The sequence below is a fragment of the Kastovskya adunca genome, from assembly GCF_059505785.1.
This window is the reverse complement of sequence record NZ_JCACLG010000006.1, coordinates 1-106,053: the sequence shown is the minus strand read 5'-3', so window position 1 is coordinate 106,053 and position 106,053 is coordinate 1. Positions and strand designations below refer to the sequence as shown.

The following is a 106,053-nucleotide window of genomic DNA, read 5'->3' as shown; positions in this document are numbered from 1 at the left end:
AACATCTAGCTTCCCCCTTTTTAAGGGGGACGGGAGGGGGATCTCCGAGGGGGATTTATGGGGTTTGAACGAAATTTGCATCAGAAAGAACCAGTTATGTATACACGGTAGCCTTACTAAGGGAAAGGGTGAGAGAGCTTTTTGCAAGAAGTCTATTGACTAGCAAACCACTACCAAAAATCCCGAACCCAAGAAAACTTCCTCTCTTAATTTCCTCTCTTTGCGCTCTAGCCTTCGGCAAGCCGCTGTCGCGTCTATGCGTCTTTGCGGTTCAATCCAAACTTCCTTAAACGCACTCCCTAACCTTACCTACCCTTTAATAGCACTCTCCTTTTCTCCTAACCGCAACATAATCAAGCCGACTGCAATCAAAGTTATCCCAAAACCAAGAAATCCTAAATCCCAAGCTAACTGATTTATTCCCGGTTTAACGTGGTGAATTCCTAAAATTTGGTGGTTGATCAACCCCTCAACTAAATCAAATAACCCAGCACCGAGGAGTAAAGAACCGCCAAAAACCTTCGACGACCAAATTACATGGCTACGTCCCCCCGCACGCCACAGCAAAGCGATACCAGTGAGAGTTACGATCCAAGAACCGAGATTAAAAAGACCATCATCTAGGGTATTGCGTTCTAAACTAGAAAGATTCGTGGCGGGTTGAACATTGGTGATCATGTGATGCCATTGCAAAATTTGGTGCAGGAAGATGCCATCAACAAATCCTCCCAACATCCCCGCGCCAATCAAGAAACCAGCGGCGATTAACAGTTTGCTACGCTGAGGCGTTTCAGGATTGAGTGTCATAAAGTCTGTTGTCCTTGAACTTGTAAGTTTTACGCTCAAGTTGACACAAACGAAAGTTAGCGACTTCTTCCACGAGTTAGAGTTTGAAGTGCTGACTTATACTATTTTTCTTTTAAGGGGCTACATTTAGATCCCCCCTAACCCCCCTTAAAAAGGGGGGAATAGAAATCTTAGTCACTCTTAAAAAGGGGAGAATAGAAATCTTAGTCACTCTTAAAGAGGGGGAGCAAACAACAGGTCTGAATTACTAGCGATCGCCTGATTTTAGTGGATGGTAGAGAGGCATACAAGTTTCTACTTGCCTCGTTCGCCGTTTTTACCGAACCGGGTGTCTTGCAGGGCACTACCGACGCCTTGAATCACGCCACGAATGATGAGACCGATTGCTCTACCTAGTACTTGTGTGAGGGTATAGACGGTACCTTTGCCGAGCAAACCCACAGTACCTCGCAGACGGGGAGCGATCGCATCTCTACCTTCGAGTGCTATTGTGACGGCAAGCTGCCAGCCTCGGAGTTCTTGCAGTTCTTGGCGGCGAGGGGCATAAATTGAGATTTGTTTAATCCCGATGCTGCTGAGGACAAATAAGTAATAGCGACTTTCAAAAATTGATTTTGGCTCCCAAAGCCATTGTGCGGTGCGATATTTCCAGGACAAGTCATTGCGGAAGCGGGCAATCTCCCGCGAGGAAAGCATACGCCGATTAAAAAAGCTTTGCTTAATCGTTTCTACGTCCGCCAAATTATTCAAAAGCGGCTGCACAACGGCATTGGCAACTTGGACAATTAGATTTTGGAGTAGGACTTCTGCCCGTGCTTTGGCTTCTGGTGTTTCTGCTTTGTAGGAAACATTATCAACCACCAAGGAAGCCTGAAACAAGCGATGCAACAATAACTCAGTTACCAAAGGAATTTTATCTAAGATCTGGTCATTGATCACTGGGGCATCTTGCAGCAAGGCATCAACTACTTCAAAATCGCCTCTGTTTAAGGGCAAAGTGTAGTATTTGCCAAAAAAGTCGGTCAGGGATGACTGCCACAAATCGATTAAAATACGCGATCGCATTAAGGGGACTTGCTCTGGGCTAATTTGGGAAAAGCGCAAGTCATCAAGGATTTCCTGAAATTTTTCCAGGACGATATAAAGCAAGTCTCGCTGGCGTTCTTCCTGGAGAATGTCGATTTCTAAAGGAATGTCTGTGAGGTTGCGGACGCCGGAGGTTTGGCTTGCTACAACATCAAAGAGGGCAAGTTCCTGAGCGTTGACACTCAACTGGGCCCTGACTGGCTCTATAGCAGGGGCTTCAGCGGGTGGGAGTTGCTCGTTAGGGGTGCTTTGCAGCGAGGCTCGCGTTCTGCGGCTTGGTGGTTCAATTCGCGGTCGATTCGCTGGTGTATCGCGTGGTGGTTCGACGACAAGGACATCGGTGGGTAAGAGTTGATTGACAATCCAACGAGCGGCTACCAGTTCTCTGCGCCGTCCGCTCCAAAATAGCCAATCGAAGGTTGATAGTTGCGGCTTTTGCAGTTGGGTATTTACCCCCATGATCTCGTCTTCTATCTGCTGCAACCCCGATTGGCGAAGTCTACCGTGCCAACTGGGAGGGCGAACTGAGCTAATTTGCGGCACTGAGGCGATAGGTAGATCTACCCAGTGGGGTTGTCCATCACAGAGTTGACGCATCGCCGTCACTAGCTCGGAGATGTCTGTCCCTTTGGGACAATAGCCATCCACTCCTGCCGCTCTGGCATTGAGCCGTTGCTCTTGGGTGAGTTGGGGAGTCAGGAGGAGAATGGGGAGGCGAGGGTAGCGGTACTTGAGCTGCTGGCAGAGTTGCAGTCCGGAAAGTTCGTTGGGGTTATAGCGCTTTTGGTTCAGCTCTAAAACTATCAAATCTATGGCTTCTTGAGCGCTCCGACGACCGAGGAGTTCTAACGCGGCTGTCCCCGTATCCGCTTCAGCAACAACTTGCAAATCGGGAAAGGTGTCCAGAGCGGTACGCAGACCGAGCCGGAAGATGGGGTCATCGTCAATCAAGAGGAGTTTGAATACGCGATCGCTCATAAATACTGACCAGCAAGCGCTCAATAAAAGGGGGCAGCAACACCACCTTTAGCGTAAGTCAGTAGCATACCACTCTGGCTTTTTTCCTTTGTCTCCGGTTTGGCAAATTTTGGCGTCCGATTTGCGGCGAGACTTGTTTTAGGTATTTAAGCCTGTGGAGATGTAAGCAGCTATGTTGCTACATTGTGTAACCCCAAGCCTATTGCTGTATCTTGCTGAGTCATTGGGGCGATCGCTTGCAGGTTGAGTGTAGGGCGAGTTCTTGTCAACTATAGCAATCGACTCCCAGATGCCAGAGGTGGTGGTGCAAGCAAGTAGACGGGAATCAATCAAACTTTGTGTTGCCATGTAAACTTTGATTGATCCACGAGCCTAACTCAGAACACCTTACGCCCAGCCAGATTCTCTTCTATTTCCTGACGCGATCGCCAAACAGGTCGTAACTGTTTGTTGGCAAATAGCTGCAACTGTTCGCCTTTATTGAGCGCTCCCGGTTGAGTTGCATTACCGTAACTCGTCAGCGCCATCGCCCGGACTGGATTAGAAAACTCAATCGCCGCAACATAAGACTCTCCACCAATAGCCTCAAACTGCTTGTCTTCTGATGGCACAAACCACAGCGCTCGGAAAATACCCAGGTCATCGGCACCCCCATTGGCAGGCAAATCTGCATCGCCAACCCGCAACCGGAAAACCTCCCCCCACGGCACATCCAGCGCTCCATAGTCCGCCTCGACCTTAGTAGCAGCAGCTTCCAAGGCTGCCACAGCACTAGGCGGATCGGCAAGACCATTCGGTGTCGAGAAGGGAGAATTCTCATTCCAGGGAACAGCAAACAAGGTAGAGGAATCTACCGCTTGCTCCCAGAAGGCAAAAAGGACTGCACCCCGGCTATCTGCATCCGCCTGACGATCCCAATCACTGAGGACATCAGCCGCCCGACGCGCCAGTTCTCCCCCTTCTTGTCGTGCAGCCGCAATCAGATCATCGAGTAAGCGATCGGCGAGTTCCATGCGTGTCGAGTGCTTGTACTCCACCATTTCCTCAAAAGAGATGCGTTCATCTTCAGCAAGCATACGGGCAGAGCGCTGCGCCCGGAACGACATGAAACCCTGTGGTGCCATGTAGGGTGGATAGTTATCCGCATTGATGGCGGGTGGAAAGGTTGTTGTCCAGGGTGGATCGTTGGCATTTTGTAGCCAGCCGCTTGCTGGATCGAGTACGCGGGGTAGATCGCGGTAGGGGTGAAGTTTTGTCCACAACGTCGCCGATGTGTCGCCAGGAATAATCCTCGACCAAGATTCAAAATCGCCTTGAGTTCGGACGGGTACTTGACCATTGAACAGATGCAGGATGTGACCGTCTCGATCTGCATAGATCACAGTGAACATCGGAATCTGCAAGCGTTTGAGAGCGGCTTCAAACTCACCTAGGTTCTTGGCACGCGCCATATCCCACCATTCCTCTAATGCCCCAGGCTGGTCAAGTCCGACGACCCGTAAGGCAATGGCTTTGCCGTCTTTCTGGGTGACAATTGGCCCATGAACAGAGCGTCGCACTATTAATGGTTCTTGACGCAGAGTACCGTCAGCCTGCCTAACTTTCAGGGTTCGTTCTTCTGTCTCAAAGGCTCGAACTTTACCATCAAACTGGTAGCCCTCATTGGCGAGGGTCAGTTCATAGGCGTCCCACCCATCATGGGTGTTTACCGTGTGAGTCCAGCCTTGGTAATCGTTGAATGCAATACTCAAGACAGGGATACCGACAAGTGAGGCTCCGTAAGCATCGATACCTGGGGCAGTCAGTTGAGCTTCATACCAGAGGAATAAATCTGACCACAGCAGGTGTGGGTTTGCCAACAGCATCGCGTTTCCACTGGCAGAACGGGAAGGGGCGATCGCCCAACCGTTAGAACCCATTTTTTGCCCAGACGCCGCACTAGCAGAGTCCGGCTCTTCGCTAATGTCTTCTATGTGATCGGGATTGACTACAAAGGTGAAATGAAGCACACGCTGGAGGTGAGCCAGGACATCCACTGCACTCACTGGCAGCACAGTCTCAACTTCATCATCAATCAGCTCGCCGTGTTCTTTGACATAAGCGTTAATCCCGTCGGCGAAGGCATCTAGGTAGCGGCGAAAGGTTGGGGTTTGCATCTTGTACCATTGACGAGCGCGATCGGGAACGCCCAGGGTTTGCACCCACTGATCTGACTCTAAGTAATCTTCGCCCCAGTATTCTGCTGCTTGTCCGCGAGCCTGTCCGTAGAGACGCAGAATCAGGTTGCCGTGACTTTGCATCTGTGCCCACCCAAAGGCGTGGAACAGCTCCTTTGCATTCTGGCTATAAATATGAGGCACCCCATAGGTATCCCAAAGAATTTCAGTTTTCTTCGACTCAGCGGCGAGGCTGTGGATGCCTGTCAGTAAGGTAAAGACGAGAGTAAACAGCAGCAGCATCCGGAGCGGTCGCGTTTTAAAACCCGTTTGTTTTGATACTACAGAAAACATAAATTTTTACATACATCAAAATCTAACAAAGTCTGTAGTACAAGATTTGGATAGTTTTCCGCCTCCTGGTGCCACTGACATTTTTATCAACAATGGATCATTTAAACCTGATGTAATTACGAACGCCAAGCAATCTACATCTGAGGCAATGACTAGCGTATTTGAAAGCTTGATAGATACCGCTAAAGAAGATATTAAGTATGAGACCAAGGGTCGCGATCGCAAATCATGGCTAGAGCAATAGAGGAGCGGCGGCTGCTGGTTCCTAATAATTGAAATTGTAGATACCAGCAGATAAAAGGTTTATAACCCGCACCTTCATCGCGCGGTAGAACCCCTGTAAATTCTTTCTGCCTGCTCAGAAGATATCCGCATGGATGGAATTCGCTCAGTGTTAGATACTACAGGCTGATCGTCATAGGAGCGAAGTTCACTGTAGGGTGCCGCGAACTCGTGAAGAACAGGATCGTACTCCAAAACCTGACCTGATTCAATCTGATAGACCCAGGCGTGGAGAGATAGCTGTTTTCGGTGAAGTTTGGAGCGAATTACTGGATAAGTCCGCAGATTTTCGATTTGGGTTAGCACGTTCTCAGCAATGGTGGCGTCCAGAAGTTCTTCCCCAGCGAGGCTTGTGTAGTTATCTTTAACCAGCCGCCGAGTTGCTTCTGCGTGCTTTAACCATTCGTAAACTAGCGGCATTTCTTCAGCTAATTTGTCCAATTTCAACAGTCCCTTCATTGCGCCGCAGTGGGAATGACCGCAGACAACAATTTGCTCGATACCTAAAGCATGAACGGCGTATTCAACCGCTGCGCCTTCGCCACCATTGGTTGCGCCAAAGGGCGGAATCATGTTACCAATATTGCGAATAATAAATAGTTCGCCGACACCAGCTTGAGTAATCAAATTCGGGTCGATACGCGAATCTGAGCAGGTGATAAATAGCACTCTCGGTTTCTGACCGTGAGCGAGTTGCTCAAACAACTCATGGTGCGTGCTGAAGTAGCCGCTTTGGAACTGGCGCAGACCTTTGATCAGTTTCTTCATAAAGCCTATTTTTTTTTGGCGATCGCGATCGCAATTTATCTCTAATCATAGGAAACCGCGATCGCATTTCCAGAAGACGTATTGTAACTAAATTGCAATAATAATCAAACTAAAGCTCTAAGATGCGCTTTAGCCACTTGAACTTTGCCTGTCCGAAATTTTCCATTGCCACTCAACTATCTGCTCCGCAAAGGACACAAAAAAGGACTTGATCATACTAGACCTCTTGCATAAGTCGAATAGACCCCCCTTAGTAAGGGGGGAGACTTGAAATCTTGCCCCCTCCCCTTACTAAGGGGAGGGTTGGGGAGGGGTCTGGTACATTTTTGCAAGAGGTCTACTGAGTACCCTTGTTAAGGGAGGCTAGGGGGGATCGAAGATGTCGCCAACACTAATTAAAGTTGGTATTACCTGCGTGTAGAGATTAATCAGGCAAAATGCCTGTACTAGCTAATCGCTATATCGTGATCAGGCATTACCTTCTCGACATTACGCAATATTGGGAAAGCATATCCTGCCAAGCCAATGAGCAACATGCAGATAGCACAGGACACATACAGGAGTGCCATCCCTGCACCTGCCCCTGTGCCGAATATCCCGCCAAACACAGGGGCGAGACTGCCTCCCGGTTTCATGGCGGGTTCGAGGATGTAATCCGCCAGAGGTGCTCCGAGCAAGTAGCCGATGGGTGAAGTCACCATCACGCTCATGGAATTGGCAGCAAACACTCGCCCCTGCAAGTCAGGTTTTACCTTGCTCATCAAAATAGCTTGAGAGCAACTGCCGAGAAAGGGGAAATTAAACGATGAACAGAATTGAGCGGGAACCCAAACCGACAGGTTCTGACCCAGTCCAAATACGGTTTTGCTCAAACCCGCCCCCACCATGCTCATGAGCACACCGTCCATGCGGCGCTTGGGCCCACCCCAGGTACTCATGAGCGATGCTCCGAACACACCCCCGACGCCTGCTGCCATCGACACGCTTGCTAAAGCGCTGGCATTGTTATCGGAGCGGACAAGAACTAGTGGTGAATAGACAGCCGCGCCAAAGTCATGAGCTAGCTGGAACAACGACATCACTACAACCAGTGCCATCAGGCTAGGACGCCCCAAGATGTAGCGGAAGCCGAAGAATAGTTCTTGCCAAATATTCTTTTGGGGTTGCAGTTCTGTCGCCGTGAGGGGAGGTTGGGGAATGGGTACGAGGAGTAGTGTGGTAACAGCGATCGCAAACGTCATCAAGTCAATGCACAGAATTCCCCTCAGACCAATGACATAGTAGAACGACGCTGCCAAAGCCGGGGCAATAATATCAGCACCGTAACTTGATAGAAAATCTAAGCTACTGACGCGCCCATATTGCTCCTTGGGAACTAGCAGCGAGACTGAGGCAGAGTAGGTGAGCAACTGCAAGCAACCAAACGCACCGTTGAGGGTGCTAGTGATATAGATATGCCAAATTTGCAGGTTGTTAGTCAGATAGAGCAAAAGGATGATCAGTGTAGAAAGACCCGCTACCGCATCACTGGCGACCAGCAGTAATTTACGGTTCCAGCGATCGACAATGATCCCAGCCACGGGGGAAATCAAAACGCTTGATAGACGGTTGAAGAAATAAACCAAGGCTAAGGCGGTGGCTTGTCCTGTGAGTTCCCAAGCCCAGAGGGTCAGGGCAAAGGTAGTCATATAGCTGCCGACGAGGGAGGCAGTCTGACCACTCCAGATGATCAAAAAGGTACGCATACTAGCAAGCTGCTTTACTATCCTCATTGCGTCTGGCTCGACAATTTCCGTTCCTCGATCAGGTACTTAAACAGATCGTCGAGGACGAGGTTAGCTGTCAGGGGGCTACCAATAGTCCAATGGTCTCCCACCTGATAAACCCTGTCTTGCTCAACGGCGTTCAACTTCAACCACAGGGGATCAGACTTGAGCCGATCTAGCTTCTCTTGTGCTGCTCCCAGGGTTTTTAGAGTATCACTGTAACTCCACGCGAATATGACATCCCCATCGGCATAGGGCATCAGTTCCTTGCTAATACGCTCCCCAATCCGTCTGCTCTTTTCCCGAATTTGAACAGGTGGGCGAGGTAAACCGATGTCTTGCAAAATTGTGCCGCCAAAGGAATTCTGGAAGTAGATAAAAATGCCCTCCGGATAAACACCGATCAGTGAAACGTCGGTTTGCTTCAGTTGATCTCCCATCTGAGCTTGGAAGCGTTCTATACGCTGGTCATATTCAGCCATCAATTGATTTGCTTTATCAGTCATCCCTAGCGCCTCGGCATGTAGCGCAAACGATTGTTTCCATTCACCAATGCGGTAATCGCTAACAACCGTAGGCGCAATTTTCGAGAGCTTGTCGTAAACTGGCTGGGCGTTCCATTTTTGAGCCAGAATTAGGTCAGGTTTCAAAAGCAGAATCGTCTCAAGGTTTACTTGTTCGCTGTAGCCGAGAATTTCCACATCCTTAAGTTGGTCGAGTACGAATGAGGGCACATTTGATACGGCACCAACAGGCTGAACACCCAAAGATAAAAGATCGACGACTGCACTGCTAACTAGCGCCACAACTCGCTGGGGGTGAGCGGGAACGCAGGTTTCACCCAGAGCGTGCTTGACCATTCGGCAGGGGGAGTCTGGTTCACTTGCTGTCTTTGCAGGAGATACAACCTGCACCGACTCAGATAACGGTGAGCCAGGAGCAGCAGAATCTTGAGGTAAACTACCACTGCAAGCACAAACTAGTCCAAAGCTCAACAGCGCCAGTAGACAAATTTGGATAGCGTGGCTCCACTTCTTCCTGTGACGGATTAAAGACTTTCGGTAAACCATCTTGATCATTGAATCACCAACTCACACGGTAGCCGACACTGATGGTTCTGCCACTGGCTGGACTGACAAAACTCTCCAAGCCGTCACTCCGTAGTGATTGGTCGTAGGCTTGGAAATACTGGTTGTTGAGCAGATTCCGGATGCCGATTTGCAGCGCCCCAGGGCCAAGCTGAATGCTGCCGATGTAGTCTACAACTAGGTAGCTTTCGATGGGGGCAAGATCGAGTCCGTCCTCAAAACCGCGATCGCGACTACCCACTAACAAAGCCTGGATGCGATTTCGCCAACCTGGAGTCGTTTGATGCTCCACATAAGCCGTCAGCTTCAAGGGTTGGATGCGATCGCTTCCCAACGCTAAGAACCCTTGATCATCATCCGGAAGATCGACTTTCCCTGATGACCAACCCAAGGTACCACCGAGGGAAAAGCCCCCACCTGCTTGCCAATCAAGGGTTGTTTCTATGCCGTAAATTCGCTCTGGAGCGCGGACGAAGTCAAAGAAATCATCGGTGGGGACGATGGCTGAACCCAAATCAGATTGGTTGTAGAAACCAGCTAAAGACACCTGCACCTGAGACCAGTTGCCGCGTACCCCGATTTCGTAACTGTTAACCTGTTGCGGTTGCAGATCTCCCACACTGGTTTCAAAGTTGAATCCGGCAGATGGAGCAAACAGAACATCGACCAGATTAGGCACTGAAAAGCCCTGAGCATAGTTGGTATACAAGCTCACTTCATCAGTGACTTCATAGACAGCACCGAGATTGAAGACAATATCATCAAAGTTGCGTTTACCGCCTTCAGCTTGGTCACCAAAAAGAGTGGTGTAGCTAGGAACGGTAATATCAAAGCGGTCGTAACGAGTTCCGCTACTGAGAGACAAGCGATCGCTCACCTCCCATTGCAGTTGGGCAAACAAACCTAGGTTTTTAACGTCATAGGGAGGAACAACTGTCACCTCTCCGATTTTGCGGTATACTCGCCCCCCACTGGCATCGAAGGATTCAGGATCGAAAAGATTTCGGAGCAAAGAGTTATTCTCGTTGGCGTAGTCAACTCCCCAAAGCAGACTGATTGTTTCCTCTGAGTTAAAGGGGGTCTCAATTTGCAACCTGGCTCCCCAATTTTCCGCTTCATCAATCCCTTGAGTAATCTCCTGATCGCGGTTTCGTCGATCGCGGACGTCAGTCCGAACTACGTTATCTCGGTAGTAGGTTTGCAAGCCAAGCTGACTGCCGAAGACATTCTCGTTGGTGTAATCGAGATTGAGGACAGTATTGCGATCGCTTTGCGGGGAGACACCAATAAAGTCGATCCCCTCTTCAAAGACGATGGCGCGGGGTTTTTGGATGCCAGGAATGTCGTCAACGATCGGATCTGAGATCGCATTGGTGTTGCGTTCGCTACGGTAGAAATTGGCACTTAGTTGCAGGCGTTGTTGCTCGCTAATGTCCCACCCCAGTTTGCCCAGGATATTAAAGGTTTCACTTTCATCTATTCCCTGAACGATGGCAAGGCGATCGCCTTCAGCATCAAACGTTGCTCCCGTATCCTCCCGCGATAAATTAAAAACCAAGTCAACATCGCCTTCATTGAGCGAAAGTCCATACTCTTGGTAGTTACCAAAACTTTCACCTTGCAACTTTCCTAATGCAGCCGTTACACCGACTTCTGCCGTAGTCGTCAGCCTTTGCTCATCAGGTCGGCGTGTAATGATGTTGATCACACCGCCAGTTGCTCCTTGACCGTAGAGAGCGGAGGGGCCACGCACCACCTCAATCCGCTCAATAGAAGCGGGGTCAATGGTTCTTAGCTGTCTCCCCGCATTACCAGAATTCGTGTTCTGAGGGACGCCGTCAATCAAAACCAGGGGAGCACGACCCCGCAAAGAAGCCGTCGTATCGCCGAAAGCCCTCTGAGTGGGGGGGCCATAGCCAGGAACCGTTTGAGCCAGAATGTCTTGTACGTCCCTGGTGACGCTACTTTGTCCCTCGATGTCCTCGCGGGTAATCACCGTCACCGAGCGCGGCACCTCAGGTAGCTCTTGTGCTGTGCGCGTAGCCGTTACCACAAGTTCAACTTCTTCAATTTCTTCTGTGTCTTCCCCGATAACCTCTTCCTCGATAACCTCTTCCCCATCTAAGAGCGCTGGAGCCAAACTTAGAGCTAAACCGCTCTGACTCGGAACCACCTCCACCGTCGGCGTTCCCGTTTCTCCAGTCACAGCGACTTGGATATTATTCCCATCGAGCTGAGTCACAACAACGGAACTAATTCCTTCTGCTGGGTTGTCTTCACGAAACTCGTCACCCTCTACAAGCACTAGCGCCGCATTGGGGATATCAACGATTAAGGTATTGCCCTCACTCCGAGTTTCGGCGTCCAGAAGTTCTCCATCTGGGGTTTCTAAAATGACTTCAAAGCCGATGTCTGTGGGGTTAACCTGTACACCCGTTACTTGTAGAACACCGGACTCGCTCTGAGCAACTTGTAATGAATTGGCTGATTGTGACTGCCATAGCCCCTCAGCACGGGTAAGGGGAAATTCTATCTCACTAAGATGAGGAATTGCCGTAATGGGGGATTGCGAACTGGAAGCCTGAGGAGAACTTCTCTTCACAGGTTCATTTCCCCCTCTTCCCATCTCCCCATCTGGTAATGCTGTCGCTGAGACTGGGTTGACGGAAACGCTCCTAGGCGTTGCTACTGCTGGCGGTATGCCAATACTGAGCAGGGCAACAATTAAAAATGGTAGATGCAGTTTCATTTCTTCACCTCACTCACCGCCAACCCTTCAGATGCGGCATCATCTCTTTCTAAAGTCATCTCAAGGTTTGTGCTGAAGTCATGACGCTGCACACCCAGCGCTTGTACAACCTCAGTCAAAATGAGCAGCCCTGCCAAAACACCCCCTGAACCTGCAAGTAACAGGCGCAAGAGTAGTTGCTTTCGTTCCATCTTTTTTCCTCACCCACAGTAGAGGCAATCAGGCTATCGATTGCGCTCCACGAAATTTAGTAATTATTCTCAATAGCACCCGCTAAGAATAAAACGTCAGTATCACTAAGGTCAAGAGAGAAAGCTAAAAAATTTTAGAGTAAATTCCCTCGTTGTTGAGAACTCTCATCTGTGGAGCAAGTTTTTAGAGGGCAAAGGCTTTGCCAATGCTAGCTTTTAGCGGCAACGACTCGATCGTAATTGAAAGTATAGCCAATAAAACTTTGGATAAATCCTTGACGAAATTCAAGGATTTGCTATATGTTAGCGAAGTCTAATCGAAAATAGATATCAATAAGGCTGTAAAAAACAGCAAACGCTTTGACGGAATTGGGTTTAACTAAACTCGCCAGATTCAAAACGTCAGGTTCGCATCGAATCGAGTCCGAATAATATGCCTCAATCTTTTAATGCGTTTCCAGAAAGCCTCCTCTATTCGACTTGGGTGGATCTTTTACGCCAAAGGACTTTACAGCAGCCCGAACAACTGGCTTTTACCTTTTTGCCGGATGGAGAAATAGAAGGCGAACAACTCACCTATCGAGAATTGGATCGGCGCAGTCGCGCGATCGCCTCTCAACTTCAGGCTTTAGGTTTAAGTGGCGAACGTGCATTGTTGCTTTATCCCCCAGGACTGGATTATCTGGCGGCGTTTTTCGGGTGTTTGTATGCTGGAGTCGTCGCGGTTCCAGCTTATCCACCGCGCAACCAACGCAACACGCCCAGAATCCAAGCGATCGCCAAAGATGCACAGGCAGCGATCGCCCTCACAACAACAGCAGTTCACTCCAAGGTGCAATCCCTCCTGACTGAAAAAGCTGACTTGGGGAATTTGCAGTGGCTGACTACCGATAACCTAGCGAGTGGGATAGAAGAGAACTGGCAACAGCCCTTTATAAAAAAAGATACATTAGCGTTTCTGCAATACACTTCCGGATCTACAGGAACGCCCAAAGGGGTAATGCTGAGTCACGGCAATTTGCTCCACAACGCCGCCATGACTTACTGCATCATGGAACATTCACCCAGCAGTAAATTTATTTCGTGGCTGCCCGCGTACCATGACATGGGACTCATCGGCGGCATACTGCAACCGCTGTATGGGGGTTTCCCTTGCATCTTCATGCCTCCAGCCGCATTTCTCCAGCGTCCTTACCGCTGGTTGCAGGCGATTTCCCAGTACAAAGGCACGACAAGCGGCGCTCCCAATTTTGCTTATGAACTGTGCATTCATAAAATTACACCAGAGCAACTCCAGACGCTGGACTTAAGCAGTTGGGACGTCGCTTTTAACGGTGCGGAACCGATTCGGCAGGATACTCTGGAGCGATTTTGGGCAAAATTTGCAGATTGCGGTTTCCGTCCGTCAGCCTTCTACCCTTGTTACGGGATGGCAGAGGCAACCTTGATGGTTTCCGGCAGTCTCAAAAGCGCTCCGCCGACTATCAAAACTGTCCGAGTAGATGCTCTAGAACGCCATCAGATTATTGCGGCTGATGCTGATAACGAAGATGTTTGCACCTTTGTTAGCTGTGGCAAAAGCATACCAGAGCAGCAAATTGTTATTGCTGATCCCGAAACATTAACCCGTTGCCAACCTGATGAGGTGGGTGAAATCTGGGTATCCGGTTCGAGTGTGGGGCAAGGATATTGGCATCGTCCTGAAGAGACAGAGCAGACGTTTCAAGCTTACCCATTAGATACGGATACAACTGCGGAGAAAAAGCCTTTTTTGCGAACTGGAGACTTAGGCTTTTTGCAGGATGGGGAACTGTTCGTCACGGGTCGAGTTAAGGATTTAATTATTATTCGTGGTCGTAACCTTTACCCGCAGGATATTGAACTGACCTCAGAACGTAGCCATTCAGCATTGCGATTGGGCAGTAGCGCCGCCTTTTCCGTAGAGGTTGAGGGTGAAGAACGGCTGGTGGTGGTGCAAGAGTTGGAGTTTCGCGCCAAACCGGATGTTGAGGAAGTCATCGCCGCCATTCGTCAGACAGTGTCTGAAGAACATGAGGTGCAAGTTTATGGGGTGGTTTTAATTAAGCCTGGGAGTATTCCCAAAACCTCTAGTGGTAAGATTCAACGTCGTGCTTGTCGAGCTAAGTTTTTAGCAGGCGAACTGGATGTAATTGGTAGCAGTATTCTAGATACCTCTATTGTTGTAAACAACGAGAGGAACCTCACCCGCGAAACCTTACTGGTAGTAGAACCAGAAGAACGCCAACAGCTTTTAGAGTCTTATCTTCAAGAGCAAGTAGCGCAGGTACTGAGAGCAACGCCGTCCGCAATAGATGGCAAGTCACCTTTAAGCCGCTTTGGTCTTGATTCCTTAATGGTCTTCGAGCTAAAAAATCGCATTGAGGCTGACTTTGGGGTTGAGGTAGCGATCGCTGATTTCTTTGAAGGTATTAGCATTGCTCAACTGACAACACAAGTACTCAACCAAGTAACATCGGCGGATTGGAAGCCTGTATCAGTATCCATCGACCGAGTTCAGAACACCTCTGACGTTCATCCCCTTTCTTTCGCCCAGCAACGATTGTGGTTCATCGACCAGTTGGAGAAAGGCAACCCCGCCTATAACATTTCCGTGGGAATTCACCTCAAGGGTTCGCTGGATGTGACGGTGCTGGAGCGCAGCCTTAACGAAATTGTGCGGCGACACGAAGCATTGCGGACTAGCTTCAGCATTGCAGAAGGTCAACCCGTTCAGGCGATCGCTCCTTGTGTGACGCTGGCTTTACAGGTAGTGGATTGTCAGCAACTTCTGGAATTGGAGCGTGAGTCCCGATACTGTGGGGAGCATTTCTCCCCTCTCCTTGCAGGAGAGGGGTTGGGGGAGAGGTTAAGCGAACAATATTGGCACAAGTCCGAAGTACAGCGCCTTGCAACGGAGGAAGCCCAACAGCCTTTCGACCTGACGAGGGAACCGTTATGGCGTGTCAAACTGCTGCGCTTGGGTGAACAGGAACACGTCCTGCTACTGACCTTGCACCACATTATCGGTGATGAATGGTCGGTTGAGGTGTTCATCCGTGAGATGGCAATCCTGTACAAGGCATTCTTAGCTAGCAGTCCCTTACCTCTACCGGATCTGCCTGTTCAGTATACTGACTTTGCCTATTGGCAGCGGCAATGGCTTCAGGGAGAGTTGCTGGAAACTCAGCTTTCCTACTGGAAACAACAACTCAACGGTGTTCCTTCATTACAACTGCCTACTGACCGCCCAAGACCTGCCGTTCAGACCTATCGGGGGGCGCGTCAATCGCTGGAATTACCCAAATCTCTAACGGATGCGATCGCCACACTCTCACGTCAAGAGGGTGTCACGCCATTCATGGTACTCCTGGCAGCATTTCAGACGTTCCTCTACCGCTATACAGGACAAGACGATATTCCTGTAGGCTCACCCATTGCCAACCGCAACCGTAGCGAACTCAACTCACTAATTGGCTTTTTTGTCAATACCCTAGTGCTGCGAACCGACTTAGGAGACAATCCCAGTTTTCGAGAACTCCTCAGTCGAGTGCGTCAGGTGGCTTTAGGAGCCTATACCCATCAGGATTTACCCTTCGACCAACTGGTAGAGGCACTGCGACCTGTAAGGGATGCCAGCTATACGCCACTTTTTCAGGTGTCATTCGCGCTTCGGAAGTCTCCGCAGTTGGAGGAGATTCCTGGATTGGCGTTGAGCCTGGTAAACGTAGAAACATTGACGGCGCAGTTTGATTTAAGCCTGTTTGTTGACATTACAGAGCAAGGATTAATTGCCTCATTTGAGTACAATACCGACTTGTTTGAGGCGGCAACGATCGCGCGAATGTTGGGGCATTTTCAGAACTTGCTCTTAGGCATTGTCTCTAATCCCAACCAACGCCTCTCGGACTTGCCACTGTTGACGGCATCGGAGCGACATCAACTGCTGGTTGCTTGGAATGATACAGAGGCGGAGTATCCGGCAGATTTGTGCATTCATCAGCTCTTTGAGGCACAGGTAGAACGGACACCAGATGCGATCGCTCTCGTTTTTGAGAACCAGCAACTCACTTACCGAGAGTTAAACAACCGAGCAAATCAGCTAGCACACTACCTGAAACAGTTAGGCGTGAAACCAGACGTATTAGTAGGTTTGTGTTTAGAGCGCTCCTTGGAGATGGTCGTTGGGATACTCGGCATTCTCAAAGCTGGAGGCGCTTATGTGCCGTTAGACCCCGCCTATCCGAAAGATCGGCTGGCTTTCATGTTGTCAGATAGGCAAGTACCAGTGCTGTTGACTCAAAAACGGCTTTTAGAAACACTTCCCGAACACGCAGCTAAGGTCGTTTGTTTAGATACAGATTGGGAATCGATACGAGTTCATAGTGATAGCTCAAATTCACCCCCCCAACCCCCCTTGGCAAGGGGGGAGTATGAGGAAAAGCGTTTCTCCTTGGGGGATAGGGGGGAGTATGAGGAAGGGGAATCACAGGAGGGAGTCGAAAGCCAAAATCCTTCCAGCCTAGCCTACGTCATTTATACCTCTGGCTCCACGGGTCAACCAAAAGGCGTTTTAGTAAGCCATGCCAATGTTGTCCGTCTGTTTGCCGCTACTCAGCCCTGGTATCACTTTAACGAGCAGGATGTTTGGACACTCTTCCATTCCTATGCCTTTGACTTCTCCGTTTGGGAAATCTGGGGTGCTCTTCTCTATGGTGGGCGACTGGTGGTGGTGCCTTACTGGATTAGTCGATCCCCTGAGTCGTTCTACGAGTTGTTGTGCAAAGAACAGGTAACGGTTCTTAACCAAACTCCTTCAGCTTTCCGCCAACTGATTCGGGCTGAAGAGATAGGAGTTAACTCAGATCTGAGCCTTCGCCTAGTCATTTTTGGTGGAGAAGCATTGGAGGTGCAAAGCTTAAAACCTTGGTTTGAGCGACATGGTGACCAGGTTCCTCAGTTAGTCAATATGTACGGCATTACAGAAACAACCGTGCATGTAACCTATCGCCCACTAACAATGAGCGATCTGAGCGGGATGAGCAGTGTTATCGGTCGCCCCATTCCAGATTTACAGGTATATGTGCTGGATCGGCATCATCAACCTGTGCCGATTGGGGTTCCCGGTGAACTGTACATTGGTGGCGCTGGTTTGGCTTGTGGCTATCTCAATCGCCCAGAATTAACGACCGAACGGTTTATTCGCAATCCCTTTGATGACAAGGTGGATGCGCGATTGTATAAGTCCGGTGATTTGGTACGCTATCTGCCCAATGGTGATTTAGAGTACTTAGGGCGAATCGACCAGCAAGTTAAGATTCGGGGCTTCCGTATCGAGTTGGGAGAGATTGAGGCGGTGTTGGGACAGCATCCCGCAGTGCAAGACGTTGTGGTGATGGCACGGGAGGATATCCCTGGTGTTTTGCATTTGGTGGCTTATGTTGTCCCCAACCCCAAACAAATGCCCAATATTAGCGAGTTGCGCCAGTTTCTCCAAGCAAGGTTGCCTGACTATATGATACCCGCCAGCTTTGTGCTGCTAGAGGCACTACCGCTGACATCAAACGGGAAGGTAGACCGTCGGGGGCTACCTGCACCAGAGAGTCATCGTCCGGATTTGCAAGAGGTTTATCAGGCTCCTCGTTCTGAGGTAGAACGAGCGATCGCCACGGTTTGGCAATCGGTGCTGCATTTAGAAAAAGTAGGCATCCACGATAATTTCTTTGACCTCGGTGGTCATTCATTATTAATGATTCAGGTTAATAACAAACTGCAAGATGTTTTTAACCGGGATTTATCCATCGTAGAACTGTTTCAAAACCCAACTATCAGCTCTTTAGCACAGTCTTTAAGTAAAAAATCAGAGGAAAGTTCTGCTTTTGATCCTGTACAAGACCGGGTTCAAAAACAATTAGAAGCGATCAACAAACGCAAGAAATTATTAACCAAGCAAAAAAACACTCACTAAAGATTGAGTGTAGTGAGAAGGGAAAAGCTAATGGATAGTGCAGAAGCATACGATTCAACAGAAGGAATAGCCATCATTGGCATGGCAGGACGTTTCCCTGGAGCCAAAAATCTTGAGGAATTTTGGCAGAATTTGCGCGATGGAGTGGAGTCCATTTCCTGCTTCACGGATGAAGAGTTAATGGCTGCGGGAATAGATTCAGCGGTGTTAAGAGAATCTAATTATGTAAAAGCAGGTGCAGTATTAGAAGACATTGAGTTATTTGATGCTTCATTCTTTGACATTAATCCTAGAGAAGCTGAAGTAACCGACCCGCAACACCGCCTATTTTTAGAGTGTGCTTGGGAAGCCCTGGAAAGTGCTGGTTATGATTCCCAACGATGTGAAAGTCGGATTGGAGTTTACGCTGGGGCAAGCCTGAGTAACTATTATTCCTTTGATTTAAACCGCGATCGCCTGGGTTCGGCGCAATGCTACCAAACGCTCATTGGTAATGATAAAGATTTCCTCACAACCCGCGTTGCTTACAAATTAAATCTCAAGGGAGCGAGTTTTACAGTTCAGAGCGCTTGCTCTACGTCATTGGTGGCGACGGCGATCGCCTGCCAAAGTTTGCTGAATTATCAGTGTGATATGGCGTTGGCGGGTGGGGTTTCAATTCGAGTCCCGCACAAGACGGGCTATTTGTACCAGGAAGGGGGAGCGTTATCGCCTGATGGTCATTGTCGCGCCTTTGATTCCCAGGCTCAGGGAACAACGATTGGCAATGGTTTGGGGGTTGTGGTTTTAAAGCGGTTATCGGAGGCGATCGCCGATGGTGATTGCATTCAGGCTGTGATTAAAGGTTCAGCCATCAACAATGATGGTTCTCGGAAAGTTGGGTATACAGCGCCGAGTGTGGATGCTCAAGCCGAAGCGATCGCCGAAGCGATCATGTTTGCGGAGGTTGAACCGGAAACAATCAACTATATCGAGGCGCACGGTACTGGAACCGCCTTAGGCGATCCGATTGAAATTGCAGCACTCTCCCAGGTTTTTCGCGCCAATACTGAAAAAAAGGCTGGCTGTGCAATCGGTTCGGTTAAAACCAATATCGGTCATTTAGATGCAGCCGCAGGTATCGCGGGACTGATTAAAACGGTTCTCGCCCTCAAACACCAATCCCTACCGCCGACGCTGAATTTCGAGCAACCCAACCCCCAGATTGATTTTGCCAACAGTCCTTTTTATGTCAATACAAAACTTTCCCCCTGGAAAGCGGGGCTGACTCCTCGCCGCGCGGGTGTGAGTTCCTTGGGGATGGGTGGAACTAATGCTCATGTAATTCTTGAAGAAGCCCCAGCGTTACCCGCTTCGACACCTTCTCGTCCTTGGCAGTTGTTGGTACTTTCTGCCAAAACTGAGTCAGCGTTGGAAACGGCGACAACGAATCTTTTACAACACCTCACGCAGCATCCCGAACTGAACTTGGCGGATGTTGCTCATACTCTGCAAGTGGGGCGTAGAGAGTTTAATTATCGTCGAGTGTTGGTATGCCGAGATATTGAGGATGCCGTTAATGCCTTAGAGACGCGAGATGCTCAACGAGTTTTTACCCACGTTCAAGAACCGTGCGATCGCCCTATCGCCTTCATGTTTCCCGGACAGGGGACTCAGTATGTGGATATGGGCAAAGAATTGTACCAGACTGAGGCGACGTTTAAAGAGCAAGTCGATCGCTGTTGTGAGTTGCTCAAACCTTATTTAGGGCTGGATTTGCGACCGCTAATCTACCCTAGTGAATCTGATACTGAAGCCGCAGCCGAGATCAAACAAACGGCGATCGCTCAACCCGCTTTATTCGTCATTGAGTACGCTCTAGCTCAGTTATGGATGTCCTGGGGGATTTCTCCCCAGGCGATGATTGGTCACAGCATTGGGGAATACGTCGCCGCTTGTTTGGCTGAAGTCATGTCTCTTAAAGATGCTTTAGCTCTGGTTGCGGTTCGCGGACGACTGATGCAGCAACTTCCAACAGGAACAATGCTGGCTGTTTCACTACCTGCAAGTGAGGTGGAAGCCCGACTCGATCGCCAATTATCCCTCGCTGTTAGTAATAGCCCAGCCTCCTGCGTAGTGTCGGGAACCCAAGAAGCTATAGATGCTTTTCAAAACAAGTTAGTAGCTCAAGGGATAGACTGTCGCCGCCTGCATACCTCCCATGCTTTTCATTCCCCGATGATGGATGCCATCTTAGAACCTTTTATCGAGGAAGTTAAAAAAGTCAAACTGCATCCTCCTAAACTTCCCTTTGTCTCCAACGTTACGGGAACTTGGATTACAACGGCCCAAGCCACAGAACCGAGTTATTGGGCGCAGCATCTACGCCAAACGGTTCGCTTTTCAGCGGGTATTGCCCAGTTGTTGCAAGAACCGAATCGTATCTTGTTGGAAGTGGGTGCTGGATGTAGCTTGTGTACCTTCGCCAAAAAGCATTTAAATCGGGAAGATGAGCAAGTGGCGATCGCCTCCTTACGCCATCCCAAGCATAAACAGTCTGATGTTGCATTCTTGCTAAATAGCTTGGGCAAGTTATGGCTGTCTGGAGTAGAGGTGGATTGGTCAAGATTTTATACCGATGAGCGCCGCCATCGCCTTCCCTTACCGACCTATCCCTTTGAGCGTCAGCGTTACTGGATTGAACCTCAAAAACGGACGGAGGCGATCGCTTTAACTCCAGAGTCCTTGAGCAAAAAACCGGATATTGCTGACTGGTTCTACCTTCCTGTTTGGAAGCAATCTGTACCTCCTACCCTGCTCGAACAGAGATTAGTAGCACCATGCACACTCGTGTTTGTCGATCAGTGCGGCTTGGGTGAATCGCTGGTAAAACAGCTCGAAATTGAGGGGCGGGATGTAATTACTGTCAGGGCTGGGTCAGGGTTGAAAAAACTCAATAAACGCGAATATACCCTTAATCCCCAACGACGCGATGACTATGAGGCTTTACTCTATGAACTTTTAGCACAAAACAAGCTGCCCAAAACCATTGTTCATTTATGGAGTGTCACGCCTGACACCACAACATTAGAACTTGAATCCCTTGAAGAAAGCCAAGCCAAAGGATTTTACAGTTTGCTGTTTCTAGCCCAAGCCCTTGGGAAACACAACACCACTGATCAGTTTCAAATTACGGTCATCTCCAATAACTTGCAGCCCGTAACAGGGTTTGAACGTTTATCTCCAGAGAAAGCGACTGTACTTGGAGCCGTTAAAGTCATTCCGCAAGAATATCCAAATATTAGCTGTCGCAGCATTGATGTTGAGTTAACCTCTCCCCCAACCCCTCTCCTACGAGGAGAGGGGAGTATTGCTCCTGCTCCCCCCTTCCCTTGCAGGGAAGGGGGGCTGGGGGGGTTAGGTTCGCCCGATCCGAGAGGAACTTGGGAACAGCAAAATCTCACAAACTGGCTGCTAGCAGAACTGACAGCCCAGTCCCCCAACTTACTTATTAGCTACCGGGGTTTGCATCGCTGGGTACAAACCTTTGAACCCGTCCGATTGCATGGAACTCCTAAAAGGACACCAAAACGGTTAAAGGAAGGGGGAGTTTATCTAATTACAGGTGGACTTGGAGGTATTGGGCTGGCTCTGGCGGAATATCTGGCGCAGACGGTACGGGCGAAACTCCTCCTCGTGAGTCGTTCAGCATTGCCCAATCGAGATGAATGGGAAAACTGGCTGGTGACTCACACTGAGCAAGATAGCGTCAGCCGCAAGATTCGCAAAGTGCAGCAACTGGAAAAACTAGGCGCTGAGGTTTTGGTCGTCAGTGCTGATGTCAGTGAACTCGAACCGATGCGAAAAGCGATCGCAACTGCACAGAAGCAATTCGGTCGAATTGATGGAGCAATCCACGCCGCCGGAGTACCTGGAGGCGGCATGATTCAGCGCCAAACGCTGGAAGAAACCGCCAAGATTTTCGCTCCCAAAGTCAAAGGAACGCTGGTTCTTCATGAGTTACTTAAAAATGTCCCCTTGGATTTCTTAGCGATCTGCTCATCACTGAGTTCAATTTTGGGGGGATTCGGACAGGTAGACTACGCCGGAGCTAATGCCTTTCTTGATGCCTTTGCTCACTGGAATTACTCCCAACAAGGCACGTTCACTGCATGTATCAACTGGGATACCTGGCAAGAAGTCGGGATGGCGGTTAATACACCCGTACCACTCAAACTTCAATCCTTGCAGGCAGAAAATCTTAAACAAGGAATTTTACCAAAAGAAGGTGCAGAGGCATTGAGTCGTATTTTGGGGGTTAATCTCCCTCAGATTCTGGTATCAACTCGTAATTTTCAGATGCGGGTTGAGCAAGAGAAAGATTTAGGCGCATTACTGTCCTCGGAAATCTTAGAAACGGCGAACCTACCGGAACCGACGCACTCACGACCTGAGTTAAATAATGCTTACATTGCTCCCAGAAATGAACTTGAGCAAACCCTGGTCAATATCTGGCAAGGATTGCTGGGAATCGAAAAAGTAGGGATTTACGACAACTTCTTTGAGCTGGGGGGCGATTCCCTAATGGCTGTGCGAGTTATTGCTCAAGTTCGCCAAGCCTTTGAGATCGAACTGTCCCTATCAAACTTGTTTGAAAAACCTAATGTGGCGGGTATGGCGGAGTCTCTTAAAATGCGCGGGATTCAAAAACTTCAGTCTTCTATCAGTACGGATGGCGCGATCGCTAATACGGAAGCCGAACGTGAGGAAATAACATTATGAAACCAACAATAGAAGAGTTTCTCTCCGATCTCAGTAGCTTAGATGTCAAGTTATGGGTGGATGGCGACCGCTTGCACTGTAGCGCTCCTAAGGGTGTGTTGACATCAACGTTGCAGGCTCAACTGGCTGAGCGGAAACCGGAAATCCTCACGTTTCTCAATCAATATAATTTTGACCGCCTAAGCGCTCGTTACCAACCTCTGCCGACTCTAACGCCCAATTTAGCGGAGCGACATCAGCCATTTCCCCTGAATGAAATGCAGCAAGCCTACTGGATTGGCAGAAATAGCTTCTTCGAGGGAGGGAATGTTGCCATCCATGTCTATACCGAGATTGAAAGCACCGATTTAGACCTAGAGCGGTTTAATCTGGCATGGCAGAAGTTGGTCGAACGTCACGACATGCTACGAGCGGTTGTGCATTCGGATGGACAGCAACAGATTTTAGAACAAGTTCCGCCCTATCACATTGAACTGTTAGATCTGCGGGGACAAGACTCGGATACTATTGCCTCTAAATTGTCAGCGATTCGCGATCGCTTATCTCACCAAGTTCTACCGATTGACCAGTTCCCCCTATTTGAGATTTGCGCCACTCAGCTCGATGACCATCATTTTCGCCTGCATATCAGCGTCGATGGTTTATGCGTTGATGGCTGGAGCGCTCAAGTTCTTTTGCAGGATTTGGTGAAATTCTACCAAAATCCCCAGATTAACCTGCCTCCTCTAGAGCTTTCCTTCCGAGACTACGTTTTAGAAGAGATTGCTTTCCAAGAATCCCCAACCTTCCAACGCTCCCTAGACTATTGGCAGAAGCGTCTTCCCACATTACCGCCACCACCGGATTTAGTCCTAGCGAAAGCTCCGGGTTCACTGACACAACCTCAATTCAAGAGTTGGGATACGAAACTAGAGCGGGAAATCTGGCAGCCGTTGAAGTTGCGTGCCGCGAAAGCAGGTTTAACGCCCACGGGAATTTTGCTTGCTGCTTATGCTGAGGTTCTGACGCTTTGGAGTAAGAGTCCTCGGTTCACGCTCAACGTGCCGCGTTTTAATCGTTTACCGTTACATCCTCAAGTCAACGACATCATCGGGGAGTTTGCCTCATTTACGTTATTGGAAGTAGACAATTCCAGGCAAGAGTCATTTCAGGATCGAGCCAGACGCTTGCAAGAACAACTCTGGAAAGACCTAGAACACCAATATGTCAGTGGGGTAAGAGTGCTGCGAGAACTGTCCAAAATTCAGGGCAGAACAACAGGAGCGATCGCACCCGTTGTATTTACCACCACGCCTCAAACCGTAGGTAGCCATTTGGATTCCTCAAGAGCCTCCTTATTCAAAGAGTTAGGAGAGGTGGTTTACACCATTAGCCAGACGCCTCAAGTTTGGCTGGATTGTCAATATATGGAGGCAGAAGACTCTCTGTTTCTGAACTGGGATGGCGTGGAGGACATGTTTCCTGCCGGACTGGTGGACGATATGTTTGATGCGTTCTGCCGTCTTTTAAGGCAACTGGCAACTGAGGAAGAGGCTTGGCAGGAACAAAGGCGGCAGTTAATACCGCCCAAACAGTTGGAACAGCGAACAGCCATCAATGACACCGCCGTTCCCATGCCAGAAACGCTGGCTCACACCTTGTTTGCTGCCCAAGTGTCTCAGCGTCCCCAGCAAGCTGCTGTCATTACACCCCACCTTACCCTCACCTACGAAGAGTTGTACCGTCGCTCGAATCAAGTCGGTCATCGGTTGCGGAAATTAGGTGCATTGCCTAACACCTTGGTTGCGATTGTGATGGAGAAAGGTTGGGAGCAAATTGTCAGTGTGATGGGTGTGCTGGCGTCTGGTGCTGCCTATTTGCCCATCGATCCGGGATTACCGAAAGAACGCCTTTGGTATCTGCTGGAGAATGGCGAAGTGAAGTTAGTTTTAACTCAGTCTTACTTGCGCGAGCGCTTAGAGTTCCCAGAGGGAATTCAGTGTCTGTGTTTAGACAACGAGGAGCTAGCTGGTGAAAGCGACCAACCTCTGGAACCCGTCCAAAAACCCGATGATCTTGCTTATGTTATCTATACCTCTGGCTCAACGGGTTTGCCCAAGGGCGTTATGGTGGCTCATCAGAGCGTTGTCAACTTAGCGATTCACACCAATCAGTCGTTTAAGGTGAGTTCTAGCGATCGCGTATTAGCACTCACCGCTCTGAATCACGACCTATCCGTCTATGACATTTTCGGTCTTTTGACAGCAGGCGGAACCCTCGTCATTCCCGACGCTTCAGCGCAACGCGACCCAGCTCACTGGCTCGAATTAATGCAAAAGGAACGGGTCACAGTCTGGAACTCCGTACCTCCGATGATGGAGATGTTGTTAGACTATGCCGCCAGTCGTTCTGACGTGCAGCTTCCAGATTTACGCCTAACATTTCTGGGAGGAGATTGGCTGTCGGTTACGTTGCCTAATCGATTGAAGGCTCTGGCAACAAACGTTCGCCTAGTCAGTATCGGTGGACCAACCGAAACCACAGTTTGGAATATCTGGTATCCAGTGGAAGCCGTTAACCCAGACTGGAAAAGCATTCCCTACGGTCGCCCGATCGCCAACACAAAATACTACGTTTTCAATGAAGCGTTGGAAGACTGTCCTGTTTGGGTTCCAGGAGAACTCTACTGTGCTGGGATGGGACTAGCCAAGGGGTACTGGCGAAATGAAGAAAAGACTCGCGCCAACTTTATCAATCATCCAGTCACAGGGGAACGGCTGTACAAAACGGGAGATTTAGGGCGCTATTTACCAGACGGCACGATTGAGTTTTTAGGACGAGCAGACTTTCAGCTCAAAATTCGAGGCTACCGCATTGAACCTGGGGAGATTGAAGCCGCTTTAGTAGAGCATCCAGCCGTGGAGGCGTCAGTTGTTAAGGCAGTTGGCGAACAGCGAGGACAAGAACGCTTGGTTGCCTATCTGGTTTCAGACCAAGAGCAAGCCCCTGCGGTTGACGAACTGCGAAGTTTCTTGAGGGAAAAGCTGCCGGAATATATGGTTCCGTCTGCGTTCGTCTGGCTGGATACCCTGCCCCTATCTGCAAATGGCAAGATAGACCGTCAAGCTTTTCCTGAACCTGACACAATCATTGCCAAGCCAGAAAAATCCTTTGTGCTGCCTCATACCTCCCTTGAGAAGGTCATGGCAGGCATCTGGTCTGAAGTTCTAGGTGTAGAGCAAATCGGAATTCACGACAACTTTTTCTTGGATTTAGGGGGAAACTCCCTGCTAGCTACTCAGGTTATGGCTCACGTCCGCGAAACCTTGCAGGTTGAGCTACCCCTGCGACACTTCTTCGAGTCACCTACCGTAGCGGAGCAAGTGGCGGTAATTCTCCAAGACTCAGCCCAGCGAGCCAAAGTTGAAGCCATTGCTCAACTGGTGTTGAGTCTTGCTGAACTTTCGGATGACGAAGTGGACAAAATGCTGGCTGAAAAAACACTAAGTTAATCGAGGCATCGTAAACAAAAATGAGTTCTTTAAAGCTTTCTGCTAAACGGCGTGCGCTGCTTGAGGTGTTGCTTAAAGAGAAAGGGGTAGATTCTTCGCCTATTGAACGGATTTCTCGCAGAAACAGTAGCGACCCTGTTCCACTATCCTTTGCTCAAGCAAGGCTGTGGTTTCTCGATGAGTTAATGTCAGGCAGCCCTTTGTTCAATATCTCTACTGCCCTTCGCCTGAAAGGGTCACTCAATGTGGCGGCGTTTGAGCAGAGTTTGAATGAAATCATCAAGCGTCACGAAGCTTTGCGAACCAATGTTGTCAAAGTTGATGGGCAAGCCTTTCAGGCGATCGCACTTACCTCGACCTCAACCTTACCCGTGGTGAACTTGCAGGAATTCTCTGAGGTTGAGCGAGAAGCTGAAGTCTTAAGGTTAGCTCGTGAGGAAGCAAAACGACCGTTTAATTTGGAATGCGATCGCTTACTGCGATCTACATTGCTATGCTTAAACGAAACTGAGCATATAGTCCTGTTCGCCATCCATCACCTTGTTTCCGATGACTGGTCGATTGGGATACTGATTCGGGAACTGACAGCACTTTACGACGCCTTTAACCGCCACCAACTCTCACCACTACCAGAACTCCCAATCCACTATGCGGACTTTGCCCTTTGGCAGCAGCAGTGGTTACAGGGAGATGTACTCCAGAATCAACTCTCCTACTGGAAGCAGCAATTAGGCGATCGCCTTTCCGTCCTCCAGTTGCCTACAGACTACCCCCGACCCGCCGTTGCCAGCTTCCGAGGTGCGAGTCAATCCTTTTCCCTGACTGCCGAACTCACCGAAGCACTGAAGGCACTGAGCCAAAAAGAAGATGTCACGCTCTTCATGACCCTGCTCGCCGCATTCAAAACACTGCTGTACCGCTACACGGGAAGCGAGGACGTTGTAGTCGGTTCGCCCATTGCCAACCGCAACCGAGCGGAAATAGAAGGGTTAATTGGTTGTTTTGTCAATACCCTTGTTCTGCGAACTGACCTATCCGACAATCCCACGTTTCGGAAGTTGCTGCGCCGGGTGCGCGAAGTCACCTTAGGAGCGTATGCCCACCAGGACTTGCCCTTTGAGAAGCTCGTTGAGGAACTCCAGCCAGAGCGAAACCTGAGCTACACGCCTCTGTTCCAGGTGATGTTTGTCATGCAAGACAACGTATCAATGTCTGCCTTGGATCTGTCAGGTTTGACGTGGAATGCTCTAGACATCGACAACGACACCACAAAGTTTGATTTGACTCTGCGCGTCACGGAAGTCGGGGGAAGACTGGTTGGAACGCTGGAGTACAGTACCGACTTATTCGATGCGAACACCATCACCCGGATGACAGGGCATTTACAGACGTTGTTAGAAGGGATTGTTACGAACCCCGACCAATCTCTGAGTACCTTACCGCTGTTGACATCAGCCGAGCAGCAACAGCTTTTGGAGTGGAATCAAACTCAGGCAGACTACCCGACGGATCGACGCATTCACCAGCTATTTGAAGCCCAAGTAGAGCGGACACCTGATGCTGTGGCAGTGGTATTTGAAGACCAACAGCTAACGTATCGGGAACTCAATCAGCGAGCTAATCAACTGGCGCACTACCTGAGAGGGCTGGGAGTGAAACCCGATGTGCTAGTGGGAATTTGCGTAGAGCGATCGCTAGAGATGGTTGTAGGGCTGCTGGCTATCCTCAAGGCTGATGGAGCTTACGTGCCGCTTGACCCAGGCTACCCTCAAGAACGTCTAGCCTTCATGCTTTCAGATTCTCAGGTGCCAGTGCTGCTTACCCAGGCAAGGTTATTGGAGACATTGCCTGCTCATCCAGCTAAAGTAATTTGTTTGGATACAGACTGGGATGCGATAAGCCCTTCGGGCATAGCTTCGCTTACTGCTCAGCAGAGCCAAGAAAACCCAATTAGCAGGGTGACAGCTAACCATCTCGCCTATGTTATTTATACCTCTGGCTCTACAGGCAAACCCAAGGGGGCAATGAACACCCACCAGGGAATCTGTAATCGCTTGCTCTGGATGCAGGATGCCTATCTGTTAACGGAAACAGACCGGGTTCTGCAAAAGACCCCTTTTAGCTTTGATGTATCCGTTTGGGAGTTTTTCTGGCCCTTGCTGAATGGAGCGCGTCTGGTTGTTGCCCAACCGGGAGGTCATCAGGACAGCGCCTACCTAGTCAAGCTGATTGCTACCCAGCAAATCACCACACTCCATTTTGTCCCCTCTATGCTCCAGATTTTTCTGGAAGAGCAAGGACTAGAGGCGTGTACATCTCTCAACCGTGTTATTTGCAGTGGTGAGGCACTACCCAAGGAACTCCAACAACGATTCTTTGCGCGTCTGGATGCGGAACTGCACAACCTCTACGGTCCGACCGAAGCTGCCATTGATGTCACGTTCTGGAAGTGCGATCGCCAAAGCAATTTACCTATTGTCCCCATTGGTCGTGCGATCGCTAATACGCAGATCTATCTACTCGACTGTAAGGGGCAGCTTGTTCCTATCGGCGTACCTGGGGAATTGCACATCGGCGGTAAAGGACTAGCACGGGGCTATCTCAACCGCCCCGAACTGACGGCGGAACGCTTCATCCCCAATCCCTTCAACGACGCACCCGGAAGCCGCCTCTACAAGACTGGCGACCTAGCCCGTTACCTCCCCGATGGCAACATTGAGTTTCTCGGTCGTATCGACCACCAGGTAAAAGTCCGGGGCTTCCGCATTGAGTTGGGAGAAATTGAGGCTGTTCTGGGGCAACATCCAGGAGTGCGGGCGAATGTGGTTGTCGTTCGTGAGAATGAACCCAATTCTAAGCGATTGGTAGCTTACACAGTCCTCGATCCAGAGCCGACACTCACGATTACTGACCTGCGCCGCTTCTTAGAGGAAAAGCTGCCCAATTATATGGTGCCTTCTGCCTTTGTAATTTTAGAAGCATTGCCGCTCTCACCCAGCGGTAAGGTGGATCGTCAGGCACTACCTGACCCTGACACAGGCAGATCCGAGCTAGAAAAAACCTTTGTGCCACCCCGTACTGCCGTCGAGCAAGTGCTAGCCAGAATCTGGAGCGATGTTCTGAGACGGGAGTCGGTTGGAGTAGAAGATAACTTCTTTGAACTAGGTGGGGATTCTATCCTCAGCCTTCAAATTATTTCCCAAGCTAATCAGGCAGGTCTTAAGCTTGCCCCCAAGCACCTGTTTCAGTACCAGACAATTGCCGAGTTAGCCGCAGTGGCAGGTACGAACCAGACACCGCAGGCAGAACAGGGCTTAGTAACGGGTATAGCGCCTCTTACTCCTATCCAACACTGGTTTTTTGAGCAGGAGCTTCCAGAACCGCACCACTGGAACCAAGCCGTTTTGCTGGAACTGCGGCAAGCACTGAACCCAGAGGTATTAGATAAGGCAGTGCAGTCTCTGCTAGTACACCATGATGCACTCCGTTTGTGTTTTGAGCAGCAGGCATCCCGTTGGCAACAAGCGATCGCTGATTTTGTCAAAACCGTACCCTTAACACGGGTGGATTTGTCGGCGCTGTCGGAATTGGAGCAGGGAGCGGCAATTGAAGCGGCAGCAGCCCAATTGCAGGCTAGCTTAAACCTGTCAGAGGGTTCCTTAGTGCGGGTCGCTTTGTTTGACCTTGGAGCTAACAAACCGGGGCGTTTGCTACTCGTCATCCACCATCTGGTGGTGGATGGTGTCTCGTGGCGGATTTTGCTGGAGGATTTACAGATGGCTTACCAGCAACTCAGTCGTGGGGAGAGCGTTCATCTACCCTCGAAGACAACCTCTTTCAAGGATTGGGCAGAGCGACTGACAGAATATGCAAAATCGGGAACGCTAGAGCAAGAGTTGAACTATTGGCTTGCCGAATCCGGCACGCGAGTCTCCCCGCTACCAGTAGACTATCGGTCGGGTGACAACACCGAGGCTTCAGCCCGCACCCTATCGGTGTCGCTTAGCGCAGAGGAAACCCAAGCTCTGATACAGGAAGTACCGCAAGCCTACAATACCCAAATTAACGACGTGCTACTAACTGCCTTGGTGCAAGTTTTTGCCCAGTGGACGGGTTCGCCGTCTCTGCTCGTTGACCTAGAGGGACACGGGCGAGAGGAACTCTTCGAGGAGGTGGATCTCTCGCGCACGGTAGGTTGGTTTACGACTGTATTTCCCATCCTGTTGAATCTGGAGGAGACTTCCCATCCAGGGGAGGCGTTGAAATCAGTCAAGGAACAGCTACGCCGCATTCCCAATCGAGGTATCGGCTACGGTCTGCTGCGCTATCTTAGCGATCGCGCGGACATTACGACAAAACTGCGCGAACGTCCCCAAGCTGAGATACTTTTCAACTACCTGGGTCAGGTCGATCGCGTTTTGTCAGGATCGCCTCTATTTCGACTGGCAAACGAGTCTAGTGGATCTGCTCATAGCCTCAAGGGAAGTCGCGGCTATTTGCTAGAAGTCAACGGGTTGGTGGTGGAGAACCAACTGCAATTGCATTGGACGTACAGCGAGACGATTCACAAACGAGTCACCGTTGAGAGGCTGGCAGAAAGTTTTGTGGAAGCGTTGCGATCGCTCATTGCTTACTATCAGTCTCCTGATGTAGGCGGCTTTACGCCTTCAGACTTCCCACTGGCACAGCTTGGACAAGACGAACTCGATGCAGTATTGGGCATGGTTGAGTTTGAAGGAGGAGCAACCCGATGAGTGTCAAAACGATTGAAGACGCATATCCTTTATCGTCTCTGCAACAGGGGATACTGTTCCACAGCCTTTACGCTCCATCATCTGGGGTATATGTCGAACAAATGAGCTTTGACCTTTCTGGAAGGTTGAACGTTTCGGCATTTACCCAAGCTTGGCAGCAGGTGATAGATCGGCATTCAATCTTACGAACTGCCTTTGTCTGGGAAAAGGTTAAGAAGCCGTTGCAAGTCGTGGGGCGGCATGTGAAACTGCCCTGGGAAGAACACAACTGGCAGGGAATTTCCCCCATAGAGCAACAAGAACGGCTGAAGAATTTACTACAAGCAGAGCGAAGGCAAGGCTTTGAACTGTCCAAGGCTCCGCTGATGCGCCTAACCCTGATCCAGCTAACAGAGGCTACCTATCACTTGATCTGGAGCCATCACCATTTACTGCTCGATGGCTGGTCTACTCAATTAATCTTTAAGGAAGTCATTGCTTACTACGAAGCCTTCTGCCAAGATCAGCAACTCTCGTTAGAACGCCCTCGTCCTTACCGCGACTACATCGCCTGGTTACAGCAACAGGACTTGTCTCAGGCAGAAGCGTTTTGGCGGGAGAAGTTTAAGGGTTTTACAGCTCCGACACCGTTAAGCGTAGACCAGGTTTTTCGGAAGTTGCCCGACCAGAAGGAAGACTACGAGGAGCAGGAAATTAGGCTATCAACCAGAACAACAGCAGCATTACAGTCACTAGGACAACAGCAACATCTAACGCTGAATACCTTAGTGCAGGGAGCTTGGGCTTTGCTTTTAAGTCGCTATAGCGGTGAGGAAGACGTGGTATTTGGGGCGACCGTCTCTGGTCGTTCCTCTGCCCTAGCCAAAGTAGAGTCTATGGTGGGACTGTTTATTAATACCCTACCGATACGAGTGCAGGTGGCTTCTGAAGAGTCTCTTGTGACCTGGCTACAGCAACTCCAAGCTCAACAAACTGAGGCACGTCAGTATGAGTACAGTCCGCTAGTGGATATACAGGGGTGGAGTAATGTCCCCAGGGATATGCCCCTGTTTGACAGTATTGTGGTTTTTGAGAACTACCCCGTAGAGGCGCACCATAGGGAGCGCGTCGCAGAGCTAGAGATTGGTAATGTTCGTGCGTTTGAAAAGACGAACTATCCTCTAACCTTTGTCGCGTTACCTGGTTCGGAGTTGGTACTGAAGATTTTGTACGATTGCCGTCGGTTTGATAGTGCAACCATTACCCGAATGTTAGGTCACTTCCAAACCGTGCTGGAAAGCATGGTTGCCAATCCAAAGCAGCGCCTTTGTGAATTATCGCTGTTGACCGAAGGCGAACGGCAGCAACTGCTAGAAGAGTGGAATGATACTGAAGCTGAATATCCTCAAGATCGATGCCTTCACCAACTCTTTGAGGAGCAAGTTGAGCGATCGCCTGATGCCATTGCCGTAGTCTTTGAAGACCAACAGCTAACTTACCGAGAACTCGACCAACGAGCCGATCAACTAGCGCACCACCTGCAAATGCTGGGTGTGAAACCAGAGGTGCTGGTAGGAATTTGCGTGGAGCGCTCTTTGGAGATGCTTATCGGCCTCCTCGGCATTCTCAAAGCTGGCGGCGCTTACGTCCCTCTAGACCCTGCCTATCCTAAAGAGCGATTGGCTTTCATGTTGGAGGATGCTCAAGTTTCGGTGCTGCTGACGCAACAGCGGCTTTTAGAAATACTTCCCGAACACAGAGCGGAAATAATTTGTTTGGATGCTGATGGGGAAGCAATAAAAGCCGATGATTGCAGCTTAATCGAAAATTCACCCCCCCAACCCCCCTTAGCAAGGGGGGAGTATAAGAAACAGCGTTTATCGTTGGGGGACACAGGGGGGTCAACGGGGGGAGTCAAAAGCCTAAATTCTTCCAACTTGGCGTATGTAATTTATACCTCTGGTTCAACGGGCAAGCCTAAGGGCGTACAAATTTCCCATCGTGCGCTGGTTAACTTCCTCTGTTCCATGCGTCTTAAGCCAGGATTGACCAAGCAAGATAGACTCCTTTGTGTCACCACGCTATCTTTTGACATTGCTGGTTTAGAACTTTACTTACCTCTGATTGTTGGTGCGCGTGTGGTCATCGCTAGTCGGGAAGTAGCGGCTGATGGCAGGCGGTTGTCAGAGCTGCTCACTCACTCTGGCGCTACAGTGATGCAAGCAACACCTGCGACTTGGCGACTGCTGTTAGCGGCTGGGTGGCAGGGTGACAAGACGCTCAAAATACTTTGTGGGGGTGAGGCTTTATCGCGGGAATTGGCGAATCAGTTGCTGACTCGCTGCGATTCTCTATGGAATCTGTACGGCCCAACAGAGACTACCATCTGGTCTACCCTCTATCAGGTGAAGTCTGGAGATGGGTTAGTTCCTATTGGTCGTGCGATTGCCAATACTCAAGCTTACATACTAGACCACTGCTTGCAACCTACTCCTATTGGAGTTCCCGGCGAACTGTACATCGGTGGAGCGGGGGTAGCCCGTGGCTATCTCAATCGCCCTGAATTAACTGCCGAACGGTTTATTTCCAATCCCTTTCAAAGAGGCGGAGGAGCGGGGGAGCAGGGGAGCAGGGGAGAATACCTCTACAAAACTGGAGACTTGGCGCGTCATCTCCCTAATGGAGACATCGATTACTTAGGGAGAATTGACCATCAGGTAAAAATTCGCGGCTTCCGCATTGAACTGGGAGAAATTGAGACGGCGTTGGCGCAATACCCAGGCGTGGAACAGGCAGTTGTTCTGGCTAGGGAAGATAGCCCCGGACTCCAGCGCCTAGTTGCCTACATTGTCCTTCATGAGCAATCCCCCAATCCAAAATCCCACCCCCCCATCCCCCCCTTATTAAGGGGGGAGCAAAATCCAAAATCGAATGAACTGCGGGAATTCCTGAAAAAGCAGCTACCTGACTACATGATTCCTGCTGCCTTTGTGCTGCTTTCTGCTCTACCACTGACACCTAATGGTAAAGTAGACCGCCGTGCCTTACCCGCGCCAGACACAAGGATGCTGGCAGGGGAAACGGACTTTGTAGCACCTCGAACCCCGGTTGAGGAAGTACTGACAAACCTTTGGGCAGAAGTCCTCAACCTAGAACGAGTTGGCATCGACGATAATTTCTTTGAATTGGGAGGACATTCCTTACTCGCTACTCAGCTAATCTCTCGGATACGGGATACGTTTCAGGTGGAGTTGCCCTTGCGCTGTCTATTTGAATCGCCAACTATAGCCGAACTGAGTCAAGGAATTGAGGCAACCCGTCCAACCCAATTGGAACAGCAAATACCGCCCCTAGTACCCGTTTCCCGTTCTGGGGAGTTGCCCTTATCCTTTGCCCAAGCGCGGCTGTGGTTCCTCGATCGCATTGCTCCCGGTAACTCTGCTTACAATATTTCTGCTGCCGTGCGCCTGACTGGCGTGCTGAACGTGCCAGCATTGCAACAGAGTTTTAACGAAATTGTCCGCCGCCACGAAGCCTTACGCACTACCTTTGCGATGGGGAACGAGCAACCGATTCAGGTTATCGCTCCTAGCATGACTCTACCGCTACCGATAGTAGATTGGCGCGAGTTACCCGAAGCCGAGCAACAGGTTGAAATTCAACGGCTGGCGGTGGAGGAAGCTCAACGCCCCTTCGATTTGGAGCAAGATCTATTACTGCGAGCAACGCTGCTGCAATTAGGCGAAACTGAGCATATTCTGCTGTTGACGATGCACCACATTGTTAGTGATGGCTGGTCAATGGGGGTACTCGTCCGGGAAGTCGCAGCACTCTACAAAGCATTTACCAGGGGGGAACCTTCACCCCTCCCAGAACTGCCCATTCAATATGCAGACTTTGCTGTGTGGCAACAGGAATGGTTACTCCGGGAAGCATTGGATGCTCAACTAAGTTACTGGAAGCAGCAGTTGGGTGGCGCTCCTTCCCGGCTGAAGTTACCCACAGATCGCTCGCGTCCTGAAGTTCAGACGTTTCGAGGTGCTACCAGTCGCTTTGTACTTCCCAAAGACTTGAGTGATGCGATCTGCGCTTCGCAGCAGCGCTTCGCTATCGCCACCCTCAGCCGCCAGGAAGGAGTTACTCTATTCATGCTCCTGCTGGCTGCCTTTCAGACGCTACTGTCCCGCTACAGCAATCAAGACGATATCGTTGTCGGCACCGATGTCGCCAACCGCAACCGCAGCGAACTAGAACCACTCATTGGTTTCTTCGTCAACCTTTTAGTCTTGCGTACCGACTTATCTGGCAACCCCAGTTTCCGGGAGTTGCTGCGTCGGGTGCGCGAAGTCACGTTAGGAGCCTATGCTCACCAAGACGTGCCCTTTGCGAAGTTGGTAGAGGCTCTAGGTGCAGAGCGAAATCTCAACCATACTCCCCTATTTCAGGTGTTATTTGTCCTCCAAAATGCCCCCATGCCCAGTTTGGAGCTTTCCGGGCTTACCCTCACCCCGATTGAGGTTGAAACCGGAACGGCGAAGTTTGATTTAGCTCTGTTTATGGAACAAACGGAGCAAGGAATTGTTGGGACTTGGAACTACAGCACCGACCTTTTTGATGACTCAACCATCACTCGGATGTCAGGTCACTTTGAAATGCTATTGAGCAGCATTGTTGCCCAACCCGATACCCCTATTAAGACACTAGAAATGCTCTCTGAAACCGAAAAGCAACAGCAACTTTTAGCACAAGAACAACGCAAAAAGACCAAGTTCAACAAATTTAAAAGCGTTAAACCCAAAGCTGTAAGTTTGCCTCAAGGAGACTTAATTAAAACTGATTACCTGACCCCAGGGGAAACGTTACCTTTAGTAGTCCAACCCACTGACGGAGAAATTGATTTTGTAGATTGGGCGAAAAGCGATCGCGAATTTATAGAAACCCAGTTACTCAAACACGGAGCGATTCTCTTCCGAGGCTTTAGTGTTAATTCAGCATCGGAATTTGAAACGGTTGCTCAAGCCATTTGTCCGGAGTTATTCGGTGAGTATGGCGACTTACCACGGGAAGGCGTTGGCGGAAAAGTTTATGCTTCTACTCCTTATCCGGCAGACAAAGCCATTTTGTTCCATAACGAAAGTTCTCACCTGCAACGTTTTCCTCTAAAAATTTGGTTTTTCTGCGTCCAACCCGCGCAGCAAGGTGGAGAAACGCCAATTGTAGATTGCCGGAAGATGTATCAACTTCTCGATCCAAAACTGCGAGAAAAGTTGGCTAATAAGCAGCTGATGTATGTCCGCAACTACATCGAAGGGCTAGATGTAAGCTGGCAAGACTTTTTTAGAACCACAGATAAAGCAGTGGTTGAAGAGTATTGCGACAAGGCGGGAATTGATTTTGAATGGCTTCCAGGGAAGGGGTTAAGAACTCGCCAAGTTCGACCCGCGATCGCCAAACACCCAAAAACTGGTGAACTGGTCTTTTTCAATCAAATTCAGTTGCATCATCTATCCTTCTTAGACTCAGCCGTTCGAGATTCTCTGTTGTCGCTGTTTGGGGAAGAAAAGCTACCACGTAATGTTTATTACGGCGATGGTTCTCCTCTTGAAGAATCAGTTATCCAGGAAATTAATGAAATCTATCAGCAGTCGCAAATTAGTTTTCCTTGGCAGAAAGGAGACATCCTCATGTTGGATAATTTGTTGGCCGCCCATAGTCGCAATCCTTATGTTGGTTCGCGAAAGATTGTAGTAGCAATGGGGGAAATGATAAATCTTTAATAGAGGAAATTATCAGCGACTTTTGTAGTAGTATTAAATCAGTGAATTTTGACTTTTACCCTATTTCAATTCCTTTGTTGTCTTAATAGCGAAACAAGAGCAGACACAAAGAATAGGAGAAATTAATGGCAGTTCAAATAATTGAGGGATTTCAACTTTCTCCTCAACAAAAGCGGCTATGGTCGTTGCAACGAGATAGTCTTGCTTATCAGACTCAAGGTGCTATCCTCATCGAAGGCAATCTTAATCCAGAAGTTTTGAAGATAGCTCTGCAAAATGTCATCAATCGGCATGAAATTCTGCGGACAACCTTTCAGCGCAAGCCAGGAATTAAAGCGCCGCTTCAAGTCGTTGCGGATAGCAGTATCCTCTGCTGTCGTGATATCAATCTGAGCGGTTTAGATTCCAAACAACAGGAATTCAAAATTGAGGAAATCCTTCAGGAAGAACGACAGCAAGAGCTAAATTTTGAACAAACCTTATTACGTTTTTACCTGCTGATACTGTCAGCCCAAAAGCATATTTTGCTCATCAGCCTGCCAGCAATTTGTGCGGATGGTAAAACACTCAAAAATCTGGTGGTGGAAATTAGCCAGTCTTATACCGCTTCTCTTCAAGGTGAGGAACTATCGGATGAAGATGAAGTCGTGCAATACGTTCAGTTTTCCGAATGGCAGAATCAATTACTTGAAGATGAGGATGGATTAGCTGGCAAAGAATACTGGAGCAAACAGGATTTTTCTGCCCTAGCAACTTTAGCTCTACCCTTTGAGAACAAACTGAGTAATGTTCCCGCTCAATTTGAATTCAATTCTCTTGAGTGTAAAGTTGAGCCTGATGTCGTTGCCAAAATTGAAGCAATAGCTCAAAAATGTGAAACTTCGGTTTCTACAGTCTTACTAACATGTTGGCAGGTTCTACTGTGGCGGCTGACTGGACAGCAAGATATTATCATCGGTACGGCATTCGATGGTCGTCCCTATGAAGAGCTAGAGCGATCGCTAGGATTATTCGCCAAGCATTTACCCTTAACTTGCCACTTCGAGGCTGAATCTAAATTCAGTGAGTTGCTCGCTCAAGTTAATCAATCGGTTCATGAGGCTTACGAATGGCAAGAGTACTTTACTGAGCTGGAGCATTGTATAGATGTAGCCTTTTTACCTTTTGGCTTCGAGTATGAACAATGGTCATCTCAATCCTTAAAGTCTAATGTCCATTTTTCGCTCTCCAAACACTACATCTGTCTTGAGAGATTTAAGGTAAAACTTTCCTGTGATCGTAACGATGACTCAATCGTAGCTGCATTTAAATATGATAGTAATTATTTTTTAGAAGATGATATTAAACGTCTGGCAGAACGGTTTTCGACCTTACTAGAAAGCATTATCAGTAAGCCAGAAGCGGCGGCGTCTAATTTAAATATTTTAAGCGATCGCGAACGACAGCAGCTATTAATTGAATTCAACCACACGGCTGTTGATTATCCCAAAGAAGCCTGCATTCACAAACTATTTGAAGACCAAGCCGCCAGGACACCGGATAACATTGCTGTTGTCTTTGAAGAGCAGCAACTGACCTACCGCGAACTCAACTCTCGTGCGAACAAACTAGCTCATTACCTACAACAATTGGGAGTGAAGCCGGATGTGTTGGTGGGGCTATTTGTAGAACGTTCCCTCGACCTGATTGTCGGATTGCTCGGCATTCTCAAAGCTGGGGGAGCATACCTTCCCTTAGACCCCGCCTTACCCCCTTCTGGCATTGCTCTGCGGTTGCAAGAGGCTCAATCATTGCTGATTAGTCAAGAGTCATTGGTTAAGAGCAAAGAACTTTTGACGAATGACCAAGAACAAAGAACTATTATTTGCCTGGATACAGACTGGGAGAAGATAGAGCGAGAATGCAGTGGCAATCCAACTAGCGACGTTAAACCAGAGAACTTAGTCTATGCCATTTACACCTCTGGTTCTACTGGTGTCCCTAAAGGCGTTGCTATTGAGCATCAGCAACTTCTCAACTATCTATACAGCATCCAGGAAACCATCAATCTTCCTACTGGTGCTAGTTATGCAACGGTGTCCACCTTTGCCGCTGATTTGGGTAATACAGTTATCTTCCCGGCTCTATGTAGTGGTGGTTGTTTGCATATAGTATGTAGCGATCGCGCTTCTGATCCGCAAGCCCTAGCCGACTACTTCCAGCGCCATCCCATCGACTGCATCAAGATTGTTCCATCTCACCTGAAAGCCCTACTGACTGGTGAAAATCCCCAGCAACTTCTACCTCGCCAGCGACTAGTACTCGGAGGTGAAGCTTGTAGTTGGGACTTAATCAGACAGATTCAGCAGTTAGCACCAGAATGCCAAATTCTCAACCACTACGGGCCAACCGAAGCCACCGTCGGCGTTCTTACCTATGCAATCACTAACAATTTATCCACTACCAAATCCGTTGCCAAATTTGCTTCCACTGTTCCCAATAGTGCAAGGAATACCTCTCCCCCAGCCCCTCTCCTTGCAGGAGAGGGGAGCCGGACTCCCCCCTGCCCTTGCAGGGAAGGGGGGTTGGGGGGGTTAGGTCAAAGCAGCACAGTTCCCATTGGTCGTCCCATTCCCAACACCCAAATCTATCTGCTCGACTCTAATGGGCAACCCGTTCCCATTGGTGTACCAGGAGAACTGCATATTGGCGGTGCAGGGTTAGCACGCGGCTATCTGCATCGACCAGAACTGACTGCCGAGAAATTCATCAATAATCCTTTTATTTCTGGACGGGTTTACAAAACCGGGGACTTAGCCCGCTACTTACCCGACGGAACCCTTGAGTTTCTCGGACGAATTGATCGCCAAGTCAAGATACACGGCTTCCGCATTGAGCTAGGAGAGATTGAAGCCGCCTTGTTGAAACACCCTGGCGTCAGTGAAACCGCCGTCATAGTGCAGGAAGATGAACCAGACAACAAGCGCCTAGTGGCTTATGTAGTACCCAAACACAAATCGGCTCCGACTAGCAGTGAGTTGCGAAGCTTCCTCTTGGAGTGGTTGCCAGAATATATGGTGCCGTCGTTTTTCGTGCAGCTCAAGGCTCTACCGTTGACACCCAATGGCAAAGTCAATCGCCAAATGCTGCCAGCACCAGATGCGTCCCGACCTGAGTTAAAAGAGGCTTATGTACCACCGCGCACTCCTACAGAGGAAAAACTAGCAAACCTCTGGGCGGAAGTCCTGAAGGTCGAGCGAGTAGGCATTCACGACAACTTCTTTGAATTAGGCGGCGATTCCATTATTAGCATTCAAATCGTTGCTAGAGCGCATCAAGTTTGCATAGAAATCGCTCCCAAGCAACTTTTTGAAAACCAGACGATTGCTGAACTCGCCGCCGTGGCTAACCTGAGTCAGGGTGTGATGGCGGAACAAGGGCGGGTAACGGGTTCAGTCCCCCTCACCCCGATTCAGCACTGGTTTTTTGAACAAAATCAGCCTGACTCCCACCACTGGAACCAAGCGGTTTTGCTGCAAGTAAAACAAGCGCTTGACCCAATGCTATTGCAGAAGGCTTTACAGCGATCGCTAGAACACCACGACGCTCTGCGCCTACGGTTTGTTGAGGCTGAATCCGGTTGGCAACAGATTAATGCTGATTTCAACGGGATGGTGCCATTTCAATACCTGGATTTGTCGGTACTGTCGCCAGAGCAGCAAAAAGCAGCCATCGAGGAAGCAGCAACTGAACTCCAAACGAGCCTAAACCTATCAGAAGAACCGCTGATGCGGGTGGCTCTGTTTAATCTGGGTGATTCTCAACGCCTGCTGATTGTCATTCACCACTTAGTCGTTGATGGCGTCTCCTGGCGAATTTTGCTGGAAGACTTCCAAACTGCTTACGAACAGCTAAGTCGAGGTGAAGCAATTGCCCTACCATCCAAAACGACTTCGTTCAAGCATTGGGCGGAAAGACTGAGGGATTACGCGCATTCAGAAGCTGTTCAGCAAGAGCAGGACTATTGGTTGGCTCAAGCTCGAACATCAGTTCCCCGCTTGCCAGTGGACTATGTAGGGGGCGACAACACTCAATACTACTTAGATAAGGCTGACCTAACCCCCCCAGCCCCCCTTCCCTACGAGGGAAGAGGGGAGTCGGACTCCCCTCTTCTTGCAGGAGAGGAGCTGGGGGAGAGGTCTCTCTTGCAGTATTGCGACAACACAGTGGCATCAGAGCGCACGGTATCAGTAGAACTCAGTGTCGAAGAAACTCAAGCTCTACTCCAGGAAGTTCCAGCCACCTATCGCACCCAAATCAACGATGTATTGATGACGGCACTCGCACAATCATTTGCACAGTGGACAGGTGAGCCGTCCCTGCTGGTGGAACTGGAAGGTCACGGACGAGAAGATATTTTCAACGATGTAAACCTATCCCGTACCGTTGGCTGGTTTACCACCCATTTTCCCGTGCTGTTGGATATTGGGGACGCATCCAACCCAGTCGAGGCGCTGAAAGCAGTTAAAGAGCAACTGCGGGGTCTTCCAAATCGAGGCATCGGTTATGGTGTGCTGCGTTATCTCAACGGAAACCGGGAATTGCGGGAGCAAATAGAAGCGTTGCCGCAGCCGGAAGTGAAATTTAACTATTTGGGGCAGTTTGACCAACTTTTATCAGAATCCTCACTATTTGCCCCGGCTGAAGAGTCTTGTGGACAAGAACGCACCTCAAAGGGAAGCCGGAATCGGTTGCTGGTGATTAACGGGTTAATTGTTTCCGGTCAACTCCGACTGGATTGGAATTACAGCGAGAACATTCATCGCCGCAGCACGATTGAGAGTCTGGCTCAGAGTTTTGTGGAAGCGTTGCGCGACCTAATTACTCACTGTCAGTCTCCCGAAGCTGGAGGCTACACGCCCTCAGACTTCCCACAAATGCAGTTTAGCTCGAAAGAGCTGGACGAACTGCTTGCAGAACTCTAGTTAATTCCTGGGTGACTCTAAATGGACAATAGAAAGAATATTGAAGACATTTATCCCCTGTCGCCGATGCAGCAGGGCATACTCTTCCACACCCTCTATGCACCGAACTCAGGAGTATATGTTGCTCAGATTAGTTGCACCTTTAGCAACTCCCTGAATGTCTCAGTGCTTAAACAAGCTTGGCAGTTAGTAATAGAGCGGCATCCAGTCTTGCGTACCTCTTTTCATTGGGAACGTCGCGATCAACCCTTTCAGGTCGTTTATCGGTCTGTAAACTTACCTTGGGAGCAGTATGACTGGCGGGGAGTTTCGGCAACTGAGCAACAAGAGTTGCTGAGGAATTTTCTAAAAGGCGATCGCCAACGGGATTTTGACATCAACAAACCACCGTTAATGCGTTTGACGCTGATTCAACTGGCTGAGGATCAGTACAAATTTATCTGGAGCAAACACCATCTGATTCTAGATGGGTGGTCAACAGCCGTAGTTTTCAAAGACGTTTTTGACGCTTACTCCGCACTGCAACAAGGTCAAAATTTGCCCCTACTCCCCACCACACCTTTCGCAAATTATATTGCTTGGTTGCAGCAGCAAGATTTGTCTCAAGCCGAGGCTTTCTGGCGGCGTGATCTCAAAGGTTTTACTACACCGACTTCCTTCAACGTAGACCGAAATTCTGAAGGCTCTCAGGGGGCGTGTTTTGAAACTTCCCCGTTAAATGCAGATCCCCCCCAGCCCCCCTTATTAAGGGGGGAGAATTTAGTCAACGTAGACCGAAATTCTGGAGGCTCCTATAGGGCATCTTTTGAAACTTCTCCATTAAATACAGATCCCCCCCAGCCCCCCTTAACAAGGGGGGAGAATTCAGTCAAAGTCCCCCTTTTTAAGGGGGATTTAGGGGGATCTCCGGGTTTGACAACACTCCCTAGCGGACAAGAAAACCAAGATGAGCAGCAAATCCAGCTATCTGAAGCCACAACCTCTGCCCTAAAAACTCTGGCACAGCAGCATCAGCTAACTCTAAACACGCTTGTACAAGGAGCCTTCGCTTTACTCTTGAGTCGTTACAGTGGCGAGGAAGACATCCTATTTGGGGCGACTTCTTCTGGTCGTCCGACAGACCTAGCGGGAGTCGAGAATATGGTGGGTATTTTTATTAATACCCTTCCAGTGCGAACAAGCGTTCCTTCTGAGGAGTTTCTTCTACCTTGGCTAAAGAAACTGCAAGCTCAACAAATCGAGGCTCGACAGTATGAGTACAGCCCCTTAGTAGAAGTCCAAGCCTGGAGTGATGTGCCACGGGGGATGCCGTTATTCGAGAGTATTTTGGTTTTTGAAAACTACCCTGTGGACTCTTCCTTAGCGCAGCAAAGTGAAAGCTTGGATATTCGCGAATTTCGCTTTGCGGAATCAATAAACTACCCCCTGACTGTGGTAGTAGGAATTGGTGCAAAGCTGTCATTGGATATTTGGTACGATCGCCGACGCTTTGATGCCGCCACGATTACCCGCATGTTGGGGCATTTCCAAACATTGCTAGAAGGGATGGTGGCTAATCCTGAGCAACGCCTAAAGGACTTGCAGTTATTAACACCAGCCGAGCAGCATCAGCTATTAGTAGAGTGGAATAACACCCAAGCTAACTATTCTCAAGGTCAGTGCATCCATCAGTTGTTTGAAGCTCAGGTAGAACAGACACCCGATGCTATTGCAGTGGTATTTGAAGACGAGTACCTCAGCTATCGGGAGCTGAATCAACGGGCGAACAAAATTGCACACCACTTGCAAAAGTTGGGCGTCAAGCCAGAGGTACTTGTCGGCATCTGTGTAGAGCGCTCTATAGAGATGGTGGTCGGGATTGTTGGAATTCTCAAAGCGGGTGGGGCTTATCTGCCACTAGACCCAGCGTATCCGAAAGAGCGTCTGGCTTTCATACTGAAGGATGCCCAGCTCTCGTTGTTGTTAACCCAAGAGCGGTTGAGGGAATGGCTTCCCGAAAACAAAACTCAGGTCGTTTGCTTGGATGCGGATTGGGATGTAATTGACCGGGAAAGTCCAGAGAATCTTGTCAACAACGCTACGCCTGAGAATCTGGTTTATGGGATCTATACGTCAGGATCGACAGGACAGCCAAAGGGAGTGATGATTCAACATCAGTCTTTAGTGAACTACACCGAGACCGCAAGTATTGAATATGCAATTTCATCTAGCGATCGCATCTTGCAATTTGCATCGATTAGTTTTGATGTCGCAGCCGAAGAGATATTTTCCTGCTTAACGCAAGGTGCGACGTTGGTGCTGCGTACTGATTCCATGTTGAATTCAGTGCCAGCATTCTTACAACAATGCCACGAGCGATCGATAACTGTATTGGATTTGCCGACAGCTTTCTGGCATCAACTCACTGTCGAATTATCTGAGAAACGGTTGCAGCTACCCGCTCCACTGCGCTTGGTAATTATTGGCGGAGAACGAGCACTTCCGGAGCGGCTGGTAATGTGGCAGAAGCATGTGGGCAAAAGAGTGCAACTCGTGAATTCTTACGGTCCGACAGAAGCGACTATCGGGACAACAATCAGCCATCTGTCGAAGATGGCGGAAGTTGATGCCAGATTACGAGAAGTACCGATTGGGTGTGCTATTCCTAATGTTCAAGTTTACGTGCTAGACCCTTACCTGCAACCTACCCCTATTGGAGTACCGGGGGAACTTTACATTGGTGGTATTGGCGTTGCCAGGGGATATCTTAACCGACCTGAACTAACCGCCGAAAAGTTTATTCCCAACCCCTTCCAAAGGAGCAGGCGAGCAGCGGAGCAGGCGAGCAGTGGAGGCAAAGAAGATTCATCCTTAAATCCCCAACGCCTCTACAAAACAGGCGACTTGGCACGTTATCTTCCCAATGGAGAGCTTGAGTATCTAGGGCGAATTGACGATCAGGTGAAGATTCGCGGCTTTCGCATCGAGCTAGGGGAAATTGAAGCAGTCTTGGGTCAATACTCTGGTATCCGGGAAACGGTGGTTTTAGTTCGGGAGGATCGACCCGGTGACAAGCAGTTGGTTGCTTATATTGTCCCCAACTCCCAGCAAGCCCCCACGAGTAGCGAACTGCGAAATTACCTAAAAGGGCAAATGCCGGAGTATATGGTGCCGTCGGCTTTTGTGATGCTGGAGGCGCTTCCGTTGACGCCTAACGGTAAAGTAGACCGTCGATCGCTACCCGCACCCGACACACTCAGACCGGAATTGGACGAAGCTTTTGTTGCACCTCGCACGCCTGTAGAGGAGTTATTGGCTGGAATCTGGTCTCAAGTCCTGAATCTTGAGCAGGTTGGCATCCACGACAACTTTTTCCATTTAGGCGGACACTCGTTACTGGCTACTCAAGTGATGTCCCGCTTGTACAAAACCTTCCAGATAGAGCTACCCCTGCGCTGTTTGTTTGAGTCACCCACTATTGCTGGGTTAGCAGAGCAGATTGAAACCGCGACAAAGGCTGGGTCAGGACTAGCCGTTCCGCCTCTTGAGCCAGCTTCACGGGACAAAAACTTACCCCTATCCTTCGCCCAGCAACGGCTGTGGCTGCTCAACCAATTGCAGCCTAACAGCTCTTTATATAACGTTCACGCCGCTGTCAGCCTAACAGGTCTACTCAACGTCACCGCACTGGAACAAAGTTTCAATGAGATTGTTAGGCGTCATGAAGTGTTGCGAACTCGGTTGATCGCCGTCGATGGACAACCGTTTCAGGTCGTTGAACCCGCCTTAAGCTTGACCTTACCCGTCATCGATTTGCGATCGCGAAGCGTGTCCGGAGGATATTCGCTCCCTCCGACAGAACGGGAAGCTGAAGTTCAAAATTTGGCTCAAGCAGAAGCGAATCGACCTTTCGATCTAGCCAAAGGTTCGTTGCTACGATTAGTGTTGCTGCAACTGGACGAAAATGAGTACGTGTTACTGCTAACCATGCACCATATCGTCTCTGATGCCTGGTCTGTAGGAGTACTCATCCGAGAGTTAGGAGAATTCTATCAAGCGTTCTCTGCTAAGCAATCTCTGCCACTAACTGAACTACCTATCCAATATGCGGACTTTGCTGTCTGGCAGAAACAGTGGTTGCAGGGGGAGAGGCTAAAAACCCAGCTAACCTACTGGAAACAGCAACTAGAGGGCGCTCCTCCCTTACTAAAATTACCGACAGATCGACCGCGCCCGACAGTTAGAACATTTCAGGGTGCAACGCGATCGCTTATCTTACCAAAGCCCTTAACCGAGGACATCAAAACCCTCAGCGATCGCGAAGGGGTAACGTTGTTCATGACTCTGTTAGCCGCATTCAAGACGTTGCTGTACTGCTGGAGTGGACAAGACGACATCCTAGTAGGCTCCCCCATTGCCAACCGCACTCGCTCAGAACTTGAGGGATTAATCGGATTTTTTGCCAACACTCTAGTTCTGCGTACTGATTTGTCTAATGATCCGAGCTTCCGGGAATTACTAGGTCGAGTGCGCGATCGCACTTTGGAAGCGTACACTCACCAAGACTTACCCTTTGAGAAACTAGTAGAAGAATTACAGCCTGAACGGAATCCGAGCTACAACTCACTATTCCAAGTATGGTTTGTCCTCCAAAATACTCCCACGCCATCCTTAGATCTCCCAGATTTAAAGATCGCGGCATTAAATATCGATAGCAACAGAGCAAAGCACGATTTGAGGCTTGAGCTAGAGGAAAGCGCAGCAGGTCTTAAGGCTTCATTTGGCTACAGAGTAGACTTATTTAACCCAGAAACCATCGCTCGAATCGCAGAACATTTTGAAATACTTCTGAGACAGATTACTACACAGCCCGATACCAAGATAAGTACTCTCGCAGAAGTCATTGCTAACGCCGATAAACAACAACAGCTCGTACAAGAAAAAGAGCTTGAAAAGGCTAGTCGGCAGAAGTTCAAAATGACTAAGCGGAAGTCTATCAGTAACGTCTAAGTTCATCAAAAATTACGCAGCGCTCCGCTAACATGCCTACAAAAAGACTCTGCGTAACTCCTGTTCATTTCAATCATCTAACTACCATGAAAGATACAAAAACTAGCAATCCTAGTATCAAAAAACTGGGAAATTTTAAGCGACAAGCCGTCAAAGTTTCTCAAGAAGAATTAGTAAAAACAGAATATCTAGACCATAGAAAACTATTGCCTGTAGTAGTTCAACCTTCAGTAAAAGATCTAAATCTTGCTACTTGGGCTGCTAATAATCGACAATTTATCGAAAACAATTTACTCAAGCATGGTGGTATTCTGTTTCGGGATTTTCCGATACATGGGGTTGCTGATTTCGAGAATTTCATTAAGGCTGTTTCTGGAGAATTACTGGAATATTCTTATCGCTCAACACCACGCAGCCATGTTAGTGGCAACATCTATACTTCAACAGAATATCCGGCGGAACAATCAATCCCCCTACATAACGAAATGGCTTACTCCCGCCAGTGGCCAATGAAAATTGGCTTTCATTGCGTGCAACCTGCCGAACAAGGAGGAGAAACCCCAATTGCTGATAGTCGAAAAGTTTTTCAAGGCATCGATCCCATCATCCGAGAAAAATTCATTCAAAAACAGGTGATGTATGTGCGAAATTACGGAAATGGATTAGATTTGCCTTGGCAAAATGTTTTCCAGACTACCGAAAAGCTGCAAGTAGAAGAGTATTGCCACAACCAAAATATTGAATTTGACTGGTACGGACAAGACGGCTTAAAAACTCACCAAGTCTGTCAGGCTGTTGCCAAACATCCTCAAACAGGCGAGATGGTTTGGTTCAATCAAGCTCACCTATTTCATGTATCGAACCTTAACCCAAGCGTGCGAGAAGGTTTGTTAGCGGGATTCAAAGAGGAAGAATTACCACGTAATGCTTATTATGGTGACGGTTCGCCAATTGAAACCTCAGTATTAGACGAAATCCGTAAAATTTATCAACAGGAAGCCATTACTTTTTCCTGGCAAGCAGGAGATATATTGTTCCTAGATAATATGTTGGCTTGTCATGGGCGGAATCCATTTGCAGGTTCCCGAAAAGTTTTAGCAGGTATGGCAGAACCATTTAGCCAGTAGCCAACAATTTACTAGTGATAATTAATACTTTCGACTGTTTCCTGTAGCAAATTAAATGTGAAACAGATTGGCAACGATTAGATCCAAATATTAGAAGAGGTATCAAAATGCAAAACGAAGTTATTGAGGGATATCGACTCTCCCCTCAACAAAAGCGTCTGTGGTCATTACAACAATTTGATTCATCACAGCCTTATCGAACTCAGGGCGCTATTCTCATTGAGGGAAATCTTGATATAAAACGATTAGAGATAGCCTTACAGAACGTTGTCAATCGACATGAGATTCTCCGTACAACCTTCCGCTGCTTGCCAGGAATGACCATTCCCCTTCAGGTGATCAGTGACAGCAGTACCTTGCTAATTCATGATCATGACTTAAGGAATTTAGATACTCAAGAACAAGCAGTTAAAAGTGAAGCACTCTTTAATGAAGTACTTAGACTACCTTTGGCTCTTGAAGATGGGATATCTTTGGATGTATCGCTAGTTATTTTATCGCCTCAAAAGCATTATTTAATTATTAGCTTACCTGCTCTTTGTGCCGATACAGTCACTTTTTTGAATTTGGTCAATGAAGTTATCAATTCCTATGCTGTCAATCCTGGGGATGAGGGATTATCAGATGAACCTACGCAGTATGTTGATATTGCTGAATGGCAGAATGAAATCTTAGAATCAGAAGACACCAAATCAGGAGTAGAGTTTTGGCAAAGACAGAACCTTGATGCTACCTTTGGTTTAAGGCTACCTTTTGAAAACAAATGTGATGAAGTAGCATTTCAGCCTGAGTCTCTCAGTTTTAGAGTTAATCAAGATTTAGTATCAAAACTAGAAGGACTGACTAAGAAATACAATAGTTCAGTCTCTATATTCTTATTGGCTTGCTGGCAGATCTTGCTGTGGCGTCTTACCCAGCAGAAAAAGATTATTGTAGGCAAGGCTTTTAATGGAAGAAAATATGAGGAGTTAGAGCAGGCGATCGGTTTGATTGCTAAATATTTACCGCTAACTGCTCATTTAGATAGAAGATTAAAGTTCAGTGAAATTCTTAAGCAAGCTGATGAATCAGTTGGTGAGTGTTACAAGTGGCAAGAGTACTTTGATTGGGGTAAAGTCCTCAATTTAACTGAGAATAACCAAGAGCCAGCATTCTTACCATTTAGTTTTGAGTTTTTAGAACAGCCTGACATTTATAGCAATAATGAACTATCATTTTCAATTTATAAGCAGTATGTGTGTTTTGACCGATTCAAGGTTAAACTTTCTTGTCTTCGCCAAAACGATTCTCTAACCGCAGAATTTCACTACGATTCGGCTTTATTTGATGTAGAAGTTATTGAGCGATTGGCAAGTCAGTTTCAGACGTTGCTAGAAAGTGCGCTCAACCATCCCGAAGTGGAAATTGGGAAACTAGAAATTCTCAAGCCTAGCGATCGCCAACAACTATTAGTCGAATTCAACCAGACGCACACCGATTATCCGCTAGATCGGTGCATTCACCAACTGTTCGAGGAACAAGCAGAACGCACACCAGACCACATTGCTGTTGTCTTTGAAGACCAGCAGCTAACCTATGCTGAACTCAACAGGCGCTCGAATCAAGTGGCTCATCACCTCCAGCGACTGGGAGTTAAACCAGATGTAGTGGGACTGCTCCTAGAGCGATCGCTTGACTTAATTGTCGGACTCCTCGGTATCCTCAAAGCTGGCGGAGCCTACGTTCCCCTAGATCCTGCCATACCCCAGGAGAGTCTAGCGTTCAGGTTACAGGATGCCGGAGTATCGGTGCTGTTGACTCAACAACAGTTAGCCGAAAAGCTTCGCGATCGCACAGAACAGGTGGTATGTTTAGACACCGATTGGGAGGTTATTGCTCAACAGAGCCAGGAAAATCCCAGCAGCGATGTTAAAGCAGAGAATTTAGTCTACGTTCTGTTCACCTCTGGCTCTACAGGAAAACCCAAAGGCGTCGCTGTCGAGCATCGGCAATTGCTGAATTATGTAAATGCGATCGCACAACAACTAAACCTTTCCACCTGTAACAGTTTTGCGATCGTTTCCACCTTTGCCGCCGACTTAGGCAACACAACTATTTTCCCTGCTCTATGTAGTGGCGCATGTCTCCATGTAGTGTCCTCGGAGCGTGCATCCAACCCAGAAGCACTAGCCGACTATTTTCAACACCATGCGATCGATTGTCTCAAGATCGTGCCGTCTCACCTGACGGCTTTACTAACATCATCTCGCCCCGAACGAATCTTGCCTCGACAACGACTAATTCTTGGTGGTGAGGCTTGTAGTTGGGCGCTGATTGAGCAAATTCGACAATTAACCCCACAGTGTCTGATTTTCAACCACTACGGGCCAACCGAAGCCACCGTAGGCGTATTAACTTATGCAATAACTAACCATCCATCCGCTACATCCGCTACAAAATCCGTTGCCAAATTCGCTTCCACTGTTCCCAATACTGTTCGGTTAACCTCTCCCCCAGCCCCTCTCCTGCAAGGAGAGGGGAGGAAAGCTCCCCCCTTCCCTTGCAGGGAAGGGGGGTTGGGGGGGTTAGGTCAAAGCAGCACCGTTCCGATTGGTCGCCCCATTGCCAACACCCAAATCTATCTGCTGGACGCTGATCTGCAACCCGTACCCATAGGCGTGTCTGGAGAGCTATACATTGGCGGTGCTGGAGTTGCTAGGGGCTATCTAAATCGACCTGAACTAACTGCCGAAAAATTCATTACTAATCCTTTTCTTCCTGGAGAGCGGCTTTACAAAACCGGAGACTTAGCCCGCTACTTACCGGACGGAAACATCGAGTTTCTGGGGCGAATTGACCACCAAGTCAAAATTCACGGCTTCCGCATCGAGCTAGGTGAGATTGAAGCCGCCCTAAGACAACACCCTGCTGTTCGAGAAACGGTTGTGGTTGTTCGGGAGGAGCAATCAGGCAATAAACGTTTGGTAGCTTATGTTGTGCCTGAAAAACAATTTACCCCCACAACGAGCGACCTGCGCGACTTCCTACAGGAGAAGCTGCCTGAATACATGGTTCCGTCAGCGTTCGTGCGGCTCAAAACTTTACCCCTAACGCCCAACGGGAAAGTAGACCGCCAAGCCTTGCCAGCACCAGACACGAGCAGGTCTAATTTAGAAGAAACCTTTGTCGCACCTCGCTCGACTGCGGAGAAACTATTAGCGGAGATTTGGACTCAGATTCTCAGACTTGAAAACGTCGGAATCTACGATAACTTCTTTGAGTTAGGCGGGGATTCTATCCTCAGTATGCAGATTATCGCCAAAGCTAACCAGGCTGGTCTGCAACTGACCCCCAAGCAACTGTTTGAACATCAAACCATTGCCGAACTCGCCGCCGTGGCTGGTACGAATCGAACCATCCAAGCTGAACAGGGCATAGTGACGGGTTCAGTGCCGCTTACTCCCATTCAACACTGGTTCTTTGAGCAAAATCTTCCCGATTCCCACCACTGGAACCAGGCTATTTTACTGGAAGTACGGCAAGCGATCGCTCCAGCATTATTAGAGCAGGCGGTACAGAAATTACTCGAACACCACGATGCTCTGCGCCTGTGCTTTGTTCGCCAGGAAGGAAACTGGCAGCAAGTTAATGCTACGGCGTGTTTCCAAAATTCAGATCCCCCCCAGCCCCCCTTAGTAAGGGGGGAGAATTCAGTCAAAGTCCCCAGTGATATCAAAGGCGAAGCATCTTCTGGCTTCCCCCTTTTGAAGGGGGACGGGAGGGGGATCTCCGAGGGAGATTTAGGGGGATCTCCGGGTTTGGAGATACTTCCTAGTCCTGACGCAATCGTGCCGTTTACCCACATCGATTTGTCAACGGTATCAGAGACAGAGCAAGAGTCGGCTATCTCCGACGCGGCTACCAAACTCCAAACTAGCCTGAATCTCTCCTCTGGTTCGCTGGTGCGAGTGGCTTGGTTTGACCTGGGTGCATCTAAGCCTAGCCGCTTGCTGATTATCATCCACCACCTAGCCGTTGATGGCGTTTCCTGGCGGATTTTGTTAGAAGACCTTCAAACCATCTATCAGCAACTCAGCCAAGGCGAGACAATTCAACTACCACCCAAAACCACCTCGTTTAAGCATTGGGCGGAGCGATTGCAAGAGTACGCACAGTCAGCAGCACTTCAGCAAGAGTTGGACTACTGGCTAGCTAAGTATCGTCAGCAGATTGTCCGCCTACCAGTGGACTTTCCTGGAGGTAGCAATACTGTAGCTGAAGCTGCCACGGTATCAGTCGCCCTCAGTCGGGAAGAAACCCAAGCGCTGCTACAAGTAGTACCAGCAGCGTATCAAACCCAAATCAACGAGGTGTTGCTTGCTGCACTGATACAAGCGTTTGTAGAGACGTTCCGGTGGAACGTCTCTACGAGTGAACGTTCGTTACTGATTGACCTAGAAGGTCACGGACGGGAAGCAATTTTTGACGATGTAGATTTGTCGAGAACGGTTGGCTGGTTTACCACCATCTTCCCCGTGTTACTGAATATTGAGGAAGCTTCTAGTCTGGGAGATGCTTTAAAGGTAGTTAAAGAGCAGTTGCAATGTATCCCTAATCGAGGCATTGGCTATGGGGTGCTGCGCTATCTCTCAAAATCCTTGCAACCGCATCCAAAGGCTGAAATCCGGTTTAACTATCTAGGTCAGACTGACCAGGTATTCCAGGAATCATCTTTGTTTAAACCAGCTCAAGAATCCTGCGGAGTGAGGCGCAGCCTGCGGGGAAACCGCAGCTATCTGCTAGATATCAATGGAATTGTTGCAGACGGGCAACTGCAACTAGATTGGACGTACAGCAAGGCAGTTCATCGTCAAGCCACGATTGAACGGTTAGCTGAGAGTTTTATAAAAGCATTGCGGGAACTGATTAACTGCTGTGAGTCGTTAAATTCAGATCCCCCCCAGCCCCCCTTAACAAGGGGGGAGAATTCAGTCGAAGTCCCTTGTGATATCAAAGGCGAAGCATCTTCTGGCTTCCCCCTTTTGAAGGGGGACGGGAGGGGGATCTCCGAGGGGGATTTAGGGGGATCTCCGGGTTTGAAAGTACTCCCTAAGTACGCTCCTTCTAACGTGCCAGAAGCGTCTACCCCAACTAAGCAAAGCACTCTCGCGACTTTAAACGCTGAAGCTGTACTCGACCCCAGCATCCGCCTTAATACTTCATATGAGCCGACAACTGACCTGGCTCATATCCTCTTGACTGGAGCAACAGGCTTTGTGGGAGCGTTTTTACTCTCCGAACTCCTCCAACAAACTACGGCTGATATTTATTGCTTAGTCCGTTCTCCTAATGCTGAGTTAGGGAAAAAGAGACTCCAAAGTCATCTCGAATCCTATTTGCTCTGGGATGAATCGCTCAGCCACCGTATTATCCCCGTTGTAGGGGATTTATCTGAGCCGCTTCTGGGTCTTTCTGAAAAGCAATTTCAAGTGATGGCGGGCAAACTTGATGCCATCTATCACAACGCAGCATCAATTAATCTCGTTCATCCCTACTCTAAGCTCAAGGCGGCGAATGTCCTGGGAACTCAAGAAGTGCTGAGGTTAGCTAGTTACGTCAAAGTAAAGCCCGTGCATTACATTTCGACTCTTAGCGTTTTAACTTCAGCGAGTCTGGCTGAAGTTAAGGAGGTTCAAGCACTTCACCGCTTTAACCATAGCCAAGTGCCATCGGGTGGTTATGGTCAGACTAAATGGGTTGCCGAGCAGTTAATCGCCACTGCAAGCGATCGCGGATTGCCTGTATCTATTTATAGACTAGGGCGCGTATCAGGACACAGCCAAACGGGTGTATGCAACACCAATGACCGCTTGTACAGAATGCTCAAAGGCTTTATACAGCTGGGGTTTGCACCAGATGTAGACACGATAGTAGATATGACTCCTGTGGATTATATAAGTAAAGCGATCGCTCATTTATCCCAGCAAGAACAATCCCTCGGCAAGATATTTCACCTAGCCAATCCTCACCCCATCCGCTCCTTCGAGCTGTTTAACTGGATTGGCGAGTTTGGTTATCCTGTCGAGTTGATGTCTTACAACCAGTGGCAAGTCGAGTTCCTGGATGCTGCCGAGCGTTTCTCAGATAATCCCCTGTACCCACTCATACCATTTTTTGCGGGTATGGGAAGCGATCGCACCAGCGATCCAGACTCCTTAGAAGCCACCGCAAACTCAGCCGCCTTAAAGTTTAATTGCCACCATACAACCACAGGACTGACAAATACCTCAATCACCTGTCCGCCAGCCAATGCTAAGTTGCTCCAGACATACTTCTCCTACCTCATTCAAAGCGGCTTTCTGCATACCCCACACCTACAACCCTCCTAAATGCTCCCTAAAAACCTCTCCTTCTCTCCTCTGCGCCCTCTGTGTCTCTGTGGTTCGTTAAAAACCCAATCTCACAAATAATTCAAGATTGCTACAAGCAATTTATTGAGTTACTTGAAAAAAGTTAATACCTCACCATTTCTTCGTAAAAAACCTCAAAAATGACAACAACAAACAGCACAACTTCACGCCAACAAAACTATCTGCATGAACTAGTTGAACGCTACAACAAGCGAACCAAAACATCTAAACAACTCACACAAACTTATCGCTCAGTTCTCGCTGACCCTAGAGCCTCAGACGGTTTCAGCCTTCCCTTCAAAGAAATGTTCTATCCCATCGTTGCCCAGCGCTCCCTAGGTTCCAGGATCTGGGATGTGGATGGAAATGAATACATAGATATCATGATGGGCTTAGGAGTCAATCTCTTTGGTCATAACCCACCCTTCATCAAAGAAGCCCTGCAAGAGCAACTTGAGAAAGGCATACAAATCGGCCCTCAATCAGAATTTGCGGGTGAAGTAGCTGAGTTGATTTGCGAACTCACAGGGGTAGAACGGGTTGCTTTTAGTAATACAGGTACAGAAGCCGTGATGACAGCGATACGCTTAGCACGATCAGCAACAAATCGCAATAAGATCGCGTTATTTTCCGGCTCTTATCACGGTCATTTTGATGGAACATTAGTTAAAGCAAAAACAATAGATGGAAATCTCCAAATAGTCCCCATTGCTCCAGGAATACCCCCATCTGTTGTAGAAGATGTTTTGGTTTTAGAGTATGGAAACCCTCAGTCACTGGATGCGATCGCCGCCCATCAGCACGAATTAGCTGCTGTTTTAGTTGTACCTGTCCAAACAACACGACCTGACTTACAGCCCAAAACCTTTCTCCACCAACTGAGACAACTAACTCAAGACTCAGGAATCGCATTAATCTTTGATGAAATGGTAACAGGCTTCCGCATTCATCCCGGTGGCGCACAGGCATGGTTTGGCGTTGAAGCCGACTTAGCTACTTATGGAAAGATTGTCGGTGGTGGTATGCCGATCGGAATTATTGCGGGAAAGGCTGCCTATATGGATGGCATTGACGGCGGTATGTGGAATTATGGCGATGCCTCCTACCCTCAAGCAAAAACAACATTTTTTGCAGGCACATTTTGTAAGCATCCACTCACAATGGCGGCTGCAAGGGCTGTTCTTAATCATCTAAAAAACCAAGGCTCTACTCTTCAAGAGCAGTTAAATCAACGCACATCAAAGTTTATCGAAGCCCTAAATAATTGCTTTGCAGAAAATGGATTGCCCATCCGCATGGCGAATTTTGGTTCACTCTTTGGTCTTGCTTCCTCCGGAAGTTCTGCACCCTCGGAAAATTCCTCATCTTCGCAGAGTGTGGAGTTATTACGCTATCACCTACTCGAAAGGGGAGTTTACCTACTTCGAGCGGGGGGTTACCTATCTACAGCGCATACCGATGCCGATCTTGACTACATCATCCAAGCGATTAAGGATAGTGCAGAACAACTAAGAAATGCAGGCTTTTTACCTCCTATCGCCAAATAAAAAACTGAATAGTAATAATTCTCCGCTTGATGAAAGGAACTGGTAGAAGACTTCCAGCGTGTTGCACGAGGAAGGGTTTCAACGGTTCCTTACCTTCATCTGCCGACCGATGGGCACACACATCGGCGTTCCCATGACGGGATCTGGCACAATCCGACAATCTAGCTCAAATACTTCTCGTACCATTGCTTCCGTCATCACCTGCTCTGGTACTCCTTGAGCAATAATTTGACCCTGTCGCATTGCCACTAGATTATCCGCATAGCGACAAGCTTGGTTCAAGTCATGCAGCACCATAACAATCGTTCGCCCTTCACTGCGATTCAACTCAAACAGCAAATCCAATACCTCGACTTGATGCGCCAAATCCAAAAACGTTGTCGGTTCATCAAGCAAGAGAATGGGCGTATCCTGAGCGAGAGCCATCGCAATCCAAGCTCGCTGTCGCTGTCCGCCTGAGAGAGTGTCCAGCGATCGCTCTGCCAACTGCATCATCCCTGTAGTCACGAGTGCTTGCTCTACAAGAGTTTCATCCTCTTTCGACCACTGCTGCAACCAGTTCTGATAGGGATAACGACCCTGAGCCACCAAGTCTCGAACAGTCAGACCTTCCGGAGCTACTGGCCCTTGGGGAAGAATCCCCAGCCGCTTTGCCACAGCTTTTGTCGATAGCTTGAAAATATCAGTCCCATCGAGATAAACCGCGCCAGCACGAGGCTTTAGTAACCTTGCAAAGCCTCGCAACAGAGTTGATTTGCCGCAGCCGTTTGGCCCAACCAAAGTGGTAATCTTCTCAGTAGGAATTGCGAGATCAAGGCTCTTGATGATTGATACCCCATCATAAGCCAGAGTCAGGCTGCGGGTTGAGAGTCGGTTCATGGCGTGCATTGGTAGGTTTATCCCTTGCGGTTGCGGATTAGTAGGTAGAGAAAATAGGGCGCACCAACTGCTGCGGTAATCACGCCGCAGGGAATCTCGATGGGGGCAAAAAGTATCCGCCCCAACCAGTCTGCCAGCACCACTATCAGTCCGCCCATCAGTGCCGATGCCAGCATCAACCCTTCATGATTTGGGCCTACTAACTGACGCCCCAAGTGGGGTGCCATCAAGCCGACAAGGCTAATCGCGCCTGCCGTGGCAACTGCTGCACCTGCCATTGCCGCACTGGTCAACAATAGCAAACTCCTTTGCCACTCAACCCGCATTCCCAACCCTCTGGCGATGTCTTCTCCCAGAGAGAGCGCGTTTAGTTGTCTTGCCCACACTAACGACAGAGGCACAAACACAGCCAGCCAAGGGAGCAATGAACCGAGGTGTTCCCAACTGCGTCCGTAGACACTTCCTGCTAGCCACACCAATGCCTGAGTAACACTCTCGATTTCACCAAAGGTAATTAGTAAAGTTGTTAATGCGTAGATGACAGCGGCAATGCCAACACCCACCAAAATCAGACGGATTGGGGAACTGCCCTGATCCCACGCCAATAGGTAGATGAAAATAGCGACAGCCAAAGCCCCGCCGAAGGCAGCCCAAGGCAAGACAAACAGGGGAACATTGGGAAACAGAACAATCAAGGTGACAGCAGCCAAACTCGCACCCGCATTCACGCCAATTATCCCCGGTTCTGCTAGAGGATTGCGCGTTAAACCTTGGAGGATGGTGCCGGAGATACCTAATGCTACGCCAACACCGCAGGCAACTAGCGTTCGGGGTAAGCGTAGTGTGTTGATAATAAAGGGGTAGTCTGGGTTAGCTGTCGGCAATCCCAGAATCGTTTTCACAACCTCCAAGGGTGGGATAGGATATTCACCTTGTCCTACACTCAATACCATTGCTGCAAGAATGACCGCACCAATTATCAGCAGCGTCGATGGAACGTGTCGCTCTAGGCGGAAAGACAGAGGTAACTGCCAGGGACGAATAACCAGCCAGCTTTTTCTCATCGTTTGATTTTCCAGCGAGCAAGATAGATGAAGAACGGCGCACCTGCAATAGCCGTCATTACTCCTACAGGTAGTTCCTGGGGTTGGAGGAGCAACCGCGCCCCAATATCTGAGATGAGCAGTAGTATTGCCCCGAAAACAGCAGAATAGGGCAAAATCCAACGGTAATCCACGCCGACGAGAAAACGGACGATGTGGGGGATGATCAGACCAACGAACCCGATTGGCCCCGCGATCGCCACCGCACTCCCTGCTAGCAAAACGATACTCACAGCGGCAAGCACTTTTACCCACACAGTTTGTTGACCCAAGCTACGGGCGACATCTTCGCCTAGAGAAATGGTGGTAATTTGCCTGCCTAACGCAAAGGCGATCGCGAGTCCGATAATGCTGTAAGGCAATAGTTGCAAGAATAAGGTGAAATCCCTATCCGCTACCGAACCAGCCAGCCAGAAGCGAATTTCATCCAATGTCCTCTGACTGACGATGAGAATGCTAGTCATAAGAGAATAGAACAGAGCCTCGAGAGCGGCACCAACTAGCGTGAGGTTGAGTGGAGTAAGTCCTCCACGACCGAGAGAGGCGAGAAAATAAACGCTAACGGCAGTAGCGGCTGCACCGAGGAAGGCACATCCAGCATAAATAATGGGGGATGAAGTGCCGAAGAGGAAAACAGCGATCGCAACAGCCAAGGCAGCACCCGAATTGATTCCCAAAATTTCGGGATCGGCTAACGGGTTGCGAGTTAAGCCTTGCATCAGCGCACCAGCGACAGCTAGGGCAGCACCGACTAAAGCAGCAATTAGCGATCGCGGCAACCGTATAGTTTGAACGATCAGGTGCTCGGTAGAGCCGTCAAATTCTGTTAACGCTGCATAGATGGTGCTAAGGGGAATTTTAGCTGCGCCTAAAGTCATGCTTGCCACTAGGAGCATTAGTACAATTAACAAACTCAGTGACAAACCGATTAGAAGTAAAGGACGCACTCTCGTACTTTCCCCATTTGCAGTAGCGCTCTTAATTGCCAATCGCTTCTTTCCTCAATCGTTGTCAATAACCAGGGAAACTACTGTTGAAGTTCCCCATTATTCCAATTTCCTTCCACACGGGTTTTGTCTGCAAAAATGTAGACACCTTGACCCTGTCTCTCACCGTTGCGGAATTCTCCTTTAAAGCTGTCTCCACTGGCATAGTTGCAGGTCGCTTGACCGTTTAACTGACCGTTGGCAAACTTTCCTTGGCAGCGATCGCCATTTTTAAACGTATAGACCCCAGTACCGCTAAACTTACCGTCACTAAACTCGCCTTCGTAACGATTTCCATTGGCTTCGGTGAAGACGCCTTTGCCGTTAAACTGACCCTCGCTGAATTTACCTTCGTAGCGGTTGCCATCGGCGAAGGTGTAAACTCCTTGACCCTGTGGCTTACCGTTGCTAAATTCCCCTTCGTAGCGGTTGCCATTGGCATATTCCCGGACGCCCTTGCCATTAAACTGACCATTGCTAAACGTTCCTTCGTAGCGCCCCCCTTCAGCGAAGGTATAGACCCCTTGACCATTAGGCTGACTATTTTGCAGTTCGCCTTCGTAGCGATTCTTGTTGGCGTATTCGCAAACCCCTTTGCCGTTGATCTGACCGTCGCTGATTTCTCCAGAGCAACGGTCTCCATTGGCTAGGATGAAGGCTCCCTTACCACTGGGACTGCCATCCGCGAACTGTCCCTCGTAACGACCTCCATCGGCTCTAATATAGGCTCCCGTACCGTGGGGCTGACCGTCACGAAACTCGCCTTCATAGCGATCGCCATCTGCATATACCCGGACACCTTTGCCGCTCGGCTGATCATCACTAAACTCGCCTTCGTAACGCCCTTCTTTGGCAAAGGTGTAAACGCCTTGACCTTGTTTCTTACCGTCTACAAAATTGCCTTCATAGCGATCGCCATTAGCATATTCGCAGACCGCTTTTCCCTGGAGGTTACCATTGCTCATTTCCCCTTCACAACGCCCCCCATCGGGTAACGTCACAACGGCTGCCACTGCTGGCAGTGAATTACCGATTATCCCGGCAATCTCTATGCTTGAAGCAATTAATAAGGTTATTCCGAAGCGCCCAATTGTCCGTAGCATAACTTTGACAAACCTCTACACTCTTTGATTTAGCTGAACTCTTGCTAGTTGTTGTGATGTTTATGAATTCCCTCTGGCGTTGCGTTTGGCTAAAAATTTGGTAACGCAAATCGACAGGAGTAGCGTCTATTTCACTTATTCACCAGGTACGGGGAGCGGAACTTCTTCCTGTTGTGCTTGGCGTTCCCGTTCCTGCTGTGCTTGGCGTTCCCGTTCCTGCTGTGCTTGGCGTTCCTGTTCCTGTTGTGCTTGGCGTTCCTGTTCCTGCTGTGCTTGGCGTTCCTGTTCCTGTTGTTCCTGTTCTAATTGCGCTTGGCGTTCCTGTTCCTGACGTTCCTGTTCTAATTGCGCTTGGCGTTCCTGTTCCTGACGTTCCTGTTCTAATTGCGCTTGACGTTCCCGTTCCTGATTTTCTCGTTCTAGTTGTGCTTGGCGTTCCTGTTCCTGTTGTTCTCGTTCGAGCCGTGCTTTACGTTCCCGTTCTTGGCGATCGCGCTCGTTCTGTCCTTGACGTTCACGGGCTTGACGGTCAAAATCAGACCCGGCGAGCGTAAAGTTAATCGTTACTCGAACCGCAACGCGCTTTCCGCCATCGGGTGCCGTAAACTTCATCTTTCTGGCAGCAGCGATCGCTTCTTGCCTAATTTGACTATTACCACCACCTCCGGCAATTTCCGAATCAACGACATTGCCACTTTGATCCACCACAACCCGAACAACTGCACTACCTTCTTCCCCATCCAGGACGGATGGATATTCAGGCGGACACCCACTAATGCAACTTACTCCCCCGTTTCCACCACTTCTTGGGGAGTCCTCTGTGTTACCCCTTTGATTCTCAGTTCCCTGTGGACTATTTCCTGACCCTGGTCGCGCCGGAGCTGAACGATTAGCGGCTACGGCTCCTCCGGGTGATGTAGGGTTAGCAATTGAATCGCCACCACCTGCTAAGGCAGTTTCAGAGGAACCTCCACCGCTCAAACTATCTCTAAATTGTCGGGAATCAGAGGAGGTACCTGGAAGTGCCTGGGAGGTACCCGTTGGTCGTGGGGGCGCTGAACGATTCGTTGCCACTGCTCCTGGCGATGCCGGGTTAGCGTTTGAGTCACCCTCGCCCGGAGATGTTGTTGATGGGGAGGAAGTGCCGCTCAGCCTTTCCCTAAGCTGCCTAGCACCAGTTGAGGCATCTGAAAGTAGTCCAGGAACTCCTCTAGGTCGTGGGGGTGCTGAGCGATTTGTTGCCACTGCTCCTGGCGATGTAGGGTTGGCAGTTGAGGAGTCATCCGTTGGTGACGCAACTGATTCTGATGGTTCACTCAAACGCTCTCTAATTTGCCTTGCGTCTGAGTCAGTTTGAAGCGGTTGAGAATTGCGAGTTGGGCGAGGAGGTGCGGGGCGATCGATTGCTACTGACTCAGAGGGTCTGATGGGGGCGGGTTCTGAGGCTTCAGCAATCGGTTCTTGGGGAGGTGTAATAACAGGTCTGGGTGCCCTTGTCGGTGGGATTGGCGGAGTTAGTGCGGCTGGTGCGGGTGGCGCGACGGGTTGAGGCGGCGCTGCTGGTAGATTGGGTGCAGGTTGCGCCACTGCTCTTGGAGGTGCGGCGGGGGCTGGGGGTGCAGGTTGAGCCACTGATCTTGAAGGAGCGGCGGGGGCTGGGGGTGCAGGTTGCGCCTTTTGTGTAAGAGATACTGTGGGAATTGTGGGCTGGGGTACTGGTGGCTTAGGAGCCTCAGTTTTAATGGGTTGCTGTGGCGTCGGCTCTGGTTTGGGAGTCTCTGTTAGCGGTTTTTCTTCGATTTCTGGTTCTTCAACCACAATGAATTCAATCGGCTCGTTAGCCAGTTCCGGCTGTTTCTCCGACAGCCAGCTTATGCCTAAACCAATTACCCCATGGAACACGGCTGAACCGACAAGGCTGATTGCCAGGAACTTCTTGAGAGCCTCTTGTTCCTTCTCGCGTTGCTCGATGCAGAAGCTTGAAATGCTCATGCCCTAAACACTTTCCCTAATTACCAGGCACATACCGTCTGAATCGCTCCAAATTATTGCACATAAGTTGCATTAAGTGTTAAACGATAAAATGACTGAGGTGTCATTGTCAAGAAAAAAACTTGAGATATCGCCGCAGTAGTATTCAGCAAAAACCCAAGAATCACAACACTTGTGTTCTTTAACACCTTGACAAATAATTTCAAATTTCTTGCACCATTTTGAGTTCTGAATTCTGGAAGCCTTAGGGTCAAAAGGATTCAGGGATTTAAATAGGGCAAGTTCAAATCTATTTGCGATTACTCTTGTTACAGTATTTTAAGCTCAAGCACTTGACGAAGACTTGCAATAAGTTTAGGCGTAGGCGTGGCGAAAATACTGTGACGATTCAGCCGGATGCAGAAATTGTACTCAACCGTCAGCCAGTTGAGCTAGAAGTTCTTGAAAACGCGGTGCGATATCTGGCTTGTACCCAACTCGGAGTCAGTTGCGATCGCTAATGCCATCAAATCGATCGGGGTCGGATGGTAAGGGGAGTTAACAGGAATGGCACTGACTTAAGCGGCAAATAGTTGTTCCTGAGAAAAACCCAGCTTGGGGGGCTTCCCCCCAAACCCCCCACTGGGGGATGAGTGCCTCCCCCAGACCCCCTGCACAAGGTTTGATCGGTTGGTTGTGAGGAATTTTCTTAAATCAGTGCTATTCAATTTAAAAGAGCGATCGCTGCTGACAGATGAGGGTTAGGGATTATCTTTTTTTAGGTCGGAGAAGAAGTAATATCTGTGAAACGACAAACAGGACAGGTAATTCGATCAAAGCTCCAATAACTAAAGCTAGAGCAATCAAGGGCTGTTCTGGAAAAGCGGATGTGGCGATCGCCAAGGAAATGGGTGAATTACGAGCAAGGGTTGTGCAATTAAAGCAAGCCACTTCTTCGTAGCTAAAGTGAGCTAAGCGCCCAATCAATTGACCTAACCAGAAGTTGATACTGAAGAACATTAAAACAGGGATCAGCATTTTCAATAATAACTCTGGTCGCTCAATCAAAATTTTTCCTTGTGAGGCAAACATCGCCGCGATCGCTACATAAAGAAATAGCAATTGATTGGCTGCGATTTTGAGTATAAAGCGATGCCAGGCACGATTTGCGGGTTGAATCAAACGCTTTGAGATAAATGCCAAAAGCATGGGAACGAATAAAACGAACACTACGCTCTCAAGCAAAATCACTGCATTAATATTTACCAGTTTATCTGCAAATATCAATAGATAAACGGGTAAAAGAATGACTTGCAATAGTAGATTCCAAGGAAGTAGAGCTGTGGCAAGGGCAACATCTCCTTGAGCAATGCTAGTGAAGATAAGATACCAATCTGTGCAGGGTGTGACCATCAACATGATCAGTCCTACCCAGATATCGGGAATATCCCTCAAGAAAATTGCTCCAAGTCCCCAAGCAAGAATAGGAGTCCAGAGAAAGTTTATTCCCAAGCTTAGCCCTGTAACTTTATAGTTTTGAAATGCAGTGGTTAAGCGAGTCAGTGAGATGTTCAGGAATATTCCATAGAGCATCACCATGAGGGAAGGAACAATCCAATAGATGGCATTTTTAGAGAACCAAGCCACTTGTCCCAACGTTAAACCCATGAAAATAGCAGCCACGATCCACAAAGATTGAAGCTTCTCAGTCCGGCTCAACGGAAACCTCCGTAGAATCTAGAGATACGAATCATGGAAATACTACATCCCAAAAGCTCTGGCTTCAGGTTTACGTGTTTTGCTAAATTCAGTAAACTGCACTTCAGGCAAAATACATATTGAGGCAGGTGAATCTCTACAAAATGGATATTTATGCTTTGAGTTCCGTTTTTGCTGTCCAGTGTCGGTCTGAAGACTGATAAATTTGCACTCCTTCTAAAGAAGCGGCATCAATAATCAGTTGCTTTACCTCATCTAAAGTAAAAGCAGCGTAAAGAGAATCTCGAAACAGCTTCTTTTGATGCTCGTCGTATTCCGTCCCAATTTCTTCTACAAATCGGTTGGCGATCGCTTCAGTTTCTGGACGCAGCAAATCGCGCAGAAAAATTGCTCCGTTAGGTTTGAGCACTCGCTTTAATTCTTTGAGAAATGGCAAAGGATCTGGCAAATGGTGAATCAAACTATTGGAAATTACCAGATCAAAGTAGCGATCGCCATAGGGTAATTGCTTGGCGTCCACGGCTTCTAAGGTAATTTGTTCTTGCAAGCCAGCTTGCTCAACATTTTTAATGCCAAGTTGCAGCATCGACTCCGCTAAATCGATGGCGGTAATCTGCCACTGCGGACGTTCCTGGCAAATCAAAATCGGAATACGAGCCGTTCCTGTTCCCGCATCAAGAACTTTGGCTGTGGTGGGGGCGAGGGTAATAACTTCTTGAGCAAAGGCGGTATTCACCTCAGTAAAGTCCATCGCATCATACTCCCTTGCTTCTTCTGGAGTATCCATCACCTCTGGTTCTAAGACTCGCTCCATCAACTCTCTCCGGTTAGCATGACCGTTTTATTATCTCAGTTCTCCTTAATACTGAAAGCCGGAAGAGGCGATCGCCTTTTCCCCGATTGTTTTTCTAATGTCGCGAGCGTCACTAAAAACAGTCTAGAAACTACAAAAGTCGCGAAACTTTTGTCGGTACTATGTCAGACTAGCTATTATTGCGTTACGTTCATTTACTGTTTCATCAAGGAGAATAATTCTTTTATTTACAGGCTTTTTATATTTTTAATCCGCCCAGGCATTAGCCAGTACCTTGCTGATCCAAAGTTTACTCGGCTTGCTATTCAATCTTTTTGAGCTGACCACTACAGTTACAGCACAAAGACATGAGGCAGTAATAAAAATCAATGTCTAAACGACAGGTCGTAGAACAAAAAAATCGTCGCCTACGCCAGCAACTTCTGGATACATCCCTGCACGACGAGCCGATTAATTTGGTGACAGCAACCGAACAGGAAGTACAAATTTCTGTGCATCAGCCAAGTTCTTTCATCGCTCAAAATCTGGAACAGGTTATTCCAGACTGGAATTCACCGGCTTTATGGGTGGTGCTTGTTTTGCAGCGATCGCAATACCCACTCTCTGAATGTACACCTGATGTTGAACAGGAAAAAGAGCGGCTGCGAGAAAAATTTTTGCGTTTCGGGTTTGATGTGGCGTTTAATTTGCGCGATTCCCAATTCTGGAGCGATTTAATCGACCCTCGGACTGGCTCTCCTTTACTTTCACGTCCTGGGAAAATCCCCCACGATGACACCGCTGTTGTTAATGCTTTGTTAGGTTTTCCGATCACCTACAATCGCTGCACAGTATTAGAGCATCCGACATGGGGAAGTGCAGTTTATCCGGGTACTTTGATGTCTTCTGCTTCTCCTGAAGTCATCAAGCCGATACTAAAAGCGATCGCGGCTTTACATGGCTGGAAGGAGCTAAAAAGCAGTCTGCAATCAACTCCAGAAGTCTCCGCATTATAGATAGCGATCGCCAATTTTGGCTATGAGAGCAATACCTCATAATATGACTAAAAACTGTAACAGATTTTACAAAAAATTAGATTTCTCCAGAGTGAAAGGCTAGGCTACGCCTATACATTCCAGTTCGCGGGTAAACCGCGATCGCGAGAAACTATGACCTCACCCTTGTTGCTACCGCTGGAAGCCCCCACCCCTGCCCATATCTGCCCCCTCAATCAAGCCTGTAGCTATCTAGAACAAGCGGCTCAAGAGTTAAACCTCGATTCTGGTGTGCTAACCATTCTGAGCTACCCGCGTAAGGTTGTTACCGTTTCCATCCCTGTGAAATTAGATAGCGGTGAAGTGCAAGTTTTAGCAGGACATCGGGTGCAACATTGCGATATCCTCGGCCCCTACAAAGGGGGAACTCGCTATCATCCCGCCGTCACCCTCCAAGAAGTGTCAGCACTAGCGATGCTGATGACCTGGAAATGTGCCTTACTAGGAATTCCCTACGGCGGTGCCAAGGGCGGAATCGCCTTAAACCCCTCCCACTATAGTGTCGGTGAACTAGAGCGAATTACCCGGCGCTACACCAGCGAATTAATTAAAGATATTGGCCCATCCGTAGATATTCCCGCCCCCGATATGGGCACCTCATCACGAGAGATGGCGTGGATCATGGATACCTACTCAATGAACGTCGGTCATGCCGTACCGGGAATCGTTACCGGAAAGCCAATTTCCATTGGAGGTTCGCGGGGACGGGAAATGGCAACGGGACGCGGCGTGATGATTATTGTGCGCGAGGCGTTGGCGCAGCAAGGTAAATCCTTGGCAGGAGCGCGAGTCGTCATTCAGGGTTTTGGGAACGTTGGCAGCGCGGCGGCGTTATTACTACAGGAAGCGGGGGCAAAGATTCTCGCTGTTTCTACCGGATCAGGTGGAGTTTATGCCAAAGAAGGGCTGGATATTCCCGCCTTAAAAACCTATGCCACTGCCAACCACAAACAGCTTGCAGGTTTCCCAGGCTCCGCAGCGATAACGAATGCTGAACTTTTAACCTTGTCCTGCGATGTTTTAATTCCCGCTGCTTTGGAAAATCAGATTACCGAAGAGAACGTGCATAAAATCCAAGCCTCGATCATCGCAGAAGCGGCAAATGGTCCCGTCAGCCTCAATGCAGACAAAGAGCTGGAGGCGCGAGGGGTGACAGTCCTTCCTGACATTTTGGCGAATGCTGGGGGAGTTGTGGTCAGTTACCTAGAGTGGGTGCAGGGTATTTCCTACGTGTTCTGGGATGAAGAGCGCGTCAACCAGGAAATGGAAGGTCTAATGGTGCAAGCCTATCACCAGGTCGTTCAACAATCACAAGCGCGGCAGGTGCCATTGCGCCTCGCCGCCTATACTCTGGGTGTCGGTCGGGTGGCGCAGGCTCTCACTGATCGAGGTCTTTACCCATAAGCTTGACGCATTTAAGGGTGAAGGGGGAAGTATGAAGTATGAAGGGTGAAGGGGGAAGTAAGTAGGTAGCCTTAATTACTTATAGGATTAGGATGGGAAGCGCGGCTCTTAACCCATGCGGGTGTTGGGTTTGGTTCTTCAACCCAACCGACAACATCTTCAGCAAGAAGTGCTAATCCCCAATCATCAACTTGCCAGCAATACCCTCTTAATTTCATCCTTCATACTTCACCCTTCATCCTTCTAACTGTGTTTTGGCGGACGTAGCCCGCGAGAGCGAATGGGAATTAGGATTTGGCTGAGGAGGCGCAGTTGCTCGGCGGTTCCCATGCAGATGAGTAAGTCCCCTGGTAGTAACTGCGTTTCGCCTGTGGGGCCACCAATGAGATTGCCGGACTCGCGACGAACTGCCAGCACTAAAGCCCCGGTTTGCGATCGCAACCGCGCTTCCCTGAGAGTTTGCCCGACAAAGGGACAAGCCGCCGGGTCGATCAAAAACTCTTCCATGTAAAACGAGCGATCCGCCCCCGTGAGAATCCCGTCAACAAAGTCCATTACCTGGGGTCTGAGAGCCGCCGCCGCCATCCGCCGTCCCCCGGTAATGTAGGGAGAAACAACCGCATCTGCCCCTGCCCGTTGTAGCTTTTGCAGGGCTTCTTCTGTGCTGGCTCGCGCGATCGCCCGAATTTTGGGATTGAGGCTTTTTGCCGACAGCACCGTGTAGAGATTTTCTGCATCTGATGGCAACGCCGCCACTAAACACACCGCCCGCTCAATCCCCACTTTCAGTAATGTCTCATCGAGAGTCGCGTCCCCTTGTACTGCGATGCCACCAATCTTTTCGGCTTCCTCAATTTGCTCTGCTTGGGAATCGATCGTCACAAACGGGATACCCTCAGCTTTAAATTCCAGGGCGATATGACGACCCGTGCGCCCAAACCCGCAAAGAATGTAGTGTTCCGCTAAAGTGTCTATCAAGCGTCTTCGTTGCCTTAATCGAATTCCTTCTTGAAAGTAGCCTTGAATCAAAGCTTCTGTAAACCGATTGACGATGTAACCAATGCTGACAACGCCCATCAAAATTAGAGAGATGGTAAATAGTCGCCCGCGATCGCCTAAAGGATTAGTTTCCGAATAGCCAACTGTCGCTAAGGTAATCACCGTCATATAGGCAGCATCCGACCACGACCAGCCCTCGACCAAGCGAAACCAAAGCGTACCAATCAAGGCGACACCAAAAAGCGCGATCGCTCCAGCAATTAGCTCCTGTCGCAGGCGTCGATATTTCTGCTCAAGGGTCGAGTACACCGATTTGATTTATCTCTAAGTGGTCACTGGTTCAAGATAACCGTTCCTCCCAATGCTCGGTGCATTTGGCAACACTAAACTGATTGCCAGGAAAAGCGATCGCCAAACTCAGCCTAAATAAATTCCCAACTACCGCCAGGGAACTAGTAGTAGTAATCCTGCAATCAAGGCAATGACCGCTGCTGCATAAAATACCGCATCCAAGCCGCTGTACCCCAACACCGGGCCAAGCAGGATAGGAGAAATAAACTGTCCTAAGAAACCCGCTCCGGTTCCAGCCGCCAAAACGCTAGAGCGTAATTTGGTAGGAGCCAAGTTTGCTAGGGTGCTGTAGAGGGTGGGCAAGACGATGCCGAATCCCATACCAAAAAATACGGCGGCTAGCAAAATCCCACTCAGTTGCTCTAGCACCGGGATAGTGCTTAGGGTGAGCGCCATTAACCCCAACCCCACGGCGCTGGCTTGTGCGGCTCCGATAGTCTTAGCCAACCATTTGGCAGCAAAGGCAGAAACAACCGCCGCTCCCACCGCTCTCGATGCTAGGACAATGCCGTTGAGGGTAGCGTCTGCCCCAATTGTCTGTTGGAGGTAGAGGGGCGCGTAAATGACGACGGCGTACATCGCCACAGAGGTCAGGCTCAAGGTAAGTAACAGACGCAGGGTATAGGAATCTCCGAGCACTGCCATCAGCTTATGGTTGCCTTGTCCCGGCTTATTCTGGGGCTGGGGTTTTTCCCGCAAAACCACAGCGGCTAGTATAGCCAAGGGTATCCCTAAGCCGTAGAGGTAAAAGGCATACTGCCAGTGCGTTGCCCCTACCCAACCGCCCAACAGGGGAAAGGCAATGCCTGTAATCGTCAGGGTACTGGTAGCGTATCCTAAGGCTTGCGATCGCCTTTCCCCTTCATACATACTCCCCAATAAACCCAGACTCGCCGCCGCAATGCCACCACTAGCTGCCCCTAGCAACCCCCGCGAGACTAACAGCGGCACCAGTGTCTGCATCCAGGCTCCTGCTATGCCAAATAGTGCGTAAAGGATCAGTGAAGGGATCAGCACCCGCAACCGCCCAACTTTGTCCGCCAGAATCCCTAAAGGTGGGCTAAACAGGGCAATTGTTAAGCAATGCAGGCTCACCAAGTTTCCGGCATAGGCAGGATCAAGGCGCAACTGTTGTACGATATCTGGCAAGACAGGAGCGACAACGCCTCCTGCCATTGTCGTGAGAGAACCTGCCGCCAGCAGTACCAACAACCTAGAATCGTTCAGCATTAAGGCAATACCTAAAATCTTTGTAAAAATAGCGTGACTTAAAATTATTAGATTGTTTGTGACGTAGTTTTGGTTCGTAATGACCGAAAAGATGGGATACAAGCCTCCCCCTTCTAGGGGGAATTTTGCTCCGGAATCTCATCAAGGATTCTGAATAAATGGTACTTTATTTATTCAGACCGGCTGTACAATGGTTGTATGTTGAATCTAACCTACGAGTACAAACTCATTCCGACCGAAGCGCAACGCGAAACTTTCGACCAGTGGCTTACCATTTGTCGCCAGGTCTATAATTTTGCATTGCGGGAACGAAAGGATTGGGTTAATTCTCGTAAGTGCGATGTCAACTCGTGCAGCATTAAGCAGGAATACATCATCCCTGCTGATACACCACGCCCAACTTTTGCTCGTCAATGTAAGTCATTGGCAAAGGCGAAGAAATTCATTCCTGAGTTGAAACTACCTCATACCCATGTATTGCAACAAGCGTTGCGTCAGTTAGAAGCTGCGTTTGTCGCCATGTGGGAGCGAGGTCACGGTTTTCCTAGATTCAAGAAGAGGATGCGCTCATTTGTGTTTCCTCAGTTGAACCGAGAATCAGTTAAACGATTTGATGGTGCCAATTGGGTCAACCTGCCTAAGATTGGCTTGGTCAAGGTGCATTTATCGCGACCAATTCCTGACGGATTTGAAGTCAAACAGATTCGCGTTGTTAAGAGGGCTTCTGGCTACTATGCCATGCTCAGTTTGCAGTGTGATATCGAAGTACCTCAAATCTTACCTTCAGGGCATGGATTAGGTATTGATTTAGGGTTAACGCATTTTCTGGCAACTTCTGATGGTGAATTGATTGATAGACCTCGGTTCTTTGTGGATGGACAACGCCAGCTGAAATCGCTGCAACGTCAACGGTCGCGAAAGAAAAAAGGCTCTAGAAAGTTTCGTCAACTCCATCATCAAATAGCCAAGCACCACGAATACATCTCGAACAGTCGCAAAGACTTTCATTTCAAAACAGCTCATCATTTATGCGCTCGAGGGCAAACTCTGTTTGCTGAGGATTTGAACCTCAAAGCCATGTCAGCCGGAATGCTTTCAAAACCTACGCTTGATGCAGGGTTTGGACAGTTTTTAAATATTCTGGGTCACGTTTGCTTTAAGCGAGGTGCATACTTCGCCAAAGTAGACCCCAATGGGACGAGTCAAACTTGCCCCAGATGTCAAACTCATACAGGTAAAAAAGAGCTGGGTGAACGGTTGCATCAGTGCGCTGAATGTGGATATGAGACGAATCGAGATGTAGCAGCCGCACAGGTGGTATTGCAACGTGGATATACAGCGGTGGGGCACATCGCAGGGAATTTTGGGGAGGGCAAGCTACATGAGTAGTCCCAATGAACCAAGAATCCCCGCTCCTTCAGGACGGGGAGTTGTCAAAAAAGATTGACTTTAGGTAACTTTGGAGGCTAAATAATATTTTCACTAAGCACAGGCAGGAGAGGCAGTGATTTATGGAACTGGCTACGACTTTAACCAGTCAGACGGTTCGGAATGTTGTTCGAGAAGTCGGCATTAATGCCAATCACTGGTATCCAGTCGGTTGGGCAAAGCAACTCAAGGTGGGTGAGATTATGCCCGTGAAGGTTTGGCAACAGGCGATCGCGGTTTACCGCGACACCAATGGTCAAATCCATGCCCTAGAAGATGCTTGCCCCCATCGAGGTGTAGCGCTCCACAATGGCAAAGTACAGGGTTGTAATCTAGCTTGTGCCTATCACGGCTGGGAATTTGATGAAAGTGGCAACTGTGTCAGTATTCCTTACCTACCAAAATCCCAAAAACTCCCCCGCGCCCAAGCCCGGAGTTATCCAGTTTTAGAAAAATACAATCTCATCTGGATCTTTCCTGGCGATCCTGCCCTAGCCTCCTCCCATCAGCTCCCCTCAATACCAGAATTTGATCAACAAGATCAGTGGTTAGTGGTGCCAGTAACTGCCTACTTTCGGGCACATTTTTCCATGTGCAACGAAAACACCATGGATGTGTTTCACGGGTTCTTGCATCAAAAATTGCAGGGCTGGTTTGATCCGGTATTAATTAGCCTCAAAGAGACAGATAACAGCGTCTGCGCTGAGTACAACGTCTCTTACAAAGGTCGGATGGCGAAGTTTTTGGGATTAAGCGATCGCGCCGATCAAGTCACCACCCTGCCCATCTCCATTCAATACCACTATCCTCACTACCACAGCACTCTCCAGGGCGTCTCGTCGTTATACCTGATGCGGTTACCGCTCGGAGCCACTGAAAGCCGCTCCTTTGCCTACTTTTTCTTTAAAGTCCGCCTGCCCAAATTTATCCTCAAACCAATCAAGCCCCTTTTACAAACCCTATTACAGCGCTTTGTTTTGCTAAAATTTCTTGCCCAAGATATCGAAATGGTTGAAAGCGAGCAGCAAGCCTACTTAAAAAATCCCCAACGGCGCTATGTAGAAATTAATCCGGCGATTATTGCCGTGCAGCGGTTAATCTTGCGGCAATACGAGCAGTATCTACGCGATGGGGCTGTTGATTCCTAGCGGTTTGTTAAATAAGACAAACCTCACTCAAGTGCTACATTATGCCTGTACGATCGACCACATCAAGCAACAATCCCAGAACGTTAACCAAGTTGTCCGGCTGTTAAGGTATAGAAGCTTCCGGGTGAGCGGGGTTCATGTATCAAGAAACACGAGCAGGGTTGCTCAATTCCAGTGTTTTGTGATACATGGCAATCGCAATTTAGCACGTGAAATATACTGAACGACTGACTCAGAGGGAATAGGTTATCTTCTGGAAAAGGTGAGAGGAGTAAATTCGTGCAAACTGTCAAAGAGTATGTTCAGCGCTGGTACGAGAGCGAACTCGACCCTGATGAGTATATTTGTCATCAGAAGCAGGGCAACATTGTCGAAATTGAAGATGCCGCAACGGGTCAGCGTCAAACCGTGCTCAGCTTCTGTACCAATGATGTTTTAGGTCTCGTTCACGAAGACGCCGTCAAGCAAGCCGCAATTGATGCCATTCTCAAGTATGGAACCTCCAATAGTTCTTGCTCCGTTTTGAGCGGTCGTATTGACTTACACCGCCAGTTAGAGGAGGAAATATCTGCCTTCAAGCATCTGCCCCACACCCAGCTTTTCCTGAATGCCTGGATGGCAATGCAAGCGATGGTAGATGCCTTCTGTCACTTAGCAATCCCGGTACCAGGATTTCAACATACCCGCGAGACGCTGATTTTGACTGACGTTCTCAATCATGGCTGCATCGTCTCCGCCGTTGTTAATGCTGGAACGCGATCGGGAAAAGTGTTCGGACATAGCCCCAGAGTCCGCGTCAAACCTTACCGCCACTGCGATGTCGAGAATTTAGCGCAAAAACTCCGCCGCTACGCTCGCCCGGATGACCGCATCCTGGTTGTATCCGATGCTGTTTTTTCAATGGATGGCGATATTGCACCCTTACCCGGGATGCTGGATGTCCTGCAAAACTATCCGGGTAGCGTGCTACTGATGGATGAAGCTCATGCCAGCGGTGCTATTGGGGCGACGGGAAGAGGCATTTACGAACATTTCGGGATGCTGCCCCAACAAGCCGTAGAACGGGGTGTGGTGCCCTTGATTATGACCACCTTCTCCAAATTTGCTGCCTCAGCCGGAGCGGCAATTAGCAGCCATGTGGCGGAACTTAAGCCTTTGTTGAATGTTTCTCCCACATCGATTGGCACGATTTCCTTACCCCCGCCAGTCACCGCCGCCGCACTAGAAAGCATCCGCCAGGTTCGCCAGCGTCCGGAACTAGTACAAACGCTTCAGGAAAGAACCCAGTATTTGCGATCGCGTCTGGCTGAGTTTGACTTTGTGGCAAGCGGAGAAACGAATGTTGTTCCCGTTATCTTGCCTTCAGAAATCAACCCCAAAATCTTTGCCAGAAAACTGATTACAGACTACGGTATTTGGATTTCTCCCATCTGGTTTATTGCTAAACCGCGATTGCGGATTACCGTTAATGCTCTTCATACTCATGAAGAAATAGACCGCTTAGTTGCTGCATTAGCGGCAACCAGAGATGTTTTGCACAAATCAACCATTAGTGCTTGATTAGTTATTCGCCACCTCCCTCACCTAGAAACTAGGATTAGTCACTTATACCCTCCTGAACGTTTGCTACAGATACTATGTGATTTCCCCTTAATAAGGGGGGTTAGGGGGTCGATTTGTAGTGCTATTTTATGAACTTGGTATTACCAACTTCAAAATATGTAGGGGCATGGTATATCATGCCCTTACCATAACCCTCTCACCGACTCAGCACGCAGGACTATAGTGATCGAGATCCGGCCTGTAACTACCCCCACAGAAAGCGAATTATTTCTCGATGTCCCAAAACGGGTTTATGGGAATGACCCCTATTGGGTGCCTCCCCTACGCAGTGACATAGCAAAGCAGTTTGCTCCGAGCAATCCCTTTTTCCAGTACGGGACGCTGCAACAATTCCTTGCCCTCGACTCATCCGGAAGCTCACCGCAAGCCGTCGGTCGCATTGTTGCAGCGATTAATCGGCGCTTGATTGAACGGGAAGGTCAAAACATTGGCTTGTTTGGCTTTTTTGAATGTATAAAAGACTTTTCTGTTGCCCAGGCTTTGTTCAACGCGGCAAAAGCGTGGTTGCACGAGCAAGGGATGACCAAAGTGCGGGGGCCAATCGATCTTTCAACCCACAATAAGTGTTTATTCTTGGTAGATGGCTTTGACTCACCACCGATGGTGATGATGCCCTACAACCCGCCCTACTATCCAAAATTTATTGAGCAGGACGGCTGGGAAAAAGCTAAAGATGCCTACGCCTACGACTTTCCTTTAGATAAACCCCTGCCAGACAAATTTGAAAAAGCCTATCAAATTGCCTGCAAATCTGGCGTTACGTTCCGTCCTTTGAGAACGAAAGGAGAAGGGTTTAAGCAAGACGGCATTAGTCTCTACAATCTCTTTAACCGAGCCTTTGCTAACAACTGGAGTTCTACTCCTCGCACTCAAGAAGAGTTTTTAGAAGAAGCCAAGTCCCTTCAAAGCTTGGTAGACCCTGATGTCTTTCCCATTGCTGAGTACAACGGTGAAATGGTCGGCTTCTGGATGGGACTCCCAGATTACAACATCGCCCTGAAGCACGTCGGCGGCAAGCTAGACTGGCTGGGAATTCTCAAATTTTTGTGGTATCGCCGTCAAATCGACCAAGGGCGGGTGGTTGTCATTTGTTCTTTACCAGAGTATCGCCGGAAAATGGTGCCTTTGGGGTTGATTTATTTGGGAATGCGAGGAGGAATTAAAAAAGGCAAGCCTTACAAACGAGCAGAACTCGGTTACGTCTACGAAGACAACTACCCCTCTCGTAAGCTGATTGAAGCATCTGGCGGCACAATTTATAAGACTTACCGCATTTACGAAAAAGCTCTATGAGCAGACAAATAGACTAAAAAACCTAGACATTCTTCAAGGAAAAGATGAGGAGGGGCTATGGTAATGAGTAGAGATACCCCGCCGGAAGACGCCTTACCAGGGGGCCTCTACGAGGGTGCGGTTTTACATGTACAAATTAGCGGGATTATTTTTGTCTAATTCCCATTTAAGCGGGTTGTTAAGGATGTATTCCCGAATATAGTGCAGAGATTCGTCATCCCTGATGATATGGTCGTAAAATCGGTCTTGCCAATTGAAATCATCAAATCCAGCTTCCCAGATTCGTTTGGTACAAGCCGTTTTAATTTGACCAAGAATTGACCCCAGAGATTTTGGCTTTAACCGTGATTTTCCCGTCCTCGTTGTAGAGACGTTCCGCTGGAACGTCTCCTCCGGGTGGAACGTCTCCTCCTGGAACGTCTCCTCCTGGAACGTCTCCCCCTGGAACGTCTCCTCCGGATGGAAAGAGACGCCCCACCGGGGCGTCTCTACGAGGGGTGGTGTGGGTTGATTTTTGATAATGATAATTCCGTGCAGGTGGTTGGGCATGATAACCCATTCATCCAATTCGATATAGGAACGAATTTGTGCTGTTTTCTGCCCTTCTTCAGCCACAATTTTGCCAATCGGTGAAAACTGCATTCTGTCTGCCACAACATCACCGAAAAAATATTCTCGGTTCTGGGTGCAGATGGTAACGAAATAGTAACCGTTAGATGTATAGTCCCAATTCTGGCATCGGGCAGATTCAATCCGATATTTGTTTTTGTATAAGGTCATAAGGGGAATTACGGATTGATCGTAGAGAGACGTTCCACCGGAACGTCTCTACAATTATTGATAGTCTATTTATCTCAAAATAAGGATTAAATGACTTGGAGCATAGTAAATAATGAAAGCGCTCGTAACTGGAGCAAACGGCTTTACAGGCTCTCACTTGGTACAAGCCTTAGAACAACGAGGCGATAAGGTTGTTGGTTTAGTCCGCAAGTCCAGCGATTTGTCGCGTCTTTCTCGCTCTCAGGTGCAGTTGGTTTACGGTGAAATTACTGACCGGGAAGCCTTGGAAGCGGCAATGGCAGGGGTTGATACGGTGTTCCATACGGCTGCCTATGTTGAGTTGGGGATAGTTGATGCCGCTCAGATGGAGCGGGTGAACGTGGAAGGAACCCGTGCGGTGCTGGAAACGGCGCAAGCGGCTGGCGTGTCTAAGATGGTGTATTGCAGCACGATTGGCATTTTTGGCGATACTCAGGGGCAAGTGGTTGATGAAACCTTTAAACGCCAACAAAAAGACTTTTCCTCCGCTTATGACCGCACCAAATATCTGGCTCAAGAGTTGGTCGATGGCTTTGCCGCTAAGGGGTTTCCCGTCGCGAGTGTTCTCCCTTCAGGGATTTTTGGGGCAGATGACCCCCATTTTGGCCCGGTGATGCAGCAATTTCTCAAGGGTGGATTGAAGGTTTGGGCAGGAGGCGATCGCGTTACAGGTATCGTCCATGTAGATGACTTGGTGGCGGCAATGATTCTCGCCGCCGAAAAAAGTCAGCCAGGAGAACACTATATTATTTCCGCAGGTGAACTTACTACCCGCGAAATGTTCAATTTCATCAGTCAAGAAAGTGGAGTCCCAGCTCCTCGCGAAGTCCCCAAGCCCCTAGTCCAATTAGCGGGAAATCTCCTCGATCCCATCGGACGCCTCTTCAACTGGCAACCCCCCATCAGTCGCGAACGCGTCCACTACATTTACGATCGCTGCGTCCGCGTAGATGCCACAAAAGCCCGTCAGGAGTTGGGTTGGCAGCCGCGTTCAGTGCAAGCAACGTTGCGGGAGATAGTCGCGGCTAAGTAGCGATCGCCCTCATGTTTGAGTTAACTCGTTTTGTGGATGTCCTGATTTTCCGTCTCTTTCAAGATGCCATCTTCTAAATAAGTAACGCGATCGGCAACATCAAGAATCCTCGGATCGTGCGTCACCATCAGCACTGTGCAGCCTTCTTCCTTTGCTAGCCGCCGCAGTAACTCAATAACCTTGTGTCCGCTCTGGGAGTCTAATGCGGCTGTGGGTTCATCTGCCATAATGATCCGGGGATGTCCGGCTAAAGCCCGCGCGATCGCCACCCGTTGCTTCTGTCCTCCAGACAAATCACTGGGCTTTTGATGGGCTTGCAGAAATAATCCCACCTGTTCTAAAAGAATTTGTGATTGCTGTTTGGCTTTCTCCCCACGGAATCCTTTGAGGTTCAACACCACTTCTACATTCTCGGCGGCTGTTAGAGCTGGAAACAAGTTGAAATTTTGGAAAATAAAGCCAATATTTTCTCGTCTAAACTGTGCCAACTGATTTCGAGACATCTTGGTAATTTCTTCTCCCAGCAAATACACTTTGCCTTGATCGGGTGTCAGTAGTCCAGCCAAGATGGACAGCAGGGTAGTTTTCCCAGAACCAGAGGGGCCCATCAAGATCTCGATGTCTCCCCGTTGAATTTCCAAGTTAATGTTTTTGAGAACCTGAATAGACTGATGTCCTGACTGAAATGCTATCTCTACGCCTTGGGCAACGATGGTTTTTGTTTCGATATTAGTTAAATCATTTCCGGTAAAGTCACCCCAGATTCGCTTTTTACTTTTAGTAGACACAGTATTGTTGAATTACACGCTTTATTTACTGTTTGAGTTTTGGCTAGGGCGAGGTGAACGTCAAGCCCGGTTGTGCCGCTAGGAGAGATTGTCCATTCTATCTCTGTAGCTGTAGTTTACTGCTCTCAAGTGCAAGTGACAGGAAAGCGAACAAACATTGCCAGGAACCTTTTTCCTAACTCAAGATGACCATCGACCGACGATTTTCAGGTGAAACTATCAAATAACCCTGGCATTTATCCCAACTATTACCTTGACAGCCTGACTTCAGTGGTGGGATGCAGGCGTGACGGCGGTAAAGTTGCTAGGCTCTTAAAAGTAAGAAACTCTAACGCCAAATGAATAAATACAAATGGGGTTCGCTGGCTGGTCTGCTGCTATTGATCACGAGTGTAGGGTGTAACCAAACAACGCCCCAAGCAACGGAGTCGCCCCAAGCCGTAATCTCACCCCAAGCGATCGCCTCGCCACAAACTACGGCTTCCCCTCAGCCAACCGACCCTTCAGCAGCGACACTGAAGGAAATTCAAGGCGATGGGGTTGCCTTATCGGTTCCGGCAAATTATGAGGGGGGCAATCCTAGTACTGATCTTGATGAAATTGCGGCAGATCTAAAAGCCATTGATCCAAATTACGAAGCCAGAATTCAGGCAATCGAACAAAATGCAGAGACGATCGCTTTACTCGCCTTTGATACCCAGCAGAGTAGTTCTGGCTTCATTACCAATGTCAACGTTAGTCAGCAAGAAGTCCCCGCCGGAATTACCTTAGAGCAATACCTGCAAACAGCAACCCAACAGCTCTCCACTCAGTACGACGTCCTTGAGCAAAACATTGAGTCTCAAGGTGAGTATCGGATGGGGAAAATTATTGCCCAACCCAAAACCGAGCAAGTCCCGATCAAGCAGCTTTTCTACGTGGTGCAACAAGGGGAGACCTTTTGGCTAGTGACTTACTCTACCACCCAAAGTGAATTTGACCAGCGTTTGCCCAACTTTGAAAAAAGTATCCGTACCTTCACCGTCCAATCGTAGAACGAAGGCTGAATTGATGGGGTTGCAACACAGAGCCTTCAGACTCTATACTTCAGCCTTTTGACAGTAAAGACTAGAACTTAGGCAGTGAGGTCAGCGTGCAGCTAAAGCAAGTCATTATCGTTCACAAAGCTGGGGATTCCCTCGGCAGAAGTTGGGCAGAAAAATGCGCCCGACAGCTAGAAAAACGCCAATGTAACGTCCTGATTGGGCCAAGTGGCGTACAGGACAATCCCTACCCCGTCTTTTTAGCCTCCGTGACCAAAAGCATTGATTTGGCGATCGTTCTGGGGGGCGATGGTACTGCTTTAGCCGCAGCACGGCACCTTGTTCCAGAAGGCATTCCCATTCTGGCGGTAAATGTGGGGGGACATTTGGGGTTTTTGACAGAACCCTTTGAAGAATTTAAGGATACTGAGTCAGTTTGGGATCGGCTACTAGAAGACCGCTATGCTATCCAGCGGCGGATGATGGTGCAGGCGGCAGTGTTTGAAGGCGATCGCACTAATACTGAACCAATAAGCGATCGCTTCCTGGCTCTCAACGAAATGTGCATCAAACCCGCTTCCGCTACCCGGATGATTACCTCCATTCTAGAGATGGAAATTGATGGGGAAATCGTTGATCAATATCAAGGTGATGGGCTAATTGTTGCTACATCCACAGGTTCAACATGCTACAACCTTTCGGCAAACGGGCCCATTTTGCACGATGGTATGGAAGCCCTCGTTATCACGCCGATTTGCCCTTTAAGTCTTTCCAGTCGTTCCCTCGTTTTGCCTGCGGGTTCCGTCGTCAGCATCTGGCCCCTAGCCGATTACGAGCAAAGCACAAAGCTATGGATGGATGGTGTTATGGCAACTTCAATCGCCACAGGACAGCGGGTGGATGTGCGTATAGCCAATTGTCGAGCGAAATTTATCATTCTGCGCGAGAGCTATTCTTACTACCAAACCCTACGAGATAAACTGCAATGGGCAGGGGCAAGAATCCACTACAGCAATAACCACCGTAGCTAATGGCTTGAGCGTTTACTGAACGCTTAAATTGGTTCACTTCAATTTAGACCTGGGGCTACTCTTGGGGAAACCTACAATCACACCTAAACCGAGTGAGATGTGACTCAGTTAACTACTATTCTCACCGTTGGTTCACAAGGTGATGTGCAACCCTACATCGCCCTTGGTCTTGGTTTACACCCGTTTCATTGGGGCGCAGATGTACTACTCGTTGTTAGGTCGCGATCTTGAATACGAAGTCGTTCCTTTTATTGAAGAGGCAGGTATTGGCGTGCTGGTCTGGAGTCCCTTGGCTGGCGGTTTCCTGAGTGGGAAATACACCAGAGAGAACCCAACACCAGAAGGAGCGCGTCTCAACAACTTCCAACTTCCGCCTATTGATGTCGAGAAAGGCTACGATGTCGTCGATTTGCTCAAAACTATTGCACAGCGCCACTCGGCTTCCCCCGCCCAAGTATCGCTGGCTTGGATACTGACGAAGCCTTTCATTTCATCAATTATTATTGGTGCAAATAAAATGTCGCACTTGGAAGATAACTTGAGTGCGGTGGAACTGAATTTGTCTTTGCAGGAAGTGGAACAACTTGATGAACTGACCGCACCCCAAGCGATCTATCCCGGTTGGATGCAAGGGATGGGTTGGGATGCAAAGGTTAAACAAGCGCTATAGCCTTAAAAGAGCAGGAAATAGGCTAAATCTAGATCCCAAACTTCTTTAGGAAGTCGGGGATCTAAGCAGCAAGTTTGGCTTAAGTCAATGCCCAATTCAAGTCTAGATATTTTACTAACTTTATCTCTTTCCTTAGCAGTAATTAAAAACCGTCAAGCTTACAGCTTAAGACTGACGCGACGAGGAGAGGAAGCCAATAAGCTTCTAGATATAACAAGACCTTATTTGGGAGCTGACAAAGCCATGAAACGCTTTAACTTATCGAAAGTAGCCGGATCGGCAATTCTCGCAACCAGTCTGGCAGTTATGCCCCTGACGTTGCCTGCTGGCGCTCAAACGGGTGTAGAACCAGGCGTTGACGCCGTAGAAATAGAAAGTGAAGATGATGGTTTTGACTGGGGCTGGCTAGGTTTACTTGGTCTGCTAGGTTTAGCTGGGCTAGCTGGCAAGAAGCGCAAAGAGACTACTCATTACCAAACTACCGTAGACCCTAGCACTCGGACTCCTTCTGACTATCGATAAACCGGAAATCATCGTATAACAAGACCTTTTTTGGAACTAACAAAACTATGAAACGCTTTAACTTACCAAAACTAGCCGGATCGGCAATTCTTGCAACTAGTCTGGCAGTTATGCCCCTGACGTTGCCTGCTGGCGCTCAAACGGGTGTAGAACCAGGCGTTGACGCCGTAGAAGTAGAAAGTGAAGATGATGGTTTTGACTGGGGCTGGTTAGGCTTACTTGGTCTGCTAGGTTTAGCTGGGCTAGCTGGCAAGAAGCGCCAAGAGACTACTCATTACCAAACTACCGTAGACCCTAGCACCCGGACTCCTTCTGACTATCGGTAAACCGGGAATGATCAAAGAGTAGAGGTTTATTTCCTGTTAGGTAAATGTGCTAAATTCCTAGGGGCGAATAGTTGTTCGCCCCTATTTGTTTGGCTAACTAAACTGAAAATTGCTGAAGTGAAGTGGTGAGTGTGAAGAAAACACAACCCTAGGAAACACTTAGAACTCAAAATTTAAAACTATTGCTCATTTAACAGTTGAAGAGTATATTTATGCCTTATCAAAAACTTGAAGACCTACCAGATTCAGTTAAAAACCACTTACCCAAGCACGCCCAAGAGATTTTTCGGGCGGCGTTTAATAGTGCTTTGGATGAGTACGACGAAGAAGAAAATGCCTTTCGTGTCGCTTGGAGTGCGGTGAAGCGAGATTACGAAAAAGGAGAGGACGGAGATTGGCATAAGAAACCGGAATAGTCCCTCTTAAAATTAAATTTGATTCGCTCAATCTGAGGAGAAAAAACTAATGCGCTACCTTGCATTGGCTAGCGACTATGATGGTACGCTGGCACAGGATGGTCGGGTAGAGGAAGAGACATTAGAGGCGCTTGAGCGTCTGCGAGACTCTGGGCGAAAATTAATTTTGGTAACGGGACGACAGCTTGATGAGCTGCTTAATGTGTTTCCTGAGATCGAGTTGTGCGATCGCGTTATCGCTGAGAATGGAGGCTTACTCTACCGACCCGCAACAGGCGAGGAAAAACCGCTAGCGGAGCCGCCATTAGAGGAATTTGTTAGAGCCTTGCAGGAGCGAGGGGTTGACTCCTTGGGGGTGGGACGGGTCATTGTTGCAACTTGGAAACCCTATGAAACTACGGTGCTAGAAACAATCCGCGATTTGGGATTGCAACACCAAGTAATTTTGAATAAAGATGCGGTGATGGTGCTTCCTTCAGGGGTAGATAAAGCCTCTGGACTTTGTATTGCTTTAGAGGAGTTGATTGGGTAACTTCAGGCGATCGCGGTGCGGGTGTCGTCGAACTAATTGATCAGCTACTCCTCAAGGATTCGTGAAGGTGAGAACCCCGACTTTTTAATAAAAGTTGGAGTTTTGAAGCATTGGCATCTCACAAATTCTTGGAAGAAGCGATTAAGTAGCAGGAGCTAATTAATCGTAGGGTTAGTAGAGTTAACGAGCTTGTTGGGTTCTGCCAATTATTCTTTAGACGAGGAGCGATCGCCAAAACCCCAAGCCGAGATCCTCTCAACAATTGCTACGATTAAAAGCTAAGAGTTAGGAAGGCTGGGCGGTCATTTATGGTTCCTCAAGTCACTTCGCTTCCCACTTCAAAGATCATCTATCCCGATAGTGATGGTCAGCCGATGTCTGATAACACCAAACAATTTCGCTGGATCGTTGTCGTGCAGCAAAATCTGGAATGGTTGTTTGCGGACAATCCCCAGGTATTTGTGGCTGGAGACTTATTGTGGTACCCCGTTAAGGGCAATCCCAAACTGCGTCAAGCACCAGATGTAATGGTTGTCTTTGACAGACCTAAAGGCGATCGCGGTTCTTATCAACAATGGAATGAGGAGGATATTGCCCCTCAAGTAGTGTTTGAGATTCTCTCTCCTGGCAATACCCTCACCGAGATGAATAAAAAACAGGTGTTTTACGACCGCTACGGGGTTGAAGAATACTATCTCTACGATCCGGAACGCAACGATTTAAGCGGCTGGTTGCGATCGCCAGAACGCTTAGATGTGATCGACCCGATCGCCAATTGGGTGAGTCCACGCCTAGGCATTCGCTTCGATTTATCCGGAGAGGAATTAGAGTTAATTCGTCCAGATGGAGAACGCTTTGCAACTTATGTAGAGATTCAACGACAGCTTGCTCAACTGCAAGCTAGAGTGCTAGAAGCAGAGTCTTTATTGGAACAGGAACGACTTCGCGCCGAACGCTTGGCACAACGGCTACGCGAGGCAGGAATTGACCCTGATGCGATAGAGACGTAATTCGCCAAAGTCCAGTTAAGTCGTAAGATTAGCGCGATCGCTAAAACACGAAGCTGAAATCCTCTAAAGTTTACAGTCGGGGCGTACCTCTGCGTTCGCCCTTCTGCTTATTCTCAAAGCGATTCCCTACGGAACGCTACGCGATCGCTCTCCAGCAAATTCCAATTCCCGCATTACCCCGGACGAGCGTTGTTAGTCGCCAAAGAATGCGATCGCCCCTTCAAAACTCCCCCAAAAGAAAGGAGAAGAGACGATCGCTTCTTCTCTCAAGCTCTAGAATTAAACTACTCAAAGCCAGGTCTAGGCTGATTCTGAGGAATTAAGCGAGGCAATACCAGTATAAAAAACCCGGTGAATCAGAATAAAGCGCGATCGCGTCGTTCCCCAACGCAGAAAACTCTGCCCAAATCAGCGCCACCCTTGAAGCGCCTGATGTACTACGGACGCAACCATCGTACCCACATGTGGCAGGCGATCGCCTGTTCAATTCTCAACAAAATCTTTGACCTCGCGCCCCCAGCGTTAATTGGTGCGGCGGTAGATGTCGTCGTCAATCAACAAGATTCCCTAATTGCTCAGTTTGGCGTCACCGATGTCACCCAGCAACTGTTGATCCTTTCCTTCCTCACCTTAATTACTTGGGGCTTAGAGTCTATTTTTCAGTATGCCTACGCGCGGCTTTGGCGGAACCTGGCGCAGACGATTCAGCACGAGTTACGTCTGGATGCTTATAGCCATTTGCAATCCCTAGAACAAGAGTTTTTTGAAGAACGCAGCACGGGCGGCTTGATGTCCATTCTCAACGATGACATCAACCAGCTAGAGCGTTTTTTGGATGTGGGAGCCAATGACATTATTCAGGTAACTACAACAGCGATCGTCATTGGTACAACGTTCTTTATTCTTGCTCCCAGCGTTGCTTGGATGGCGGTGCTGCCAATGCCGTTTATCCTTTGGGGTTCGATTGCTTTTCAGCGTCTGCTTGCGCCACGTTACGCAGAAGTTCGCGAGAAAGTCAGTCTCCTAAACGGACAACTAGCAAATAATCTATCTGGCATCACGACAATTAAAAGCTTCACCGCCGAAGACTACGAAATCAAACGGATTGAAGTGGAAAGCGAGGCTTACAGCCAGAGTAACCGTCGGGCGATTAAATTTAGTGCGGCGTTTGTGCCGTTGATTCGCATCGTCATTTTATTTGGCTTCACAGGGATTTTGTTCTACGGCGGATTGGAGGTGATCGCCGGAAGACTGGCGGTTGGGACTTACAGTGTATTGGTATTTCTGACGCAGCGCTTACTTTGGCCTTTAACCCGCTTGGGAGAAACCCTCGATCAGTACCAACGGGCAATGGCATCAACAAATCGCGTCATGAATTTACTCGATACACCGATTGCTATTCATTCTGGAGACAAGTCGCTTCCGGTTAGCTTGGTGCGGGGTGAGCTGGAGTTGCGGGATGTCACCTTTGCCTACAACGGACGCGACTCGATTATCAAGCATCTCTCACTGCATATTCCGGCGGGGAAAACGATCGCCATTGTCGGTGCCACGGGTTCAGGGAAAAGCACTTTAGTCAAGTTATTATTAAGGCTATACGAAGTACAAGGGGGTGCTATAACCCTTGATGGCATCGAACTGCAAAACATCAAGCTACAGGATTTGCGTCGAGCCATTGGCTTAGTCAGCCAAGATGTCTTTTTATTCCACGGTACGGTTAGGGAGAACATTGCCTACGGCAGCTTTGACGCCACCCTCCCGGAAGTAATCGCCGCCGCAGAAATTGCCGAAGCTCATGACTTTATCCGGCAACTTCCCCAAGGTTACGACACGCTGGTTGGGGAACGGGGGCAGAAATTATCAGGCGGGCAAAAGCAAAGGTTAGCGATCGCTCGTGCTATTCTCAAAAATCCCCCGATTCTGATTCTCGATGAAGCCACATCAGCGGTGGACAATGAGACAGAAGCGGCAATTCAGCGATCGCTAGAGCGGATTATTCAGAATCGCACCACGATTGCGATCGCTCATCGTCTCTCTACCGTTCGCAATGCCGACTGCATTTATGTGATGGAGCAAGGTAAATTGGTAGAGCAGGGACGTCACGAAGAATTGCTCGATCGAGAGGGAATTTATGCCAGCCTCTGGCGCGTACAGTCCGGAATTCGCACTCCTTGATATGGCTCGCAGAGCATTAATTACTGATACAACCACCCTAATTTAATGGGTGAGATTTAAGGAACCATAGAGGACACAGAGAGAGAAGAGACAATCTCGTTAAGGTTAATCGGGGTTAAAATTGGTGCAGTCAGCTCGGTAGTTCCGTGATATTCCTATTTCCCAGCGATTATTTCAATTCCAAAAAGGTAGATGAGATGTACCTTGACCAGGTTGCATCTCTGCACAATGCGGGATTTGATACCGCTGTCATCTCTTTAGAATCGCTGGGAGCTAGTTCACCGAAAATTAGTCCGGTTCTTCCTCCAGATTTAGATGTAGTCTACAGAGGTTGGATGCTTTCCCCTTCTGACTATGCATTGTTGGTTAGTGCCATAGAGAGAGCAGGTGCTTATGCCTTTACACCTCAAGCTGAGTACTTAGCTACGCACTATCTTCCAAACTGGTATCCTCTAGTTGCCGATTTAACCCCAGAAACCCAGTTCTACTTCGTTGATGATGACTTGGAAAGCAAGTTGAAGGCATTAGGCTGGGAACAGTTCTTCATCAAAGATTATGTTAAGTCTCTCAAAACCTCAGTCGGTGCAATCGTCAATAAGCCATCAGATATCGGAATAGTTATTGCTGAGATGCAGAGGTTCCGAGGAACAATTGAGGGGGGTATCTGTGTGCGACGAGTTGAAGACTTCATTGCAGAATCTGAGAAGCGTTACTTTGTTTTGCGAAATAAACCATTTGCTGCTTCTTTGAGCGAGGAAATTCCAGACGTTGTTAGCGAGTGCGCTAAGAGGATTCACAGTAAGTTTTTCTCTGTGGATGTAGTGGAGCGTAAGGATGGAGTCATGCGAGTTGTCGAAATTGGTGATGGGCAAGTATCAGACCTTGTCGGTTGGTCTGCCGAACGTTTTGCCAATCTATGGGCACATAGCAGCTAACACCTCACTACAGCAGACGAACGGGCGATCGCAGATCGCATCAACATCATAAAAAATCCTTGGTTGAAACCACATCACAGACATTGAGTAATAATGAAAAGTAGATACGAATAGACCTGGTAATTTTCAGTTAAGCAAGCTTTTAATTTGGATTGAATAAAATTATGCATCAAGTTACAGCAGAGTACGCTAAGAATAACTTCAACGAAGTCATAGAACTTGCTAGTACTGAGCCAGGAGGAGTTGTAATTACTCAGGAAGATAAAAAAATGGTATTGATTAGCCAAGAAGAGTTAGATGCTTGGATTGAAACGGCTAGTTTACTACAAGACCCTGAATTATTGACCGATGTTACAGAAGCTAAAGAACAGTATCAGAAGGGTGATGTTTTGACAATGGAACAAATTTTTGGCTAAAGTTTTTAGTACTTTTATATCTTTGCAAAAAAGAGTGAATTGACATCAGGATTACAAGTTAAATTCATTTTTTGCAATTGGCTCAAAACTAAGTTTTATTTTCATTATTCTTATAGATTAAATAGGAAAGATCGAATTCTTTACGAGATTATCGAAGATACTCGCACTGTCTTTATCATAAGAGCCAGAACTCACTATGGGGACTAACGTTAACTCAAATCCGTTCCTCCAAAATCGCTGGGTAGTGAGTGCAGAACTAGCAAAGCGACTGATCGAACAGGGAGCAACTGTTCTGGATGTTCGCAATCCGGTGCTGTGGTTGCTAGGACATGTTCCTGGTGCAGTGCAGGTAAATTGGCAGCGATTTTCTCAGAAAAAATTCCCTAATCAGGGCAAATTAATTGATGATGTAGAGGTTTTAGCCCAAAAGCTGCGTTCTCTGGGGATTTGCAACGATAAACCCGTGATTGTTGCGGGGAATCCGGCGCGAGATTTTGGGGAAGAGGGGCGGATTGTGTGGATGCTGCGGACGCTGGGACACTCTCGGGCGGCGTTTGTTGATGGCGGCTATCCAGCCTTGATGCAAGTGGGCGTACCGATTGTCTGGGAACTGACACAGCCAACTCCGGGAGATTTTACCGTGAAGCGATCGCGTTTTTGGGAAATTCAACGCGATGAACTCCAAGCGCAACTCTCCAACTCAGCCTTCAAAGTTATAGATACCCGCTCCCCTTGCGAATATGCTGGCTTGACGATTTACGGAGAAAAAAGAGGCGGACACATTCCCCGTGCTGTCCCTTTTTACTTCAGAACGTTATTAGATAATTCGGGGTACTTACTACCACGGGAACAAATCCTGGAAACCCTCAAAGCTGCCGGAATAGAAACCCATACGCCCGTTGCTACTTACTGTACGGGTGGCGTTCGCTCCGGGTTCTTCCTAGCGGTGCTAGCAGATTTAGGCTTTACCAACGTCAAAAACTACGCGGGTTCCATGTGGGAATGGTCTGCAACCGCCACTGATCACTATCCGCTTGAGAAGTCCAAGTTGAGGTAGGGGCAAAGGCAAATGTAACCCGCTGTTAAACCGTGCTTATTGCTGACCCAACTAAGCCTCATAGCAAAAAAATGGAGTTTGTTGACAATGTGTAAATAATTCGTTACATTGATTTACATAAGGTTACAAAAGGTAAACGATATGAGATACACCACCAACGACCGAGGCATCCTCAACAACTACGCCGTTGAATCCGCTATGTACCCCGCAGAGTATCCCAGCATTGAGCAGCAACGTCGCTATGCCCTTCAAGGCGGAGTAGCTGTCTTACTTCTATGTCTGCTGTTATTGACGGCATTCGGTGTCAGCTAGACCATTCTTTGTCTCAATCAATGCAAGTTTACAAACACAGGAGAATTGCTATGAAAACTGACTTTGACATTGCCAACCGCTACGTTTGTCTGCCTGCTGTTTTTAGAAGTGACTTCAACAACTTTGCACCGATTGCTACTAACCAAGCTTGGTCTTTATTTTTTACCGCTGGTCGCAACGATCTATTACTAGGTTCTAACCCAGAGTTAGGGCAGCTTTTCAACAATCTTTTGAAAGCTATCGTTGTGTCCTTTATTGTTGGAGTTTTTATTTTCCGCTCTTTCTAGAGTCGTAAATACTTAGTATTTTTTAAACCCTAGTCGATTCAATTGGCTAGGGTTATTTATTTGTACTGAAGTTTGTCGTTTCGCGGGTATATATCATTAATGATTTCGCTTTAAATCCTGGCAATTTTCACCCGAAAATAAAAGCTAACTTCATTGATGATTGAGATAAAGAATGCTTGGTAAAGAATCTGACTCCCTCAACATGTTTCTTGATGGCGATCGCATTCCTGCCAGCGGTCAGAGAAAAATATCGCTCACAGGATAGAGACAGAGAACTAGGGGGATCTGAGAACTTGATAACAATACAGAAAATTGTCATCAATAATTGGTAAAAAATTTATGCTGGGCATCAATCAATTAAAGACAGCAACCTTACTTGGACTCTTGAGTGGTCTTTTGGTTTTGGCTGGATATTACTTGATCGGTAACGAACAGGGACTGATTATCGGTTTTGTCTTAGCCGCGATTACCAGTTTTGGTTCCTGGTATTCCTCCGACAAAATCGCCCTCGCCTCCTACCACGCTCAACCCCTTCCCCGCGAACAATCGCCTGAACTCTACGACATGGTAGCTTCGTTGAGCAAAAAAGCCGAAATTCCCATGCCGACGTTATTTGTCGTACCAACGCAATCTCCTAACGCCTTTGCGACAGGACGCGACCCAAACCATGCAGCCATAGCCGTAACCACAGGCATTATGGATTTGCTTTCCCGCGAAGAATTAGAGGGCGTACTCGCCCACGAATTAACCCACATCCGCAACCGCGATACCCTCACTCAAGCCGTTGCGGGGACATTGGCAGGGGCGGTTACCTACCTAGGGCGCATTCTGACCTTTGGGGCGCTATATGGCCCCGTTACCCGCGATCGCCGTCAAGCTTCAAACCCCTTAGGGATCTTATTCTTGATCATTCTTGCTCCCCTTTCCGCAGCACTGATTCAAATGGCGATTTCTCGTACCCGCGAATACTCTGCGGACATTGGTTCAGCACAAATTACTGGCAACCCCACCGCCCTAGCAAGTGCGCTAGAAAAGCTGGAAGAAATGGGTCATAAAATCCCCATGAATGGCAACCCATCACTTTCACCGTTATTGATTGTCAATCCCCTTTCCAAAGAAGGCTTGCAAACACTGTTCCGCACCCATCCGCCGACAGAAGAACGCATTCGTCGTCTTTTGGAATTGGCACAAAAGCAACAAACACCTGTTGCAGTCTAAGGGTGTTTTGCCTTCTGTTTCCGGTGTTACCACCGGAATTTTTTTGTCAGAGGCTACCTGTTTACCCGTAAAGCGCCAGGGATTATCCTCTGGGTTTCTGAAGTGCTACTACAGTTTTTCCCTCAACCTTCCTGTACTAATGGTTCGCCTCTCAATTGTTATTCCCACACTCAACGAAGGACGGTGTTTAGAACGTACTTTGCGCCAACTCAGCCTACTTACTCCCCCAGCGTGGGAAGTGTTGGTGGTGGATGGAGGTAGCGAAGACGAGACGGTAACGCTAGCTGATCGTCTTTGCCAGACGCTGACTCAGTCTACAGATACTACCTATGTGCTCACCCACTCACCACGGGGCAGAGCAGTACAGATGAACCAAGGTGCAGAAGTCGCGGCTGGGGATATTCTCTGTTTTCTACATGCGGATACCACTGTACCGGATGATTTGGTAGCGGTAATTGAGGAGACGTTGGCAGATCAAACCGTTAGCTGCGGGGGCTTTATTTCTCTGATGGCTGGTGCTGAGACAACACGTTGGGGAGTGTCTTTGCACAACTATCTGAAAACTTACTACGCGCCGTTAATCTTTCATCCTTATTTGTTTTTCAAAGGATTGCGCTTGCTGTTTGGCGACCAGGTGATGTTTTGTCGTCGCCAAGATTTCTGGAAGTGCGGCGGATTTGATGCCGCTTTGCCAATTTTGGAGGAAGCCGACCTTTGCTTGAAGCTGGTGCGACAGGGACGGATTCGCCAGATCAATCGCGTTGTGCAAAGTTCTGACCGTCGCGTTGCTAAGTGGGGAACTTGGAAGGCAACGTTGATTTATTTATACATCGGTTTTTTGTGGGGAGTCGGTGCTTCGCCTGCGTATCTGAAGCAGTTTTATGAAGATATTCGGTGAAAGTTCTGAGCAAGTTGCATGACAGGGGAGGTTGTGCATATCATTGCTTTTTTTCGTTAATTAATAAGGCGATCGCATCCACCAATTTCTCTGGCTCTACAGGCTTAGAAATGTGCTGTTGAAATCCTGCGGCGATCGCTAGTTGGTAATCAATCTCGGCAGCATAGGCACTCAAAGCGATCGCGGGAATATTTCCTCCTTGCTCTGGTTTGAGACTCCTCACCTGTCGCATCAGCATATAACCATCCATTTCTGGCATACCAATATCACTGATGACGACATTTGGCGGGGATTGTCTTAGTGTAGTCAGCGCTTCCCTTGCTGAGGCGACAGAAGTCACAGTTGCGCCATATTGCTCCAACATAAAGCACAAAAACTCTCGCATATCTGCATCATCATCCACCACAAGAATTTGTAAGCCAGACAGGGGTAAGGAGTGAAAATTCAGCCGTGACAAGTTGTCTTCTTCATCTGAGTGCCTTTCTCGCTCATTTGGCAAACAGGGAAGCTTGATGAGGAAGGTTGCACCTTGTCCTTCACCCAGACTAGAGGCGCTAACGGTGCCACCATGAAGTTCTACGAGATGGTGGACGATTGCCAGTCCTAGACCCAATCCCCCAAAGGTGCGTGTGGTGCTACCATCTGCCTGACGGAAATAATCAAACACATAGGGTAAAAACTCCGGTACAATCCCCTTACCTGTGTCGGTGACGGTGATGTGAGCTTGGGTGCCGACCTGCTCTAAGGTAATCTCTACCTGTCCCCCAGGGGGAGTAAACTTAACGGCGTTGGCAAGCAGATTCCAAACGACTTGCTGCAATCGATTGGCATCACCGGAAACCTGCCCGATGCCAGGTTCGAGGATTGCCTGAATCTGGATAGACTTGGCTTCGGCTGATAGCCGCACCGTTTCGATGGCAGCTTTAATCGTCGATACCAAGTCAACGGGGCAAACTTTGAGACTCAGCTTACCCTGAAGAATGCGAGAGACATCGAGCAGATCTTCAATTAATTGGGTTTGTAACTTAGCGTTGCGCTCAATGGTTTCTAAGGCGCGATCGCTTGTTGCCGGATCGAACTTGCGGCTCCGCAGCAGCTTTGCCCAACCCAAAATCGGGTTAAGCGGCGTTCTCAGTTCGTGGGAGAGAACGGCTAAAAATTCATCTTTGATCCGGTTTGCCGCTTCCGCCGCACTTCGCGCGGTTCGTTCGGCTTCGTAGAGATGGGAACGGGCGATCGCTTGGGCGCATTGTTGCGCCAACGCCAAAATAAAAGCTTGGTCATCCTGATTGAGCTGTTGCGGCTCCGTGAAGCCCATAGACAGTCCTCCCACTGCCCGATTCTCTACTATTAGCGGGATAGAAATCCAAGTCTCGAAATTAAATCGAGCATAGGCTTCAGCCAGATGAGGGTAACGAGCGGCTCGTTTTCCTGACGTTTCACCCCAAATAGGTTGTCTAGTCCGTACCGCTTCTGCTAGAGGGACGGCTGCATCGATAGAAAAACGTTGCCAGCCATCGGTTTGATTCCCTTCATAGCCAACCGCTCGCACAATTTCCAGTTCCGTACCCCTTTCATTGAGCAATGCCACCAGAGCATAGTTTGCACCCAAAGCCGCCATGCCCTGTTCGACGATGACTTCAGACACTTGGGCGGGTGTGAGGGATTCTGAAAGGGCAGCGGTGATCGACTGGAGACGGGCAATTCGCTGGGCTGCTCGCTCCGCCGTTTGTTGCGCCTGCTGCGCTTCCCGATAGAGGCGGGCATTGTCGATGGCGATCGCTGCTCGATGAGCAATATCTTCCGCCAGTGAGAGGTCGGCGGTGCTAAAACAATGGGCGGATTCAGCTGTGACAAACGTAATCGCACCGAGAATTCGTCCCCGTGCCATCAACGGTGAGATAATACAGGACTTTAAACCCAGTTCCCGCAGAATTTGCAGATGTTCTGAATCTTTGACCGCTTCTGCCAGGATCGCATCTGGAATTTCTGCCCACATTTCTGTTTGTCCGGTACGCAGCACTTTCGGCACACCTTCCGGAGCATCCAACGGTCTAGGATAGCGCTGATGGAGTTCCCAGGCGAGTTTCACTTTCTCCGGATCTCGATGGGCAACGGCGACCCGATGAATCGATTGATTGTCTTGCAGGAGGTCAACGCTGCACCAGTCGGCGAAGTAGGGCACAACCAGGTTTGCCACGCTGGAAAGGGTGCTTTCATAATCCAGGGAAGAGGCGAGGGTGGCACTGACTTGAGCCAAAAACGCGGCTCGCCGCCGATCGGCTTCTGCTTCTAGACGGGCGGTTTGCTCGGCGTACAGTTGGGTACGTTCCGCTTCCGCCTGTTTGCGTTCAGTAATATCTTTGTTGATACCCACTAAAAACAGGGGCTTACCCGTTTTGTCGTAAACAATCTTCGATGTTGTTTCAATCAACACGTTTGACCCGTCTTTTCTCACACAGGGAATTTCGCTGCAAAATCCTCCGGTTTGCTGAATCGACTGGATGATTTGGGCGGTCATCGTTTCTGCAATGTCAGGGTGATATAAGAAATTCACAGGTTTGGCGATCGCTTCGGAGGCGGTATAGCCGAAAATTTGCTCCGCATTGCCCAGCCATCGTTGAATATTACCCTCCAGATCAGTTAACAGAACAGCATCAGGCATTTGCTGTAAGGCGGCGTCAGAAATCAGCAGAGATTCTTCCGCTTGTTTGCGCTCTGTGATATCGAGTACAACACCACTCATGCGAGTCGCTTTGCCCTCTGCGTTGAAAGAGGCTCTTCCCCGGCAAGCCGCGTAGCGGATGCTGCCATCATCCCGAATAAGTCGATATTCCAGATCGTGTTCTACGCCTTCGTTAATCGCTCTGCTCAAAGATTGGGCGAGCAATTCGCGGTCATCTGGATGCACGCGAACCAATACGGCTTCTGAATGGCCGATAAACGTTCCTGATGTGACTCCAAAGAGTTGATAAACCTGCTCATCCCAGTCAAAGTGATCGTTGAGAATATCCCAACTCCAAATACCGATTTGGGCAGACTTCAATGCCAGGTTAAGTTGTTCTTGGCTGTCTTCTAGCCCTTGATAAAGACGAGCATTTTCCAGGGAAATGGCAATTTGAACTGCCAAAATCTCTAGCACAGAAAGCTTGTCATGGGTAAAAGCGTTGGGGATGAAGTTATTTTCTAAATATAAAATTCCCAGCAAGTTTGACTGACGGGTGATCGGCAAACAAAGTACAGACTTTGGTTGCTTTTGGATCACATACTCATCTTCCAAAAATAGATTTTGCTCAGTAGCATTGGACAAAATCACAATTTCTTGAGTGCGCTGCACATAATTCAGTATTGACTGAGGCAATGCAATTTCACCTACCGACTTAGGTCGCGAAACATTAAGTTTTTCCGCTTGGGGATTTATTCTTGCTTCGACTTCTATTACCAAGTTTTGATCGTGATCGAGCAACAAATAACCCAGTTCGGCTCCTGCTTGCTCAAGGGCAATCTGCATCAATGTCTCCAACAACCGAGACAAGACAATTTCACTGGAGATGGATTGAGATGCCTTAACAACTGATAAAAAGTCGAGTTGCTCCCCCGTGCTTAAAAACGTTTCGCTGGAGACAGGCGATGGTGACAACGGTTGCGGCAATAAAAGCGGATAGTGCTCCTCAAGCTGCTTAACTTTGCCGAACGCCTCCCAACGCCGATAGGCATTCCTTGCCTCTTGCAGATAGGTTTTAGCGATCGCTTCAAACTCCCGCTCTAAATAAAACTTAGCGGCTAACTCATACGCCAAGGCTTCATAATGCACAAATCCCTGCTCACGGGCACAGCGAATCGACTGCTCATACAGGCGCATTGCTTCCATCTCCCGACCCTGAATCTGAGCTATCTGTGCCGCCACTAATTGAGACTTATGTAAGAAGTTAGCAGGACAGTGGTTTGCCCAATTCTGCAATTGGTACTGATGCATTTTCAAGGTTTGTAAAAACCCTTCCTGTTCTTCACAAGAGGCGGTTGGATAAAGCGCCGCCAAGGTCAGTGAGTAATACAAAACACAATCGGTTTCGATTGGTAGTGCCAGCGTTGCCAGTATCTGCATTTCCACTTGCAACGCAGAACTCAGCGCCTCCTCGTATTGTCCATAGGTGAAAAATACAATTAATTTGATGATGTGATAAAAGATAATTCCACTAAAAAACTCTGCATCCCTAAGGATGGAAAAAGCGCGTGATTCATCAAATTTATCGTCGCTCAAGGTCAAATTGTGGTGAGTTAGACCGGATAAATTTAGCAGTAGCTGCTGCTGCAATCTAATCATCTGGTAGACAGCTTCCTGCTGAAATTGCTGGGCAGAGCGAGCGTATTTTTGAATCGAGTTGTACGTTTCTAGGAGTGGAGTTCCCATCTGGATAAGCTGCCAGGAGCTTTGATAGCCGTTGTAGTTTGCCATCGTCACATCACCGGCTTCCACACAACTGAGAAATCCTTGTTCTAAAAAAGGAATATTTGTAGCAATATGGTTACACCAAACATTGATATGATTCCCATGAATGTGCAGAACTGTTCCTTTGAGTTTTAGGTCATTCAACTTCTCATTCAGTTGAATTGACATCTCGGAAAATGCGTAACCTGTAGGAATATCGCGGAAGATGGAAACCAACGACATGGCATACATACTGTAAGCAAAACAGGAATCTTCCGTATTGCCATATTTCAGTGATAAATTGACTGCTTTGAGTACAATTAGCGGAAAAATACTGGGTCTAGCGAGATAGGCAGGCGGCCCCAGAGTTGAGAGTAAAGCGATCAGTGTCTTAAAATTTGGATCTTGTAGGGTAGGGGCATTAAGTAGATCCGCTACCTTCCTATCTCTTAAATTTATCAATACCTGGCTGTTTTCAATAGCGATCGCAACTTGCACTTGCTCCTCTGAATCTGGGAAAGTCACCTCGAAAATTTTTAAAGCTTCTAGTCCGACTGCCAGTGTCTCCTTATACCTGCTTAAAACTTGGTAGAGTTTGATCTGAAGCATATAAACATGGACTTTGTCTATATCAAATTGAGCTTTAATAAGTAGAAGTTTAAATAATTTTTCCGCCAACTCTAAATTACCTGTCAGAAATTCACACTCAGCCCGTTCTTTGAATAGAGTAAATGTTTGTTGATAGTGTTCAAGCCAAGCATTTTCATGCAAAAGCTTCATGGCGACAGCAAGCATTTTCCTGGCAGGGAGGTAAGCGGTAGAGGCTTTTGCCTTCTTACTAGCAATTAGATTTAATCGAATTAATTCATTCTTTTCCGTTTGCTCAGTAATCAAATCAACAGCCAGATTGAGTTGATTAACTAGATCAAAAATCTGTTCTTCCAGTTGATCGGGATTAACATTTTTGAGTAGAAGTCGCCCAATTGTCAGATGTACCGCTTGCTTCTGTTCATCAGCAATCAAGGCATAGGCAGCTTGTTGAATGCGGTCGTGGTTAAAGCGATAGCTTTTGTCTATGTTTTCAGTTGCCTCTGTGGGGATAATGAATCCTCTCAGAACGGCTTCCCAAAGTGCGTTTGCTGTTTCCTGAGGAGATTCACCAACAATCGCCAGAACTTCTAAATCAAAGCGATTACCAATGCAGGAAGCTAACTTAAGCGCCTGTTGAGTTGCGGTAGGCAGTTTTTGCATCCGCCCAATCATCAGATCGACAATATTATCCGTAATGCCTTGGGCTTCAATTTGGGCTTGATCCCATTGCCAGACGCGATGGTGGCGCTCGAAGGTCAGTAGATTTTCTTGATACAGGGTTTTGAGAAACTCGTTGACAAAAAAAGGATTGCCATCGGTTTTTTGAATGACTAATTGGGCAAGAGATTCTGACTGTTCCGGCTGACAATGTAGGGTTTCAGTAATCAGTTGATTTACATGATAGAGATTGAGTGGAGCCAGCACAATATCGGTTATTTTTGCCCCACGTGGACGGATTCGATTTCTCCTTAAAAAGGGATGGAGCAGCTCGACCTCGTTATCCCGAAAAGCCAGAATAAAGCAAATATGCTGGAGGTTTGACCCCGTGGCGATGGTTTGAATTAAATTCAAAGTGGCGCTATCTGACCACTGCATATCGTCTAGAAATATGGCTAAGGGATGCTCTGGTTTAGCAAAGACACTAATGAAGTTTTGAAACACCAAATTGAATCGATTTTGTGATTCAGCTGGCCCCAAATCTGGTACAGGAGGTTGTTCGCCGACGATGAGTTCCACTTCCGGAATTACATCGGTAATCAGTCTGCCATTATTCCCAAATACCGCTTGGATTTGCTTTCTCCAAGTGGCGAGTTGTTCTTCAGGTTCCGTTAAAATTTGTCGAACGACGGTCTGAAAAGCTTGAACGAGGGTGGAATAAGGAATATCTTGTTTGTATTGGTCAAATTTGCCAGAGATAAAAATCCCCCGTTCTCTAACGATGGGTTTTTGCAGCTCGTTTACGAGGGAAGATTTGCCAATTCCAGAGTAACCCGCGACAAACACAAGTTCTGGCGTCCCTTGGCTGACTACTCGCTCAAATGCTTGTAGAAGCTGTGCAATTTCTCGCTCTCGCCCATACAATTTTTGAGGAATCTGAAACCGCTCTGAGATATCTTGTTCACCTAAAGGGAAAGAGGCAATTTGTCCGGTTGTCTCCAACTGATGTAGGCATTGTTCCAGATCAAATTGCAAGCCTAAAGCACTCTGATATCGATCTTCTGCCATCTTTGAGAGCAGTTTCATAACGATGTCACAAAGCGATCGCCCAATCTCCGGTCTGACATGGGTTACTGGTGGCGGCGATTTGGCGATATGACAATGCACCCACTCTAAAGGGTCTCTACCCTGAAACGGTAACTGACCCGTCAGCATTTCATAGAAGGTGATTCCTAAGGAATATAAATCGCTGCGATGGTCAATCCCACGATTCATGCGCCCAGTTTGCTCTGGCGACAGATAAGCCAAACTCCCTGCAATCTGACTGGAACTACTCACCAGTTGCTGTTCGTAGGGGATGAAAGCAGCAATCCCAAAATCACCAATCTTGATTTGGTGCGTTTCTAGGTTAACTAGGATGTTCTGCGGCTTAATGTTTTTATGGACAATGCTATGGCGATGAATTTGGGCGATCGCGTTGGTGATTTGAATGGCAATTTTCAAAAACGCCATCGGCTCCCGAAAGTGGTCTAGAAGCTGGTCGAGCGATCGCCCGCCAAAGTCCTCCAAAATCAGATAAGGGACGCCTTGGTGCATCTCTAATGCGTAGGCTTTAACCGCCACTGGAGTATTGAGTCGTTGGGCGATCGCATACTCATGTCTGAGTTGCTCAATATTGTTGGGCGTACAGCAATCTGGACGTAGCCCTTTGACGATCACCGAGCATTGATCTTCAACTCTGATTCCACGGTAGAGAAGGGCTTTTCCCCCTTCTTTGAGCAAATTGACAATCGTGAATCCAGGTAACGTCAAGGTCATGTCAACCGATCCTATAGCCGTGCAACACCCAGGTTATCAACCCGTCTCTCCTTCATTTACCGAAGTCCACCAAGCAACTTGCTGATCTCTGGTTGTTCAACCACCACTGTCTTCTAAAGGGTGAGGTCTTTGAGAGAAAACCCTATGAAGTTGTATAAAATATAGCCTCTGCTATACCTGATTATCTACCTGTTGATAGAAGTAATGACCTGTCTGCGGAGGCAGAGGATTAATTTGGACTAATGCTTGAGTATTGTGAAGCTAAACTGCAAAAATCCTTTTCAGGCGACTTTTAAAAGTCTGTTAGTCATTTAATCGGGTTAGCAACCAACGACTAATTGCTCCCTCATCTTGAGTTTGAGAACTCTGAGAGCGTCTTCGACTAGAGTGGTTGTCAGTGCTAATAAAAGTTGAGATTGACGCAGGCTCTCACCTTTGATTGCAATTGGAGAATTCCCTGCTGTTAAGCGTAGGAGTGTCAACGTCTCCTCGCTCAGCCATTGATGCGATTAAGCCAACGGCTCAATTTTATCCTTAGGGGGCAAAATTGTGCGGATGCGACTCAGCAAGTCATCAAAATCAATCGGCTTGTGGATAAACGCATCAGCTCCCACTTCAAATCCTTCGGCTGAAGTCACATCGGTATAACCAGTGACTAACAAGATGGGAATGAACGGTAATTGGGAGTTTTGCCGAATGCGCCGCGTCACCTCAAAGCCATTCATTCCTGGCATCATCACGTCTAAGAGTACCAAGTCTGGTGGGTGGGATTCAATCTTATCTAAGGCACAGCGACCATTTTCCGCCACTTCAACTTGGTAGCCTTCTTCTTCTAAAACCGTTTGTAGCAGAAAATAGTTGTCGGGAATATCATCAACCACTAGGATGCGATCAACGCCAAAGGACGAGTTAGGAAACAGACGATTCATTAGGCTACTAGAAAGGCCATTAAGATTTGCAAATGTCCAATCCAATTGTCCTCCTTCAAATGGAGGGATTAACTCTTACCGCAGAAGGATCTTTTCTAGATGTAGATAGTTTATACAAACAAGATGGCGATCGCATCTCACCTAATTTGGCTCCATGAGCATTGCTAGCTATTACTAAAAACTGACTGAAATTGCCTGAAACTGATTAATTTATAGCAATTGCTAGAACCTTACCTCCTAGGGTTGTACCAAGCTTCTAAATGCTGGCTACAGATACTTTTCTTGCTCCCTATTATTAAGGGTGGTTCTATGGGTAGCCTCTTCATACTATAGGGAAATGATATTAGCTCTAACGACCGATCAGTCTTAACGACACCTTCAACTAGGAACGATATTATTCCCTAAGTAGTTGTTTAACGGTATCAAGCCCCACCTGAACCGTTTCATCAAGCAGCCTAGGCTGTACTTGCAAATCAGTAGGTTGGTGATAGTTGGGTTCCATCCCTCTGGTGAAGAAGAGGACTGGCACTTGCGCCTGCTCAAAGGGCATGTGATCGCTGCCTCCCGTTGCCCCAATGGTGGAAATCGGATGTTCAGTCTCCCGAACTAGTGCCGTTAGGGAATCTGTCCCCCCAACGCGCAGACCGTCATTGATGCCGACCATATCGAAGTTCAGCATCCCCTCCAGTCCAGAGAGAAATTGCGGCTTGGCAGCCTTGACGAACGCCCTGGAGCCGTGAAGACCATCCTCTTCTCCATCGAAGGAAACGAACCAAACTTGACGGGCAAGGGCTGTGCCAGATAAGTTCCGAGCCAGATCGAGGATAACGGCTGTACCAGAAGCGTTATCGTTGGCTCCCGGAGAACCAGGTACCGAGTCGTAATGCGCTCCCACGATCGCCTTGGGCTGAGTCACGCCTTCAAGATGAGCAACGATGTTGCGTCCAGTAACGACGCGCTCGGAGGCATTCACGTTTAGCGTCACGTCCAACCGCTCTGGCATCGCCCGTTCTAGTAAAGGCTTGCCTTGTTCCCCAGAGAGAGACAGTACCGGAATGCGGGAGCGATCGCCAAGGCTACCGGAGAAGTTATCGGAGTCGTTATTGACAATGATCAAACCCACAGCACCCGCCGCCGTTGCATTGTTCGTCTTTTCGAGAAACGGAATCTCGCCGCGCTGGACAATAGCGATCGCTCCTTTGACATCCACTTGTGCAAAGTCAGCTCTTCGCCCGACCTTCGGCACCACCACAAGCGGGGCCGTGAGATTGCCCGCCAGCGTTTCCTTCAACGCTTGACCCGCAATAGTTCTCCCATCAACCGTGAGGGTTGAGCCGTTGTCCTCAAACTTAGAGTAGGTGAAGGTCTGAACTTCAGCAACATATCCCGCCTGACGATACTCTTCGAGCAAGTAATGACTCGCCTGCTCCATCACTGGCGTTCCTGCGACTCGTGACCCCAGGGAAACCAAAGCTTGGACATCTGCACTAGCGCGACTAGTCGGAGTCGTACTTTGAGGCGATTCTACTAATTTGGGTTCAATAGCTTGAACCTTAAGGAGGCGTTGTTGGCTATAGCCAACGAACCCTAAACTGACACAACTAGCACCTGTAAGCAGCAACTGAACGATTCGTGGTAATCCCATTGCACTTTTTCTAGGAGTTGTTTTCCAAAAGACCATTCAAGCTTGACGCTGTAGGGAGCAATTGTTTCCTGAGCTAAAAAGAAGGGTGAGCAATGCCCACCCCCATAAATCGCCAACTATCAGTTTTTAGAAGTTGCTGCGGTTGGCATTGGCTTGTTGCATCTTCTCCAACACTTGTGCCACTGGAATTGCTCCCAATTCCCCGGAAGCACGGGTACGAATGCTGAGGCTATTTGCCTCCACTTCCTTTGCCCCAACCACTGCCATCACCGGAATTTTCCCTTTCTCAGCATTGCGAATTGCTTTACCGAGGCGTTCGCCACTGGTGTCAGCTTCCGCACGGATGCCCAAGGCTACCATCTTCATTGCCACTTCTTTGACAAAAGGCAACTGCTCATCGCTCACAGGTAACAACCGCGCTTGCACTGGCGCTAACCAGAAGGGGAAGTCTCCTGCATACTCTTCAATCAAAATCCCAATTAGCCGTTCTAAAGAGCCAAAAGGAGCGCGGTGAATCATCACCGGACGCTTGCGAGAGCCATCTTCTGCCACGTAGGTTAAATCAAAGCGTTCTGGCAGGTTGTAGTCTACCTGAACCGTCCCCAGTTGCCACTCCCGGTCTAAAGCATCGTGGAAGATAAAGTCCAGTTTCGGACCATAAAAAGCGGCTTCACCAATCCCCTCAAAATGCTCCATCCCTAACGTTTCCACTGCCCGACGAATCGCATTTTCTGCCTTGTTCCACGCCTCATCAGAGCCAATATATTTATCATCTGCGGGATCGCGGAAACTCAGACGCGCCTTGAAATTCTGAAGTTGAAGACTTCCAAAAACAGACAGAATCAAGTCCACAACACTCAGGAATTCTTCATCCAACTGTTCTGGTGCCACAAACAGGTGAGAGTCATCCACTGTAAAACCGCGTACCCTGGTTAAACCACCTAGTTCTCCAGACTGCTCATAGCGGTAAACTGTACCAAATTCTGCCAGACGCATTGGCAAGTCACGGTAAGACCGCAACTCATTTTTATAGATCTGGATATGGAAAGGACAGTTCATCGGTTTGAGAACAAAACCCTGCTCCAGAGCAGCGGAGTCAGCATCCTCTGACATCATCGGGAACATATCTTGCTGGTACTTCTGCCAGTGTCCCGAAGTTTTGAACAAATCGACTCTAGCAATGTGGGGCGTTACCACGGGTAAGTAGCCGCGCTTTAGCTGTTCCTGCTTCAGGAAATCCTCAAGAAGACTCCGCAGCACTGTTCCTCTGGGCGTCCACAGAGGTAATCCAGGCCCCACTTGATCGCTAAAGATAAACAGTCCTAGTTCTTTTCCTAGCTTGCGGTGGTCGCGTTTGAGGGCTTCTTCCTTGCGTCGCTTATATTCAGCAAGCTGTTCGGGCGTTTCCCAAGCGGTGCCGTAAATTCGCTGCAACTGCGCTTTAGTGGCATCGCCTCGCCAGTAAGCCCCGGCAACGCTTTCCAAGTCGATTGCTTTCGGGTTTAGCTCTGCGGTGTTTTCGATATGGGGGCCCCCACACAAATCCCACCACTGGTCGCCCAAGTGGTAAATCGTAATCGGTTCAGTTTGAATATCGTTGAGAATCTCTAGCTTGTAAGGTTCCTCAAGTTCTCGAATTCGACGTTCTGCTTCCTCGCGGCTGACTTCTTCCCGAATTACAGGCAGCTGGCGTTTGATGATTTTTGTCATCTCTTTCTTGATAGCTTTTAGATCCTGCTCCGTAAAGGGTTGAGGGCTATCGAAGTCATAGTAAAAGCCGTTTTCAATCCAGGGGCCGATAGTCACCTGCGCCTTAGGAAAAAGCTTCTGCACTGCCATTGCCATGACGTGAGAAGTCGTGTGACGAATTTTTTGGAGATTTTCTGACTCGCTAGTGCGAGGGAGGTAAACTTTCTCAGACTGTTCGGGGAGTTCTAAGACGGGGGCGCTATCACTCGGCTGCTGAACCATTGAACTAATAAGAATTGATTAAGAATTGATCGCTGTGTTCTGCTTCTATGATACCGGGATTGCTTTCGTAGTGGGCTTCAGGAAGTTGTTGCATCAATGTTGTTTAATATTAAAAATTGTAACTGGAGCTAATATAAGATTTAGGAGATTACTTACTTTTTTGATTCATGTCTCATTCCCAGCCGACTGAACAGGAACTACTCAAGACGTTGCTGCCGCCGCTCCTAAAAGATTTTCAATTTTGGTTTTCGCGCTCCCGCATTTTATTAGAAACTGAAGATATCCCTTTTTTGAGTTCTCAGGAGCAAACTAATTTACTGGCACGGGTGAAGGAAGTCGCTCAGGAAGTCGCCGCCGTACAGATGTTGTTTCAGGCTACCGATGGGCAAGTCGGAATCGAACTCTCTACTCTGATGCCCTGGAACCAATTGGTCAATGAGTGCTGCAAGGTGGGAATGCGGTGGCATGCAGAAGGCACGGCTGAGGGGAAGTGAAATAAAGCTATACCCATTGGCAAAAAGCTGTTTGAGCCTACGGATTGAGTGAATAATCAGCCACTCTTGATAAGGTGAGAAAGCGGGTAATATACAAGCCACTTTTTTTTTCAAAAGTTCTTAACAAACTGACCCAGAGACAATTTTCTAGAGGAAGAATCTATGTTGCACCTAATTTATCTTGTTGCCTTTACGGTCTTGGCAGTTTTTGCTATCTCCAATATGATTCGCAGTTTGGTGACGTTGAGTGCAGATTCTCAACGTTCCTATGGAGGAGGCAGAGGTCAAGGCTGGGGACGTTCGCCAGGTATGTCCAATAACTCCCGTTATGCTGGTGTACCCCACCCGGAACTGTTGGATGCCACAGGAAACCCTGTGAATGAACCGTTGCTTGTGATGCGTTCTATGACGGTGGAAGATGCTCGTGAGCAATTGGACGCTCTCTACAACTCTTCTCCCAATAACAATAGCGGAACCCAAGAAGAAACTTAGGGGTAGGGATTGATTAACTTCCAATTCTCGGCTTCAGGGCATGGTAGTACCCATGCCCCTACAGATTTTGAATTTAGGTGAAGTTTTAATCCACTATTTAATCCATATTCCTTAAAGCCATTATTGAATACTTAGGCTTCGATTACGACTCGGAGATTTCCCCGCTTTTTAGCAACGCGGCAAGCTGTTGTATTGCCGATGCGCTCAAATTCTAAACTGAGCAGCGTTGAACCGACTCGTAAGTTGTGCAACGACAGCTGATTAATCGACTCTGGCAATGCGGGGTCGATAATTCGCAGGCAGTTATTACGGGCATCGGGAACTAAGTTCACCATCATTTGCAATAACTGGATGATGCTGCCCGTTGCCCAAGCCTGAGGGGAGCAGGCGACGGGGTAGGTGACGGGGGCGTTGTCATTTTTCCGTTCGTAGCCGCAAAAAAGCTCTGGAGGACGGTGATAGGATTGTTTGAGGGTCATGTCGATCAAGGATTGGGCAAGTTCTAAGGCTTGCTCGGTTAATCCTAGCGATCGCAAACCCATCGCAATCAAGGCATTATCGTGGGGCCAAACTGAGCCGACATGATAACCCATGGGATTGTATGCCGGAGAAGCACTACTCAGGGTGCGAATCCCCCAGCCGTTGAACATATCCGGCGCACCGAGCCGTTCGGCAACGCTATAAGCCTTCTCTGGGGTAAAGATGCCAAGATGCAGACAGTGACCTGGATTAGAGGTAATGCTATTAACTTGATTGCCCTCCCCATCCAGAGCTAAAGCACAATAATTGTCCTCTGTCATCCAAAAATCCTGGTTAAACCGGGTTTTTAGCTCATTTGCCTCCCTTTGCCAGCGGTTTTCCAAATCGGGGCGATTTTGGATGTGGGCAATCTCGCTGAGGCGCATTTTCGCAGCATAGACATAGGCCTGTACTTCACACAAGGCGATCGCACCTGTGGCGAGTTGTCCCTTACGATTGACAATACAGTCTCCAGAATCTTTCCATCCCTGATTTGCCAAACCTCGCTTGGATTTGCGGTAATAGCTCAGGTAGCCCGTCTCCTGACAGTTGATGTCAATCCACTCCATCGCCAAGAGGGCATTTTGCCACAAAAGATCAAGGGTTTCAGTGTCATGAGTCCAGGCAAAGTATTCGGCATAAAGCATCAACCACAGAGGCGTAGCATCTACGGTGCCGTAGTAAGGAGTGTGGGGAATTTCTTGACAACGTGCCATTTCCCCAAAGCGCAGTTCGTGCAAAATTTTGCCCGGTTGTTCATCGCGCCATTCATCTTCTTTGGTGCCTTGATAGTGGGCAAGAATCGTGAGAGTTTGCCGAGCAACGTTGGGGTCAAGCACCAATATTTGCGACGCGGCAATGATGGAGTCGCGCCCAAAGAGGGCAGAAAACCATGGCACTCCTGCTGAGAGCACACTACCCTGATTAAAAGACTGCCGCAACAGATAAATATCCTGCTCCGCCCGCTCAATCACCTGGTTAAACATGGTTTTGTCAGAGCGGATTTTGGTGACTTGTTCGCTCCAATGCTGCTGCTCCATTAACTCAGCCGCCATCGCCTGTCCTAGTGTCGCCGCCGCCTTGACATTAGAACTCGGATGACTATCTCTAAATGGCTGTAGCCGATAGGCAAGCTTTTGGGTTTCGTGGGAGGCAAGTTCCAACCGCCAAACGGCAGTATTGCCTTGGAAATAGTCTGGCGGACGCTCAACAAACTGGATGCGAGATTCCATCAACGAGCCATCTAGCCCCTGATAGGCTAGGGTCAGCTCTTGGTTTTCTGGTGCTGCGATTTCGTCTTCCGACGGTACTTGTCGTAAAAGTTGTCCCTTTTTGCCGCGATGATAACCTCGGACTTCAAATAAATCGACAAAATCGGCGTCTAAGCTGAGACTTAGCTCAAAGCTCACCGCCTGCGTGCTGTAGTTGGAGACATCAATTTCTTCAAACAATGCCCCATTGAGGAGCATTTCCCGCGCAATGCCGATGGTATCCGCACGTAGAGGCGCAGATAAGGATGGGTCTAGCTGTTCTTTGTCTGACGCTTGGGCTTCTGCTTTTTCCGGTGGCTCTAGCCTTGCGCCGCCATCCAGACTAGGGTTGGTACACAACACTGACAAGGCAAACCCTTTATCAGCGGTGCTACTCAGAAGTACAGGTGTTCTGCCTTCAATTTGTAACTCTAGGCGACTCAAGAAGCGCGTATCGTTACAAAACAGTCCCATGCTGACGTTCATATCATCGGTTAAACAACCGCTGATGTTGCCCAAGATATCAGTCACCAAAAACAGGTCGTCATCCTTGATGGTGAGCGTGAGCTGGGGCCCTTCACTGAGAACGCAAGGCCACTCTGGGAGCGGCAAATTTTCAGCAGGAACAAAGGTTCTCCCGTCTAACTTAAGTTTTTCGGTGATCATAAAAAACTCCGGGAAACCCATCGGCTTTTAGCCGTGGGAGGAATAGGAGGG

The 106,053-nt window shown here is 48.5% G+C and carries 63 protein-coding genes; 37 read left to right on the top strand and 26 right to left on the bottom strand.

Translation table 11 applies throughout. The features are described from left to right. Positions 1–309 precede the first annotated feature (309 nt). The 4 genes from AC5JR3_RS01875 to AC5JR3_RS01860 form a co-directional block, all read right to left on the bottom strand. A complete protein-coding gene (locus AC5JR3_RS01875; protein WP_495842471.1) occupies positions 310–807 on the bottom strand; it encodes a DUF2243 domain-containing protein in 498 nt (165 codons plus the stop codon). Between the two features lie 294 nt (positions 808–1,101). Continuing rightward, entirely contained in the window at positions 1,102–2,871 is a 1,770-nt protein-coding gene (locus tag AC5JR3_RS01870) for a DUF3685 domain-containing protein (protein ID WP_495842469.1), read from the bottom strand. A gap of 138 nt (positions 2,872–3,009) precedes the next feature. Next, complete coding sequence (locus AC5JR3_RS01865) at positions 3,010–3,219, bottom strand: hypothetical protein (protein WP_495842467.1); 210 nt, start codon at positions 3,217–3,219, stop codon at positions 3,010–3,012. 29 nt (positions 3,220–3,248) lie between these two features. Further along, the gene (locus tag AC5JR3_RS01860) at positions 3,249–5,381 is read right to left on the bottom strand and encodes an acylase (protein WP_495842465.1); all 2,133 of its coding nucleotides are present in this window, start codon (positions 5,379–5,381) and stop codon (positions 3,249–3,251) included. Positions 5,382–5,427: 46 nt separating this feature from the next. Here AC5JR3_RS01860 and AC5JR3_RS01855 point away from each other — a divergent pair, with 46 nt between their 5' ends. Beyond that, the gene (locus AC5JR3_RS01855) at positions 5,428–5,625 is read left to right on the top strand and encodes a hypothetical protein (RefSeq protein WP_495842463.1); all 198 of its coding nucleotides are present in this window, start codon (positions 5,428–5,430) and stop codon (positions 5,623–5,625) included. A 74-nt stretch (positions 5,626–5,699) separates the two neighbouring features. On the opposite strand, the gene AC5JR3_RS01850 is transcribed toward AC5JR3_RS01855, so the two are convergent. The 5 genes from AC5JR3_RS01850 to AC5JR3_RS01830 all read right to left on the bottom strand — a co-directional run bounded on the left by AC5JR3_RS01850 (position 5,700) and on the right by AC5JR3_RS01830 (position 12,225). Further along, on the bottom strand, positions 5,700–6,431 hold the full coding sequence (locus AC5JR3_RS01850; protein ID WP_495842461.1) for a carbonic anhydrase: 732 nt from the start codon (positions 6,429–6,431) through the stop codon (positions 5,700–5,702). A gap of 446 nt (positions 6,432–6,877) precedes the next feature. Further along, positions 6,878–8,176, bottom strand: a complete 1,299-nt coding sequence (locus AC5JR3_RS01845; protein WP_495842459.1) for an MFS transporter — start codon at positions 8,174–8,176, stop codon at positions 6,878–6,880. Between the two features lie 23 nt (positions 8,177–8,199). Then, on the bottom strand, positions 8,200–9,267 hold the full coding sequence (locus AC5JR3_RS01840; protein WP_495842457.1) for an ABC transporter substrate-binding protein: 1,068 nt from the start codon (positions 9,265–9,267) through the stop codon (positions 8,200–8,202). Positions 9,268–9,280: 13 nt separating this feature from the next. Continuing rightward, positions 9,281–12,034, bottom strand: coding sequence for a TonB-dependent receptor domain-containing protein (locus tag AC5JR3_RS01835; protein ID WP_495842455.1), 2,754 nt, complete (start codon positions 12,032–12,034; stop codon positions 9,281–9,283). Beyond that, on the bottom strand, positions 12,031–12,225 hold the full coding sequence (locus AC5JR3_RS01830) for a hypothetical protein (RefSeq protein ID WP_495842454.1): 195 nt from the start codon (positions 12,223–12,225) through the stop codon (positions 12,031–12,033). The genes AC5JR3_RS01835 and AC5JR3_RS01830 overlap by 4 nt, the downstream gene beginning before the upstream one ends. A 433-nt stretch (positions 12,226–12,658) precedes the next feature. Here AC5JR3_RS01830 and AC5JR3_RS01825 point away from each other — a divergent pair, with 433 nt between their 5' ends. The 10 genes from AC5JR3_RS01825 (at position 12,659) to AC5JR3_RS01780 (ending at position 55,989) form a co-directional block, all read left to right on the top strand. Further along, entirely contained in the window at positions 12,659–18,211 is a 5,553-nt protein-coding gene (locus AC5JR3_RS01825; protein ID WP_495842452.1) for an amino acid adenylation domain-containing protein, read from the top strand. A gap of 30 nt (positions 18,212–18,241) precedes the next feature. Beyond that, the gene (locus AC5JR3_RS01820) at positions 18,242–22,972 is read left to right on the top strand and encodes a type I polyketide synthase (RefSeq protein ID WP_495842450.1); all 4,731 of its coding nucleotides are present in this window, start codon (positions 18,242–18,244) and stop codon (positions 22,970–22,972) included. Then, entirely contained in the window at positions 22,969–26,463 is a 3,495-nt protein-coding gene (locus AC5JR3_RS01815; RefSeq protein ID WP_495842448.1) for a non-ribosomal peptide synthetase, read from the top strand. The genes AC5JR3_RS01820 and AC5JR3_RS01815 overlap by 4 nt, the downstream gene beginning before the upstream one ends. Before the next feature lie 20 nt (positions 26,464–26,483). Beyond that, a complete protein-coding gene (locus tag AC5JR3_RS01810; RefSeq protein WP_495842446.1) occupies positions 26,484–31,217 on the top strand; it encodes an amino acid adenylation domain-containing protein in 4,734 nt (1,577 codons plus the stop codon). Next, positions 31,214–36,973, top strand: a complete 5,760-nt coding sequence (locus tag AC5JR3_RS01805) for an amino acid adenylation domain-containing protein (RefSeq protein WP_495842444.1) — start codon at positions 31,214–31,216, stop codon at positions 36,971–36,973. The genes AC5JR3_RS01810 and AC5JR3_RS01805 overlap by 4 nt, the downstream gene beginning before the upstream one ends. A gap of 125 nt (positions 36,974–37,098) precedes the next feature. Then, positions 37,099–41,937 carry a condensation domain-containing protein gene (locus AC5JR3_RS01800; RefSeq protein ID WP_495842442.1) on the top strand — a complete coding sequence of 1,613 codons (4,839 nt, stop codon included), beginning with the start codon at positions 37,099–37,101 and terminating at the stop codon, positions 41,935–41,937. A 21-nt stretch (positions 41,938–41,958) separates the two neighbouring features. Then, positions 41,959–46,926: an amino acid adenylation domain-containing protein gene (locus AC5JR3_RS01795; RefSeq protein ID WP_495842440.1), complete on the top strand. Its 4,968-nt coding sequence runs from the start codon at positions 41,959–41,961 to the stop codon at positions 46,924–46,926. Positions 46,927–47,012: 86 nt separating this feature from the next. Further along, a complete protein-coding gene (locus AC5JR3_RS01790; RefSeq protein ID WP_495842438.1) occupies positions 47,013–48,053 on the top strand; it encodes a TauD/TfdA family dioxygenase in 1,041 nt (346 codons plus the stop codon). Positions 48,054–48,160: 107 nt separating this feature from the next. Continuing rightward, positions 48,161–54,421, top strand: coding sequence for an SDR family oxidoreductase (locus AC5JR3_RS01785; RefSeq protein WP_495842436.1), 6,261 nt, complete (start codon positions 48,161–48,163; stop codon positions 54,419–54,421). Between the two features lie 161 nt (positions 54,422–54,582). Then, entirely contained in the window at positions 54,583–55,989 is a 1,407-nt protein-coding gene (locus AC5JR3_RS01780; protein ID WP_495842435.1) for an aspartate aminotransferase family protein, read from the top strand. Between the two features lie 78 nt (positions 55,990–56,067). Here the strand turns inward: AC5JR3_RS01780 and AC5JR3_RS01775 are convergent, their stop codons facing one another. The 7 genes from AC5JR3_RS01775 to AC5JR3_RS01745 form a co-directional block, all read right to left on the bottom strand. Continuing rightward, a complete protein-coding gene (locus AC5JR3_RS01775) occupies positions 56,068–56,868 on the bottom strand; it encodes an ABC transporter ATP-binding protein (protein ID WP_495842432.1) in 801 nt (266 codons plus the stop codon). Between the two features lie 17 nt (positions 56,869–56,885). Continuing rightward, a complete protein-coding gene (locus AC5JR3_RS01770; RefSeq protein WP_495842430.1) occupies positions 56,886–57,932 on the bottom strand; it encodes a FecCD family ABC transporter permease in 1,047 nt (348 codons plus the stop codon). Then, positions 57,929–58,867 (bottom strand): FecCD family ABC transporter permease, encoded by a 939-nt coding sequence (locus tag AC5JR3_RS01765; protein WP_495842477.1) that lies wholly within the window; start codon positions 58,865–58,867, stop codon positions 57,929–57,931. Before AC5JR3_RS01765 ends, AC5JR3_RS01770 begins: the two co-directional genes overlap by 4 nt. A gap of 131 nt (positions 58,868–58,998) precedes the next feature. After that, on the bottom strand, positions 58,999–60,060 hold the full coding sequence (locus AC5JR3_RS01760; RefSeq protein ID WP_495842429.1) for a hypothetical protein: 1,062 nt from the start codon (positions 60,058–60,060) through the stop codon (positions 58,999–59,001). 135 nt (positions 60,061–60,195) lie between these two features. Continuing rightward, positions 60,196–62,052, bottom strand: a complete 1,857-nt coding sequence (locus AC5JR3_RS01755; RefSeq protein WP_495842427.1) for an energy transducer TonB — start codon at positions 62,050–62,052, stop codon at positions 60,196–60,198. A 747-nt stretch (positions 62,053–62,799) separates the two neighbouring features. Continuing rightward, a complete protein-coding gene (locus AC5JR3_RS01750; protein WP_495842425.1) occupies positions 62,800–63,750 on the bottom strand; it encodes an arsenic resistance protein in 951 nt (316 codons plus the stop codon). A 151-nt stretch (positions 63,751–63,901) separates the two neighbouring features. Continuing rightward, positions 63,902–64,564: a class I SAM-dependent methyltransferase gene (locus AC5JR3_RS01745; RefSeq protein WP_495842423.1), complete on the bottom strand. Its 663-nt coding sequence runs from the start codon at positions 64,562–64,564 to the stop codon at positions 63,902–63,904. A 368-nt stretch (positions 64,565–64,932) separates the two neighbouring features. On the opposite strand from AC5JR3_RS01745, the gene AC5JR3_RS01740 reads away from it, so the two are divergent. Both AC5JR3_RS01740 and AC5JR3_RS01735 read left to right on the top strand, forming a co-directional pair. After that, complete coding sequence (locus AC5JR3_RS01740) at positions 64,933–65,559, top strand: methylmalonic aciduria and homocystinuria type D protein (RefSeq protein WP_495842421.1); 627 nt, start codon at positions 64,933–64,935, stop codon at positions 65,557–65,559. A 153-nt stretch (positions 65,560–65,712) separates the two neighbouring features. Next, positions 65,713–67,002: a Glu/Leu/Phe/Val family dehydrogenase gene (locus AC5JR3_RS01735; protein WP_495842419.1), complete on the top strand. Its 1,290-nt coding sequence runs from the start codon at positions 65,713–65,715 to the stop codon at positions 67,000–67,002. Between the two features lie 71 nt (positions 67,003–67,073). Here the strand turns inward: AC5JR3_RS01735 and AC5JR3_RS01730 are convergent, their stop codons facing one another. The 3 genes from AC5JR3_RS01730 to AC5JR3_RS01720 all read right to left on the bottom strand — a co-directional run bounded on the left by AC5JR3_RS01730 (position 67,074) and on the right by AC5JR3_RS01720 (position 69,582). Then, positions 67,074–67,220: a hypothetical protein gene (locus AC5JR3_RS01730; RefSeq protein ID WP_495842417.1), complete on the bottom strand. Its 147-nt coding sequence runs from the start codon at positions 67,218–67,220 to the stop codon at positions 67,074–67,076. 25 nt (positions 67,221–67,245) lie between these two features. After that, positions 67,246–68,310, bottom strand: coding sequence for a potassium channel family protein (locus AC5JR3_RS01725; protein WP_495842415.1), 1,065 nt, complete (start codon positions 68,308–68,310; stop codon positions 67,246–67,248). Positions 68,311–68,439: 129 nt separating this feature from the next. Next, positions 68,440–69,582, bottom strand: coding sequence for an MFS transporter (locus tag AC5JR3_RS01720; protein WP_495842413.1), 1,143 nt, complete (start codon positions 69,580–69,582; stop codon positions 68,440–68,442). Between the two features lie 198 nt (positions 69,583–69,780). Here AC5JR3_RS01720 and AC5JR3_RS01715 point away from each other — a divergent pair, with 198 nt between their 5' ends. From AC5JR3_RS01715 to AC5JR3_RS01700, 4 genes are all read left to right on the top strand, one after another. Then, entirely contained in the window at positions 69,781–70,971 is a 1,191-nt protein-coding gene (locus AC5JR3_RS01715; RefSeq protein ID WP_495842411.1) for an RNA-guided endonuclease InsQ/TnpB family protein, read from the top strand. 122 nt (positions 70,972–71,093) lie between these two features. Then, positions 71,094–72,158, top strand: a complete 1,065-nt coding sequence (locus tag AC5JR3_RS01710) for an aromatic ring-hydroxylating dioxygenase subunit alpha (protein WP_495842409.1) — start codon at positions 71,094–71,096, stop codon at positions 72,156–72,158. Between the two features lie 279 nt (positions 72,159–72,437). Beyond that, positions 72,438–73,718: an aminotransferase class I/II-fold pyridoxal phosphate-dependent enzyme gene (locus tag AC5JR3_RS01705; protein WP_495842407.1), complete on the top strand. Its 1,281-nt coding sequence runs from the start codon at positions 72,438–72,440 to the stop codon at positions 73,716–73,718. A gap of 225 nt (positions 73,719–73,943) precedes the next feature. Next, positions 73,944–75,074 (top strand): hypothetical protein, encoded by a 1,131-nt coding sequence (locus AC5JR3_RS01700; protein ID WP_495842405.1) that lies wholly within the window; start codon positions 73,944–73,946, stop codon positions 75,072–75,074. 123 nt (positions 75,075–75,197) lie between these two features. On the opposite strand, the gene AC5JR3_RS01695 is transcribed toward AC5JR3_RS01700, so the two are convergent. After that, positions 75,198–75,854, bottom strand: coding sequence for a transposase (locus AC5JR3_RS01695; RefSeq protein ID WP_495842403.1), 657 nt, complete (start codon positions 75,852–75,854; stop codon positions 75,198–75,200). A gap of 112 nt (positions 75,855–75,966) precedes the next feature. Here AC5JR3_RS01695 and AC5JR3_RS01690 point away from each other — a divergent pair, with 112 nt between their 5' ends. Further along, positions 75,967–76,926 (top strand): NAD-dependent epimerase/dehydratase family protein, encoded by a 960-nt coding sequence (locus tag AC5JR3_RS01690; protein ID WP_495842401.1) that lies wholly within the window; start codon positions 75,967–75,969, stop codon positions 76,924–76,926. A gap of 20 nt (positions 76,927–76,946) precedes the next feature. Here AC5JR3_RS01690 and AC5JR3_RS01685 read toward each other — a convergent pair whose 3' ends face one another. Continuing rightward, positions 76,947–77,654 (bottom strand): ABC transporter ATP-binding protein, encoded by a 708-nt coding sequence (locus tag AC5JR3_RS01685; protein ID WP_495842475.1) that lies wholly within the window; start codon positions 77,652–77,654, stop codon positions 76,947–76,949. 398 nt (positions 77,655–78,052) lie between these two features. Here AC5JR3_RS01685 and AC5JR3_RS01680 point away from each other — a divergent pair, with 398 nt between their 5' ends. The 16 genes from AC5JR3_RS01680 (at position 78,053) to AC5JR3_RS01605 (ending at position 90,541) form a co-directional block, all read left to right on the top strand. Further along, the gene (locus AC5JR3_RS01680; protein ID WP_495842399.1) at positions 78,053–78,748 is read left to right on the top strand and encodes a hypothetical protein; all 696 of its coding nucleotides are present in this window, start codon (positions 78,053–78,055) and stop codon (positions 78,746–78,748) included. Positions 78,749–78,846: 98 nt separating this feature from the next. Beyond that, complete coding sequence (locus AC5JR3_RS01675) at positions 78,847–79,767, top strand: NAD(+) kinase (RefSeq protein WP_495842398.1); 921 nt, start codon at positions 78,847–78,849, stop codon at positions 79,765–79,767. Positions 79,768–79,909: 142 nt separating this feature from the next. Next, positions 79,910–80,437 (top strand): aldo/keto reductase, encoded by a 528-nt coding sequence (locus AC5JR3_RS01670; protein WP_495842396.1) that lies wholly within the window; start codon positions 79,910–79,912, stop codon positions 80,435–80,437. 87 nt (positions 80,438–80,524) lie between these two features. Continuing rightward, positions 80,525–80,959: a WGxxGxxG family protein gene (locus tag AC5JR3_RS01665; protein WP_495842394.1), complete on the top strand. Its 435-nt coding sequence runs from the start codon at positions 80,525–80,527 to the stop codon at positions 80,957–80,959. Positions 80,960–81,006: 47 nt separating this feature from the next. Then, on the top strand, positions 81,007–81,285 hold the full coding sequence (locus tag AC5JR3_RS01660) for a WGxxGxxG family protein (RefSeq protein WP_495842392.1): 279 nt from the start codon (positions 81,007–81,009) through the stop codon (positions 81,283–81,285). A 212-nt stretch (positions 81,286–81,497) separates the two neighbouring features. After that, a complete protein-coding gene (locus AC5JR3_RS01655; RefSeq protein ID WP_495842390.1) occupies positions 81,498–81,701 on the top strand; it encodes a ChaB family protein in 204 nt (67 codons plus the stop codon). A gap of 49 nt (positions 81,702–81,750) precedes the next feature. Then, positions 81,751–82,233: an HAD family hydrolase gene (locus AC5JR3_RS01650; RefSeq protein ID WP_495842388.1), complete on the top strand. Its 483-nt coding sequence runs from the start codon at positions 81,751–81,753 to the stop codon at positions 82,231–82,233. Positions 82,234–82,541: 308 nt separating this feature from the next. Continuing rightward, positions 82,542–83,243, top strand: a complete 702-nt coding sequence (locus AC5JR3_RS01645) for a Uma2 family endonuclease (protein WP_495842386.1) — start codon at positions 82,542–82,544, stop codon at positions 83,241–83,243. A 432-nt stretch (positions 83,244–83,675) separates the two neighbouring features. Then, positions 83,676–85,418 carry an ABC transporter ATP-binding protein gene (locus tag AC5JR3_RS01640; RefSeq protein WP_495842474.1) on the top strand — a complete coding sequence of 581 codons (1,743 nt, stop codon included), beginning with the start codon at positions 83,676–83,678 and terminating at the stop codon, positions 85,416–85,418. Between the two features lie 197 nt (positions 85,419–85,615). Next, complete coding sequence (locus AC5JR3_RS01635; protein WP_495842385.1) at positions 85,616–86,353, top strand: ATP-grasp domain-containing protein; 738 nt, start codon at positions 85,616–85,618, stop codon at positions 86,351–86,353. A 164-nt stretch (positions 86,354–86,517) separates the two neighbouring features. After that, a complete protein-coding gene (locus AC5JR3_RS01630) occupies positions 86,518–86,769 on the top strand; it encodes a type II toxin-antitoxin system Phd/YefM family antitoxin (protein ID WP_495842384.1) in 252 nt (83 codons plus the stop codon). 196 nt (positions 86,770–86,965) lie between these two features. Next, positions 86,966–87,826, top strand: coding sequence for a sulfurtransferase (locus AC5JR3_RS01625; protein ID WP_495842382.1), 861 nt, complete (start codon positions 86,966–86,968; stop codon positions 87,824–87,826). Positions 87,827–87,967: 141 nt separating this feature from the next. After that, positions 87,968–88,138: a photosystem II assembly protein Psb34 gene (psb34, locus tag AC5JR3_RS01620; RefSeq protein WP_495842380.1), complete on the top strand. Its 171-nt coding sequence runs from the start codon at positions 87,968–87,970 to the stop codon at positions 88,136–88,138. Between the two features lie 50 nt (positions 88,139–88,188). Then, positions 88,189–88,425, top strand: coding sequence for a hypothetical protein (locus AC5JR3_RS01615; protein ID WP_495842379.1), 237 nt, complete (start codon positions 88,189–88,191; stop codon positions 88,423–88,425). 339 nt (positions 88,426–88,764) lie between these two features. After that, positions 88,765–89,643, top strand: a complete 879-nt coding sequence (locus AC5JR3_RS01610; protein WP_495842378.1) for a M48 family metalloprotease — start codon at positions 88,765–88,767, stop codon at positions 89,641–89,643. A 139-nt stretch (positions 89,644–89,782) separates the two neighbouring features. Continuing rightward, positions 89,783–90,541, top strand: a complete 759-nt coding sequence (locus AC5JR3_RS01605; RefSeq protein WP_495842472.1) for a TIGR04283 family arsenosugar biosynthesis glycosyltransferase — start codon at positions 89,783–89,785, stop codon at positions 90,539–90,541. 40 nt (positions 90,542–90,581) lie between these two features. On the opposite strand, the gene AC5JR3_RS01600 is transcribed toward AC5JR3_RS01605, so the two are convergent. Beyond that, positions 90,582–98,036: an AAA family ATPase gene (locus tag AC5JR3_RS01600; RefSeq protein ID WP_495842376.1), complete on the bottom strand. Its 7,455-nt coding sequence runs from the start codon at positions 98,034–98,036 to the stop codon at positions 90,582–90,584. A 509-nt stretch (positions 98,037–98,545) separates the two neighbouring features. Further along, positions 98,546–98,965 carry a response regulator gene (locus AC5JR3_RS01595; RefSeq protein WP_495842374.1) on the bottom strand — a complete coding sequence of 140 codons (420 nt, stop codon included), beginning with the start codon at positions 98,963–98,965 and terminating at the stop codon, positions 98,546–98,548. Between the two features lie 32 nt (positions 98,966–98,997). On the opposite strand from AC5JR3_RS01595, the gene AC5JR3_RS01590 reads away from it, so the two are divergent. Next, positions 98,998–99,123, top strand: a complete 126-nt coding sequence (locus AC5JR3_RS01590; protein WP_495842372.1) for a hypothetical protein — start codon at positions 98,998–99,000, stop codon at positions 99,121–99,123. A 236-nt stretch (positions 99,124–99,359) separates the two neighbouring features. Here AC5JR3_RS01590 and AC5JR3_RS01585 read toward each other — a convergent pair whose 3' ends face one another. Beyond that, positions 99,360–100,610 (bottom strand): M28 family peptidase, encoded by a 1,251-nt coding sequence (locus tag AC5JR3_RS01585; RefSeq protein WP_495842371.1) that lies wholly within the window; start codon positions 100,608–100,610, stop codon positions 99,360–99,362. Between the two features lie 126 nt (positions 100,611–100,736). Continuing rightward, positions 100,737–102,581 carry a threonine--tRNA ligase gene (gene thrS / locus AC5JR3_RS01580; RefSeq protein WP_495842369.1) on the bottom strand — a complete coding sequence of 615 codons (1,845 nt, stop codon included), beginning with the start codon at positions 102,579–102,581 and terminating at the stop codon, positions 100,737–100,739. A gap of 167 nt (positions 102,582–102,748) precedes the next feature. Here thrS and AC5JR3_RS01575 point away from each other — a divergent pair, with 167 nt between their 5' ends. Both AC5JR3_RS01575 and AC5JR3_RS01570 read left to right on the top strand, forming a co-directional pair. Continuing rightward, complete coding sequence (locus tag AC5JR3_RS01575) at positions 102,749–103,075, top strand: DUF2605 domain-containing protein (RefSeq protein WP_495842367.1); 327 nt, start codon at positions 102,749–102,751, stop codon at positions 103,073–103,075. Between the two features lie 162 nt (positions 103,076–103,237). After that, complete coding sequence (locus AC5JR3_RS01570; protein ID WP_495842365.1) at positions 103,238–103,567, top strand: DUF2973 domain-containing protein; 330 nt, start codon at positions 103,238–103,240, stop codon at positions 103,565–103,567. Positions 103,568–103,698: 131 nt separating this feature from the next. On the opposite strand, the gene AC5JR3_RS01565 is transcribed toward AC5JR3_RS01570, so the two are convergent. Beyond that, complete coding sequence (locus AC5JR3_RS01565) at positions 103,699–106,002, bottom strand: amylo-alpha-1,6-glucosidase (RefSeq protein ID WP_495842363.1); 2,304 nt, start codon at positions 106,000–106,002, stop codon at positions 103,699–103,701. Positions 106,003–106,053 lie beyond the last annotated feature (51 nt).

What these genes read in the sequence shown, in the direction of transcription:
- AC5JR3_RS01795 (WP_495842440.1), top strand. Translation starts at nt 41,959, where the DNA reads ATGGACAATAGAAAGAATATTGAAGACATTTATCCCCTGTCGCCGATG.
- AC5JR3_RS01730 (WP_495842417.1), bottom strand. Translation starts at nt 67,220, where the DNA reads ATGAAATTAAGAGGGTATTGCTGGCAAGTTGATGATTGGGGATTAGCA.
- AC5JR3_RS01615 (WP_495842379.1), top strand. Translation starts at nt 88,189, where the DNA reads ATGAAAACTGACTTTGACATTGCCAACCGCTACGTTTGTCTGCCTGCT.
- AC5JR3_RS01865 (WP_495842467.1), bottom strand. Translation starts at nt 3,219, where the DNA reads ATGGCAACACAAAGTTTGATTGATTCCCGTCTACTTGCTTGCACCACC.
- thrS (WP_495842369.1), bottom strand. Translation starts at nt 102,581, where the DNA reads ATGGTTCAGCAGCCGAGTGATAGCGCCCCCGTCTTAGAACTCCCCGAA.
- AC5JR3_RS01665 (WP_495842394.1), top strand. Translation starts at nt 80,525, where the DNA reads ATGCCCAATTCAAGTCTAGATATTTTACTAACTTTATCTCTTTCCTTA.
- AC5JR3_RS01780 (WP_495842435.1), top strand. Translation starts at nt 54,583, where the DNA reads ATGACAACAACAAACAGCACAACTTCACGCCAACAAAACTATCTGCAT.
- AC5JR3_RS01600 (WP_495842376.1), bottom strand. Translation starts at nt 98,036, where the DNA reads ATGACCTTGACGTTACCTGGATTCACGATTGTCAATTTGCTCAAAGAA.
- AC5JR3_RS01565 (WP_495842363.1), bottom strand. Translation starts at nt 106,002, where the DNA reads ATGATCACCGAAAAACTTAAGTTAGACGGGAGAACCTTTGTTCCTGCT.
- AC5JR3_RS01870 (WP_495842469.1), bottom strand. Translation starts at nt 2,871, where the DNA reads ATGAGCGATCGCGTATTCAAACTCCTCTTGATTGACGATGACCCCATC.
- AC5JR3_RS01645 (WP_495842386.1), top strand. Translation starts at nt 82,542, where the DNA reads ATGGTTCCTCAAGTCACTTCGCTTCCCACTTCAAAGATCATCTATCCC.
- AC5JR3_RS01570 (WP_495842365.1), top strand. Translation starts at nt 103,238, where the DNA reads ATGTTGCACCTAATTTATCTTGTTGCCTTTACGGTCTTGGCAGTTTTT.
- AC5JR3_RS01640 (WP_495842474.1), top strand. Translation starts at nt 83,676, where the DNA reads ATGTACTACGGACGCAACCATCGTACCCACATGTGGCAGGCGATCGCC.
- AC5JR3_RS01690 (WP_495842401.1), top strand. Translation starts at nt 75,967, where the DNA reads ATGAAAGCGCTCGTAACTGGAGCAAACGGCTTTACAGGCTCTCACTTG.
- AC5JR3_RS01755 (WP_495842427.1), bottom strand. Translation starts at nt 62,052, where the DNA reads ATGAGCATTTCAAGCTTCTGCATCGAGCAACGCGAGAAGGAACAAGAG.
- AC5JR3_RS01680 (WP_495842399.1), top strand. Translation starts at nt 78,053, where the DNA reads ATGAATAAATACAAATGGGGTTCGCTGGCTGGTCTGCTGCTATTGATC.
- AC5JR3_RS01735 (WP_495842419.1), top strand. Translation starts at nt 65,713, where the DNA reads ATGACCTCACCCTTGTTGCTACCGCTGGAAGCCCCCACCCCTGCCCAT.
- AC5JR3_RS01800 (WP_495842442.1), top strand. Translation starts at nt 37,099, where the DNA reads ATGGCAGTTCAAATAATTGAGGGATTTCAACTTTCTCCTCAACAAAAG.
- AC5JR3_RS01715 (WP_495842411.1), top strand. Translation starts at nt 69,781, where the DNA reads ATGTTGAATCTAACCTACGAGTACAAACTCATTCCGACCGAAGCGCAA.
- AC5JR3_RS01695 (WP_495842403.1), bottom strand. Translation starts at nt 75,854, where the DNA reads ATGACCTTATACAAAAACAAATATCGGATTGAATCTGCCCGATGCCAG.
- AC5JR3_RS01770 (WP_495842430.1), bottom strand. Translation starts at nt 57,932, where the DNA reads ATGAGAAAAAGCTGGCTGGTTATTCGTCCCTGGCAGTTACCTCTGTCT.
- AC5JR3_RS01605 (WP_495842472.1), top strand. Translation starts at nt 89,783, where the DNA reads ATGGTTCGCCTCTCAATTGTTATTCCCACACTCAACGAAGGACGGTGT.
- AC5JR3_RS01860 (WP_495842465.1), bottom strand. Translation starts at nt 5,381, where the DNA reads ATGTTTTCTGTAGTATCAAAACAAACGGGTTTTAAAACGCGACCGCTC.
- AC5JR3_RS01710 (WP_495842409.1), top strand. Translation starts at nt 71,094, where the DNA reads ATGGAACTGGCTACGACTTTAACCAGTCAGACGGTTCGGAATGTTGTT.
- AC5JR3_RS01740 (WP_495842421.1), top strand. Translation starts at nt 64,933, where the DNA reads ATGTCTAAACGACAGGTCGTAGAACAAAAAAATCGTCGCCTACGCCAG.
- AC5JR3_RS01595 (WP_495842374.1), bottom strand. Translation starts at nt 98,965, where the DNA reads ATGAATCGTCTGTTTCCTAACTCGTCCTTTGGCGTTGATCGCATCCTA.
- AC5JR3_RS01745 (WP_495842423.1), bottom strand. Translation starts at nt 64,564, where the DNA reads ATGGAGCGAGTCTTAGAACCAGAGGTGATGGATACTCCAGAAGAAGCA.
- AC5JR3_RS01840 (WP_495842457.1), bottom strand. Translation starts at nt 9,267, where the DNA reads ATGGTTTACCGAAAGTCTTTAATCCGTCACAGGAAGAAGTGGAGCCAC.
- AC5JR3_RS01875 (WP_495842471.1), bottom strand. Translation starts at nt 807, where the DNA reads ATGACACTCAATCCTGAAACGCCTCAGCGTAGCAAACTGTTAATCGCC.
- AC5JR3_RS01765 (WP_495842477.1), bottom strand. Translation starts at nt 58,867, where the DNA reads ATGCTCCTAGTGGCAAGCATGACTTTAGGCGCAGCTAAAATTCCCCTT.
- AC5JR3_RS01610 (WP_495842378.1), top strand. Translation starts at nt 88,765, where the DNA reads ATGCTGGGCATCAATCAATTAAAGACAGCAACCTTACTTGGACTCTTG.
- AC5JR3_RS01785 (WP_495842436.1), top strand. Translation starts at nt 48,161, where the DNA reads ATGCAAAACGAAGTTATTGAGGGATATCGACTCTCCCCTCAACAAAAG.
- AC5JR3_RS01835 (WP_495842455.1), bottom strand. Translation starts at nt 12,034, where the DNA reads ATGAAACTGCATCTACCATTTTTAATTGTTGCCCTGCTCAGTATTGGC.
- AC5JR3_RS01655 (WP_495842390.1), top strand. Translation starts at nt 81,498, where the DNA reads ATGCCTTATCAAAAACTTGAAGACCTACCAGATTCAGTTAAAAACCAC.
- AC5JR3_RS01810 (WP_495842446.1), top strand. Translation starts at nt 26,484, where the DNA reads ATGAGTTCTTTAAAGCTTTCTGCTAAACGGCGTGCGCTGCTTGAGGTG.
- AC5JR3_RS01760 (WP_495842429.1), bottom strand. Translation starts at nt 60,060, where the DNA reads ATGCTACGGACAATTGGGCGCTTCGGAATAACCTTATTAATTGCTTCA.
- AC5JR3_RS01845 (WP_495842459.1), bottom strand. Translation starts at nt 8,176, where the DNA reads ATGCGTACCTTTTTGATCATCTGGAGTGGTCAGACTGCCTCCCTCGTC.
- AC5JR3_RS01720 (WP_495842413.1), bottom strand. Translation starts at nt 69,582, where the DNA reads ATGCTGAACGATTCTAGGTTGTTGGTACTGCTGGCGGCAGGTTCTCTC.
- AC5JR3_RS01805 (WP_495842444.1), top strand. Translation starts at nt 31,214, where the DNA reads ATGAGTGTCAAAACGATTGAAGACGCATATCCTTTATCGTCTCTGCAA.
- AC5JR3_RS01575 (WP_495842367.1), top strand. Translation starts at nt 102,749, where the DNA reads ATGTCTCATTCCCAGCCGACTGAACAGGAACTACTCAAGACGTTGCTG.
- AC5JR3_RS01790 (WP_495842438.1), top strand. Translation starts at nt 47,013, where the DNA reads ATGAAAGATACAAAAACTAGCAATCCTAGTATCAAAAAACTGGGAAAT.
- AC5JR3_RS01630 (WP_495842384.1), top strand. Translation starts at nt 86,518, where the DNA reads ATGCATCAAGTTACAGCAGAGTACGCTAAGAATAACTTCAACGAAGTC.
- AC5JR3_RS01660 (WP_495842392.1), top strand. Translation starts at nt 81,007, where the DNA reads ATGAAACGCTTTAACTTACCAAAACTAGCCGGATCGGCAATTCTTGCA.
- AC5JR3_RS01825 (WP_495842452.1), top strand. Translation starts at nt 12,659, where the DNA reads ATGCCTCAATCTTTTAATGCGTTTCCAGAAAGCCTCCTCTATTCGACT.
- AC5JR3_RS01625 (WP_495842382.1), top strand. Translation starts at nt 86,966, where the DNA reads ATGGGGACTAACGTTAACTCAAATCCGTTCCTCCAAAATCGCTGGGTA.
- AC5JR3_RS01820 (WP_495842450.1), top strand. Translation starts at nt 18,242, where the DNA reads ATGGATAGTGCAGAAGCATACGATTCAACAGAAGGAATAGCCATCATT.
- psb34 (WP_495842380.1), top strand. Translation starts at nt 87,968, where the DNA reads ATGAGATACACCACCAACGACCGAGGCATCCTCAACAACTACGCCGTT.
- AC5JR3_RS01585 (WP_495842371.1), bottom strand. Translation starts at nt 100,610, where the DNA reads ATGGGATTACCACGAATCGTTCAGTTGCTGCTTACAGGTGCTAGTTGT.
- AC5JR3_RS01850 (WP_495842461.1), bottom strand. Translation starts at nt 6,431, where the DNA reads ATGAAGAAACTGATCAAAGGTCTGCGCCAGTTCCAAAGCGGCTACTTC.
- AC5JR3_RS01775 (WP_495842432.1), bottom strand. Translation starts at nt 56,868, where the DNA reads ATGAACCGACTCTCAACCCGCAGCCTGACTCTGGCTTATGATGGGGTA.
- AC5JR3_RS01635 (WP_495842385.1), top strand. Translation starts at nt 85,616, where the DNA reads ATGTACCTTGACCAGGTTGCATCTCTGCACAATGCGGGATTTGATACC.
- AC5JR3_RS01650 (WP_495842388.1), top strand. Translation starts at nt 81,751, where the DNA reads ATGCGCTACCTTGCATTGGCTAGCGACTATGATGGTACGCTGGCACAG.
- AC5JR3_RS01670 (WP_495842396.1), top strand. Translation starts at nt 79,910, where the DNA reads ATGTGCAACCCTACATCGCCCTTGGTCTTGGTTTACACCCGTTTCATT.
- AC5JR3_RS01590 (WP_495842372.1), top strand. Translation starts at nt 98,998, where the DNA reads ATGTCCAATCCAATTGTCCTCCTTCAAATGGAGGGATTAACTCTTACC.
- AC5JR3_RS01830 (WP_495842454.1), bottom strand. Translation starts at nt 12,225, where the DNA reads ATGGAACGAAAGCAACTACTCTTGCGCCTGTTACTTGCAGGTTCAGGG.
- AC5JR3_RS01815 (WP_495842448.1), top strand. Translation starts at nt 22,969, where the DNA reads ATGAAACCAACAATAGAAGAGTTTCTCTCCGATCTCAGTAGCTTAGAT.